This is a genomic window from Deferrisoma camini S3R1, from assembly GCF_000526155.1.
GTDB classification, from domain to species: Bacteria; Desulfobacterota; Deferrisomatia; order Deferrisomatales; family Deferrisomataceae; genus Deferrisoma; species Deferrisoma camini.
Map to the genome: position 1 here is coordinate 4,064,942 of NZ_JAFN01000001.1, position 111,833 is coordinate 4,176,774.

102 protein-coding genes, 6 tRNA genes and 2 pseudogenes (2 of these 110 running past the window's edge) are annotated in these 111,833 nt (G+C 71.3%); 58 read left to right on the forward strand and 52 right to left on the reverse strand.

The features are described from left to right. From recB to DEFCA_RS0117955, 10 genes are all read left to right on the forward strand, one after another. On the forward strand, window positions 1–2,292 hold the 3' portion of the coding sequence (recB, locus tag DEFCA_RS0117905; protein ID WP_025324372.1) for an exodeoxyribonuclease V subunit beta. It extends 1,275 nt beyond the left edge of the window; only the last 2,292 of its 3,567 coding nucleotides appear in the window; its start codon lies off the left edge, out of view; the stop codon is at window positions 2,290–2,292. A 704-nt stretch (window positions 2,293–2,996) separates the two neighbouring features. Then, window positions 2,997–3,377 carry an ArsR/SmtB family transcription factor gene (locus DEFCA_RS0117910; RefSeq protein WP_281173797.1) on the forward strand — a complete coding sequence of 127 codons (381 nt, stop codon included), beginning with the start codon at window positions 2,997–2,999 and terminating at the stop codon, window positions 3,375–3,377. Between the two features lie 81 nt (window positions 3,378–3,458). Then, window positions 3,459–3,842 (forward strand): hypothetical protein, encoded by a 384-nt coding sequence (locus DEFCA_RS0117915; RefSeq protein WP_025324374.1) that lies wholly within the window; start codon window positions 3,459–3,461, stop codon window positions 3,840–3,842. Next, on the forward strand, window positions 3,839–4,996 hold the full coding sequence (locus DEFCA_RS0117920; RefSeq protein WP_025324375.1) for an ABC transporter permease: 1,158 nt from the start codon (window positions 3,839–3,841) through the stop codon (window positions 4,994–4,996). Before DEFCA_RS0117915 ends, DEFCA_RS0117920 begins: the two co-directional genes overlap by 4 nt. Next, window positions 4,989–5,663, forward strand: coding sequence for an ABC transporter ATP-binding protein (locus DEFCA_RS0117925; protein ID WP_025324376.1), 675 nt, complete (start codon window positions 4,989–4,991; stop codon window positions 5,661–5,663). Before DEFCA_RS0117920 ends, DEFCA_RS0117925 begins: the two co-directional genes overlap by 8 nt. A gap of 150 nt (window positions 5,664–5,813) precedes the next feature. After that, complete coding sequence (locus tag DEFCA_RS21100) at window positions 5,814–6,179, forward strand: ArsR/SmtB family transcription factor (RefSeq protein WP_025324377.1); 366 nt, start codon at window positions 5,814–5,816, stop codon at window positions 6,177–6,179. A 20-nt stretch (window positions 6,180–6,199) separates the two neighbouring features. Then, complete coding sequence (mduS, locus tag DEFCA_RS0117935) at window positions 6,200–7,207, forward strand: methyltransferase domain-containing selenoprotein MduS (protein WP_342672961.1); 1,008 nt, start codon at window positions 6,200–6,202, stop codon at window positions 7,205–7,207. A gap of 63 nt (window positions 7,208–7,270) precedes the next feature. After that, window positions 7,271–7,888 (forward strand): DJ-1/PfpI family protein, encoded by a 618-nt coding sequence (locus DEFCA_RS21105; protein WP_025324379.1) that lies wholly within the window; start codon window positions 7,271–7,273, stop codon window positions 7,886–7,888. Further along, the gene (locus DEFCA_RS0117950) at window positions 7,885–8,349 is read left to right on the forward strand and encodes a YeeE/YedE thiosulfate transporter family protein (protein ID WP_025324380.1); all 465 of its coding nucleotides are present in this window, start codon (window positions 7,885–7,887) and stop codon (window positions 8,347–8,349) included. Before DEFCA_RS21105 ends, DEFCA_RS0117950 begins: the two co-directional genes overlap by 4 nt. Further along, entirely contained in the window at window positions 8,346–8,777 is a 432-nt protein-coding gene (locus DEFCA_RS0117955) for a YeeE/YedE thiosulfate transporter family protein (protein WP_025324381.1), read from the forward strand. The genes DEFCA_RS0117950 and DEFCA_RS0117955 overlap by 4 nt, the downstream gene beginning before the upstream one ends. Window positions 8,778–8,797: 20 nt before the next feature. Here DEFCA_RS0117955 and DEFCA_RS0117960 read toward each other — a convergent pair whose 3' ends face one another. Further along, window positions 8,798–9,277, reverse strand: coding sequence for a sterol desaturase family protein (locus DEFCA_RS0117960; RefSeq protein WP_025324382.1), 480 nt, complete (start codon window positions 9,275–9,277; stop codon window positions 8,798–8,800). 89 nt (window positions 9,278–9,366) lie between these two features. Here DEFCA_RS0117960 and DEFCA_RS0117965 point away from each other — a divergent pair, with 89 nt between their 5' ends. The 3 genes from DEFCA_RS0117965 to DEFCA_RS0117975 are packed head-to-tail and all read left to right on the forward strand — an operon-like array spanning window position 9,367 to window position 10,687. After that, window positions 9,367–9,693 carry a GntR family transcriptional regulator gene (locus DEFCA_RS0117965; protein ID WP_025324383.1) on the forward strand — a complete coding sequence of 109 codons (327 nt, stop codon included), beginning with the start codon at window positions 9,367–9,369 and terminating at the stop codon, window positions 9,691–9,693. After that, window positions 9,690–10,388 carry an AzlC family ABC transporter permease gene (locus DEFCA_RS0117970; RefSeq protein ID WP_025324384.1) on the forward strand — a complete coding sequence of 233 codons (699 nt, stop codon included), beginning with the start codon at window positions 9,690–9,692 and terminating at the stop codon, window positions 10,386–10,388. Before DEFCA_RS0117965 ends, DEFCA_RS0117970 begins: the two co-directional genes overlap by 4 nt. Continuing rightward, a complete protein-coding gene (locus DEFCA_RS0117975; RefSeq protein ID WP_025324385.1) occupies window positions 10,385–10,687 on the forward strand; it encodes an AzlD family protein in 303 nt (100 codons plus the stop codon). Before DEFCA_RS0117970 ends, DEFCA_RS0117975 begins: the two co-directional genes overlap by 4 nt. A gap of 4 nt (window positions 10,688–10,691) precedes the next feature. Here DEFCA_RS0117975 and DEFCA_RS0117980 read toward each other — a convergent pair whose 3' ends face one another. The 6 genes and pseudogenes from DEFCA_RS0117980 to DEFCA_RS0118000 all read right to left on the reverse strand — a co-directional run bounded on the left by DEFCA_RS0117980 (window position 10,692) and on the right by DEFCA_RS0118000 (window position 15,883). Beyond that, entirely contained in the window at window positions 10,692–11,399 is a 708-nt protein-coding gene (locus tag DEFCA_RS0117980; RefSeq protein WP_025324386.1) for an ATP-binding cassette domain-containing protein, read from the reverse strand. 10 nt (window positions 11,400–11,409) lie between these two features. Further along, a pseudogene (locus tag DEFCA_RS24605) lies at window positions 11,410–11,973 on the reverse strand (ABC transporter ATP-binding protein); the annotation flags it as partial. A 405-nt stretch (window positions 11,974–12,378) separates the two neighbouring features. Next, window positions 12,379–12,609, reverse strand: a pseudogene (locus tag DEFCA_RS24610) (ATP-binding cassette domain-containing protein); the annotation flags it as partial. Between the two features lie 6 nt (window positions 12,610–12,615). Then, a complete protein-coding gene (locus DEFCA_RS0117990) occupies window positions 12,616–13,716 on the reverse strand; it encodes a branched-chain amino acid ABC transporter permease (RefSeq protein WP_029734346.1) in 1,101 nt (366 codons plus the stop codon). 10 nt (window positions 13,717–13,726) lie between these two features. Beyond that, window positions 13,727–14,614, reverse strand: coding sequence for an ABC transporter permease subunit (locus DEFCA_RS0117995; protein ID WP_025324389.1), 888 nt, complete (start codon window positions 14,612–14,614; stop codon window positions 13,727–13,729). Window positions 14,615–14,761: 147 nt separating this feature from the next. Next, window positions 14,762–15,883, reverse strand: a complete 1,122-nt coding sequence (locus tag DEFCA_RS0118000) for an ABC transporter substrate-binding protein (RefSeq protein ID WP_025324390.1) — start codon at window positions 15,881–15,883, stop codon at window positions 14,762–14,764. A 224-nt stretch (window positions 15,884–16,107) separates the two neighbouring features. Here DEFCA_RS0118000 and DEFCA_RS22650 point away from each other — a divergent pair, with 224 nt between their 5' ends. Further along, on the forward strand, window positions 16,108–17,613 hold the full coding sequence (locus tag DEFCA_RS22650) for a sigma-54-dependent Fis family transcriptional regulator (RefSeq protein WP_025324391.1): 1,506 nt from the start codon (window positions 16,108–16,110) through the stop codon (window positions 17,611–17,613). 8 nt (window positions 17,614–17,621) lie between these two features. After that, a complete protein-coding gene (gene tgt, locus DEFCA_RS22655) occupies window positions 17,622–18,758 on the forward strand; it encodes a tRNA guanosine(34) transglycosylase Tgt (protein WP_025324392.1) in 1,137 nt (378 codons plus the stop codon). A gap of 228 nt (window positions 18,759–18,986) precedes the next feature. Here the strand turns inward: tgt and DEFCA_RS0118015 are convergent, their stop codons facing one another. Beyond that, the gene (locus DEFCA_RS0118015; RefSeq protein WP_025324393.1) at window positions 18,987–20,162 is read right to left on the reverse strand and encodes a nickel-dependent lactate racemase family protein; all 1,176 of its coding nucleotides are present in this window, start codon (window positions 20,160–20,162) and stop codon (window positions 18,987–18,989) included. Between the two features lie 125 nt (window positions 20,163–20,287). Here DEFCA_RS0118015 and DEFCA_RS0118020 point away from each other — a divergent pair, with 125 nt between their 5' ends. From DEFCA_RS0118020 to gltA, 3 genes are all read left to right on the forward strand, one after another. Further along, window positions 20,288–22,378: a transglycosylase SLT domain-containing protein gene (locus DEFCA_RS0118020; protein WP_025324394.1), complete on the forward strand. Its 2,091-nt coding sequence runs from the start codon at window positions 20,288–20,290 to the stop codon at window positions 22,376–22,378. A gap of 386 nt (window positions 22,379–22,764) precedes the next feature. Then, entirely contained in the window at window positions 22,765–23,622 is an 858-nt protein-coding gene (locus DEFCA_RS0118025; protein WP_025324395.1) for a sulfide/dihydroorotate dehydrogenase-like FAD/NAD-binding protein, read from the forward strand. A 72-nt stretch (window positions 23,623–23,694) separates the two neighbouring features. After that, a complete protein-coding gene (gene gltA / locus DEFCA_RS0118030; protein WP_025324396.1) occupies window positions 23,695–25,098 on the forward strand; it encodes an NADPH-dependent glutamate synthase in 1,404 nt (467 codons plus the stop codon). Window positions 25,099–25,192: 94 nt separating this feature from the next. Here gltA and pcnB read toward each other — a convergent pair whose 3' ends face one another. The 21 genes from pcnB to DEFCA_RS0118135 form a co-directional block, all read right to left on the reverse strand. Continuing rightward, window positions 25,193–26,488: a polynucleotide adenylyltransferase PcnB gene (gene pcnB, locus DEFCA_RS0118035; RefSeq protein ID WP_035802960.1), complete on the reverse strand. Its 1,296-nt coding sequence runs from the start codon at window positions 26,486–26,488 to the stop codon at window positions 25,193–25,195. Window positions 26,489–26,859: 371 nt separating this feature from the next. Continuing rightward, a complete protein-coding gene (locus tag DEFCA_RS0118040) occupies window positions 26,860–29,382 on the reverse strand; it encodes a Lon protease family protein (protein ID WP_025324398.1) in 2,523 nt (840 codons plus the stop codon). After that, the gene (locus DEFCA_RS0118045) at window positions 29,379–29,789 is read right to left on the reverse strand and encodes an Hsp20/alpha crystallin family protein (RefSeq protein ID WP_025324399.1); all 411 of its coding nucleotides are present in this window, start codon (window positions 29,787–29,789) and stop codon (window positions 29,379–29,381) included. The genes DEFCA_RS0118040 and DEFCA_RS0118045 overlap by 4 nt, the downstream gene beginning before the upstream one ends. Before the next feature lie 153 nt (window positions 29,790–29,942). After that, window positions 29,943–31,208: a TRAP transporter large permease gene (locus DEFCA_RS0118050; RefSeq protein WP_025324400.1), complete on the reverse strand. Its 1,266-nt coding sequence runs from the start codon at window positions 31,206–31,208 to the stop codon at window positions 29,943–29,945. Window positions 31,209–31,210: 2 nt separating this feature from the next. Then, window positions 31,211–31,699, reverse strand: coding sequence for a TRAP transporter small permease (locus DEFCA_RS23820; protein WP_025324401.1), 489 nt, complete (start codon window positions 31,697–31,699; stop codon window positions 31,211–31,213). Window positions 31,700–31,730: 31 nt separating this feature from the next. After that, window positions 31,731–32,702 carry a TRAP transporter substrate-binding protein gene (locus DEFCA_RS0118060; RefSeq protein ID WP_025324402.1) on the reverse strand — a complete coding sequence of 324 codons (972 nt, stop codon included), beginning with the start codon at window positions 32,700–32,702 and terminating at the stop codon, window positions 31,731–31,733. Between the two features lie 65 nt (window positions 32,703–32,767). Then, entirely contained in the window at window positions 32,768–34,093 is a 1,326-nt protein-coding gene (locus tag DEFCA_RS22515) for a protoglobin domain-containing protein (protein WP_025324403.1), read from the reverse strand. Then, entirely contained in the window at window positions 34,090–35,298 is a 1,209-nt protein-coding gene (locus DEFCA_RS0118070; protein WP_025324404.1) for a cytochrome c biogenesis protein ResB, read from the reverse strand. The genes DEFCA_RS22515 and DEFCA_RS0118070 overlap by 4 nt, the downstream gene beginning before the upstream one ends. Window positions 35,299–35,346: 48 nt before the next feature. Then, a complete protein-coding gene (locus DEFCA_RS0118075) occupies window positions 35,347–35,727 on the reverse strand; it encodes a response regulator (RefSeq protein WP_025324405.1) in 381 nt (126 codons plus the stop codon). A 497-nt stretch (window positions 35,728–36,224) separates the two neighbouring features. Continuing rightward, on the reverse strand, window positions 36,225–37,709 hold the full coding sequence (locus tag DEFCA_RS19890; protein WP_025324406.1) for an ATP-binding protein: 1,485 nt from the start codon (window positions 37,707–37,709) through the stop codon (window positions 36,225–36,227). Window positions 37,710–37,929: 220 nt separating this feature from the next. Beyond that, entirely contained in the window at window positions 37,930–39,552 is a 1,623-nt protein-coding gene (groL, locus tag DEFCA_RS0118085; protein ID WP_025324407.1) for a chaperonin GroEL, read from the reverse strand. 44 nt (window positions 39,553–39,596) lie between these two features. Next, window positions 39,597–39,887, reverse strand: a complete 291-nt coding sequence (groES, locus tag DEFCA_RS0118090) for a co-chaperone GroES (protein ID WP_025324408.1) — start codon at window positions 39,885–39,887, stop codon at window positions 39,597–39,599. A 203-nt stretch (window positions 39,888–40,090) separates the two neighbouring features. Further along, window positions 40,091–40,167: transfer RNA gene (locus DEFCA_RS0118095), tRNA-Asp, on the reverse strand. 27 nt (window positions 40,168–40,194) lie between these two features. Then, window positions 40,195–40,271: transfer RNA gene (locus tag DEFCA_RS0118100), tRNA-Val, on the reverse strand. A 13-nt stretch (window positions 40,272–40,284) separates the two neighbouring features. Beyond that, window positions 40,285–40,557 carry an HU family DNA-binding protein gene (locus DEFCA_RS0118105; RefSeq protein WP_025324409.1) on the reverse strand — a complete coding sequence of 91 codons (273 nt, stop codon included), beginning with the start codon at window positions 40,555–40,557 and terminating at the stop codon, window positions 40,285–40,287. A gap of 82 nt (window positions 40,558–40,639) precedes the next feature. Then, window positions 40,640–43,099, reverse strand: coding sequence for an endopeptidase La (gene lon, locus DEFCA_RS0118110; RefSeq protein WP_084319446.1), 2,460 nt, complete (start codon window positions 43,097–43,099; stop codon window positions 40,640–40,642). 15 nt (window positions 43,100–43,114) lie between these two features. Continuing rightward, on the reverse strand, window positions 43,115–44,374 hold the full coding sequence (gene clpX, locus DEFCA_RS0118115; RefSeq protein ID WP_025324411.1) for an ATP-dependent Clp protease ATP-binding subunit ClpX: 1,260 nt from the start codon (window positions 44,372–44,374) through the stop codon (window positions 43,115–43,117). Between the two features lie 33 nt (window positions 44,375–44,407). Beyond that, window positions 44,408–45,001, reverse strand: coding sequence for an ATP-dependent Clp endopeptidase proteolytic subunit ClpP (gene clpP / locus DEFCA_RS0118120; RefSeq protein WP_025324412.1), 594 nt, complete (start codon window positions 44,999–45,001; stop codon window positions 44,408–44,410). Then, entirely contained in the window at window positions 44,994–46,316 is a 1,323-nt protein-coding gene (gene tig, locus DEFCA_RS0118125) for a trigger factor (RefSeq protein WP_025324413.1), read from the reverse strand. The genes clpP and tig overlap by 8 nt, the downstream gene beginning before the upstream one ends. Window positions 46,317–46,427: 111 nt before the next feature. Next, window positions 46,428–46,511: transfer RNA gene (locus tag DEFCA_RS0118130), tRNA-Leu, on the reverse strand. A 168-nt stretch (window positions 46,512–46,679) separates the two neighbouring features. Beyond that, window positions 46,680–46,755, reverse strand: a tRNA-Lys gene (locus DEFCA_RS0118135). A gap of 209 nt (window positions 46,756–46,964) precedes the next feature. Between DEFCA_RS0118135 and DEFCA_RS21115 the strand changes: the two genes are divergently transcribed. Next, window positions 46,965–47,348, forward strand: coding sequence for a PilZ domain-containing protein (locus tag DEFCA_RS21115; RefSeq protein WP_025324414.1), 384 nt, complete (start codon window positions 46,965–46,967; stop codon window positions 47,346–47,348). Between the two features lie 5 nt (window positions 47,349–47,353). Further along, entirely contained in the window at window positions 47,354–48,538 is a 1,185-nt protein-coding gene (locus tag DEFCA_RS24470) for an SIS domain-containing protein (protein WP_025324415.1), read from the forward strand. Between the two features lie 284 nt (window positions 48,539–48,822). Here the strand turns inward: DEFCA_RS24470 and DEFCA_RS0118150 are convergent, their stop codons facing one another. Further along, complete coding sequence (locus tag DEFCA_RS0118150; RefSeq protein ID WP_025324416.1) at window positions 48,823–50,511, reverse strand: acyl-CoA dehydrogenase family protein; 1,689 nt, start codon at window positions 50,509–50,511, stop codon at window positions 48,823–48,825. 190 nt (window positions 50,512–50,701) lie between these two features. After that, window positions 50,702–50,799: transfer RNA gene (locus tag DEFCA_RS0118155), tRNA-Sec, on the reverse strand. Window positions 50,800–50,865: 66 nt separating this feature from the next. Between DEFCA_RS0118155 and DEFCA_RS24475 the strand changes: the two genes are divergently transcribed. The 3 genes from DEFCA_RS24475 to DEFCA_RS21125 all read left to right on the forward strand — a co-directional run bounded on the left by DEFCA_RS24475 (window position 50,866) and on the right by DEFCA_RS21125 (window position 53,033). Next, window positions 50,866–51,498 carry a methyltransferase family protein gene (locus DEFCA_RS24475; protein WP_025324417.1) on the forward strand — a complete coding sequence of 211 codons (633 nt, stop codon included), beginning with the start codon at window positions 50,866–50,868 and terminating at the stop codon, window positions 51,496–51,498. Further along, window positions 51,495–52,349 carry a DMT family transporter gene (locus DEFCA_RS0118165; RefSeq protein ID WP_025324418.1) on the forward strand — a complete coding sequence of 285 codons (855 nt, stop codon included), beginning with the start codon at window positions 51,495–51,497 and terminating at the stop codon, window positions 52,347–52,349. Before DEFCA_RS24475 ends, DEFCA_RS0118165 begins: the two co-directional genes overlap by 4 nt. Before the next feature lie 120 nt (window positions 52,350–52,469). Then, complete coding sequence (locus DEFCA_RS21125; RefSeq protein WP_025324419.1) at window positions 52,470–53,033, forward strand: GNAT family N-acetyltransferase; 564 nt, start codon at window positions 52,470–52,472, stop codon at window positions 53,031–53,033. A gap of 711 nt (window positions 53,034–53,744) precedes the next feature. Here the strand turns inward: DEFCA_RS21125 and DEFCA_RS0118180 are convergent. The 3 genes from DEFCA_RS0118180 to DEFCA_RS21130 all read right to left on the reverse strand — a co-directional run bounded on the left by DEFCA_RS0118180 (window position 53,745) and on the right by DEFCA_RS21130 (window position 54,902). Then, a complete protein-coding gene (locus tag DEFCA_RS0118180) occupies window positions 53,745–54,164 on the reverse strand; it encodes a secondary thiamine-phosphate synthase enzyme YjbQ (RefSeq protein WP_025324421.1) in 420 nt (139 codons plus the stop codon). Window positions 54,165–54,231: 67 nt separating this feature from the next. Further along, on the reverse strand, window positions 54,232–54,642 hold the full coding sequence (locus DEFCA_RS0118185; protein WP_025324422.1) for a putative toxin-antitoxin system toxin component, PIN family: 411 nt from the start codon (window positions 54,640–54,642) through the stop codon (window positions 54,232–54,234). Then, window positions 54,639–54,902: an AbrB/MazE/SpoVT family DNA-binding domain-containing protein gene (locus DEFCA_RS21130; RefSeq protein WP_051463292.1), complete on the reverse strand. Its 264-nt coding sequence runs from the start codon at window positions 54,900–54,902 to the stop codon at window positions 54,639–54,641. The genes DEFCA_RS0118185 and DEFCA_RS21130 overlap by 4 nt, the downstream gene beginning before the upstream one ends. 181 nt (window positions 54,903–55,083) lie before the next feature. On the opposite strand from DEFCA_RS21130, the gene DEFCA_RS0118195 reads away from it, so the two are divergent. Next, on the forward strand, window positions 55,084–55,929 hold the full coding sequence (locus DEFCA_RS0118195) for an SDH family Clp fold serine proteinase (protein WP_025324424.1): 846 nt from the start codon (window positions 55,084–55,086) through the stop codon (window positions 55,927–55,929). A gap of 243 nt (window positions 55,930–56,172) precedes the next feature. Here the strand turns inward: DEFCA_RS0118195 and hrpB are convergent, their stop codons facing one another. Further along, entirely contained in the window at window positions 56,173–58,797 is a 2,625-nt protein-coding gene (hrpB, locus tag DEFCA_RS0118200; RefSeq protein ID WP_051463293.1) for an ATP-dependent helicase HrpB, read from the reverse strand. Here hrpB and DEFCA_RS0118205 point away from each other — a divergent pair. Further along, entirely contained in the window at window positions 58,796–60,079 is a 1,284-nt protein-coding gene (locus DEFCA_RS0118205; protein WP_025324426.1) for a nickel-dependent lactate racemase family protein, read from the forward strand. The genes hrpB and DEFCA_RS0118205 overlap by 2 nt on opposite strands. Before the next feature lie 15 nt (window positions 60,080–60,094). Here the strand turns inward: DEFCA_RS0118205 and DEFCA_RS0118210 are convergent, their stop codons facing one another. After that, window positions 60,095–61,801 (reverse strand): hypothetical protein, encoded by a 1,707-nt coding sequence (locus DEFCA_RS0118210; RefSeq protein WP_025324427.1) that lies wholly within the window; start codon window positions 61,799–61,801, stop codon window positions 60,095–60,097. A 342-nt stretch (window positions 61,802–62,143) separates the two neighbouring features. Between DEFCA_RS0118210 and DEFCA_RS0118215 the strand changes: the two genes are divergently transcribed. Beyond that, entirely contained in the window at window positions 62,144–62,440 is a 297-nt protein-coding gene (locus tag DEFCA_RS0118215; protein WP_025324428.1) for a hypothetical protein, read from the forward strand. 54 nt (window positions 62,441–62,494) lie between these two features. On the opposite strand, the gene DEFCA_RS0118220 is transcribed toward DEFCA_RS0118215, so the two are convergent. Beyond that, window positions 62,495–62,568, reverse strand: a tRNA-Cys gene (locus tag DEFCA_RS0118220). Window positions 62,569–62,647: 79 nt separating this feature from the next. Between DEFCA_RS0118220 and DEFCA_RS0118225 the strand changes: the two genes are divergently transcribed. From DEFCA_RS0118225 to DEFCA_RS0118265, 9 genes are all read left to right on the forward strand, one after another. Continuing rightward, on the forward strand, window positions 62,648–63,265 hold the full coding sequence (locus tag DEFCA_RS0118225; RefSeq protein ID WP_025324429.1) for a 4Fe-4S single cluster domain-containing protein: 618 nt from the start codon (window positions 62,648–62,650) through the stop codon (window positions 63,263–63,265). Window positions 63,266–63,534: 269 nt separating this feature from the next. Next, entirely contained in the window at window positions 63,535–64,812 is a 1,278-nt protein-coding gene (locus DEFCA_RS0118230) for an ABC transporter substrate-binding protein (RefSeq protein ID WP_025324430.1), read from the forward strand. A 64-nt stretch (window positions 64,813–64,876) separates the two neighbouring features. Continuing rightward, window positions 64,877–65,743 (forward strand): branched-chain amino acid ABC transporter permease, encoded by an 867-nt coding sequence (locus DEFCA_RS0118235; RefSeq protein ID WP_025324431.1) that lies wholly within the window; start codon window positions 64,877–64,879, stop codon window positions 65,741–65,743. Then, complete coding sequence (locus DEFCA_RS0118240; RefSeq protein WP_025324432.1) at window positions 65,740–66,759, forward strand: branched-chain amino acid ABC transporter permease; 1,020 nt, start codon at window positions 65,740–65,742, stop codon at window positions 66,757–66,759. The genes DEFCA_RS0118235 and DEFCA_RS0118240 overlap by 4 nt, the downstream gene beginning before the upstream one ends. Further along, a complete protein-coding gene (locus DEFCA_RS0118245) occupies window positions 66,756–67,532 on the forward strand; it encodes an ABC transporter ATP-binding protein (RefSeq protein ID WP_025324433.1) in 777 nt (258 codons plus the stop codon). Before DEFCA_RS0118240 ends, DEFCA_RS0118245 begins: the two co-directional genes overlap by 4 nt. Next, the gene (locus DEFCA_RS0118250; protein ID WP_025324434.1) at window positions 67,526–68,278 is read left to right on the forward strand and encodes an ABC transporter ATP-binding protein; all 753 of its coding nucleotides are present in this window, start codon (window positions 67,526–67,528) and stop codon (window positions 68,276–68,278) included. Before DEFCA_RS0118245 ends, DEFCA_RS0118250 begins: the two co-directional genes overlap by 7 nt. Window positions 68,279–68,315: 37 nt before the next feature. Continuing rightward, window positions 68,316–70,001 (forward strand): class I adenylate-forming enzyme family protein, encoded by a 1,686-nt coding sequence (locus DEFCA_RS0118255; protein WP_025324435.1) that lies wholly within the window; start codon window positions 68,316–68,318, stop codon window positions 69,999–70,001. Window positions 70,002–70,121: 120 nt separating this feature from the next. Next, the gene (locus DEFCA_RS0118260) at window positions 70,122–71,912 is read left to right on the forward strand and encodes a PAS domain-containing sensor histidine kinase (protein ID WP_169709640.1); all 1,791 of its coding nucleotides are present in this window, start codon (window positions 70,122–70,124) and stop codon (window positions 71,910–71,912) included. Then, a complete protein-coding gene (locus DEFCA_RS0118265; protein ID WP_025324437.1) occupies window positions 71,909–73,267 on the forward strand; it encodes a sigma-54-dependent transcriptional regulator in 1,359 nt (452 codons plus the stop codon). The genes DEFCA_RS0118260 and DEFCA_RS0118265 overlap by 4 nt, the downstream gene beginning before the upstream one ends. Before the next feature lie 191 nt (window positions 73,268–73,458). Here DEFCA_RS0118265 and DEFCA_RS22520 read toward each other — a convergent pair whose 3' ends face one another. The 6 genes from DEFCA_RS22520 to cobU all read right to left on the reverse strand — a co-directional run bounded on the left by DEFCA_RS22520 (window position 73,459) and on the right by cobU (window position 78,312). Beyond that, window positions 73,459–73,683, reverse strand: coding sequence for a hypothetical protein (locus DEFCA_RS22520; RefSeq protein WP_169709641.1), 225 nt, complete (start codon window positions 73,681–73,683; stop codon window positions 73,459–73,461). A 181-nt stretch (window positions 73,684–73,864) separates the two neighbouring features. Further along, entirely contained in the window at window positions 73,865–75,052 is a 1,188-nt protein-coding gene (locus tag DEFCA_RS0118275; protein ID WP_025324439.1) for an ATP-binding protein, read from the reverse strand. Window positions 75,053–75,359: 307 nt separating this feature from the next. Then, complete coding sequence (locus tag DEFCA_RS0118280; RefSeq protein ID WP_029734358.1) at window positions 75,360–75,974, reverse strand: histidine phosphatase family protein; 615 nt, start codon at window positions 75,972–75,974, stop codon at window positions 75,360–75,362. Beyond that, the gene (gene cobS, locus DEFCA_RS0118285; protein ID WP_025324441.1) at window positions 75,961–76,704 is read right to left on the reverse strand and encodes an adenosylcobinamide-GDP ribazoletransferase; all 744 of its coding nucleotides are present in this window, start codon (window positions 76,702–76,704) and stop codon (window positions 75,961–75,963) included. The genes DEFCA_RS0118280 and cobS overlap by 14 nt, the downstream gene beginning before the upstream one ends. Continuing rightward, the gene (gene cobT, locus DEFCA_RS0118290; protein ID WP_025324442.1) at window positions 76,701–77,771 is read right to left on the reverse strand and encodes a nicotinate-nucleotide--dimethylbenzimidazole phosphoribosyltransferase; all 1,071 of its coding nucleotides are present in this window, start codon (window positions 77,769–77,771) and stop codon (window positions 76,701–76,703) included. The genes cobS and cobT overlap by 4 nt, the downstream gene beginning before the upstream one ends. A 22-nt stretch (window positions 77,772–77,793) precedes the next feature. Beyond that, entirely contained in the window at window positions 77,794–78,312 is a 519-nt protein-coding gene (gene cobU, locus DEFCA_RS0118295) for a bifunctional adenosylcobinamide kinase/adenosylcobinamide-phosphate guanylyltransferase (protein WP_025324443.1), read from the reverse strand. Between the two features lie 252 nt (window positions 78,313–78,564). Here cobU and DEFCA_RS0118300 point away from each other — a divergent pair, with 252 nt between their 5' ends. From DEFCA_RS0118300 to DEFCA_RS0118355, 12 genes are read left to right on the forward strand one after another with little or no spacing between them, the layout of a single operon-like run. Then, entirely contained in the window at window positions 78,565–79,839 is a 1,275-nt protein-coding gene (locus DEFCA_RS0118300) for a bifunctional folylpolyglutamate synthase/dihydrofolate synthase (RefSeq protein ID WP_025324444.1), read from the forward strand. After that, window positions 79,827–81,833 (forward strand): LPS-assembly protein LptD, encoded by a 2,007-nt coding sequence (locus tag DEFCA_RS0118305; protein WP_025324445.1) that lies wholly within the window; start codon window positions 79,827–79,829, stop codon window positions 81,831–81,833. Before DEFCA_RS0118300 ends, DEFCA_RS0118305 begins: the two co-directional genes overlap by 13 nt. Beyond that, window positions 81,830–83,395: an N-acetylmuramoyl-L-alanine amidase gene (locus tag DEFCA_RS19910; protein ID WP_025324446.1), complete on the forward strand. Its 1,566-nt coding sequence runs from the start codon at window positions 81,830–81,832 to the stop codon at window positions 83,393–83,395. Before DEFCA_RS0118305 ends, DEFCA_RS19910 begins: the two co-directional genes overlap by 4 nt. Continuing rightward, complete coding sequence (gene glnD, locus DEFCA_RS0118315; protein ID WP_025324447.1) at window positions 83,392–86,010, forward strand: [protein-PII] uridylyltransferase; 2,619 nt, start codon at window positions 83,392–83,394, stop codon at window positions 86,008–86,010. The genes DEFCA_RS19910 and glnD overlap by 4 nt, the downstream gene beginning before the upstream one ends. Beyond that, window positions 86,007–86,906 carry a M23 family metallopeptidase gene (locus tag DEFCA_RS0118320; protein ID WP_025324448.1) on the forward strand — a complete coding sequence of 300 codons (900 nt, stop codon included), beginning with the start codon at window positions 86,007–86,009 and terminating at the stop codon, window positions 86,904–86,906. Before glnD ends, DEFCA_RS0118320 begins: the two co-directional genes overlap by 4 nt. Before the next feature lie 21 nt (window positions 86,907–86,927). After that, entirely contained in the window at window positions 86,928–87,179 is a 252-nt protein-coding gene (locus DEFCA_RS0118325; protein ID WP_025324449.1) for an exodeoxyribonuclease VII small subunit, read from the forward strand. 51 nt (window positions 87,180–87,230) lie between these two features. Further along, complete coding sequence (locus DEFCA_RS0118330) at window positions 87,231–88,121, forward strand: polyprenyl synthetase family protein (protein ID WP_025324450.1); 891 nt, start codon at window positions 87,231–87,233, stop codon at window positions 88,119–88,121. A gap of 17 nt (window positions 88,122–88,138) precedes the next feature. After that, window positions 88,139–90,031, forward strand: coding sequence for a 1-deoxy-D-xylulose-5-phosphate synthase (dxs, locus tag DEFCA_RS0118335; protein ID WP_025324451.1), 1,893 nt, complete (start codon window positions 88,139–88,141; stop codon window positions 90,029–90,031). Beyond that, on the forward strand, window positions 90,028–90,789 hold the full coding sequence (locus tag DEFCA_RS0118340; RefSeq protein ID WP_025324452.1) for a TlyA family RNA methyltransferase: 762 nt from the start codon (window positions 90,028–90,030) through the stop codon (window positions 90,787–90,789). The genes dxs and DEFCA_RS0118340 overlap by 4 nt, the downstream gene beginning before the upstream one ends. Window positions 90,790–90,793: 4 nt before the next feature. After that, window positions 90,794–91,789: a GTP-binding protein gene (locus DEFCA_RS21825; protein WP_025324453.1), complete on the forward strand. Its 996-nt coding sequence runs from the start codon at window positions 90,794–90,796 to the stop codon at window positions 91,787–91,789. A gap of 3 nt (window positions 91,790–91,792) precedes the next feature. Further along, a complete protein-coding gene (locus DEFCA_RS21135) occupies window positions 91,793–92,563 on the forward strand; it encodes an SAM-dependent methyltransferase (protein WP_025324454.1) in 771 nt (256 codons plus the stop codon). Between the two features lie 46 nt (window positions 92,564–92,609). Then, the gene (locus DEFCA_RS0118355; protein WP_025324455.1) at window positions 92,610–93,575 is read left to right on the forward strand and encodes a peptidase U32 family protein; all 966 of its coding nucleotides are present in this window, start codon (window positions 92,610–92,612) and stop codon (window positions 93,573–93,575) included. A 9-nt stretch (window positions 93,576–93,584) separates the two neighbouring features. Here the strand turns inward: DEFCA_RS0118355 and DEFCA_RS0118360 are convergent, their stop codons facing one another. The 4 genes from DEFCA_RS0118360 to DEFCA_RS0118375 all read right to left on the reverse strand — a co-directional run bounded on the left by DEFCA_RS0118360 (window position 93,585) and on the right by DEFCA_RS0118375 (window position 96,419). Next, a complete protein-coding gene (locus DEFCA_RS0118360) occupies window positions 93,585–94,538 on the reverse strand; it encodes an endonuclease/exonuclease/phosphatase family protein (protein WP_025324456.1) in 954 nt (317 codons plus the stop codon). An 11-nt stretch (window positions 94,539–94,549) separates the two neighbouring features. Further along, entirely contained in the window at window positions 94,550–95,086 is a 537-nt protein-coding gene (locus tag DEFCA_RS21140; RefSeq protein ID WP_025324457.1) for a TlpA family protein disulfide reductase, read from the reverse strand. Window positions 95,087–95,222: 136 nt separating this feature from the next. After that, window positions 95,223–96,008 carry a sulfite exporter TauE/SafE family protein gene (locus DEFCA_RS0118370; protein WP_025324458.1) on the reverse strand — a complete coding sequence of 262 codons (786 nt, stop codon included), beginning with the start codon at window positions 96,006–96,008 and terminating at the stop codon, window positions 95,223–95,225. A 21-nt stretch (window positions 96,009–96,029) separates the two neighbouring features. Then, a complete protein-coding gene (locus DEFCA_RS0118375) occupies window positions 96,030–96,419 on the reverse strand; it encodes a secondary thiamine-phosphate synthase enzyme YjbQ (RefSeq protein WP_025324459.1) in 390 nt (129 codons plus the stop codon). A gap of 189 nt (window positions 96,420–96,608) precedes the next feature. On the opposite strand from DEFCA_RS0118375, the gene DEFCA_RS0118380 reads away from it, so the two are divergent. The 3 genes from DEFCA_RS0118380 (at window position 96,609) to ndk (ending at window position 99,281) form a co-directional block, all read left to right on the forward strand. Beyond that, on the forward strand, window positions 96,609–97,271 hold the full coding sequence (locus tag DEFCA_RS0118380) for a metallophosphoesterase family protein (RefSeq protein WP_025324460.1): 663 nt from the start codon (window positions 96,609–96,611) through the stop codon (window positions 97,269–97,271). A 174-nt stretch (window positions 97,272–97,445) separates the two neighbouring features. Then, window positions 97,446–98,735 (forward strand): phosphopyruvate hydratase, encoded by a 1,290-nt coding sequence (gene eno / locus DEFCA_RS0118385; RefSeq protein ID WP_025324461.1) that lies wholly within the window; start codon window positions 97,446–97,448, stop codon window positions 98,733–98,735. Window positions 98,736–98,867: 132 nt separating this feature from the next. Beyond that, window positions 98,868–99,281, forward strand: a complete 414-nt coding sequence (ndk, locus tag DEFCA_RS0118390; protein ID WP_025324462.1) for a nucleoside-diphosphate kinase — start codon at window positions 98,868–98,870, stop codon at window positions 99,279–99,281. 33 nt (window positions 99,282–99,314) lie between these two features. On the opposite strand, the gene DEFCA_RS0118395 is transcribed toward ndk, so the two are convergent. After that, on the reverse strand, window positions 99,315–100,037 hold the full coding sequence (locus DEFCA_RS0118395) for a hypothetical protein (RefSeq protein WP_025324463.1): 723 nt from the start codon (window positions 100,035–100,037) through the stop codon (window positions 99,315–99,317). 42 nt (window positions 100,038–100,079) lie between these two features. On the opposite strand from DEFCA_RS0118395, the gene DEFCA_RS0118400 reads away from it, so the two are divergent. From DEFCA_RS0118400 to DEFCA_RS0118430, 7 genes are all read left to right on the forward strand, one after another. After that, window positions 100,080–101,312: a M24 family metallopeptidase gene (locus tag DEFCA_RS0118400; protein ID WP_084319471.1), complete on the forward strand. Its 1,233-nt coding sequence runs from the start codon at window positions 100,080–100,082 to the stop codon at window positions 101,310–101,312. A gap of 16 nt (window positions 101,313–101,328) precedes the next feature. Next, complete coding sequence (gene rsmD / locus DEFCA_RS0118405) at window positions 101,329–101,901, forward strand: 16S rRNA (guanine(966)-N(2))-methyltransferase RsmD (protein WP_025324465.1); 573 nt, start codon at window positions 101,329–101,331, stop codon at window positions 101,899–101,901. Further along, the gene (locus tag DEFCA_RS24480) at window positions 101,898–103,301 is read left to right on the forward strand and encodes an RsmB/NOP family class I SAM-dependent RNA methyltransferase (protein WP_025324466.1); all 1,404 of its coding nucleotides are present in this window, start codon (window positions 101,898–101,900) and stop codon (window positions 103,299–103,301) included. The genes rsmD and DEFCA_RS24480 overlap by 4 nt, the downstream gene beginning before the upstream one ends. Window positions 103,302–103,402: 101 nt before the next feature. Then, window positions 103,403–104,236: an HAD-IIB family hydrolase gene (locus DEFCA_RS0118415; RefSeq protein WP_025324467.1), complete on the forward strand. Its 834-nt coding sequence runs from the start codon at window positions 103,403–103,405 to the stop codon at window positions 104,234–104,236. Beyond that, entirely contained in the window at window positions 104,233–104,853 is a 621-nt protein-coding gene (locus DEFCA_RS0118420) for a GerMN domain-containing protein (RefSeq protein ID WP_169709642.1), read from the forward strand. Before DEFCA_RS0118415 ends, DEFCA_RS0118420 begins: the two co-directional genes overlap by 4 nt. Before the next feature lie 399 nt (window positions 104,854–105,252). Next, the gene (gene fusA / locus DEFCA_RS0118425; protein ID WP_029734371.1) at window positions 105,253–107,268 is read left to right on the forward strand and encodes an elongation factor G; all 2,016 of its coding nucleotides are present in this window, start codon (window positions 105,253–105,255) and stop codon (window positions 107,266–107,268) included. Next, on the forward strand, window positions 107,265–107,963 hold the full coding sequence (locus DEFCA_RS0118430) for a pseudouridine synthase (protein WP_029734372.1): 699 nt from the start codon (window positions 107,265–107,267) through the stop codon (window positions 107,961–107,963). Before fusA ends, DEFCA_RS0118430 begins: the two co-directional genes overlap by 4 nt. 255 nt (window positions 107,964–108,218) lie before the next feature. Here the strand turns inward: DEFCA_RS0118430 and DEFCA_RS0118440 are convergent, their stop codons facing one another. The 4 genes from DEFCA_RS0118440 to DEFCA_RS0118455 all read right to left on the reverse strand — a co-directional run bounded on the left by DEFCA_RS0118440 (window position 108,219) and on the right by DEFCA_RS0118455 (window position 110,226). Further along, window positions 108,219–108,689: a protein-export chaperone SecB gene (locus DEFCA_RS0118440; RefSeq protein WP_025324470.1), complete on the reverse strand. Its 471-nt coding sequence runs from the start codon at window positions 108,687–108,689 to the stop codon at window positions 108,219–108,221. Beyond that, window positions 108,664–109,089, reverse strand: a complete 426-nt coding sequence (locus tag DEFCA_RS0118445) for a helix-turn-helix domain-containing protein (protein WP_025324471.1) — start codon at window positions 109,087–109,089, stop codon at window positions 108,664–108,666. Before DEFCA_RS0118445 ends, DEFCA_RS0118440 begins: the two co-directional genes overlap by 26 nt. Next, complete coding sequence (locus DEFCA_RS21145; protein WP_025324472.1) at window positions 109,086–109,496, reverse strand: type II toxin-antitoxin system RelE/ParE family toxin; 411 nt, start codon at window positions 109,494–109,496, stop codon at window positions 109,086–109,088. The genes DEFCA_RS0118445 and DEFCA_RS21145 overlap by 4 nt, the downstream gene beginning before the upstream one ends. A gap of 301 nt (window positions 109,497–109,797) precedes the next feature. Then, window positions 109,798–110,226 carry a hypothetical protein gene (locus DEFCA_RS0118455; protein ID WP_169709643.1) on the reverse strand — a complete coding sequence of 143 codons (429 nt, stop codon included), beginning with the start codon at window positions 110,224–110,226 and terminating at the stop codon, window positions 109,798–109,800. Window positions 110,227–110,976: 750 nt separating this feature from the next. On the opposite strand from DEFCA_RS0118455, the gene DEFCA_RS0118460 reads away from it, so the two are divergent. Next, window positions 110,977–111,833 carry the 5' portion of a tyrosine-type recombinase/integrase gene (locus DEFCA_RS0118460; RefSeq protein ID WP_025324474.1) on the forward strand. The gene runs 319 nt beyond the window's last position, so only the first 857 of its 1,176 coding nucleotides appear in the window; its start codon is at window positions 110,977–110,979; the stop codon falls past the right edge of the window.

Consider the following 111,833-nt stretch of genomic DNA (forward strand, 5'->3'; position numbering starts at 1 on the left):
CGGGAGGCGGAGAACGTCCACACCCTGCCCTACAACTGGCGATCCGAGCCGGACCTGGTGCGCGCCGTGGGCCGGGTGTTCGGGGTGGACCGGCCCTTCGTGCTCCCGGACATCGGGTTCCCGGCGGTGGAGCCGTCCCCCAGCGAGAAGGACCGGCTCCTCGTGGACGGGTGGGCCGAGCCGCCGCTGCGGGTGTGGTTCGTCCGCCGGGAGGGCCGCAGCGGCCGGGGCGGCCAGATCAACAAGGGGTGGGCCGAGGAACACCTGCCCCGGGCCGTGGCCGCCGAGGTGGCCCGGCTGCTGCGGCTGGGCGCGGCTGGCCGGGCCACGATCGGGGGCCGGCCCCTCGGCGCCGGCGACCTGGCGGTGCTGGTGCGCACCAATGCCCAGGCCGAGCGGGTCCAGGAGGCTCTCCGCCGGATCGGCGTGCCCGGCGTCCTCTACACCGCCAAGGGGCTGTTCGAGACCCGGGAGGCCCGGGAGGCCCTGACCGTGGTATCGGCCTTGGCCGAGCCCGGGAACGAGGGGCTCGTTCGGGCCGCCCTGGCCCTGGACTGGTTCGGGTTCGACGCGGCAGGGCTCCACGCGGTCCTGGAGGACCCGGCGGCCTGGACCGGCTGGCTCGAGCGGTTCCGGGAATGGCACGGAACCTGGCGGGACCAGGGCTTCCTGTCCGCCTACCGCGACCTTCTGAGCCGGACCCGGGTGCGGGAGCACCTCCTGCGCTTTGCGGACGGCGAGCGCCGGGTCGCCAACGTGGTCCACCTGGGGGAGGTCCTGGACGCGGCGGCCCGGGCCGGCCGGTCGGGGCCGGCGGGCCTCGTGCGGTGGCTCGAGGCCCGGGTGGCCGGCCGAAGCGAGGGGGACGAGGCGTACGAGCTCCGGCTCGAGAGCGACGAGCGGGCCGTGAGGATCCTCACCGTCCACCGGTCGAAAGGGCTCGAGTTCCCGGTGGTGCTCGTGCCGTTCGCCCCCCTGCCCGGGAGGGATCCCGCCGGCAAGGCGGCCGCCGACGGGCTCGCCTACCATGCGGACGACGGGACCATGGTGCTCACCTTCGACCCCGACGAGATCGCGGCCCACCAGGCTCGGGCCCGGGCCGAAGGGCTGTCCGAGGACCTCCGGCTCTTCTACGTGGCCCTGACCCGGGCCCGGAACCGGTGCGTCTTCACCTGGGGCGGGTTCCGGGACGCCGGCCGAAGCCCGCCGGGGTACCTGTTCCTGGGCCCGGTCCAAGGCGGCGATCCGGCGGGAACCCTTGTGGCCCTGGGGAAGAGCGCCGAGGACCGGGAGCTGCGGGCCGCCCTGAGCCGCATCGAGGGGCCCGGCGTCGAGGTGGCGGAGCCGTCCTTCGAGGACCCCGGCCGGCTCGAGCCGACCGAGGCGGAGCCCGAGGCCCTTCAGGCCCGCACCTTCCGGGGACGCATGCGCACCGACTGGCGGGTCACCAGCTTCACCGCCCTCGCCGCAGGGGTCGACGCCGAAGGCGCCGACCACGACCTGGGGGAGCCGGCCGAGGAGCCCGAGGGGCCGGCCGACGAGTTCCTGGGGTTCCCCCGGGGCGCCCGCACGGGGCTGTGCCTCCACGAGATCCTGGAGTGGTGGGACGAGGCCGGCACGACCCCCTCCGAGCGCCGGGCCTTCGCGGCCCGGGTGCTCCGGGCCCACGGCTTCGGCCCGGAATGGGCGCCGACCGTGGCCCGGGTGCTCGAGCGGGTGGCCGCCTGGGACATCGACGGGGTGGTCCTGGGTGAGGTGCCGCGCCGGGCGCGGCTCCACGAGGTGGAGTTCACCTTCCCCCTCCGGGCCGGCCGACCGACCGCCCTGACGGCCCGGGAGTTGGCCGCCGCCCTCGAGGCCCCCGAGCTGGCCGGACGGATGGGCCCGGCGTTGGGCACGGCCTTGGGCCGCTTGTCGTTCTCGCCGGTCCGGGGATACCTAAGGGGGGTCATGGACCTGGTGGTCCGGGTGGGGGACCGGTACCACCTGGTGGACTGGAAGACCAACTACCTGGGGCCCCGGCCCGAGGACTACGGCCCCGAGGCGCTGGCCGCGGCCATGGCCCGGGACCTCTACGTGCTCCAGTACCACCTCTACGCCGTGGCCCTGCACCTGCACCTGCGGGCCCGTCTCCCGGCCTACGACTTCGACCGCCACTTCGGCGGCGTCCACTACGTGTTCCTCCGGGGCCTCGACCCCTCCCGCCCCGGCCAGGGCGTGTTCACCGACCGCCCGTCCCGGGAACGCCTGGAACGCCTGATGAACTGCCTGGGGCCGAACGAAGGGAGGTAGCCGCGCGGGGAAGTCACTCCAACCCAGCCGAAAATTGCCCGAGCGGCCGTAGCGCGCCCACGGTAGTGGCGCCTGCGGCAGTTTTGCGTGCAGTCAACGACGTGGGGACGGCCGAGTAGGCGGAGGGACGAGGACGATAGCCGAGTAACCGAGCGGCGTCCCATCCTTCCGGGCTCAGGATCGAACGCCCCGGGGCCCCATTCCTCCGGGACTCATTCCAAGTTGCCATCCATCGCATACGGATCCGGGGCGGGGCAAGGGCCCTGCCTCCGGCCGGGCGCGAAGCCAGGCATTGAGATTCGCCGCGCAGGCACGGGGTGGGGGAGCTGGCTTCATGGCAACCCGTTGGAATCCGAACCCTTTCGCAGTCCAGACGCCGGAGGCACTGCGCGGCGAGCCAAGGGGCCGCGCCCGGCTCTCCGACAGGCCCCTCGCCCCTCCGGGCAGGGGGCCAATAGATTTGAATGCAACTTGGTATTACGGGGCGGCAAGGATTTCTCCGGGCTCCTGGAGGCCATCCTCCGAGATCTGCCCAAAGCGTCTGCCCCCGGATAGAGCACCGGCTGGGTCTCGCGCCTACGGCGGGATCCCAGGGCCCCTCAGGCCCGAACACCACCTCTGCTAGTTCCCCAATCTCTCCGGATGGAGAATTGACATGATCCACAATTACACTGTATAGTGTTTCGGTGTAGAAAGGAGACACCATGTCCCGCCCCGGCTCCGACCTGTTTCCCATGCTCGACCCCTGCACGGCCAAGACTCCGGTGGAGGAGCGCCCGCTGCTCGACCCCGGGGAGGCCCGACAGGTGGCGACGATGTTCAAGATTCTGGCCAACGACACCCGGGTCCGGCTGCTCCACGCCCTGGTGCGCACCCCCGGGCTGTGCGTGGGGGAACTCGCCGACGATCTCGGCATGAAGCCCCAGGCCGTGTCGAACCAGCTCCAGCGGCTCGCGGACCGGGGAATCGTGGAGCCCGAGCGCCGGGGCACCCAGGTGTGCTACCGCATCGTGGACCCGTGCGTGGTCCAGCTCCTGTCGTACGGGCTGTGCCTGGCCGAGGACGCCGAGGCCCGCCGGGGCTGATGGGGGCCCACAGCCAGCCGCACCCAGCGCGGCCCTGCCGGCGGCGCCGGCGGGACGCCAACCCATCCGGAGGGTTTCACCATGCACCACCGAATCCGTCTCTCTTTTTTCGCCCTTGGACTCGCCTTCCTCGCCGGCTCCGCGTTCGCCGGGTTCGGGTTCCCGTCCGCAAAGGGACTCGACGTGTTCGACGTGCTCGCGGACCCGTTCGCGTACCAGGGCGTGATCACCGTGCGGGGCGGGGTCATGGCGGCCGATGTCGGCAAAGGCCGGTTCGAGCTCGTGGACTACCGGGAGTACCGGGGCTGCCGCAGCGTGAGCTGCGCGCCCAAGTGGCTCACGGTGCTCTACGACGGGGAGCTCCCCAAGAAGCGGGACGTGGTCGAGGTGGAGGGCGTCATCGAGAAGAATGCGGCCGGCGCCGGGGGGTTCGTGCTCCGGGCCCGGGAGGTCCGGGTCAAATGAGCTACTGGAAGCTCGTGTGGAAGAACCTGACCCGCCGCAGGAGCCGGTTTGTCTTCACCCTGTCGGCGATCGCCGTGGGGATCGCGTCGGTGGTGACCCTGCTGTCCCTGGGCACCGGTCTGGAGGCGGAGATCCGGAAGCAGGCCGACGTGCTCGGCGCCAACCTGGTGGTCACGCCCCGGGGCTGGTGCGCGTACGAGCAGATCTCGGTGCTCACCGGCGAGTCCCTGCCCGAGGCGATCCCCAACGACACCGTACAGGCGATCGAGCGGATCGGTGGGCTCGAAGCGGTGCCGTACCTCACCCAGCGGGCGGTCCTCCACAACCAGCCGGTCCCCCTGGTGGGGATCCTGCCGGAGCGGATGCGGGCGTTCAAGAACTGGCGCGTGGCCCGGGGAGACTACCGGCTCGACGGCTCCCACGTGGTGGTGGGCTCGGGGATCTCGGACAAGTTTCGACTGGCGGTCGGGGACACGGTGCGGATCCGGGGCCAGGAGTTCGCCGTGAGCGGGATCCTGGAGCCGGTGGGCAACCGGGACGACCTGGCCGTGTACATGGACCTCGCCGTGGCCCAGAGGCTCTACGGCGCCGGGGACAAGGTGTCGTTCGTGGCGGTCAGGGTGGACGACATCGGCCGCACCGACGACTACATCGCCGCGATCCAGTCCGCGGCCGACGTGGACGTGGTGTCGGACAAGCAGCTCCTGCGCTCGGTGCTGGCCATCGTTGGCAGCGTGGGCAACGCCCTCCAGCTGATCGCAGCCGTGGCCGTGCTCGCCGCGTGCTTCGGCATCACCAACACCATGATGACCGCGATCTACGAGCGCAGGCGGGAGATCGGCATCCTCGGCGCCCTGGGCGCCGGGAGGGGCACGGTGTTCTCGGTGTTCGTGGGCGAGTCGGCCGTGTACGGGCTCCTGGGAGGGATCGTGGGCGTGGTGGTGGGGTTCGCGTTCTCGTACTTCGCGGCGCCCTACATCGGCCAGAACGAGTTCACCGCGTTCGTCGGAAGCGAGCAGAGCGTGAGCGTGTTCGACCTGGGCATCACCATCCAGGCCCTGGTGTTCGCGGTGCTGGTCGCGTCTTTGTCAGGCGTGTACCCCGCCCTGCGGGCCGCCCGCCTGAGCCCCGTGGAGGCGATCCGCTATGAGTGATCCCATCCTTCGCGCAGAGGGTCTCACCAAGGTCTACGACGGCGGCTACCGGACGGTGGCCCTGGAGGACGTCACCCTGGAGATCCCCCGGGGCAGCCTCACCTGCATCATGGGCCCCTCCGGCCACGGCAAGAGCACGCTGCTGCACCTGCTGGGGGGGCTCGACCGTCCCACCAGCGGAAGGGTGTACCTGGACGGAGAGGACCTCACCGCGGCGTCTCCAAGGCGCCTGGCCGGGATCCGAAGCCGCCGCCTGGGGTTCGTGTTCCAGTTCTTCAACCTGCTGCCGATGCTCACGGCCCTGGAGAACGTACAGACCGCCATGCTCCTGGCCGGCGTTCCCCGCCGGGAGCAGGAGGCCCGGGCCCGGGAGCTCCTTCGCCTGGTGGGGCTCGAGGACAAGCTCCACGCCAAGCCGAACCAGCTCTCGGGCGGCCAGCGCCAGCGGGTGGCCATCGCCCGGGCCCTGGCCAACGACCCGGACCTGCTGCTCATGGACGAGCCCACCGGCAACCTGGACAGCCGGTCCGAGGAGGAGCTGCTGGAGCAGGTCCGGGCCGTGCACGCCCGGGGCAAGACCGTGGTCATCGTCACCCACTCCGACACCGTGGCCGCCCTGGCCGAGCGGATCGTCACCATCCGGGACGGCCGGGTGGTGACGGGGTGAGGCGGGTTCTCGGCGGTCTCCGGTTCTTCGACCGCTGACCGGAGACTGACGACCGAAGTTGCCGGGCCGTTTGACAGGTGTCTTGGGTGCAGGGCAGTATGCAAATATTCGAATATGATGCTAGATGCACACGGCAGGGAGAGAACCGAGATGAAAGACCTGGACATCCGGGAAAAGGCCGACCTGCTGCGGCTCCTGGGCCACCCCACCCGGCTCCTGATCCTGGAGGAGCTCGCCCGGGGCGTGAAGTGCGTGACCGACATCCGGGACCTTCTGGACATCCCCCAGCCCAACGTGTCCCAGCACCTGGCCGTGCTGCGCCAGGCCCGCCTGGTGGACTTCTACGAGGACGGCCAGCTCCGGTGCTACTACCTGCTGCGGCCGGCCCTGGTGGCCGCGCTCTTGGAGTTCCTGGGGGGCGAGTACCCGGTGGTCAAGCGCGACCGGGAGGACGTGCGCCGCGAAGGCCGGCTGCGGGAGCAAGAGCGGGGCGTGGCCCCGGCGTGCGAGGGGTGAAGAGGCACGAGGATTCTGCCATGGAGAAACGTCCGTCCAAGGACCAGCGGCGCCACTGGACCGAGGTGTACGCCCGGACGCCGGCGTTCTTCGGCGAGGAGCCGAGCGAGTTCGCCCGTATGGCGCTGGAGCAGTTCCGGGCCGAGGGCGCCGGCACGGTGCTGGAGCTGGGGTTCGGCCAGGGCCGCGACACCCTGTTCTTCGCGGAAAACGGCCTGCGGGTCGCGGCCCTGGACTACTCGGAGCAGGCCGTGCGGGAGGTGGAGGCGGCGGCCCGGGCCCGGGGGCTCGCGGACCGGGTCGAGGCGGGGGTCCACGACGTGCGGGACCCCCTGCCGTTCGGGGAGGGCGCGTTCGACGCGTGCTACGCCCACATGCTCCTGTGCATGGAACTCACCGAGACCCAGATCGCGTTCGTGCTGGCCGAGCTCCACCGGGTGGTCAAGCCCGGCGGGCTCGTGCTGTACACGGTGCGCAGCGACCACGACAAGCACTTTCGGGCCGGCACCCACCTGGGCGAGGACCTCTACGAGGTGGGCGGATTCGTGGTGCACTTCTTCACCGAGGAGAAGGTCCGCCGCCTCGCCCGGGGGTACGAGGTGCTGGACGTGGGCCGCATGCAGGAAGGCAGCCTGCCCCGGGACCTGTACGTGGTGACCCTTCGAAGGCGTCCGGGACCGATGCCGGACCGGGTGGAGGAGACGAACATGGAGAACCCGATGACGCGGTTCGAGGCGTTCTTCGAGACCGCGAAGTCCAACCCGGCGCTGGAGCCCAAGACCCGGGGGCTCCTGTTCCTGGCCGCGTCGCTCGCGGCCGGCTGCGAACTCTGAACCGACTGGAGCCTCGCGGTCGCGAGGGAGAGCGGAGCCACCGACGAAGAGCTGGAAGCCGCCACCGCCATCGCCATGAGCGTGACGGCCCACCAGACCCGCCTGCTGTTCGACAAGATGAAAGGCCGGCATCCCCAGGCCCCGGCGGCCGGGGAAGGAGAGGCCGCCGGTTGCCACGAGCCGGGGGCCACGTGAGGCCGCTGAGCGGTGCTTCGGCGAAGCACGCAAACGAGCCCTCGCGCTGACGGATCGGCAACGATGCCCGGACGGACGCAAAAGGCACTCCTGTTCCTTGCCCGGGGGTTCGAAGACCTGGAGGCCGCCGCCGTGACCGCGGTCTGCGGCTGGACCGGGTACCGGGAGCATCTTCCTTCGATCCACCTCACAACCACGGGCCTGCATGCCGAGGTGCAAGGCCGCTTCGGCACCCGGGTCCGGCCCCACCGGCACCTCGGAGACGTGGACCCGGACGAATACGCCGCCCTGGCCGTGCCCGGGGGCTTTTTCAGCCATGGGTTCGATGAGGCGTTCGATCCCCGCTTGTACCGGGTCGCCCAGGCGATCCACGCGCGGGGGGGCATGATCGCCACCTGGTGCGTCGGGGTTCTGCCCATCGCCGAGGCGGGCTTGCTGCGGGGCGGGCGGGCCACCACCTACCGGTTCAGCCGCCATCACGACAACCCGGGACGCCTGCGGGCCCTGGGGTGCGAACCGGTTCCCGCCCCGCTCGTGGTCTGGAACCGGATCGCTTCGTGCGCCGGTCCCGCCCAGTCCCTCGAGGTGGCCTTCCTCTTGCTGGAATTCCTGGTCGGAGAGGCCGGGGCCGCAGAGGTGCGTCGGTATCTCGCCGGAACCGATAGAGAGGGCATGGGATGACGACGACCACCTGGAAACGGGCCGTGGCCGTGGGCGCGGCCGTCGGGATCCTGAACCTCGGGCACTACGCGCTCACCGCGAAGGTCCCCGGTCTCGAGCTGCCGTTCGGCATCTTCCCCGGCGGGTTCCCGGTGGCGGCGGTGTCCGCGGCCGCCGGAAGGCTGACCCCCCAACTGAAGGTGATGCTGGTGTTCGGGCTGGGGGTGGTGATCGGCGCCGCCGCGAGCGCGTATCGAACGGGCGGATTCGTCTGGCAGGGCCGGGTGCCGGTGAGGGAGCTGCTCCAGGGGCTGGCCGGCGGGACGGTCATGGCCGTGGGGGTGTGGATGGCCCAGGGGTGTCTCAACAAGCACGGCCTCAGCGGGGCCCCGGGGCTCATGCTGAGCAGCTGGGTCACGATGGCCGGCATCGCCGCCACGGCGTGGCTCCTGGCCCGACCCGGCCGGCGGGGTGCCCGATGATCCTGGCGGCGGTGTTCGTGGTGGGCCTGGCCCTGGGCGTGCTCGTGCAGCGCTCCAGGTTCTGCGTGTTTGGGGCGATGACCGACTGGTTCGGGCAGGGCCGGCCCGAGCGGGCCCTCATGGTGCTCGCGGCGGTGGCCGTGTTCGGGCTGGTGAACCTCGTGGGCTACCGCCACGGGGCCGAGTACCCGGGGGCCTTGTTTCTCGTCGGCGGTGCCGTGCAGGCCGTGGGCTACGCTCTCGGCCGGGGCTGTCCCCTCACCCTGCTCGTACGGCTCGGGGAGGGGAGCCGGTTCCACCTGGCGGTGTTCGCGGGATTCCTGGTGGGCGTGGGGCTGTACACGGGGCTGCTCGCCCGCCCCGTGGAAGCCCTGTTGGGCCCTCTCACGTGGACCGGCGCCCAGACGCTCGGGGCGTTGTTGCACTGAGTGACAACGCCGATCGCCCCTCACCGCACCGGGCGGGTGAACGGGAGCGCCAGGAGGGGGACGAGTCGCAGGCGGGCCGGGTCGCGGTAGGCGCCCATGCCGATCCGGATGCGGGCCTGGTCCACGTCGGTCCGCAGCGTTCCCAGGATCCGGTCCCACAGGGAGAAGATCGTGCCGTAGTTGGTGTTGCGCTCCCGGATGACCACCGAGTGGTGGACGCGGTGCATGGACGGCGGCACGAACAGGAGCCACCACGCCCGCTCGAAAGCGGCCGGCACCCGTACCGAGCTGTGCTGGAGCTGGGCCGAGGCCACCAGCAGGGTCTCGAACACCAGCAGCTCCACGAACCGCACCCCCAGGAGGTACACGAGCCCCAGCTTGATCCCGGCCGAGATCGCAATCTCCCCCGGGTGGAACCGGGTGGCCGTGGGCACGTCCATGTCGATGTCGGAGTGGTGCACCCGGTGGAACCGCCACAGGAGTCTGCTTCTCGTTCCCACGAAGATCGGATACGGGTCACTGTGCCCCGCGGGAAAGCCGATGACCGTGCCTGTTCCCTGCGGCGTGGGGTGGGGTAAGATTCGCACCCATGCCCACCATCGAATTTGAACCCATCGGTTCCGGCCCGTTGTACGAACGCCTGGCCAGACGTCTGGCCGGCTTGGTGGATCGCGGAACATTCCGCACCGGGGAACGGTTGCCGTCGATCCGGGGGCCGGCCCGGGATCTGCGGGTGGGGGTGAACACGGTGCGCGAGGCTTACGCCCTGCTGGAGGACCGGGGGATCGTGGAGGCGAGGCCGCCGTCCGGTTTCTACGTGCGCCCCCGGCTCCCCGACCTTCTGGCGGACTCCGGGATCTCAGAGGGAAGCCTGCGGCCCCGGCCCGTGAACGTCCGGGAGGCGATGGGCCGATGAGCGCACTCGGGTGGCGGATGGGGTTCCGGGCCAACCTTCCGGTGGCCGCGAGCGTAGCGGCCTACGGGAGCGTGCTCGGCGTGCTGGCGGCCCAGAAGGGCCTCGGCTGGGCCGACGTGCTCCTCATGGACCTGATGGTGTTCGCGGGCTCGTCCCAGTTCGTCATGGTGGACATGTGGACCTCGCCCCTGCCCACCGCGGCCATGGCCGCGGCCGTGGGCGTGATCAACGCCCGGTACGTCCTGATCACAGCCACCCTCCGGCCCCTGTTCGAGGGGCGGCGCATCCTCGAGAAGCTCTTCTTCGTGCACTTCGTGGCCGACGAGAACTGGGCCGTGACCATGGCCGCACGGCGCCAGGGCGGGGCCGACCTGGGGCACCTGTGGGGCGGGGGGGTGTGTCTGCTGGGGGCGTGGTGCCTGGGCACGGTGGCCGGGGTGGGGTTCGGCGCGGCCGTGCCCGACCCCGAGGCCTGGGGGCTGGACTTCGCGTTCACCGCCGTGTTCACCGCGCTGGCGGTGAGTCTGTGGCGGGGTTCCCGGCGCGACGGCTTGCCCTGGCTGGCGGCCGTGGCCGCGGCCTGCCTGGGCGAGCGGCTTTTGCCGGGAACCTGGTACGTGCTCGCGGGCGGGTTGGCCGGTGCCGTGACCGCGGCCTGTCTGCCCGACGAGGGGGAAGGGGGGCGGCGAGGATGATCGGCCGGGCCACGCTGGGGACGATCGCGGCGGCCGCCGCCGTGACCTACGCCCTGCGGGCCGGGGGGCTGCTGCTCGCGGGTCGGCTGCCCCGGGGGGGACCGGTGCGCCGGGCCATGGAGGCCCTTCCCGGCGCGATCCTCGTCTCCCTGGTGGCCCCCTCTGCCCTGAAGAGCGGCCCGGCAGGTTTGGCGGCCGTGGCGCTCACGGCCTGGCTCACCCTGCGTACCCGAAACGTGTTCGTCGCGATGGCGGCCGGCATGGCCGTGGTGGTCGTGGCCCGGCGCTTCGGCGGGTGAGGCCTCACCCCTCGCCCAGGTAGGCCTCGCGCACCTTGGGGTTCTCGAGCAGGGCGCGGGCCTCGTCCTGGAGCACGATGCGCCCGGTCTCCAGCACCCAGCCGTAGTGGGCCAGCTGGAGGGCGGCGTTGGCGTTTTGCTCCACCAGGAGGACGGTGATCTTCTCCTTGGCGATCTCGGCGATGATCTCGAAGATCGTCTCCACCACCAGGGGGGCCAGCCCCAGGCTCGGCTCGTCGAGCAGCAGCAGCTTGGGCCGGCTCATGAGCGCCCGGCCGATGGCGAGCATCTGCTGCTCGCCGCCCGACAGGGTGCCCCCGTCCTGGTTCAGCCGCTCGGCCAGCCGCGGAAAGTAGCCGAGCACCCGGTCCAGGTCCTGCTGGATGCCGTCCTTGTCCTTGCGGATGTACGCGCCCAGCATCAGGTTCTCGCGCACGGTGAGCCGGGGGAAGATCCTGCGGCCCTCGGGCACCTGGCAGATGCCCATGCGCACGATCTCGTCGGGCGCGGTGCGCTGGATCGGCTGGCCCAGGAACTCGATGGTGCCCTCCTTGCACCGCTCGAGCCCCGAGATGGTCATCAGGGTGGTGGACTTGCCGGCGCCGTTCGCGCCGATGAGACACCCGATCTGCCCTTCCTGGAGCTCGAACGAGACCCCCTTGAGGGCGTGGATGTTGCCGTAGTAGGTGTGGACGTTCTCGAGCTTCAGCATGGGCTGACCGTCAGGCATGGGCAGCGGCCTCCCGTCCCAGGTAGGCTTCGATCACCTTGGGGTTCGTGCGGATCTCGGCCGGGGTGCCCTCGGCGATCTTGACGCCGTGGTCGAGCACCACGATCCGGTCGCAGATGCGCATGATCACCTTCATGTCGTGTTCGATCACCAGGATCGCGATGCCCTGCTTGCGGATCCGGTCGATCAGGTGCACCAGGCTCGCGGTCTCCTGGGGGTTCATGCCGGCTGCGGGCTCGTCGAGCAGCAGCAGCTTGGGCTCGCTGGCCAGGGCCCGGGCGATCTCGAGCCGGCGCTGGTCGCCGTAGGGCAGGTTCCGGGCCAGGGCCGGCGCCCGGTGCTCCAGGCCGACGAACCGGAGGGCCTCCATGGCCCGGCGGGTGATCTCGGCCTCTTCCTCCCGGAACGCCCGGGTGCGCAGGGCCGCGCCCACGAACCCCACCTTGGACCGGCCGTGGAGCCCGATCTTCACGTTGTCGAGCACCGAGAGGTTGCCGAACAGCCGGATGTTCTGGAACGTGCGGGCCATGCCGAGCACGTTCACCGTGTCGGGCCGCATGAACAGGCCGAACACGGCCCGCACCTTGGGCCGCAGCAGGGTCACGATGACCCACGGCGCGTAGACCAGATACACCACGGACGCCGCCGCGAGCACCGCCTTGAGCGGCATGAACTGCAGGGCCTCGGGCACCGGGAAGAAGCGCAGGTCGGCGTACTGCCCGAGCCGGGTGAGCCACCACACCCCGGTCACGAAGTCGATGCCCGCGAACAGGAACGTGAGGCCCCGGGTCCATTCCACCCCGGTGCGCAGCCGCCGGGCCGTGTAGGCCCGGAGCAGCCCCAACCCGAACACGGCCAGGAAGGTCTCCACCTGGAAGAACACGTGGGGCAGCACGGCCGCGGCGAACACGGGGATCCACAGGAGCGACAGCAGAAGGGTGATCGAGCTGGCCAGCTCCACCTGGCGCCGGGCCGAGTCCTCCACCGGGGGCACGATGTCGGTGCCCCGGAACAGGATGGTGCCCCGGGTGGGGCGGGTCACGCCCGTGAGGCAGTTGAACAGGGTGGTCTTGCCGGCGCCGTTGGGGCCGATCAGACCCACGATCTCGCCCTCAGCCACCGAGATGTCCACGTCCGAGACGGCCGTGAGGCCCCCGAACACCTTTGTGACGCCTTTGCCTTCGAGAATCATGGCGCGCTACCCCAGGGGTTCCTTTTCGTGGTCGGTTCGGGCCTCGTAGAAGCTCTCGTCCTCGTCGTCCCGTTCCCGCTCGGAGCCCGGGTGCATCTCGCCCCGCACCCGCACCGCCGGGAACAGCCCCTCGGGTCGGAACCGCATCATGAGGACGAGGATGAGGCCGAAGATGAGGTACCGGGCGTTGACCAGGTCGGGGCTGATCCAGGTGAACCCGGCGCTGCCGGCCCAGTCCACGAAGGCGCCCAGCCCCACCCGCAGGATCTCGGTCATGGGGATCATGACCAGGGCCCCCAGCATCACGCCCACCACCGAGCCCATGCCGCCCAGCACCACCAGGCACAGCACCAGGATCGACTCCCAGAACTTGAACATGTCGGGGTGGATGAACCGAAACCACCGGGCGTAGAACGACCCGGCCAGGGCCCCGATCGAGGCGCTCACGGCAAAGGCCAGGATCTTGTACCGGATGATGTTGATGCCGCAGGCCTCGGCCGCGATCTCGTCCTCGCGGATGGCGAACCAGGCCCGGCCCAGGCGGGAGCTCTCCACCCGGCGCACCAGGATCACCACGAACACCAGGATGGCGAACATCAGGTAGAAGAACTCCCACTCCTTGCTCAGCACGTGCCCGAAGATCGAGGGTGCGGCGATGCCGGGGATGCCCATGGGGCCCCGGGTGAGCCACAGCTCGTTGCGGATCACCAGGCCCACCAGCTCGGCGAACCCGAAGGTGACGATGGCGAAGTAGTCGCCGGTCAGGCGCAGGGTGGGCGCGCCCAGCAGGATGCCCCACAGGGCGCCGTTCATGGCGGCCAGGGGCAGGATGACCCAGTAGGACAGGCCGTAGTGGATGGTCAGGAGGCCGGCGGTGTAGGCGCCGATGCCGTAGAACCCCACGTACCCCAGGTCGAGGAGCCCCGTGAACCCGGGCACGATGTTCAGCCCCAGGGCCAGGGCCATGTACACCATGGTCAGGGTGGCCACCCGGGTCACGTATCCCGAGGCCTCGCCCAGGGGCAGCCAGGGCAGGATCAGGGCGATGGCGGCCACCGCGCCCACGGCGGCCCGGGGATGCTCCTCCAGGAACTCTCGGATGCCCATGGCGCCCTCCTCACACCTTCTGGATCATGGCCTTGCCGAGAAGGCCGGAGGGCTTGAACACGATCACCAGGATCATCACGGCGTAGGCGATGCCGTCCCGGTACTGGGACGACAGGTAGCCCGCCCCGAACACCTCGGCCACCCCCAGCACCACCCCGCCCAGCATGGCCCCGGGCACCGACCCGATGCCGCCGAGCACGGCCGCGGCAAAGGCCTTGATGCCCGCGATGTACCCCATGGTGGGCCAGATGGCGTTGTAGAACACCCCCACCAGGATCCCGGCCACCGCCCCCAGGGACGAGCCCAGGGCGAAGGTGAACGAGATGACCCGGTTCACGTTGATGCCCATCAGCGCCGCCGCCCGCTTGTCCTGGGCGATGGCCCGCATGGCCGCGCCCACCTTGGTGCGGTGGATGATCGTGTGCAGGGCGAACATGAGCAGCAGGGTGGTGGCCAGGATGAACACCTGGAGCCAGGTCACCTGCACGTCCCCGATCCGCACCGCCACGTCCGAGAAGAACGGCGGCAGGGCCTCCAGGGGGTAGCTCTTGATCTGGGCGCCCCATTTGATCAGGGCCACGTTCTGGAAAAAGATGCTCATGCCGATGGCCGTGATCAGGGCGGCCAAGCGCGGGGCATTGCGCAGGGGCCGGTAGGCCACGATGTCGAGCAGGATGCCGATCACCGCGCAGGTGGCCACGGCCACCAGCGCGGCCACGAAGAACGGCACCTTGTACACCGTGATCAGGTGAAAGGTGATGAACGCCCCGAACATGTAGATCTCGCCGTGGGCGAAGTTGATCAGCTCGATCACGCCGTAGACCATGGTGTAGCCCACGGCGATCAGGGCGTACACGCCGCCCACGGTCAGCCCGTTGACGAGCTGCTGGAGAAACAGCGACGACATGTCGAACAGATTTTGCAGGTCCAACGCCGGATCCTCCTCGCCTGACCGGCTCTCTCGTGGGGAAACCACCGGGCCCAAACGCGGGAACAGGTAGGCTCCCCGCCTACCTGTTCCCGGTTCCGGCCCGCTACGTTAGGGCTACTGGAGCTGCTTCTTGGCGCTGACCCACTTGCCGCCCCGGATCTCCTTGATGAAGGCGGCCTTGAGGCAGTCACCGTTCTCGTCGAAGTAGGTGGCGCCCGTCACCCCCTTGTAGGCCTTGTCGGGGGAGTTCAGGCTGGCCAGGTAGTCCCGCACCTTCTGCCGGTCCAGCCCCACCTTGGCGATGGCCTCGGCGGCCAGGCCCACGGCGTCGTAGGTGTTGGCGGCGAACCAGTTGGGCTCCACCCCGTACTTGGCCTTGTAGGCCTTGATGAAGCCCTGGGCCTCGGGCCCGGCCGCGTCGGGCAGGAACGGGGTGGTCACGAACAGACCCTCGGCGTCCTTGTTCTTGAGCATCACGTCGTCGTCCAGGCCGTCGGCCCCGAAGAAGCCCACCTTCATGCCGAGCTTGGCGGCCTGGCTCACGATCAGGGTGCCCTGGGGCGCGTAGCCCGGGATGAAGATCGCGTCGGGTTTCATCATCTTGAACTTGGAGAGCTGGGGCGTGAAGTCGGTGGTGTCGGAGGTGTAGGCCTCCTCGCCCAGGATCCGCAGGCCCCGCTTCTTGGCCTCGGCCACGAAGGCGTTCTTCAGGCCGATGGAGTAGTCGTTGGTCTCGTAGAAGATGGCGATCTTCTTCCAGCCCAGGGCCTCGTCCACGTACCGGGCCAGGAAGGCGCCCTGGAAGTCGTCCTTGTACACGTTCCGGAAGTAGTAGGGGCTCGACTTACAGAGGTTGGGGTTGGTGGAGGCCGGGGAGATGGCCGGCAGCTTGGCGTCCTTGTAGATCGGAGCGGCCGCCAGGCTGGCCGAGGAGCACAGGTGCCCCACCACCACGACCACGTCCTTGTCGCCGGCCAGCTTGGTGGCCACGTTGGCCGCCTCTTTGGGGTCACACAGTTCGTCTTCCAGGAGGATCTCCACCTTCTTGCCGTTGATGCCGCCGGCCGCGTTGATCTCCTCGGCCTTCAGGAGGGCCCCGTTCTTCACCCCCTCGCCGAACGACGCCAGGGGGCCGGTGAAGGGCGACGCCACCGGGATCTTGATGGTGTCGCCGGCCCACGCGGCCGAGCCCACCAGGCAGACCAACGCCGCGGTCCAGATCAGGCTCTTCCTCATCGTCATCCTCCTTTTTTTGGCAGTGCCAAACAGGTCCGTTCCCCGCCCAACCTCGGGGTGCGCGCATCTTAGTGAAGGGACATGGGGGTGTCAAGAACCTAAAACGCAGTATGAAACCGCCGCGGTTGTTTTGGGCCGACCAAACCCGTTTTTTGACCCCGCCGAAGCGGCCCCGTATACTCGCCCACGGCACCAGATCCCCCCGTTCTCTCCGCCGGGACGCCGTGACCGACCTGCCCGAGACCCGATCCCAGCCCCGCACCGTCAAGGAACTCCGGGCCCTGTACCGGGTGAGCCAGGCCGTGGGCGCCTCGCTCAACCTGACCGAGGCCGTGGAGCCGGTGCTGCGGATCCTGGCCGAGGAACTGGGCATGCAGCGGGGCACCCTGGCCCTGGCCGAGCCGGACAGCGGCGAGCTGGTGATCGAGGTGGCCCACGGCCTGACCCCGGCGGAGATCCGGAGGGGCCGGTACCGGGTGGGCGAGGGGGTGATGGGCCGGGTGCTCGAGCGGGGCGAGCCCATGGTGATCCCCAGCATCGGCGCCGAACCCCTGTTCCTCGATCGCACCGGCGCCCGGGCGGGCCTCGACCGGTCCCGGGTCGCGTTCCTGTGCGTGCCCGTGAAGCTGGGGGGGGAGACCGTGGGGGTGCTGTCCGCGGACCGGCTCCCCGCGGCCGGGGACGAGCTCGAGGACGACCTGCGGGTGCTGGAGGTGGTGGCGGCGCTCCTGGCCCAGGCCGTGCGGGTCCAGCGGATGCTCCGGGTGGACCGCAGGGCCCTGGAGGAGGAGAACCGCCGGCTCCGGGAGGCGTTCCAGGAGCGCTACGGCCCGGGGGCATGGGTGGGGGAGAGCCCGGCCCGCCGGGCCGTGTGGGACCAGGTGCGGCTCGCCGCCCGGACCCGGGCCCCGGTCCTGATCACCGGCGAGGCGGGGACCGGCCGGGGGTTCGTGGCCCGGGCCATCCACGCGGCGTCGGCCGGAGAGCGCCCGTTCGTGGAGGTGGGCTGCGGCGGCCGGGACCCGACGGAGCTCGAAGCGGCCCTGTTCGGGCCCGGCGGCGCGGTGGAGCGGGCCCGGGGCGGCACGCTGTACCTGAAGGACGTGGAGCACCTTCCCCCGGACCTGCAGGGGGTGGCCCTGGCGGTGCTCAAGGCCGGCGGCCGGGCCGGCCCCCGGTTCGTGGCCTCGGCCGGGCCGGGACTGGCCGAGGCCGTGCGGCAGGGGCGGTTCCGGTCCGACCTGTACCGAAGATTGAGCGGGGTGCCGGTGCACGTGCCCTCCCTGGCCGAGGCCCGGGCCGACGTGGTGCCCCTGGCCCGGGTGTTCCTGGCCCGGGCGGCGGGCCCTGGGGCCCGGTTCCTCCCCGAGGCCGAGGCCGCCCTGCGGGAGCGGCCGTGGCCGGGCAACCTGGCCGAGCTGGAGGCGGCCGTGCGGGCCGCCGCGGCCCGGGCCGGGGGGGGCGACGTGGCCGCCGAGCACCTGCTTTCGCAGCCGGGCCGGGGGGAATCGCCGGTCACCCCCGAGGCCGTGATCGCCCGGTGGGTGGACGAACTGCTGGACCGGCCCCCACCGGGTGGGGTGTACCGGGCCTTGGTGGACCGGCTGGACCGGATCGCCGTGGCCCGGGCCCTGGAGCGGGCCGGGGGGGTGCGGATCCGGGCCGCGGAGCTGCTGGGCATCAACCGCAACACCCTCTACGCGAAGCTCGAGCGGATGACGAAACCGTGAGTTCACCGGTGACCTATCAGCTGATCCACCGGGACCGGGCCACCCGGGCCCGGGCCGGCGTGCTCCACACCCCCCACGGGTCGGTGGAGACCCCCGTGTTCATGCCGGTGGGCACCCAGGCGGCCGTGAAGACCGTGGACCCCGACCTGGTGGCCCGCACCGGGGCGCGGATCGTGCTGGCCAACACCTACCATCTGCTGCTCCAGCCGGGCCCGGCCGTGGTCCGGCGGTGCGGCGGGCTCCACGGCTTCATGGGGTGGTCCGGCCCGATCCTCACCGACTCGGGGGGGTTCCAGGTGTTCAGCCTGCCGGGCCGGGTGATCGAGGAGGAGGGGGTTCGGTTCCCCCTGGAGAAGGGCGGCGGCAAGACCCTCGTCCTCACCCCCGAGGACTCGATCCGGACCCAGAACGACCTGGGTGCCGACATCATCATGGCGTTCGACGAGTGCATCCCGTTCCCGGCCGAGCACGGCTACGCTGCCGCGTCGGTGGAGCGCACCCTGCGGTGGGCCGAGCGGTGCCTCGAGGCCCACGGCCGCCCGGGGGACCAGGCCCTGTTCGGCATCGTGCAGGGGTCGGTGTACCCGGATCTGCGGGAGCGGTGCGCCCGGGCCCTGGTGGCGATGGACTTCCCGGGTTACGCCGTGGGCGGGGTGAGCGTGGGCGAGGGCCACGAGCTGATGAAGCGGGCCGTGGAGATGTCGGAGCCGTTCCTGCCCGAGGGCAAGCCCCGGTACCTGATGGGGGTGGGCAAGCCCGAGGACGTGCTGGAGGCGGTGGAGCGGGGCATGGACATGTTCGACTGCATCATCCCGGCCAAGTTCGGCCGGGGCGGCACCCTGTTCACCTGGACCGGGAAGATGCGCATCCGCCGGCCCCAGTACCGCAAGGACCGCTACCCGGTGGACACCTCGTGCGGGTGCCCCACCTGCCGCCGGTTCTCCCGGGCTTACCTCCACCACCTGTTCGAGGTGGACGAGCCCCTGGGCAAGGCCCTGGCCACGGTGCACAACCTGTCGTTCTACACCGAGCTGATGGCCCGGGCCCGGCGGGCGATCCTGGAGGACCGGTTCCGCGCCTTCAAGGACGAGTTCTACGCCGGGTACTTCGACCGGAGACGCCGGCCCGGCGACGGAGGGGCGTGACCGGGCCGGCACTCACCCCCTGCGGATCTGTGGAAAAGTGGGGGAAAGTTGCGGCATGAAGCCGGTTTTTTCGCCGCCGCTGCGGCCGGCGGGGATGGTCGCAACTGTAACATGTGGAAATTGTTGGTGAAACGATATTTCTCTCGTGGTCGCACAAAAAAAGTGCAGTTTGGGCTCCGGGGCGACAGGACGCGGGTCCTCCGGTTCCTCCACAGGCTGTTCCACAGGTTATCCACAGATTCTGTGGACACCTGGGGGGAGGTCCCGGGCGAGGACCGGGCTCACCCAAAACCGATCGAGGTGGGCGGTGTCGCGGATGCGCACGGCCCGCACCTCGCCCGGCTCCACGGCCAGGGAGTCGAGGGCCGCCTCCACGGCTCGATCCTCGTTCTCGGCCACGTAGGGCAGGCGGGCGGCCTCCAGAAACCCCGTGGCCCGGCAGTTGGCGTAGGTGGCCGGCCAGTCCACGTGCTCGGCCAGGCGGCGGGTGACCACGTCGGCATACCCCACCCCGTTGGCGTTGCCGGCCGAGGCCGGGGTGAGCTCCAGGGCCACGATCCGGCGGATCCGGGGGGTGGCCCCGCACCCCGGGAACCGGCGCTCCATGCCGATGACGTGCAGATCCATGCCGGTGCCGGACACGTCCTTGCCGATGCGCTCCACCACCAGCAGGTCGAGCTCGTCCCAGGGAAGCCGGGGGGCGAGGCGGCGGGAGAGCTCCAGGAGCTCGTGCTCCTCCCGAGGCCAGGATCCGGGTTCCAGGACCCGCAGCTCCGCCACCCCGCCCCGGCCGTTGGGGACCAGGGCCACGCCGAACGGTACCCGGCCCGACTCCAGCCAGAACCGAAGCACCGCGGGCAGGGCCTGGGCCGGCCCGTACCGGTGGACCGCGCGGGCGCTGCGGGCCTTGCCGAGCCCCACCGCGAGGAGCTTGGTGGGGCCGCTCTCCAGGACCCCCCGGAACGCGGTGTGGGGCTTGACCCGGTGCAGGGGCACCACGGCCCGGGCCTCGGCCGCGACCCGGTCGCACCACACCGGCAGGCCGGGGGCGGCCTCGCCCAGGCACACCACCTCCGGCCGGGACACCACCGGGGCCCCCACCGCCTCGGGGGTGATGCCCATTCCCGCCAGGGTCCGGGCCTGCCCCTCGGCCGTGGCGCCGCCGTGGGTGCCCATGGCCGGCACCACGACCGGGTCGGCCCCTGCCTCGCGCAGGTGGGCCACCAGCTCGGCCACGAGATCGGGCAGACCGGGGATGTGGCGGCTCCCCACCGGCACGGCCACCGGCCCCCGGGGGGGCGGCGGGGCCTGGGCCAGGGCGCGGCGCAGGGCCTCAGCCGGATCGGCCAGCCGGGGGGAGGGAATCTCCTGTTCCACCGGGATCCACGGGATCGGCCCCTGCATCACCTCCTCCGGTCTGCGACATCGTGATGAAAACAACTCCCTTGCCCAGTGCCTGCGCGGCGAATCTCGACGCCCGGCCGGAGGCGGGGCCCTTGCCCCGCCCTTCGGGGAATCGAGCCGGCCTCGTGGCCGGTGCGACGACCCGTTCCCCAACGGTTCGGGCCTCCTGGGCCGCGGCCCTGCGAAAGGGCCCGGTGGCCGTTGCGGTCATTCTATCGCTCTTTCTTCCCGGTGTCGTTCGGGCCGGGCTCTGGGACCGGGTGCCCACGGCCACCCCGGCCGAGGCCCGGTTCCGGGAGGCCCGGGCCCTCGAGGCCAGCGACCCGGCCGAGGCGATCGCGATCTACCGGGACCTGCTGGCCTGGGGATTCGAGCCGGCCGACGCGGTGCACGCGGCGTTGGGGCGGCTGCTGGCGCCCGAGGAGGCCGCGGCCCACTGGGAGGCGGTGGCCCGGGCCGACCCGGAGAGCCCCTACCTGCCCGAGGCCCTGGAGTTCCTGGCCCGGGCCGCGTTGGCAGGGGGACGACTGGGCGAGGCCGCCGGGCTGTTCGGGCGCCTGGCCCGGGTCGCCCCGGCCGAGGACTGGAAGGTGCGGGCCCTGGCGGGGCGGCTCGAGGCGCTCGTGGCCGCGGGGGAGGAGCGGGAGGCCCTGGGCCAGGCCGAGGTCCTGTGGGTGGAGTACGCCCACCGGCCCGAGGCCCGGGCAGCGGAGGAGGTGCTCGCCCGGGCGGGCGGGGGGGACCCGTTCCGGCCGGTGTCCGGGGAGCGGATCTTCCAGCGGGGCAGGGTGCTGCTGGACCGGGGCCGCCGGGAGGAGGCGGTGCGCACCCTGCGCGAGCTGCGGCGCCGGCTGATCCCCGGCAGCCGGATCACGCCCCGGGTGGATCTGGCACTTGGCAAGGCCCTGTACTTCCTGCGGCGCTACGAGGAGGCTCTGGCTCCCCTGGCCCGGGCGGCCCGCTCGCCCGAGGTGGGGGAGAAGGCCCGGTTTTACCGGGCCCGGTGCCTGTTCGGTCTGGACCGGGGGGACGAGGGGGCCCGGGATCTCGTGGCCCTGGCCCGGGAGCGGCCCCGGAGCCCCCGGGCCCCCCTGTACCTGTACCAAGCGTACCGGGTGTTCGAGGGCCGCCGGATGTGGGCAGAGGCCGGCCGGGCCCGGCGCCGGCTGCTGGCCGCGTACCCCGGAAGCCGTGAGGCCCGGGACACCCGGTTCAACCTGGGATGGGAGGCGCTTCGCCGGGGCCGGTACGCCGAAGCGGCCGAGGCGTTTCGCCGCTCGGCCCGGGGGGCCCGGCCGGGGTGGGAACGGGCCCGGGGCCTGTACTGGGAGGCCCGGGCTCGGGCCCTGGGGGGCGACCGGGAGGGGGCCCTCCGGGTGCTGGACACCCTGGTCGCCGAGCATCCCCTGGGGTACTACGCGCTCCTGGCCCGGCGGTGGCGGGAGGGCGGGGGCCCCGGCACCCTGGACCTGCCCGACCCCCGGGTTCCCGGGCCGGTGGAGGTGGCGTTCTGGCCCCCGTCGGCCGAGGACCTGGTCCGGTCCGGCCGGGTGGGGGCCTACCTGCGGCTGGGCTTGGGGGAGGCGGCCCGGCGGCTGCTGAGTTCGGGCAAGGGCGGGGCCAGGATCCGGTACTGGGCCGGGGACTATGCCGGGGCGCTTCGAGCCGCTGGCCGGTCGTGGACCGACTGGCCGGCCGCCCCCCCGGAGCCCCTGTCGTCCGAGGGTCTGGCCTTTCCGGTGGCGTTCCCGGACGAGACCGCCCGGGCGGCCGGCGAGGCCGGGATCCACCCCCACCTGCTCCTGGCCCTGGCGCACACCGAGAGCCACTTCGACCCCCGGGCCTACTCGCCCTGGGAGGCCCGGGGCCTGACGCAGTTCATCCCGGCCACGGCCCGGGCCGTGGCCCGCCGCTTGGGCCGGGAGGGGTTCGAGCCCGAGGACCTGTTCGACCCGGGGGTGGCCCTGCGGTTCGGCGCACGCCACCTGCGGGACCTGCTGGACCGGTTCGACGGCGATCTGGTGGCGGCCGTGGCCGCCTACAACGCCGGCGCGGCCCCCGTGGCCCGGTGGAGGGAGCGCCAGGCCGGGGAGCCCCTGGACGCGTTCGTGGAGTCGATCCCGTACCGGGAGACCCGGCGGTACGTGAAGAAGGTGCTGACCGCCCTGGACGCCTACGACCGTATCGACCCGGAACGGGCGCTTCTGGGGCGGTGAGGCGGCCAAGCCGCTGGTGTCCATGCTGTGCATCCCCGAGGCGGTGGGGCTGGGGGCCCCTCCTTCGCTGAACGGCCTCGCAGGGGCCGCCTCGGCGCGGTCCGCTGCGGCGCGTGAGAGCACGCGCCGCGGCCGCTCCCCTGGCGCCGGGCGGCCCTGGCTGCTCGGCCGTCGCGCTTCGTCGGAGCCCCCAGCCCCACCGCCGCAATCGATATGCTTTCTTGCGGACTAGGCGGCTGGGCGGCGAGGCGAGGCCCGCCGAACGGCCAGCCTGTCGTCTGCCGCCTGATCCGGGTTGACACCGGTGCGGCCCTCCTCTATATGTGCGCGCGGGAACTTTCTCAAACCCTGACTGGCCGGGTTTCGTTTCGGCGGGAGGAAAAGGCTTGTTTACCATCGTGGAAAAGCAAACCCTGGCGCCGACGGTCCACCGGATGGTGATCCGGGCCCCGGAGATCGCCCGGAAGCACCGGGCCGGCAACTTCGTGATCCTGCGGATCCACGAGAAGGGGGAGCGGATCCCCCTGACCGTGGCCGACAAGGACCCCGAGGCGGGCACGATCACTTTGGTGTTTCAGGCCGTCGGCAAGACGACCAGCGAGCTGGCCACCCTGGAGGCGGGCGATGCGCTGCTGGACCTGGCCGGCCCCCTGGGCAAGCCCACCCACATCGAGAGGTTCGACGGGGTCACGGTGTGCGTGGGCGGCGGCATCGGCGTGGCACCGGTGCACCCCATCGCCTGCGCCCTGAAGGAGGCCGGCAACCGGGTGATCTCGATCATCGGCGCCCGCACCAAGGAGCTCCTCATCATGGAGGAGGAGATGCGGCGGGCCAGCGACGAGCTCTTCGTGGCCACCGACGACGGGTCCTACGGGCACCACGGGTTCGTGACCGACGTGCTCAAGGACGTGATCGAACGGGAGGGCAAGGAGAACGTGGCCCTGGCCGTGGCCATCGGCCCGGTGCCCATGATGCGGGCCTGCTGCAAGGTCACCGAGCCCTACGGGGTGCACACCGTGGTGAGCCTGAACCCGATCATGGTGGACGCCACCGGCATGTGCGGGGCGTGCCGGGTGACCGTGGGCGGCCAGACCAAGTTCGCCTGCGTGGACGGCCCGGAGTTCGACGGTCACCAGGTGGACTTCGACGAGCTGTCCAAGCGGCTGAGGGCATACGTGGAGGACGAGCGCCGGGCCATGCAGATCTGGTCCGAGCAGCGGGCCGGCCACCGGTGCCACGGCTGAACCCGTCGACCGGCTCCCCACCCGTCTGAGATCACGGCGGCCCGGCGCCGCCCGAACGGAGGGTTTTTGACCATGGCGAAAAAACAACGTCCCCCCCGGACCCCGATGCCGGAGCAGGATCCCAAGGTCCGGGCCCGGAACTTCGACGAGGTCCCCCTGGGTTACACCCCCGAGATGGCGCAGCGCGAGGCCTCTCGGTGCCTCAAGTGCAAGAAGCCCGCGTGCCGCAAAGGGTGCCCGGTGGAGGTGTTCATCCCGGACTTCATCGCGGAGATCGAGGCCGGCAACTTCCAGCGGGCCGTGGACATCCTGAAAAAGAAGAACAGCCTGCCCGCGGTGTGCGGCCGGGTGTGCCCCCAGGAGAACCAGTGCGAGGCCTACTGCATCGTGGGCAAGAAGAGCGAACCGGTGGCCATCGGCCGCCTGGAGCGGTTCGCGGCCGACTGGGAGCGGGCCCAGGGCGACGTGAAGATCCCGGAGATCCCGCCCAAGACCGGCAAGAGGGTGGCGGTGGTGGGCTCGGGGCCGGCCGGGCTGACCGTGGCCGGGGACCTGGTGCTCAAGGGCCACGACGTGACCGTGTTCGAGGCCCTGCACAAGCCCGGCGGGGTGCTGGTGTACGGCATCCCCGAGTTCCGTCTGCCCAAAGCCATCGTCCAGGCCGAGGTGGACTACCTGAAGAAGCTGGGCGTGAAGGTCGTCACGAACTTCGTCGTGGGCAAGATGCGCACGGTGGAGGAGCTGATCCAGGAGGACGGGTTCGACGCGGTGTTTGTGGGCGCGGGCGCGGGCCTGCCCAAGTTCATGGGCATCCCGGGTGAGAACCTGAACGGGGTGTACTCGGCCAACGAGTACCTCACCCGGTCGAACCTGATGAAGGCCTATCGGTTTCCCGAGTACGACACCCCCATCGTGCGGGCCAAGCGGGTGGCGATCCTGGGGGGCGGGAACGTGGCCATGGACGCGGCCCGCACCGCCCTGCGGCTCGGTGCCGAGCGGTCGATCATCGTGTACCGCCGCGGCCGCGACGAGATGCCCGCCCGGGCCGAGGAGATCCACCACGCCGAGGAGGAGGGGGTGGAGTTCCAGCTCCTCACGAACCCCGTGCGGGTGATCGGGGACGACAACGGATGGGTTCGGGCCCTGGAGTGCATCCGCATGGAGCTGGGCGAGCCCGACGAGTCGGGCCGGCGCCGGCCCGTGCCGGTGGAGGGCTCGGAGTTCGAGCTGGACGTGGATGCCGTGGTGGTGGCCATCGGAAACGCGCCGAACCCCCTGATCCCGTCCACCACCCCGGCCATCCAGACCTCCCGGTGGGGCACGATCCAGGCCGACGAGGCCACCGGCGCCACCACCATGGTCGGGGTGTACGCCGGCGGCGACGTGGTCACCGGCGCGGCCACCGTGATCCTGGCCATGGGGGCGGGCCGCAAGGCCGCCGACGCGATCCACGACTACCTGACAAAGGGCGGGTAGGGGGTGCCACCGGGCCGACGAGGAACAACGGGCCGCCCGCGGAACGCGGGCGGCCCGTTTGCGCGACGGGCGCCGAAGGCAGGCACGCGAAACGTCACCCCTCGGCGGTCCCGGTCCCTTCCCCCTGGGGCTTTCGGCGCCGGCGGCGGCGTTTTCGCTTCTTGCCCGAGCCGGCCGGCCGGTTCAGGTTCTCCAGGTACCTCTCCCAGTACCCCACCACCTCGTCCAGGTCCCCTGCGATCTCTGCCCAGGCGTTGAACCACTCCCAGGCCTCGGCGAACTCGGGCTTGCGCACGAACCGGCCCTTGGTGCGGTACGCCCTGCCCCGGGCGATGCGGTAGAGCGACAGCAGCAGCTCCCGGGCCTCGTGCCGGATGAACGACGACACATGGTAGCGCCGGCCCAGGGCCTCCACCGGCTGCCCGATGGCCTGCTGGGCCTCCTCCAGGTTCACCCCCGGCCGCAGGGGGTACCGGGCCGCCACGGTGGGCAGCGCCAGGGCGGCCAGGGTGCGCGACTCGGCCACGGGCCGCCCCTCCCGGGCCTGGGCGTCGAGCCGCTCCAGCAACGGGAACACCCCCTCCACCTCCTCCACCTCGGGCAGCAGGGCCTCGAACAGCCCCAGCCGGTGGGCCTGGGCCAGCACCTCGGCCAGGATGCCCCGCTGGGCCAGCTGCCGGAGCTCCTCCCGGAGCCGGGCCGGCGACGCCTCGGCGATGCGGGGGGCGTTTCGACGGATGCCGGCCTCGGTCTCGGGCTCGATCCGGAACCCGAGCCGCACCCCGAACTCCACGGCCCGGAGCATGCGCACCGGATCCTCGGCGAACCGCTCGTCCGGGTCGCCGATGATCCGGATCAGGCCCCGGCGCAGGTCCTCCAGGCCGCCCACGTGGTCGATCACGGTGAAGTCGGCCAGGTTGTAGAACAGGGCGTTCACGGTGAAGTCCCGGCGCCAGGCGTCCTCCTCCGGCGTGCCGAACACGTTGCCGGTGAGGTCCAGGTCCTCCGGGGGGATCTCGCCGGCCTCGGGCTCCTCGTCCCAGGTGGCGCGGCCCCGGAAGGTGCTCACCTCGATGATCTTCTCGGGCTGGCCCTTGCGGCGGAAGTAGACGTGCACGATCCGGAACCGCCGGCCGATCAGCCGGCAGTTGCGGAACAGCCTCCGGATCTCGCTGGGGCGGGCGTTGGTGCCCACGTCGAAGTCCTTGGGCTCCCGACCCAGCATGAGATCGCGCACCGCCCCGCCCACCAGGTAGGCCAGGTATCCCTCCCGGCGCAGACGGCGCAGGATCCACAGCGCGTCGGGGTCGATGAGCTTCCGGCTGACCGGGTGCTCCGAGCGGGGCAGCACCACGGGGTGAGAGGATTGGGGTTCGACTGCGTCTTCCATGTAACTCCGGTCGTTGGTCGTCAGTCGTTGGTCGAAAGTTCGCCTCGACATCTACGTCGAGGGGCAAGGGGCCTGGTGGAGCGCCGGGCGTGGCCGCATCAGGGGCCAGAGTTCAGAAGGCAGTAGACAGGAGAACTGCAGGAGCGATTCCTCCTGTCTTCTGTCCGCCGACTCCTGATTCCTGAAATGCAGGCCCCATGCCCCCCAAGGCTTTGGCGATGACCTAGGAGCCTAGCTGACCAGCCGCCCAGCGGACCGAAGGCCCCAAAGAGGCCTCCGAGCGAACGTGCAGGCGTCATCTTATCACACGGCGGCCCGGCGCTGCTGGGGCGAAATCGGCGCTGCCGGGGCGGCGAGCCGCGGGCCGAGGGTCATCGATCGGTGCCGTTCCCTTCGGGCTCGGGCGGCCTGGGGGGCGGTTCCGGACCGGCCCCTCCCGGTTCGTCGTCCTCCCCCCCCGGGCCGGTCTCCTTTTCCTCCTGCTTGGCCCCCTTGGCCTGGTTCCGGTCCCGCAGGCGCCGGTCGAGCTCCTCCAGGGCCTGGTCCACAATGCCGTTGACCGTTCCGGGCTCCCCGGGCTCGCCGGCCCGCAGGCCGGTCAGGATCTCCATGCCCTGGTCCACGGTGCGCACCGGGTAGATGTGGAACCGGCCCTCGGCCACGGCCCGGACCACCTCGGGGTCCAGCACCAGGTGGCGCACGTTCGCCTCGGGGATCAGCACCCCCTGCCGGCCGGTCAGGCCCACGGCCTTGCACACCCGGTAGAACCCCTCGATCTTCTCGTTCACCCCGCCGATCGCCTGGATCTCGCCGTTCTGGTTGACCGATCCGGTCACGGCGAGGTCCTGGCGCAGGGGCAGGTCCCCGATCCTCGACAGCAGGGCGTACAGCTCGGTGGACGAGGCGCTGTCGCCGTCGATGCCCGAGTACGACTGCTCGAACGCGAGCGAGGCCGAGAACGACAGGGGCCGGTTCCGGCCGAACCGGTTGCGCAGGTACCCGGCCAGGATGAGCACCCCCTTGTCGTGGGTGGACCCCGAGAGCCGGGCCTCGCGCTCGATGTTGACGATGCCCGCCGTGCCCATGCCCAGGCTCGCCGTGACGCGGGAGGGCCGGCCGAAGGCGTAGTCGCCGATGGCCAGCACGGCCAGGCCGTTGACCTGGCCGACCTTCTTGCCGTCCACGTCCACCAGCAGCGTGCCCTCGGCGATGAGCTGGCGGATGCGCTCCTCCACCCGGTTGCCCCGGAAAATCCGGTCCTCCAGGGCCTGGCGCACGTGGTCGGCCCCCACCCGGTCGGCCCCGGCCTCCAGGGCGAAGAACCCGGCCTCCCGTACCAGATCGTCCACGTCCTCGAGCACAGCCGAGATCTTCTCCTTGTGCTCGGCCCTCCGGGCGCCGAACCACACCACCTGGGCCACTCCGCCCCGGTCGAACGGAGGCAGACCCTCCACCCGGCAGATGTGGGCGATCCGCTGGGCGTAGGCCACCACGCCTTCGCCGTTGCGGTCGGTGTCGGGGCCGAAGTCGGCCACCACCTTGAAGCACTCGCTGAATTCGGGGTCCCAGTACGAAAGGATGTGGAACAGCAGCCGGCTGCCGTACACCACGATGCGGGTGTCCACCGGCACGGGTTCGGGCGTGAGCCCTGCCACGCTCAGGAAGTTCAGGGGCTGGTAGCTCTCGATCTCCACGAGCCCGCTGCGCAGGACCCGCTTGAGGTTCTTCCAGACGAACGGCTCGGTGATCGCGTCCTCCAGGTTGAACACCAGGTAGCCCCCCGAGGCCTGGAGGATCTTTCCGGCCTTGATGCGCGTGAAGTTGGTCACGAGCTTGCCGGTCTCGTCCACCACCTTCTCCACGGCGCCGAACAGGTTTCGGTAGGTGGGGCTCTCCTCGGTGAGCACCGGCGCCGACTCCCGGCCCTCGTTGTCCACCACCACGTTCACCCGGTACTCCAGGAACCGGTCGGCCTGCATGGCCTGCAGGAACGGCAGGGGGAACGGGAGCTGGGGCTTCTCCTCCTGCTGCCGGAACTTCTCCAGGTGCTCGAGGGTGTGGTCCCGCACCGCTCGGAGGTACTCGGCCACCCGGGGGTTGGCGTAGCGGGCCCGGATGGCCTCGATCAGGGGATCCACGATCCGGGCCGCATACACCTTCACGATCTCCTGAACCTCCCGACCCAGGGCGTCCATCAGCTCCTTCTGGCGCTTGAACAGGTCCCGGGCCTCCCGGCCCAGGGCCTCCTGGGCCTCCCGGATCCGGGCCTTCTCCTCCTCGGGCAGGGCCTCGTACTGGGAGGGATCCTCGATCGGCTTGCCGTCGATCAGGGGGATGAACAGCAGTTGGCCCTGGGGCGTGGGCTGCACGACCAGCCCCTTCTCCCGGGCCGATGCCTCGAACCGTTCCCGCAGCTCCCGGATCTGGGCGTCGTACTTCTTGGACAGGGCCTCCTTTTCCTGCTCGAAGGTCTCGGTCTGGAACGCCTCGGGGATCTTCCGACGCAGCGTCTCCACCAGGTCTTCCATGTTCCGGGCGAGGCGCCGGCCCTCCCCGGGCTCGAGCCGGAGGGCCAGGGGACGGTCCGGATCCCGGAAGTTGTACACGTACACCCAGTCCGGGGGCGGGGGCAGGGGGGGGAGGCACTCGCGCACCAGGTCCCGGAGCTGGGCCTCCTTGCGGTTGCCCGTGAGGCCCAGCACGAACACGTTGTACCCCGGCGCGCGCATGCGCACGCCCAGCCGGATGGACCGCAGCGCCCGCTCCTGGCCCAGGGGGCTCCGCCGGGGCTCCACATCCTCGGTGGTCTCGAACGGGAACTCCTCGGGCCGGATCACCGGGCCGAGCTGTTCCGGGCCGAGCTCCCTGGGCTTCCGGGCCCGCCTGCGCTTCATCGGGCCACCTCGATCCGGCCGCGTTTGCGGATCTCCACCACCAGCACCCCGTCCCGCAGCCGGGCCTGGACCGTGCCGGGATCCGCGTCCGCCGGCAGGCGAAACGTCCGGCGAAAGGATCCGGAGGGCCGCTCGGCCAGGTGCCGCACCGCGCCGGAGCCCGGCTCCCCCAGGGCCCGGGTGCCCTCGATGCGCAGGGTGCCGGCCTCTGCCGTGATGTCCAGGTCGCCGACCCGCACCCCGGGAAGGTCCACCTCGATCCGGTACCGGTCCGTCTCCTCGGTCACGTCCACCGGCGGGATCCATGCCGGGCCGGAGGGGCGGCCCCCCCAGGCGGTGTGGACCAGGGTGTCGAACAGTCGGTCGATCTCATGACGGCACGAGATCCAGAACAGCTCTCGGCTCATCGGACACCTCCTGCCCGCATTATAAGCCGGCGGCAAAACAGGTGTGTTTCCTCTGAGGGCGGGGCAAGGGACCTGCCTCCGGCCGGGCGCAAGTGCTCCAAGTCTCTAGTTTCTAGTCTCTAGTCTCTAGTTTCTGGTCTCCAGTCTCGCCGGTCAGCGGCCCAGCCAGGTGGTCAACGGCGGCCAGAAGCTCACCAGCAGGAGGTCCGCCAGGAGCACGAGCAGGAACGGCATCACGGCCCGGCTGATCGCGGCCACCCGCTCGTTGGCCAGGGTGCAGCTCACGATCAGGCAGATGCCCAGCGGCGGGGTGAGCATGCCGATCGCCAGGTTCATCACCACGATCACCCCGAGCTGGGTGAGGTCCACCCCGAGCTTGGGGGCCAGGGGGACGATCACCGGCACGAGCAGGATCAGGCTGGCGGTGGTCTCCACGAAGGTGCCGGCCACGAGGAGCACGGCGTTCACCAGGAGCATCAGCACCACCGGATCGTCGGTGAGCCGGAGCAGGGCCGTGCTCAGCCGGGCCGGGATGTCCTCGATGGCCAGGAGCCACGAGAACGCGCTCGCCGCCGAGATGATGAACAGGATCACGGCGGCCGTGATGGAACCCCGCACCAGGATGGCCGGCACGTCGGCCCACCGGAGTTCCCGGTACACGAACCGGCCCACCACCAGGGCGTACCCCACGGCCACGGCCGCGGATTCGGTGGCCGTGAACACGCCGCCCAGGATGCCCCCCAGGATCACCACCGGCGCGCCCAGGGCCCAGAGGGCGTCCCGGAAGCTGTGCCAGACCCGGCCCAGGGAGAAGGCCTGGCTCGAGCCGTATCCCCGGCGGCGGGAGACCAGGGCCGACACCGCGATCAGGCTCACCCCCATGAGCACCCCCGGCAGGATGCCGCCGGCGAACAGCCGGCCGATGCTCGCCCCGGTGAGGAACCCGAAGATGATCATGGGGATCGAGGGCGGGATCACCACCCCGATGCTCCCGCCCGCCGCCTGCACCGCGCCGGAGAAGGCCGGGGCGTAGCCCCGCGAGATCATCGCCGGCACCAGGATGCCCCCCACGGCCGCGGTGTCGGCCGCGGCCGAGCCGGAGATACCGGCGAAGAACATGGCCGACGCCACGGCCACGGCCGCCAGACCCCCGGGGAGCCACCCCACCAGGGAGTCGGCGAACGCCACGATCCGGCGCGAGATCCCCCCGGTCTCCATGAGCCCCCCGGCGTACAGGAACAGGGGCACGGCCATGAGCGGAAACGAGTCCACCCCCCCGTACATCCGCTGCACGGCCGTGATCAGGGGGAAGTCGCCCTGGTAGGCGAAGGCCGCCACCGAGGCGAGCCCGATGGCCACCGCGATGGGCACATCCAGCAGGAACAGGCCGGCCAGCAGGCCCAGCAGCACCCCCGACACGCTCACCGGGTCCGCTCCGCTCCGGTCACGGCCGCGGCCAGGTCGGCCAGGGCGTGCAGCGCCAGCGCCGCGCCCCCCAGGGGAACCACGGCCGCGGGAACGCTGCGGCTCAGCCCTGTGGCGCTCATCACCCCCCTGCGGGCGAACCAGGTGAACTCGGCGCCGTACACCGCCAGGAACACCCCGAACCCGATGCCGCAGGCGCACCCGAAGGCCCGCACCCATCGCCGGGCCCCGGCCGGGAGCCGGGCCACCGCCACGTCGATGCCGATGTGGGCGCCCCGGGCCCAGGCGGCCGACGCCCCGAGGAAGGTCAGGGCGATCAGGATCATGCGGCCGACCTCCTCGCTCCAGAAGATCGAGTGGTTCAGTCCGTACCGGGCCACCACCTGGGCCAGGGTGAGGGCGGACATGGCCAGGGCCAGCAGGCACAGAACGGCCTCCACGGCCCGGTTCAGGGCCGTGGAGGCCTGCAGGAGCCGCCGTGTCATCCGCTGATCTCTCCCCGGTTCTGGGGGACGACTACCGGGTGGCGGCCAGGAACTTCTCGAGGAGCTCGGCCGTGCCGGGCCGGCGGAACATGTCCAGGTCCTTGAGGCCGGTCACCTTGGCCCGGAACGAGTCCAGGTCGGGGTGCTCGTCCACCACCATGCCGGCCTTCTTCAGCTTGGCCAGGAAATCGGCCTCGTTCGACCGGTTCCAGTTGCGTTCGTACCGGGCCGCCTCCCGGGCCGCCTCGGTCAGGAGGTCCTGGGTGGCCTTGGGCAGGCCGTTGAACCAGCCCAGGTTGGCCACGACCGCGTGGGCCGAGTACACGTGGCCGGTGAGGGAGAGATACTTCTGGACCTCGTAGAGCTTGTAGGTCCAGGCCACCCACAGGGGGTTCTCCTGGCCGTCGATCGTGCCCTGCTCGAGCTCGGTGTAGATGGGCCAGGCCATGGGCGTGGGGTTGGCCCCCAGGGCCCGCCACAGCTCCTTGTGCAGGGTGCTCTCCATCACGCGGATCTTGAGCCCCTTGACGTCGTCCACCGTGTGCACCGGCCGAACCCGGTTCGTCAGGTGCCGGAAGCCGTTCTCGGTGAACGCCAGACCCTTGAACCCGGCCGGCTCCATGCGCTTCAGGATCTCGGCGCCCAGCGGGCCGTCGAGCACCCGGTCCACCTGCTCGTAGTTCTTGAACAGGAACGGGAACGCCACCACGTCCACCTCGGGCACGAACGCGTCGATCGGCCCCAGGGTGATGATGCCCATCTGCACGCTGCCCATCTGGATCTGCTGGAGGATCTCCGTCTCCGAGCCCAGGGAGGCGCTGTGGTAGATCTTCACGGTCACGTCCCCGCCCGAGCGGGCCTCCACGACCTCCTTGAGCTTCTCGGCGGCCACGTTCTGGGCCGAGCCGGGCTTGGTCACCACCCCCAGCTTGATCTTCACCCCGGCGGTCGCCGGAGGGGCGAGGACGAGGGCCGTGAGCAGGGCCAGCAGAGCCTTTCGCATGGGGAGCCTCCTTGTGTGTTGGGGACGTAGCGGATCAAAGGGACCGAAGAAACAGCGAATAGACACTAATCCCGAGGGTTGGGGAAGTCAACGCGGGAGGAGGCGGTCGCCCGGGCCAGCTCCAGGGCGAACACCGAGCCGTCCGGGCCGGTCTCGGCGAGCTCCAGGGTTCCGCCCATGCGCTCCACCGCCCGACGGGCCAGGGGAAGGCCCATGCCCAGGCCCGTCACCTCGCGGGTGTCGCCCGAGTCCACCTGGTGGAACGGCTCGAAGATCCGCTGCCGGTGCTCCTCGGGCACGCCGGGGCCGGTGTCCCACACCTCGAACCGCACCCGGTCGCCGTGGCCCCGGACCCGCAGCCCCACCCGGCCCTCCCGGGTGAACTTGACCGCGTTCTCCACCAGGTGCCCCAGGGCCAGCCGCAGCCCCTCGGGCTCCCCCTGCACGGGCGGGATCGGCCGGTCCAGGTCGGCCTCGAACCCCAGGCCCTTTCCCGCGGCCAGGTCCTCCCCGCTCCGGATCACCTCGGCCACCACCGGTTCGGGATCGAACGCCTCCGGCGCCCCCAGGGCCACGGCCGCCAGCTTGGCCGCGTCGAGCATCTGGTCGATCATCTCCACCAGCCGCTCCCCGTGGCTTCGGATGCGGGCCAGGGTCCGGCGCTGCTCGGGGGTGACCGGTCCGTCGATCCCGTCGCTCAGGAGGTCGGCGAACCCCAGGATCGCGTTCAGGGGGGTGCGCAGCTCGTGGCTGACCTGGGCCAGGAACGCCTCCTTGACCCGGGCCGCCTCCTGGGCCCGGCCGAACGCCTCGGTCAGGGCGCGGTTCTGGGCCTCGAGCCGTTCGGCGAGGGCCTGGAGCCGCTCGTTGGCCTGCACCAGGGCCTGGTTGCGGGTGTGGAAGTAGGCGTCCAGGGCCAGCTGGAGGTCCAGGAACACCACCTTCTCCAGGGCCTCGATCCACCGCACCGCCTCGCTTCCCGAGATCCCCTCGGCCCTCAGCACCTCGGCCACCAGTTGCAGGAACTTCCGGTACGCGCCGGTGTACCAGGGGGGCTCGAGCCCCACCCGCTCGTGCACGAACCCGATCCGGAGGCGCTCGTGGAAGTACCGCCGGTCGTAGGGTCCGGCGAGCAGGGTGCGGAAGTACCGGGTCTGCACGGTCCGCAGGTGCTCGCGCACCCCCGACCGGGCCATCAGCTCCCGCGTCTCGGGTCGCTTCAGGAGGAACCGATGCCACCGGTCCACCAGGTGCTCGAGCCGCGGCTCGAGCACCTGGGCCAGCTCTGTCAGGGCCTTCCGGTCCGCGGCCGACAGCTCCAGGAACCCCAGCCGGGACCGGCGGGCCCCGGCATCGAGACCCAGCGTCGCGGTCCAGTCCCGGCGGGTCACGACGCGGCCCTTTCCCGGGGGGGCGGGGGCGGGAGCAGCAGGGCTCGGAGCGCCTGCCTGCCGCCGGTGGCGCCGGCCAGCACCACCCCCCGTTCCTCGCGGACCCACGCCCCTCCGCCGAGGGCCAGCAGCCCCAACCCCAACACGAAGCAGGCCGATCCGGTCCACACCAGGGGCTGGCCCGGGTCCCGGGTGATCTGGAACCCCACCCAGCCGAAGCCGTAGGGGTCGGTTCCCCAGGCGGTGAGGTAGACGCGCACGCCGGCGTGGACCAGGGGCTCGTTCACCGCGATCACGGCCTGCCGCACGGTCTCGCCGCCGGGGCCCAGCACCCGGACCCGGGCCTCGACCCTCCGGAGCTGGGGATCCCGGAACCCCAGGGGGGTGAGGGAGACGGGGCCGTCGTCCCGGTTCTCCCGGGAGAACGGGCCCAGCGTTCCCCGGGGGCTCTCGACCCAGAAGGTCAGGTTCCCGGTCTCGGGGTCGAACCGCCCGATCCGCACGGTGAGGTCGATGCCCGGCACCTGGACCCGGCCGCCCTCGCGGGTCACCACCTCCCGGGTCGGCCCGTTCCGGGGACCCAGGCGGACCTTCAGGGCGATGGGGTAGTACTGCTGCCGGAACCCGTCCACCCTCAGGCGAAACGGCAGGGCCCGCTCCTTCTCCAGACGCCAGTCGAACGCCGTGCGCGTCTCGTCGCCCACGTACACGGTCTGGGTGGCCACGAACCCCGCCAGGCTCCCCAGCAGGGCTCCGCCGAAGATCACCGGGAGCGACAGATGGGTCAGGGGGAACCCAAGGAAGGCCCACGGCCGCCGGGACGCCCGCAAGGGGGATGCGGAGCGGATCCGAAACCCCGCGGCCCGGAGCCGGTCCGCCATCCCGGGATCCGGGGGGCCGTCCACCCGGATGCGGGCCGTGCCGCGCCCCCGGAACGCCCTCCACCCCTCGACGGATCGGCCCAGGGCGCAGGTCAGGAGGTTCAGGGTGAGCAGGACGAGGAGGCCCCGGTAGAGGGGGGAAGCGAAGAACCGCGGGAACCCCAGGGCCACGAGCCAGGGCCCGGCTCGGGGAAACCGCTGGAGGAACGCGGCCCGGTCGAGGTTCTGGGGAAGGACGGTGGCGAGCGCGGCGGCCAGGGCCAGCACCAGCAGCAGACCCACGCACAGGCGCACCGAACCCAGGCGACGCAGCAGCCGATTCATCGGACCCTCGCGGAAAGGGCCGATGCTAGGGACGGCTCGGCGGTCGTGTCAAGCCCGTGCGGCCGTGGCCAGGGCCTGGTGGACGGCGTCGAGGAGCTCCCGCCGGCTGAACGGTTTCTTCAGGGTGACCACCCCGCGGAACGTGCGGGCCGTGGACAGGAAGTTGAGCTTTCCGGTGCGGCCCCCGCCCGAGGTGGCCACGATGGGCAGCCGGGGAGCTCGCTCCCGCAGGTCCTTGATGAGCACGAGCCCCCCCTTGTTGGGCATGAGGATGTCGGTGAACACCAGGTCCGGCTTCCACCGCTCCCACACCCCCATGGCCTGATCCCCGTCCGCGGCCACCTCGACCTCGTGCCCCGCCTGCTCGAGCATCTGGCGCACCACGTCGCGCACGTGCTCCTCGTCTTCCACCACCAGGATCTTGGCCATGGACTTCCCTCCTTCGTGATCGAAAGCTCCGGTAGGCCGCGAGGGCGGCCCGTTTGCGAAAAAGGAACCTGCATCGACCCCCGCGCAGTCTCGGCGGTGGGGCATGGGGTCCGCTTCCGGCCGCGCGCGAAGCCGGGCATGAGATTCGCCGCGCGGCGAGCTAAGGAGCCGCACGCGGCTCTCCACCAGACCCCATGCTCTCCGAAGCGCTGGCGGCGGCTCGAGAGCCGCCTGGCTGCCTAGCCGCCTAGCGGGCCGAAGGCCCGAAGTTACTTGGAAGCGGACCGAAGCCAGCGAAATGCCGCGCCTTGTGCCAAAAGCAACGGGGTTGGGTCACCATCTGTCCACCGGCCTCTGTCTTCTGACCTCTGATCCCCAGACCCCATGCCCCGGGCTGTGATGCTGTGACGCGCAGCCCCACCTAAAGTGCCGGGAGATAAGAGAGGTCTTTGGCCTCCCAGCGTTCCAGCCTTCCAGCCTCCCAGCAGGCCGAAGGCCTAGGGTAGTGGTTCCGCCGGGAGGAACGCCTCGAACAGACTACCCCGGCCTGGTTCGCTTTCAACCCGCAGCGCTCCTCCCGCCGCCCGCACCACGCCGTAGACCACCGAAAGCCCGAGCCCCGTGCCCTCGCCCACGGGCCGGGTCGTGAAGAACGGCTCGAAAATGCGATCCAGGATGCCGGGGGGCATGCCGCATCCCGTGTCGGACACGGCCAGGCGGTGATACCGGCCGGGGGCCAGGTCGGGGGGCAGCCCCGGGTCCCCTTCGGGAAACTCCCGGGTGGTCACCTCGATCTCCACCCGGCCGCCCCGGGGCCCCAGGGCCTTCACCGCGTTGGTGGCCAGGTTCAGCACCATCTGCTGGGCCTGGGCCGGGTCGAGGGAAACCGGACACGGCCGGTCCGGGACCCGCAGGCTGACCTCCACCGCCGATGGGGTGGTCGCCCGAAGCAGGTCCGCGGCCATCTCCGCCTCGGTGCGCAGGTCGGCCCGCTCGACACCGGCGGGGTCCGACCGGGAGAACTGAAGGATCTGGGCCACCAGACCCCGGGCTCGCTCCCCGGCCTGCTGGATCCGCTCGAGGTGCCTGCGGCCGGGGCCGTCCGGGGGGACCACGGACTCCAGGAGCTCCGCGCTGCCCAGGATGCCCATCAGCAGGTTGTTGAAGTCGTGGGCGATCCCCCCGGCCAGGGTGCCTAGGGCCCGGAGGCGGTCGGTGCGGGCGCGCTCCCGTTCCCATTCCACCTCCCGGGTCACGTCCCGGAAGATGCACACCCCGTGGAGGAAGGTGCCGTCCTCGGCCCGCACGTTCGTGGCGGCCGCGTCGAGGATCACCTCCCGGCCGTCCGGCCGCCGTTTCGTCACCCGTCCCCGCCACCGACCGGTCTCGGCCAGCTGGCGGTGGGCCGCCTCCAGGTCGAACTCGGGATCGGCGGTCTCCAACACCGTGCCGAGCCGTCGGCCCCGGGCCTGTTCCACGGGCACGCCGGTGATCGCCTCGTAGGCGGGGTTGGCCGAGAGGATCCGGCCGCGGCCGTCGGCGATCACGATGGCGTCGGAGGCATGGGCCACGGCCAGGGCCATGCGCTCCCGCTCGGCCTCGGCCTCCCGCCGGGCGGTGATGTCGCGGATGATGGCCACCTTGTACCGCCGGCCGTCCCGTTGGATGGGGGTGTTGACCACGTGGTACCAGCGGCCGTCGTCCGGGCTCTGCACCTCCCAGGTGTGGGAGCGGTTCTGGCCGATGACGATGTCGTTCACGCACCAGGGGCACGGCTCGTCCAGGTCGTGGAGGACCCGGTGGCAGCGTTCCCCGGTGGCGTCCCGTCCCGTCCGGCGGATCAAGGCCGGGTTCATGTAGACCACGGTGAGGTCTTCGGAGCAGACGTAGACGAGGTCCTCGGTGGCCTCCACCACGGCTTGGGCCCAGTGGGAAGCGGGCTCGGTCCCGGCGGGGGAGGGATGGGTTGGGGGCTGGGCCATGCAGAGGGGCCTCCGAAAGCGGATCGGGGGGCACCGGCGGGGCGGCGATGGGCGCCGTCCTGGGGACACCCGGTTTGTTTCATCGGCCGAGGGTTTGTTCCGCTTGAGCCGATGCTCAAGAAGTTTTTGCTCTAGATGTAAGAATATTATAAGAGGCGCAAAAAAGAAAAGGCCTGTGGGCGCTCCGCCCACAGGCCTTTCTCGGATTCAAGGGCAGGACTTAGAACTCGTCCATGCCGGCACCCGGAGCCGCCGGGGCCTTCTCTTCCTTGGGCAGCTCGGCCACCATCGCCTCGGTGGTGAGCAGCAGGCCCGCCACGCTCGCGGCGTTCTGCAGGGCGGTGCGGGTCACCTTGGTCGGGTCGATGATCCCGGCCTCGAGCATGTCCACGTACTCTTCCTTGTAGGCGTCGAAGCCCTCGGCCATCTTGCGGCCCTTCACCTCGTTCACCACCACCGAGGGCTCCAGGCCGGCGTTGGCCACGATCTGCCGCAGCGGCTCCTCCAGGGCCCGCTTCACGATGTTCACGCCCACCAGCTGGGAGTCGGCCAGCTTCAGGTCGTCCAGGGCGTCGATGCACCGCACCAGGGCCACGCCGCCGCCGGGCACGATGCCCTCCTCCACGGCCGCCCGGGTGGCGTGCAGGGCGTCCTCGACCCGGGCCTTCTTCTCCTTCATCTCGGCCTCGGTCGCGGCGCCCACGTTGATCACGGCCACGCCGCCCACCAGCTTGGCCAGCCGCTCCTGGAGTTTCTCGCGGTCGTAGTCGGAGGTGGTCTCCTCGATCTGGGCCCGGATCTGCTTCACCCGGTCCTGGATCGCCTCGGCGCTGCCCGCGCCGTCGATGATGGTGGTGGTGTCCTTGTCGATCCGCACGGTTTTGGCCCGGCCCAGGTCGGTGAGCTGGGCGTTCTCGAGCTTCAGGCCCACCTCCTCGCTGATCACCTGGCCGCCGGTCAGGATGGCGATATCCTGGAGCATGGCCTTGCGGCGGTCACCGAACCCGGGGGCCTTCACGGCGGCGCACTGCAGGGTGCCCCGCAGCTTGTTCACCACCAGGGTGGCGAGGGCCTCGCCCTCCACGTCCTCGGCGATCACCACGAACGGCTTGCCCGTGTTGGCGATCTTCTCGAGGATGGGCAGGAGGGTCTTCATCGAGCTGATCTTGCCGTCGTGGATCAGCACGTAGGCGTCCTTGAGCTCCGCCTCCATGCGGTCGGCGTTGGTCACGAAGTAGGGGCTGATGTACCCACGGTCGAACTGCATGCCCTCGACCACGTCCAGGGTGGTCTCCATGCTCTTGGCCTCTTCGACCGTGATCACGCCCTCCTTGCCCACCTTGTCCATGGCCTCGGCGATGATCTCGCCGATGGTGGCGTCGTTGTTGGCCGAGATCGTGCCGACCTGGGCGATCTCCTTGCGGTCCTTCACCGGCTTGGAGATCCCCTGGAGCTTCTCGACGCACTTCTCCACCGCCGCGTCGATGCCCCGCTTGATGTCCATGGGGTCGTGACCCGCGGCCACCAGCCGGGAGCCCTCGCGGAAGATGGCCTGGGCCAGCACCGTGGCCGTGGTGGTGCCGTCACCGGCCACGTCCGAGGTCTTGGAGGCCACCTCCTTGACCATCTGGGCGCCCATGTTCTGGAACTTGTCCTTGAGCTCGATCTCCTTGGCCACCGTGACGCCGTCCTTGGTCACGGTGGGGCTGCCCCAGCTCTTCTCGATGATCACGTTGCGGCCCTTGGGGCCGAGGGTGGCCTTCACGGCGTTGGCCAGGGTGTCCACACCCTTGAGGATCGCGGCGCGCGCATCCTGGGCGTATTTGATCTCCTTCGCTGCCATGGTCGGTTCCTCCTTCTACGGGAAAATGGGGACGGCGCTCTCGGTTAGCCCTCGATCACCGCCATGATGTCGTCTTCGCGCATGATGAGCAGTTCCTCGCCCTCCACCTTGATCTCGGTGCCGGCGTACTTGGAGAACAGCACCTTGTCGCCGGGCTTCACGTCGAGGGCCTGCAGCTTGCCCTCGTCGTTCTTCTTGCCCGGGCCCACGGCGATGATCTCGCCCCGCTGGGGCTTCTCCTTGGCCGTGTCGGGGATGATGATCCCACCGGCGGTCTTCTCCTCCTCCTCGAGGCGCTTCACGATCACGCGGTCCTGCAGGGGTCGAAGTTTCATCGGCTTCCTCCTTCGCGCTGGTATGGGTGTTGCGGACCGTTCGAAGTAGCACTCGACGCTGGTGAGTGCTAACGGGCGCGAAAGATAACCAGGCCGTGTGCGGGCGTCAAGGGGGGACGGGCAAAAAAAGTGGGGGAGCGGCGACGCCGTCGAAGAGGCAAGAAAGAAAAAGGGCCACCCGGTGGGTGGCCCTTCTCGAAAACTGGCGGGAGCGACGAGACTCGAACTCGCGACCTCCGGCGTGACAGGCCGGCGTTCTAACCAACTGAACTACGCCCCCGCAATCGGGTGAATGCGGTTTGTGCTCTGGTAGGCGGAACAGGAGTCGAACCTGCGACCTCCGGCTTGTAAGGCCGGCGCTCTCACCAACTGAGCTATCCGCCTGGGAACTGCGACGTCAGGCGACCTTGTCCTTGAGCGCCTTGCCCGCCTTGAACTTGGGGGTCTTCCCGCCGGCGATCTGGATGGTCTCGCCCGTGCGGGGGTTGCGGCCGGTGCGGGCCTTGCGCTCGGACACGCTGAACGTCCCGAAACCCACCAGGGTCACCTTGTCACCCTGCTTCAACGCATCGGTGACCGTGGCCGTGAACGCGTCGAGGAACCTCTTTGCCGCCGCCTTCGACGTGTTGGCCTTCTCCGCCATGGCTTCGATCAGTTCCGCCTTGGTCACGGCCTTCCTCCTTGTTGGTGGGTCCAGGAACAGGCGCGCGTTATATCAGGGCGCCGGTTGGGGTGTCAAGGGGAAAATGGCTCTATTGCAGGGCTCGCGGGCCTTCGTCGTCCAGCCGGGGGGCCGGCTCGGGCGGCAGGCCCAGGATCTCCTCCACGGTGCGCACCCGCGGCCCGGGCCCGGACAGGATCGCCTCGGGGTCGCCGGTCTCCAGGGCCTTCTCGAGCACCTGGTCCATGTGCTCCACGTACACCAGGTCGAGGTCGGCGAGCACGTTGCGGGGCAGGTCCAGGTCGGCGACGTCCTTTTCGTTCTCCTGGGGTAGAAGGACCGTGGTCAGGCGGCCCCGGTGGGCGGCCAGGAGCTTCTCCTTGATACCGCCCACGGGCAGCACCTTCCCTCGCAGGGTGATCTCGCCGGTCATGGCCACGTCGCGGCGCACCGGGATCCCGGTGAGGGCCGAGGTCAGCGCCGTGGCCATGGTGATGCCGGCTGAGGGGCCGTCCTTGGGGATGGCCCCCTCGGGCACGTGGATGTGGATGTCGAGCTTCTGGTAGAAGTCCCGCTCCACCCCCAGCCGCATGGCCCGGCTGCGCACGTAGGTCACGGCCGCCCGGGCCGACTCCATCATCACGTCCCCGAGCTTGCCGGTGATCGTGAGGTTCCCCTTGCCCGGCAGGAGGGCCACCTCGATCCCGAGCAGTTCGCCGCCGGTCTCGGTCCACGCCAGCCCGGTGGCGTAGCCCACCTCGCTCTCCTCCTCCTTGACCCCGTACTTGTACTTGGGCGCGCCCAGGTACTTGTGGACCACCGAGGGGGTGATGCGGTGGGTTTTGGCCTTGTCCCGGCCCTCGGTCACCACGGCCTTGGCCACCCGGCGGCAGACCTTGGCGATCATGCGCTCCAGGTTGCGCACCCCGGCCTCCCGGGTGTAGCGCCGGATGATCTCCAGGAGCGCGGCGTCGGTGAACCGGATGCGCTCGGGGGTCAGGCCGTTGGCCTCGATCTGCTTGGGCACCAGGTGACGCTTGGCGATCTCGAGCTTCTCGAGCTCGGTGTACCCCGCGATCCGGATCACCTCCATCCGGTCGCGCAGGGGCTCGGGAATGTTGGGCAGGTAGTTGGCCGTGGTGATGAACAGCACCCGGCTCAGGTCGTAGTCCAGGTCCAGGTAGTGGTCGTTGAAGGTGTCGTTCTGCTCCGGGTCGAGCACCTCCAGCAGGGCCGAGGCCGGGTCCCCGCGGAAGTCCATGCTCATCTTGTCCACCTCGTCGAGCAGGAACACCGGGTTGGAGCTGCCGGCCTTGCGCAGGCTCTGGAGGATCTTGCCCGGCATGGAGCCGATGTAGGTGCGCCGGTGGCCCCGGATCTGGGCCTCGTCGCGCACCCCGCCCAGGCTCAGGCGCACGAACCTCCGGCCCACGGCCCGGGCGATGGACCGGGCCAGGCTGGTCTTGCCCACCCCCGGCGGGCCCACGAAGCACAGGATGGGGGACTTGGTGGTGCCCACCAGCTTGAGCACGGCCAGGTACTCGAGGATGCGCTCCTTGACCTCCTTGAGCCCGTAGTGATCCTCGTCGAGGATCTTCTGGGCCTCGGGGATCTCCACCTTGTCCTGGGTCAGCTCGTTCCAGGGCAGCTCCAGGATCCAGTCGATGTAGGTGCGCACCACCGTGGCCTCGGCCGAGAGCGGCGACATCATCCGGAGCCGCTGGAGCTCCTTGCGCGCCTTCTCCTTGGCCTCGTCGGGCATGTCCTTTTCGTCGATCTTCTTGGCCAGCTCCCGGAGCTCGGCCTGGGCGTCCTCGCCCTCGCCCAGCTCCTTCTGAATGGCCTTCATCTGCTCGTTGAGGTAGTACTCCTTCTGGGTCCGCTCCATCTGCTTCTTGACCCGGCGCTTGATGCGCTGCTCGAGCTCCAGCACCTCGGTCTCGGCGCGCATCAGCTCGTAGAGGCGCTCGAGTCTGCGGATCGGGTCGGCGGTCTCCAGGAGCTCCTGCTTGTCGGCGGTCTTGAGCGACAGGTGGGAGGCGATCGTGTCCGCCAGCCGGCCGGGCTCCTCGATGGTCTCGGCCGAGCCCACCAGCTCGGACGGGAGCTTGCGGTTGAGCTTCACGTACTCCGCAAACCCCTCCACCACGGTGCGCATGATGGCCCGGGCCTCGGTGGACTCCTGGTCCGGCTCGGGCAGCTCCTCCACCTGGGTCAGGAAGTACCGGTCGGTGGACAGGAAGGCGCGGATCCGGGCCCGCCGCTTGCCCTCGACCAGCACCTTCACGGTGCCGTCCGGGAGCTTCAGGAGCTGGATGATGGCCCCGATCGTGCCCACCTCGTGGATGTCGGAGGGCTCCGGGTCGTTGATCTTGGCCTCTTTCTGGGCGGCCAGCAGGATGTCCCGGTCCCCGGCCATGGCCTCCTCCAGGGCCGCGATGGACTTGTCGCGGCCCACGAACAGGGGGATGACCATGTGGGGGAACACCACCACGTCCCGCAGGGGGATCAGGGGCAGGGCCCGATCCCGGGCAAACCAGCGTTGCATCATGGGAGTCGTTTGTCCTCAGGCCGTGCCCACCCGGCCGGCCTCGCTTTCCTCGAAGCAGAAGATGGGGCGTTCCTTGCGGGTGATCACGTCCTCGTTGACGATCACCTCGCGCACGTTCTTGAGGCTGGGCACCTCGTACATCACGTCGAGCATGACCGACTCGAGGATCGCCCGCAGCCCCCGAGCCCCGGTGTTGCGGCGCATGGCCTCGGCCGAGATGGCCCGCAGGGCCCCGTCGGTGAACTGCAGCTCCACGCCCTCCATCTGGAGGAGCTTCTGATACTGCTTGACCAGGGCGTTCTTCGGCTCGGTCAGGATCCGAACCAGGGCCTCCTCGTCCAGTTCGTGCAGGGCCGCGTGGATCGGGATGCGGCCCACGAACTCGGGGATCAGCCCGAACTTGACGAGGTCCTGGGGCTCCACCAGGTCGAGCATGCCGGCTTTGCGCTTCTCGGCCCGGGAGGTCACCTGGGCCCCGAACCCGATCGACTTCTTGCCGATGCGCTGCTCGACGATGTCCTCCAGGCCCACGAACGCGCCGCCGCAGATGAACAGGATGTTCTTGGTGTCGACCTTGATGTAGTCCTGCTGGGGATGCTTGCGGCCGCCCTTGGGGGGCACGCTCGCCACGGTGCCCTCCAGGATCTTCAGCAGGGCCTGCTGCACCCCCTCACCGCTCACGTCGCGGGTGATGCTGGGACCCTCGGACTTCTTGGCCACCTTGTCGATCTCGTCGATGTAGACGATGCCCTTGGAGGCCTTGTCCACGTCGTAGTCGGCGTTCTGCAGCAGGTTCAGGATGATGTTCTCCACGTCCTCGCCCACGTACCCGGCCTCGGTCAGGCTGGTGGCGTCGGCCATGGCGAACGGCACCTGGAGCATTCGGGCCAGGCTCTGGGCCAGCAGGGTCTTGCCGCACCCGGTGGGGCCCATGAGCAGGATGTTGGACTTCTCCAGCTCCACGTCGTCCCGGCTGCGCACGGGGGAGTGGATGCGCTTGTAGTGGTTGTACACCGCCACCGAAAGGATCTTCTTGGCCTTTTCCTGTCCGATCACGTACTCGTCGAGGAAGGCCTTGATATCGGCCGGGGACGGCAGCTCCTCGCCCAGGCCCTCCGGCGTCGCGGACTCCTCCGCGATGATGTCGTTGCACAGGGTGATGCACTCGTCGCAGATGTAGGCCGACGGGCCCGCGATGAGCTTGCGGACCTCGTCCTGGCCCTTGCCGCAGAACGAGCAGTACAGCCCCCCGCCTTTGCCTTTCCTGGGGTTCACGTTTAGCCCTCTCCCGGGCGACCGGATCGCCCTCTATGTGTCGGGTCGTCGTTCGATGACCTTGTCGATGATACCATACTCAAGGGCCTGCCTGCCGTCCATGAAGAAGTCCCGCTCGGTGTCCCGGGCCACGGTCTCCACGTCCTTGCCCGTGTGATGGGACAGGATCCGGTTGAGCTCCTCCCGGAGCCGCAGGATCTCCCGGGCGTGGATGTCGATGTCGGTGGCCTGGCCTTGGAACCCTCCCATGGGCTGGTGGATCATGATCCGCGAGTGGGGCAGGGCCCAGCGCTTGCCCTTGGCCCCGGCGGCCAGGAGCAGCGCCCCCATGCTGGCCGCCTGGCCCAGGCACAGGGTGCACACGTCGGGTCGAACGTACTGCATGGTGTCGTAGATGGCAAGGCCGGCCGTCACCAGCCCGCCGGGGCTGTTGATGTACAGGAAGATATCGGCCTTGGGGTCCTCGGACTCCAGGAACAACAGCTGGGCGATCACCAGGTTGGCCACGGCGTCGTCCACGGGCGAGCCCAGGAACACGATCCGGTCCTTGAGCAGCCGGGAGTAGATGTCGTAGGCGCGCTCGCCCCGGCCGGTGCGTTCCACCACGAACGGAATCAGGTTACTCATCGGCCGTCTCCCCTCGCTCGATCTCCTCGGGGTCCACCTCTTCCACGGTGCACCCCTCCACGACCTTCTCGATGACGCGTTGCTCCAGCAGGTAGTTGCGCAGGCCGTCGATCCGGCCCTCCTGCTCGAAGAAGCTCTTCACCAGCGACACCGGCCGGCCGTCGGCCTCGGCGATCTCGCGGATGCGGTTGTCCACGTCCTCGTCTGTGATCTCGATGCCCTCGGCCCGTGCGATGGCCCCGAGCAGGTAAGCCCACCGCACGGTGCGCTCCGCGGCCGCCCGCTGGGAGTCCCGGAGCTGGGCCTCGTCGATCCCGATCTGGGCGAGGTCGAGGCCCCGCATGGCCAGGTCCTCCTTCATCCGGGCCAGGGTGTACTCGAGCTGGGACTGGACCTGGCTGGGGGGCACCTCGAAGGGGTTGGCCTCGAGGAGGGCGTCGATCAGCCGATCCCGGAACCGGCCCTCGGCCGCCCGCTCCTTCTCCTTGCGGATCTCGTCGCGGATGCGGTCGCGCAGCTCCTCCAGGCCCTCCACCTCGGCCACGTCCTTGGCGAACTCGTCGTCCAGCTCGGGCAGCACCCGCACCTTGACCTCCTTCACCGTGACCCGGAAGCTGGCCGTCTTTCCGGCCAGGGCCTCGTTGGAGTGGTCCTCGGGGAAGGTGATCTCCACGGTGCGTTCCTCGCTGGCCTTGGCGCCCTTGAGCTGCTCCTCGAATCCGTCCACCAGCACCCCGGCGCCGAGGATCACCGACCGGTCCTCGGCGCTGCCGCCCTCGAACGGCTCGCCGTCCACGGTGCCCTCGAAGTCCATGACCACCATGTCGCCGTCCGTGGCCTCGTGCCCCTCGGGCGCCGGCTCGTAGGTGGCCCGGCGCCGGCGAAGCTGCTCCAGCTGGGCGTCCACCTCGGCCTCGTCCACCTCGACCCTCTCCTTCTTCAGGGTGAGGCCGGCGTACGTGCGGGCCTCCACCTCGGGCCGTACCTCGACCACGGCGGTGTAGGCGAGGGCGCCCTCCTCGGGCATGGACTGGATCTGGATGTCGGCGTCCGAGACCGGAACGATCTGCTCCTTGACGAGGGTCTCCCGGTAGGTGTCCTCGATCAGGCGGCCGATCACGTCGGCCCGTACCCGCTCACCGTAGTGGCGCCGGATCAGGGAGAGCGGGGCCTTGCCCTTGCGGAAGCCGGGCAGGGTCACGGAGCGGCGGACGTCCCGGAGGGCAGCCTCCTCCTCTCGGGCCACCTCGTCGGCCGGGATCTCCACCGAAAGACGCTTCTTCACGGGGCTGATGGACTCGACCTGTGTCTTCATGGGCTGATCTCCTTCAGGGGCGCGCAGACACCCGGCCGTCCCCGGGGTCGCCCGGCGTGCCGGTGAACGACGAGACACAAGGGGGGAGGCGCGGGATCCGGAGGAACGAAATGGTGCGAGAGGGGGGACTCGAACCCCCACGGGCTAGCCGCTGGATCCTAAATCCAGTGCGTCTACCAGTTCCGCCACTCTCGCCTGGATTCGGTCTGGTCTTCCCGTGCGGGGGATGGGGTCGATGCACCGCTGGCCGCAATACCGAAGTCGTGCCCACGGCCCGCGGATCCAAATCGTGGGGCAACTGAGAACGGGGTGGGCATGGTAAACGGCGCCGCCCCACCGGGGCGGCGCCCGTCGCCTGCGAAGTGGTGAGCCGTCAGGGACTCGAACCCCGAACCCGCTGATTAAGAGTCAGCTGCTCTACCAGTTGAGCTAACGGCCCACGACTGTGGAAGCGCGAACGGTACCGAACCCCCCACGGGTTTGTCAAGGCCCCTTTCGCCAGGAAATTTCCGTCCCCGGTTCGGCAGGCCCGCGGCCCCGGCTCCGGAAGATTGCCACGGCCCCGGGGTCGACGTAAAGTGCGTTCGGCGTGGGGCCGATCAGAAACCGGTTCGGCCGCGTTTTTTTCAGGTGTCGAGGAGGTGCGCAATGCAGAAACGGCGTCGGACCCGGGTGAGCACCGGCAAGGAGGCCACGGTGGAGTGGGCCGGGGGCCGGCTGCAGGGGGGGCTGCGGGACGTGAGCCTCAAGGGCGCCTACGTTTGGGCCCTGGGGGAGGCCCGGCCGGCCGAGGGGGAGGAGGGCACGGTTCGGATCCATCTGGATCCGCACAACCCCGCCCTGGACCTCGAGATCCGGTGCCGGGCCGTGCGGGTGGAGGGCGACGGCGTGGCCCTGGACTTCCTGGAGGTGCCTGCCGAGGTGTTCCCCCACCTGTTGCGGCTCGTGCAGTACAACGCACCCGACCCCGACGGCATCGAGGAGGAGATCCTGGCGCCCGCGTTCCGTCGGGAAGATCCCGGCGGGGAGTGAGGGGGGTGCCCGCCGGGTTCCCGCCGGCCGACGCCATGGGGGTGGAGCTGGCCGAGCAGCCCGGGGTCTGGCGTGCGCTGCTGGGCCGGTTCGCCGAGGCCCGGGCGGCGGTGGGGGTCGCCCTGGGGGGGCGGCCGGTCGAGCGGGTGGTGGTGGCCGGGTGCGGCGACTGCCATGCGGCGGCCGAGTGGGCCGAGTGGCTGTGGGAGCCCAGTCTACGGGTGCGGGGGCTCTCGGCCATGGAGCTCAGCCGGGCCAGGCTGCACCTGCTCGGGCCCGGCACCCTGCTCGTGGCGTTGAGCGTGTCGGGAAAGACCCCAAGGGTCCTCGAGGCCGTGGCCTGCGCCCGGGCCGGTGGAGCCCGGGTGCTCGGTCTGACCGACCACCCCGCCTCCCCCCTGGCCCGGGAGGCCGACGCCGTGTTCTGCCTGGGGGCCTCCCCCCCGGAGGCGCTGGACCGCACGGACTACAAGAACCCCCGGGCCGCCGTGTACTCCGGGTACCACCGACCGGTTCCCCAGACCAAGACCTTCGGGGCCATGCAGCTGGCCCTGGTCGCGGTGGGCCAGGCCCTGGGGGCCGGCGAAGGGGGAGAGGCGTGGGGGGAGCTCCCTGGGGTCGCGGGCCCTGCGGCCGAGGCCGCTGCCGCGGCAGGGGCGCGGGCGGCCGCGGCCGCCCGGCCGGGATGCCGGATCGCCGTGGCCGGCACCGGACCGGGCCTGCCCGCCGCCCGGTTCGCCGCCTACAAGTTCCTGGAGCTCGTGGTGCCCGCCGGCCACGGGGAGATCGAGGAGTTCTGCCACACCTGGTACCTCACCACCGAGCCCGGCGACCTGGTCCTGTTCCTGGTCCACGACGAGGCCACGTATGAGCGCGTGGCCGAGATCGTGCCGGTGGTGGAAGGGGAGATCGGGGCGGTGGTGCAGGCCCTGTGCACCTGGGCCCCAGCCGGGGAGGCGCCGGGCTGGGCGGTGGGGCTCCCGGCCGTGGGGGGGCGGGTGGCGGGGATCCTGCTTCCGTTCGCCGCGGCCCACTGGGTGCGGGCCGTGGCCCGGGCCTGGGGCGTGAACACCGATCGCTTCCGGGCCGGCAAGGACGAGGAACGCTACGTGGCCGGGTCCACCCGGATGATCCGCCGGTCGAGGCTGCGCGTACCCGGCGGCGGGTTTCCCGGGCGCGACGACGCCTGAGGGCTTCCAGGTAACTTCCGCTAGGACGCTAGGAGGCTGGGACGCTGGAAGGCTTGAAAACCTCCCGGATTCCAACGCGTTTTAGGCAGTGCCACGCCACTTCGCCTCTTCTTCATGATCTCGGGGGGCTAGAGGCCTGGTGGAGCGCCCCCTCCCGACTCACGGGCCGAGGTTCCAAAGATTTTTCTAGTTTCTAGTCTCCAGTTTCTAGTCTCTGGACGGCCCCGCAGGGGCCTGAGGGGGCTTCCCAGCCTCCCAGCTTCCCAGCCTTCTAGCCTCCCAGCCTATACCACCTCCGCTCGCCGGTCGATCAGGGACCGGTCGCCCGAGCACACCGCGGCCGTGTCCATCTCCACCTGGGGCACGGCCTCGGCCACGAACCGCTCGGCCAGGGCCTCCCGGCCGGGGTCGGCCAGCAGGTCCCTCAGGAGCAGGTACCCTGTGAGCACCAGGGTCTCCGAGTGGCACAGCCGCCGGGCCATCAGGTCCTGGTAGTCGCCCTCCCTGCGCTCGGCCACGTAGGCCACGGCTCGGGCCAGATTCTCCCGGGCCCGGCCCAAGGCCTCGGCCAGGTCCCGGGCCCGGCCCTGGTACGGCAGGGCAGCCAGCCGGTCCACCAGGGGATCGAGCACCCGGTTCATCACCCCGCCCATGGCCGCCACGTACTGCAGCTGGGTGGTACCCTCGTAGATGTTCGTGACCCGGGCGTCCCGGCAGTGGCGCTCCACGTCGTAGTCCTTCATGTACCCGCTGCCGCCGTGGATCTGGAGGCTGTCGTAGGCCACCTCGTTGGCCACCTCGGTGGAGTAGGCCTTGGTGAGCGGCGTCAGCACCGAGGCGATGCGGTCCCACCGCTTCGCGCCGGCCAGGTCCCCCGAGCGCTCGCACCCGTCCCGTAGGTCCACGTACCGGGTGGTCTCGTACAGGAGCGCCCGGGCCCCGGCCAGCTTGACCCGGGAGCGCACCAGCATCTCGTACACGGCCGGGAACTCCTCGATGGCCCGGCCGAACTGCCGCCGGTTGGCCGCGTACTCCCGGGCCGATCGGTAGGCGGCCTCGGCGATGCCCACGGCCTGGGCGCTCACCCCCACCCGGGCCCCGTTCATGAGGGACATGACGTAGCGGGTGAGCCCCCGGCGGCGGGCCCCCACCAGCTCGGCCGGGGCGTCGTCGAACTCGATCTCGCAGGTGGGCGAGCCGTGGAGCCCCATCTTCTCCTCAATCCGGCGCACCCGCACCCGGGGCCCAGCCTCGCACACGAACATGGACAGGCCCCGGCCGTCCCGGGTGCCCTCCTCGGACCGGGCCAGCACCAGGATGATCCGGGCGCAGCCGTTGGTGATGAACTGCTTCGTGCCGTTCAGGCGCCACTGCCCGGTGGCCGGGTCCTGCCAGGCCCGGGTGCGCACGGCCTGCAGGTCGCTGCCGGCGTCGGGTTCGGTCAGGGCCATGGCCCCGTCCGCCTCGCCCGAGGCCAGGCGGGGCAGGTACCTCTCCCTTTGGTCGTCCGAGCCGAACCGAAGGATCGTCTCTCCGATCTCCTGCAGGCCCACCAGGTTGTGCAGGCTCGCGTCGGCCCGGGCCACCATCTCCATCATCAGCGAGTACACGGTGTTGGGGAAGTTCAACCCCCCGTACCGGCGGGGCAGGGTCACTCCCATGAGCCCGGCCTGCCGGAACTCCTCGAGGCTCTGGCGGGTGCCCTCGGCGTAGCACACCCGGCCGTCCTCGAACCGCACCCCCTCCCGATCCACCGAGCGGGCCCGGGGCGCGATCTTGCGCGCGCACAGCTCCCCCACCATGGCCAGCACCGCCTCGTAAAGGCCCACGGCCTCCTCGTAGCTCCCGGGGGCCTCCGGGAAACGGTCGCGCTGGGTGAAGCCGGCTTCCCGAAGCCTCACCGCCTCGGCCAGCTCGGTCTGGCCCAGGCGGAAGGAGAGCTCGGGGTTGTCGAGGAAGAAGTTCTCGGCCATGGGGAAACCCTCCGGGAGAGCGAAAACGCAGGGGGTGCTTGTAGCATCCGGCCCTGTGCGGGTCAAACGGCTGGGCCGGCTGCGGGGGCCCGCCCTCCTCCCGGGGACCGGACGAAACAGGGCCCGGTCCTCGCCAGACCGGGCCCTGGGAGCCGGGTTGCCCGCCCCGGGGCAACCGTGCGATGTTCGTTGGCGGAGGTGGATGGGAATCGAACCCACCGGCGACGCTGTTCACGCCGCCCACCGGATTTGAAGTCCGGGAGAGCCACCAGTGCCCTGGCCACCTCCGCGGCGCATTGTAGGGGTGCCGGGGGCTTCGGTCAACGCGCAAAGGGCATTAGGCGAGGCAACCGTGTGAAGGGGTTTGCGATTACGTTCCTGGCCGTGGCGGCCTACGGGGCGCTCCACTCCCTGCTGCTCACCGCTCCGGTGCGGCGGGCCGCCGCCGGGGTGCTGGGCGAGGCGGCGTACCGGGGCGTGTTCCGCCTGGCCTACAACGTTCTGGCGACGGCGCTTCTGATTGTGCTGCTCCGCGGCATCGCGGCGCTGCCCGACCGGGGGCTGGTTCGGATCGGGGGGATGGCCGCGGCCGGGCTGTGGTCGCTTCGCCTGGCCGGCCTGGCGGTGATCGCCGTGTGCGTGCGGCGGGTGGGGCTCGGTCGGTTCCTCGGCTGGGAGCACTTCCGCGCCTGGCGCCGGGGGGAGGCCGTGCCGGGGCCGGGCATGGAGGCTGGGGAGCTGGTGGTGGAGGGCCCCTACCGGTACGTGCGCCATCCCATGTACGCGGCCGGTGCGGTGGTGGTGTGGGCCCAGCCCGTGTGGACCTGGAACGGCCTTGCGTTCGCCCTGGCGGCCACGCTGTACCTGTGGCTGGGGTCGCTACACGAGGAGCGTCGGATGCTCGAGGCCTTCGGGAACGCCTACCGCCGTTACCGGCACCGCACCCCGGCGTTCGTCCCCCGGTTCTCCCGGAGCGGCGAGGGGTGACCTGGCTCCTTCTCTCCCTGGCCAGCGCCCTGTCCTGGTCGCTGGCCGACGTGTTCGCCAAGCAGGCCCTGCAGCGGGCCTCGGCGGTTCGGGTCGCCTGGGTACGCACGGCCTTTGCCCTGCCGGTGCTCGGAGCCGTGGCCCTGGCGACGGGGATCACTCGGCCCGTCCCCGCGTTCTGGCCCACGCTTGCGGCGGCGGTGCCCCTGGAGATCGCGGCCGCCCTCCTGTACCAGTGGGCCCTTCGGCTGTCGCCCCTCGGGCTCACCGCCCCGTATCTGGCCTTCACCCCCGCCTTCCTCGTGTTCACCGGTCGGTGGATCCTGGGCGAGGTGCCTGCGGCTCCGGCATACGGCGGCATCGCGCTGGTGTGCGCGGGCGGCTACCTGCTCCACCTGGAGCCGGGCATGGGGTGGCTCGACCCGGTTCGGGCCCTGGGCCGGGAGCGGGGCAGCGTGCTGATGCTGGCCGTGGCGGCCCTGTACAGCGTGACCGCAGCCCTGGGAAAGGTGGCGGTCCTGGCCTCGGACCCGGTGACCTTCGGGCTGGTGTACTACGGGATCCTCACCGCTTGCCTCACCCCCTGGGCCGTGCGGGGGGCGGGGCGTCCGGGGCGTTCGCGGCCCCTGACCCTGGGGCTGGTCGGGCTGTTCTCGGCGGCCATGATCCTGGCCCACTTCTCCGCCATCCGGCTGGCGCCGGCCAGCTACATGATCGCGGTCAAGCGCACGAGCGTGATCTGGTCCATCCTGCTGGGCGGGGTGGTGTTCTCCGAGCGGGGGTGGCGGCGACGGTTGCTCGGCGGGGCGGTCATGGTGGCGGGGGTGGGGCTGATCGCGGCGTCGTTTTGAGGGGCCGTTTGCCCGCTTGACTTTCCCCGGCCGTCTGGTACCCTGCGGCCCGGGTTTTGGGCCCGTCCGGCCCCATCCGGTCGGTCGTTTCGGTTCGGCGTTCCGTCGGGGAGGAAGGCAATGTTCAATTTCGCGGTGTTCCGGAAGTTCGTGACGCTCAACAACGGCCGGCGGGTGCTGCTGCGACCCCTCCTGGAGGAGGACCAGAAGCTCCTGTTCGACCTGTTCCACGAGGCCTCGGAGGAGGACACCCGGTTCCTCAAGGACGAGGTCAAGGAGCCCATCGTGGTGGAGCGGTGGATCGCCAACCTGAACTACGACCGGGTGATGCCCCTGGTGGCGTTCTGCGACGGTCGCATCGTGGGCGACTGCGCGGTGTACCTGGGCACGAAGAGCGCCCGGCACGTGGGGGAGATCCGGATCTTCCTGGCCCAGGACTTCCGGGGGGTGGGGCTGGGGAGCAAGATGATCCTGGAGATGTGCGACGTGTGCAAGAAGCGCGGCCTGTGGTTCCTGAGGGCCGAGGTGATCCTCGATCACGCCAAGGTGGTCAAGGCGTTCCGCCGGCTCGGGTTCGATCTGCGCTGCACCCTGGACGACTACTTCATGCGCAAGGACGGCGTGACCCACGATATCGCCCTGATGATCAAGCGCCTCAAGAAGCCCGAGGAGTACACGTTCTAAGCGCGTTGCCCCACGACGAGGAAACGGCCCTCCCGGATCACCGCAACGGGAGGGCCGTTGTCGTTCATCGACCCGGCGTGGAACTTCGGGCCTTCGGCCCGCCTGAAGGCTGGAAAGCTGGGAGGCTTGAAGACCTCCCGGGTTTCAGCATGCTCCGTAAACCGACACGCCTCTTCGCCTTCACCTCACGGTCCGAAGTCCCCGGTTTTTTCCAGTTTCCAGTCTCTAGTTTCGAGTCTCTAGACGGCCCCCCAGGGGCCTGAGGTAAACCCTTCCCCCCCAGCCGCGTCTACAGGGGCATGGAAGTCATTTTGACCCCCTTCTCGGAAAAGGAGAGGACGATGCGCAAGGGAATCGTAGCGTTGGCGATGGTGGCGTTGTTGGCCGGGTTCTCGGCGACGGCAGAGGCGCGGGGCGGCAGGGGCGGCCGGTTCGGGGGAGGAAGCCCGGCAGGTGCCGCCTTCGGGATGCAGGGCTCCGCGCGCGGCACGATGGGGGGCCAGCGCGGGGATATGACTCGCCAGCAAAAAAGGTTAAGGGACGGGAGCGGCAGGGCGGATCAGCAAAGGAGCCGGCTCCGGGTTCGGGATCCCTCCACCCACTCGACCGACTCGACCGAGATGGCCCCGACGCCGTGAGGGGGGGTAGGGTAAGGTAACGAAGGCGCCGGGACATGGGTCCCGGCGCCTTCGTCATGGCGGTGCATCCGCTTCACTCCCCGATGATCTTCACCAGCACCCGTTTGCGGCGGCGGCCGTCGAACTCCCCGTAGAAGATCTGCTCCCACGGCCCGAAGTCGAGCCTGCCGTCGGTCACGGCCACCACCACCTCCCGGCCCATCACCGTGCGCTTCAGGTGGGCGTCGCCGTTGTCCTCGCCCGTGCGGTTGTGCAGGTACCGGCTGAGGGGCTCGTGGGGCGCGAGCCCCTCGAGCCACCGCTCGAAGTCCTGGTGGAGCCCGGGCTCGTCGTCGTTGATGAACACCGAGGCCGTGATGTGCATGGCGTTCACCAGGCACAGCCCGTCCCGGATGCCGCTCTCCTCCAGGCAGGCCTCGACCTGGGGGGTGATGTTGAGGAACGCCCGGCGGGTGGGGGTCTGGAACCAGAGTTCCTTGCGGTAGCTTTTCACCTCGATTCTCCTTCGATCGCGTCTTTCCAGGGGACGGTGCGGCCGGGGAAGCTCTGCGCGCCCGAATCTACTCCGAGGCGCCGAGGCGGTCTATGAACGCCGCGGGTCGCAGCACTGTGATTCCCGGGATCCCGGTAACCGCCAGCAGGTGACGGTCGCCGCTCACGATGAATTCTGCGGTTCCCCCAAGGGCCGCCTCGATGAACTTGAGGTCGTGAGGGTCCGCGCAGACCCTGGGCTCGCCGCAGGCCGGTTCGACGAGGATTGTCTTGGAGGCCAGAAGGCGGAGAACCGGCTCCGGGTTGATCGAGGGGTATCGCGCGGCGATGCGCCGGAGAACCGCCTCGTACTCCGTCAGGATCTCCTCGGACACCGCGATCTCGATTCTCCCATCGCGCCACGCGTCGAGGATCGCCTGGGGCACGCCCCCGAAAAACACGGCCGAGACCACGACGTTTGTGTCGACGACGACCCTCATACCCCCCGCCGCACCTCGTCGACGATCGCCCGCGCAGCCTCCGGCGTCAGCCCGGCTTCCCGTGCCTGGCGCCGCGTCTCGGCGATGATCTCGTCGAACTCGTCGGGATCTGGCGGGGTGATCGTCTTGAGCACCACCGCATCCCCCTTCCCGACAACCACGAATTCCGTGCCGGGCCGGAGGCCCAGGGCCTTTCGGATGGCTTCTGGGATCACCACCTGCCCCTTCGAGGACAGCCGCGTCGTTGCCAAACGACTCATGGAATCCTCCTTGGAGGCGCGCGATGCACGCCTGGTTTGCTTACCAGTAAGAAAGCCTAGCCGCGCCCATGGGCCGGGTCAAGCGCCGCCCTGCCCCGGAGACTCCGACTTTGACGAACCCCGATACCGGGTCCATATTGGAGCCCCTCAAGACTCCCCCGGAACGGAAAGGAGCCCGCCCATGAGCCCGTTGGACCTGTTCTGGATCTTCTTCATGGCCTCGGCCCTCCAACCGCTCTTTCGCCAGCGCATGGTGGAAGCGGCCCGGAAGCGGCTGATCGCCCGGATCGAGAAGGAGCGGGGATCCCGAGTGATCCTGATGGTGCACCGCCAGGAGACCATGAGCGTGCTGGGGTTCCCGGTGTTCCGGTACATCGACATCCACGACTCGGAGGAGGTGATCCGGGCGATCCAGATGACCGACTCCGACGTGCCCATCGACATCGTGCTCCACACCCCGGGTGGGCTGGTGCTGGCCTCGTACCAGATCGCCCGGGCCATCGCCCGCCATCCGGCCAAGACCACGGTGTTCGTTCCCCACTACGCCATGAGCGGCGGAACCCTGATCGCCCTGGCGGCCGACGAGATCGTGATGGGCGAGCACGCCGTGCTGGGTCCGGTGGATCCCCAGCTCGGCCAGCAGCCGGCCGCGAGCATCCTGAAGGTGCTGGAGCAAAAGCCGGCCGAGAAGATCGACGACCAGACCCTGATCCTGGCCGACGTGGCCCAGAAGGCGATCCGGCAGGTGCGCGACAGCGTGCGGGGGCTCCTCGAGGGCAAGTACCCCCAGGACAAGGTGGACGAGCTGGCCGAGATCCTGTCCACCGGTACCTGGACCCACGACCACCCCATCACCTGCGACGAGGCCCGGGACCTGGGGCTGAACGTCACGACCGAGATGCCCAACCCCATCTACGAGCTCATGGGGCTTTTTCCCCAGCCGGTGCGGCGGGTGCCGTCGGTGGAGTACCTGCCGGTGCCCCGGCACCGCGAGGGCCGGAACGGCGGGGACAAGGCCCAGGGCTAGTGTTCCGTTTCGCAAAAACGTACGCGGATTGCGGCGGTTGGGCTGGGGGCTCCGACGAAGCGCGACGGCCGAGCAGCCGGGCCGCCCGGCGCCAGGGGAGCGGCCGCGGCGCGTGCCCTCACGCGCCGCAGCGGACCGCGCCGAGGCGGCCCCTGCGAGGCCGTTCAGCGAAGGAGGGGCCCCCAGCCCAACCCCTTGGGAAAAGAACGAAACGTCGGAAATGTGACGCTGGTCCGTGGGCCGTCAGCCGCGCCGGGCCCGGGGCTTCACGGTGCTCCGGGACGGCGCGGCCGTCCACGGGTCCTCGGGCCAGCGGTGCTTGGGGTAGCGGCCCCGCATCTCCTTCCGCACCTCTGGGTACACGTTTTCCCAGAAGCTCGCCAGGTCCCGGGTCACGTGCAGGGGGCGGCCGTGGGGGCCCAGGAGGTGCAGCACCACGGCCACGCGGCCCCCGGCCACCCTCGGCGCCTCGGCCCAGCCGAACACCTCCTGGATCTTCACCGGCAGGAAGGGATCGGCGCCGTCCGGGTACTCGACCCGGATCCGGCTGCCGCTGGGGACCTGGATCCGGTCGGGCGCGTCCCGGTCGAGCCGTTGCACGGCCTCCCACCCCAGAAACCCCCGAATGGCCGCGGCCCAGTCCGTGCGCCGGAGGTCCGCGAGCGACAGGGCCCCCCAGCCGGCCTGGCGGAGGAGCCGCTCCCAGTCCCCGGCGGCCCAGGCCGGAAACCCCGCCCCGGGCAGGGCCCGGGCCAGGAACCGGCACCGGGCCACCAGCCGGGCGGCCTCGCCGGACAGGCCCAGGAGCCGCTCCGGGTCCTCCCGCACCACCGGCACCAGGAGCTCCAGGGCCTCCGCCGGGTCCGGGGCCGCGGGCCTCTCCCGAAGCACCAGCCCCTGGTGGGCGGTGACCTCGGCCGCGACGACCCGCTGGGAGGCCGGATCGTACCGGGTCTCGGTGCGGGTCCGGGTCCCGGGGTGGTGCCGGAGCCAGGCCGGGTCCACCTCGCTCGCCCATCGGATCGTGGCTTCGGAGCGCTGCCCGCGGCCCCCGGCGTCGAGCCGAACGGCCACGACCCAGTCGGCCCGGCGCACCCCGCTGCGGGGGTCGAGCCGGGCGCCCCGACCCCCGGCCAGCACGAACCGCTCCGCCCCGGGCTTCCGCCGCCGGGCCACCCGGTCCGGGAACGCGGCCCACAGGGCCCGCAGCAGCCCGTCCGGTCCGTTCGGCTCCCCAGCGGGGCCGGGGTTGCCCACGAGGCGGCGGATCTGCCGGGCCGCGCGCCACACCGCCCGGCACGCCCCGGGCTCCAGGCCCAGGGCCCGGAGCCGTTCCGGCCGGAACCCGGCCCGGTGGGCCTCCTCCAGCAGCTCGATCCGCCACAGCACGTCCGAGGGGCCGGTGGGTGCCTCGTGCCCCCTGCCGAACGCCCGGCCGGCCGCCACCACGTCCCTCTCCTCCAGCAGGGCCGCGGCGAGGGCCCCCCGCCAGGGGCAGCCCTGCCGCGCCGCCTCCAGGGCCAGGGCGGCCAGCCGCGGCGGCAGGGGGAGCCTCCGGAGGGCCTCGCCCAGGGAGGTGATCCGGCCGTCGGATCCAACGGCTCCGAGCAGCCTCAACAGCTCCACCGCGGCCTCCAGCCGGGCGGGATCCGGGGCCTCGAACCACCCGAACGCGGCAGGGTCTGGTGCGCCCCACGCGAGCACCTCCAGCACGGCCCGGCCCAGGTCCTCCCGTCGGACCGCGGGCTGGGGCTCGGCCGGCCGGGCCCGGTCGTCGTGGCGGGTCCACAGCCGGAGAGCGAGCCCGGGGCCCAGGCGGCCGGCCCGGCCGGCCCGCTGGGCCGCGTTGGCCCGGCTCACCGGGACGGTCTCGAGCCGGTCGATCCCGGTCGCGGGGTCGTGGCGAAGCTCCCGGGCGCAGCCCGAGTCCACCACGGTACGCACCCCGGGCAGGGTCAGGCTGGTCTCGGCCACGTTGGTGGCCAGGATCACCCGGGGCCGGGCCGCCGGCGCCAGGGCCGCGTCCTGCCGCTCGGCCGGCAGGTCCCCGTGCAGGGGAACCAGGTCGGCCCCGGCGTCTGCGGCCCAGCCTTCCAGGGCCCAGGCGGTGCGCCGGATCTCGGCCGCCCCGGGCAGGAACGCGAGCACGTCGCCCCGGCCCTCCGGCCGGTGGGACCAGACCCGGCGGACCCCCCGGGCGACCCGCAGGGGGAGGGGATCCGGGTCGGGCCGGTCCAGGTACCGGATCTCCACCGGGTGCGGCCGGCCCGGCACCTCCAGGACCGGGGCGCCCAGGAACCGCGCCACGGGCCCGGGGTCCAGGGTGGCCGAGCACACCACCACCTTGAGGTCGGGCCGCAGGGCCTCTCGGACCTCCCGGAGGAACGCCAGGGCCAGGTCCGCCTCGAGGCTGCGCTCGTGGAACTCGTCGAGGACCACCGCGCCCACCCCGGCCAGCTCCGGGTCGGCCTGGAGCCGGGATACGAGCACCCCCTCGGTCACGTACCAGATCCGGGTGGCGGCCGTGCCGCACCGGTCGTGCCGCACCTGGTACCCCACCTCCCGCCCCAGCGCCCACCCGTTCTCCCGGGCCACCCACCGGGCCGCGGCCCGGGCGGCCACCCTCCGGGGCTCCAGCACCACGCAGGCCCCCCCGGCCAGCAGCCCCGCGGCCTCCAGGGCCGGCGGGATCCGGGTGGTCTTGCCCGAGCCCGGCGGAGCCTTCACCACGGCGGCGCCCCGCCGCGAGAGGGCCGCGCACAGCTCGGGCAGGTGGGGGTCGATGGGCAGGGCGATTTTGCCCGGAGCCGGCGCTGGAGTACCCTGGTGCGCGTTCACGTTCCTGTGATCCCGTGGGAGGTGGAGCATGAAGGTCGTCCTAAAGTACGGCACCCAAGGGCTTCCGGTCGAGATCGAGCCCACGCCCGGGTTCCAGGGCGTGATCACCCCTTCCGAGCCCGGCCCGCTGGCCGACCCGGCCGGGGCCGTGGCCCGGAGCCTCGCCCGGCCGATCCGCAGCCGGCCCCTGGCCGAGATCGCCCGCGGTCGGGGCAGCGCCTGCGTGGTGATCAGCGACATCACCCGGCCGGTGCCCAACCCGGTGCTCCTGGGGCCGATCCTGCGCACCCTGGAGGAGGCCGGGGTGCCCCGGGAGCGGACCCTGATCCTGGTGGCCACGGGCATGCACCGGCCCAGCACCCCGGAGGAGCGGGAGCGGCTGGTGGGCCGGGAGGTCCTGGACCGCTACCGGGTTGTGGACCACCGCAGCCGGGCGGCCGAGGACCTGGTGGAGGTGGGGCGGCTCGACGGCGACGTGCCGGTGTGGATCAACCGCCACTACGTGGAGGCCGAGTGCAAGGTGCTCACCGGGTTCATCGAGCCCCACATGTGGGCCGGGTACTCGGGGGGCCGCAAGTCCCTGCTTCCCGGGATCTCGGGCCTGGAGACGCTCCAGCACATGCACGGGCCGGAGATGGTGGCCCATCCGGGCACGGTGTACGGCAAACTCGACGGCAACCCGTTCCACGAGGCCGGCCTTCGGGTGCTCGGGATGGTGGGGGCCGACTTCGTCGTGAACGTGACCCTCGACACGTCCAAGCGGGTCACGGGGGTGTTCTCGGGCGATCCCGTCGAGGCCCACCGGGAGGGATGCTCGTTCCTCGCCCGCCACTGCGTGCGCGAGGTGGACGGGCCGCTCGATTTCATCGTCACCACGAACGCCGGGGCCCCGCTCGACTGCAACCTGTACCAGACCGTGAAGGGGATGACCGGCGCGGCCCCGGTGGTCAAGCCCGGGGGCGACATCCTCATCGCCAGCCGGTGCCCCGAGGGGGCCGGCAGCGCCGAGTACCGGAGGATCCTGGAGATGGTGGACACCCCCCGCGCGTTCCTGGACCGGCTGATGAGGAGGGAGTTCTTCGTGCCCGACCAGTGGTGCGCCCAGGAGACCTACCAGGTGGTGGTGGAGCGCAACGTGTGGATCCACACCGAGGGGCTCGCGCCCGAGGAGCTCGAGCGGTTCCACCTGCGGCCCGTGGCCGACGTGGCCCAGGGGATCCGGGATCTGCTGGCCCGCCACGGCCCCCACGCCCGCTGGGCCGTGGTCCCGGACGGGCCCATGGTGATCCTGCGGCTGGCCGGGAACCGCTGAGGCCGGATAGCGCGGTCAGCCGCCCCCTGTGATCCGCTTCCGGCCGCGGGCCCGGGCCGCGCCGCGGCCCCGGCGGGCCTTGGCGGCGAGCCCGGTCTCCAGGGCCAGGATCTCCCGGAACGGGTGCTGGAGCTGGCGGGTCTGGATGGTGACCACGGTGTCGGTGATGGTGCCGTACCGGGTGGGGTCGCCGCTGGAGGCCACGTGGTGGGAGATCACGTCTTGGAGCTCGGTCTCGGTGCCGAGCCGGATGTGGGCCTCGTCCATGGCCACCATGTCGGCAATGGCGGGCTTGGCCCGGTGCTGGATGAAGTGCTGGGCCCCCAGGGTGGCCGCGCGCAGGGCGTGGCCGCCGTCCCAGCCCAGGGCGGTGAGCCCGATGAACACGCCGGTGAACACGTCGCCCGCCCCCAGGGTGGAGACCAGGTTGGTCACGTAGTCGTCGCCGCACACGATCCGCCGGTCCGCGAACCGGATCTCGATGCCCTCGGGCAGCTCGGCCTTGCGCCAGAACCGCACGGCCCGCTCCCGGGGCAGCCGCTCGGTGTACCGGGCCCCCTGGCTCCCCCCGGTGACCACCACCTTGCCCCCTTCGTAGCTCTCCTCGAACCGGCCCCGGTTCATCCGGTGGGCGATGTGGCTCGCGGTGGCGTCGATCCCCTTCTTGTGGACCAGGTTGTCCACCTCCGCCAGCTCCTCGCGGTTCAGCACCAGGTACTGCACGAACGGCAGCACCGCCGAGTACAGGAAGTCCTTGCGGTACTCGTAGAACCGCTCCTTGTCGGCGGCGTAGAACTTGTCTTCGATCATCCGGTCCACGCACCGCAGCCAGGTGAGGGTGGGGCACAGGTAGGTCCTCACTCCGCTGGCGAACGCGGTCTGGAGCAGCCGGGCCACCAGCCGGACCTCCTCCGGGTTGGTCATGGAGTTGATCACCAGGTGGGTCTCCACGAACGCCGGATCCCGCCGCAGCCGGTACTCGATGTCGAAGTAGGTCTGGTTCAGCCGCTCCCGCGGGATCACCTCCTCGTTGCTCCGGGCGGTGAGGATGATGCGGTCCCGCGCCGCGCCGTCGTCCTCGACCAGGGTGAGCACGTACGAGATCCGGGGCAGCAGCCCGTCCACGTGGAGCTCCTCGGGGGTGCCCGTGGACACGCCCATGCGCTCGTACAGGTCCCGCACCATGGGGTAGCGCGGGTCGTTGGTGTCGAAGAAGAACCGGTGCTCCAGGGCGATGCCCCGGGTCTGGTCCGCGAGCTCCGGGGAGCCGTACAGTGCGTGGAGCTCCTCGAGGATGTTCTTGTTGTTGCCCCCCAGGTGGACCGGCACGGACTCGGGGACCCGCACCACGGCCAGGTCGTCGGCCGACCGGATCCGGTCGGGAAACGCGGCCTTCAGCTCTTCGAGCACGGTGTCGGGGTCTGCGCACAGGGTGTGCTCGAACTGCTGGGCGTGCTTGCCGCCGAACTCTAGGCTGAAGAAGGGCTTCCCGTGGACGTCCTGGAGCGGACGGTTCGCCAGGGGGTTCAGCCACAGCGGCCGTTCGTCGTGGTCGGCCCGGAACTCGAACACGGTGCCGGCCGGAAGCAGGATGCGGGGCCCCACCATCACCGCCCGCCCCTCGGTGGCCCGAACCACCTCGGCCAGGTCCACCCGGAGCATGTAGTCGAACACGGGGATGCCGCCGAGGAGGATGAAACGTTTGCTGGGCTTTTTGGACATGGCGGTTCCTTTCGGGGCTGAGGGGCGGGGTCCACGCGCTCCCGCGCCACCGTGGACCGTAGACCGACGACCGAAGTCACCGTGATAGGGTACCCGGGCGGGCAGGAGAGGAAAAGCCCCCGGGAATTGACCGGCCGGAGGGCGCGGGATAGAGTGAAGAGGCCCGGCTCCCGGTGAGTGCGAGCCGGTGAAGGGTACTTCAATGACTTCGGTCTACGGTCGTCGGTCTTCGGTCTGGGGCCTTCGGCCCGCGTGAGGGCTGGGAGGCTAGTCTCTAGTTTCTAGTTTCTAGTCTCTAGCCCGCAGGGGCCTGACGAGGCTTCCCACCAACGAGAGGAAGGCATGGAACCGCGGGACGAGACCCCCAACGGGTTTCTACGGTTTTTCGGGTTGGAGACCGGCGAGAAGGCCCGGGAGACGCTCCTGTGGGCGCTTCCCTACCTCGCCCTGATGGCCGCCGCCTTGGTCGGGATGTCGCTCCTGGTCCAGTGGCTCTGGCCGGTGGCCGGGTGGGTCCACGCGGTGGCGATCGGGCTGGCCCTGATATACCTGTTCGCGTTCCTCGCCCGCATGCGCCAGATGGCGGCCGAGGTCCGGGCCGGGGACGGGGGGCAGGAGGGGGACGAGGCTCCGGAGTGAGCCCCGGAACGAAAAAAACGGCCGGGCCCGCGGGCCCGGCCGTCTGCTCTGAGCTGGAGGCGCCACCCGGATTCGAACCGGGGATGGAGGTTTTGCAGACCTCTGCCTTACCACTTGGCGATGGCGCCCTGCGAAGGATCGTAAAGGTACCCATGCCCGCGGGCGGTTGTCAACCCTCACGGCCCTGCGGGTCCACGGAGCGCCCCCATGCGCCTGCGCCTCGCCCACCTCGCCGTCACCCGCCACGTGAACGGGCCCGGTGACCGCCTGACCCTGTGGGTGCAGGGGTGCGGCCGGGGGTGCCCGGGCTGCTTCAACCCGGAGCTCCAGGGCCCGGCCGGCGGTCGGCTCCTCGCCCCGGCGGCCATGGCGGACCGGGCCGTGGACCTGCTGCCCTGGGACGGGGTGACCCTGTCGGGGGGGGAGCCGTTCGATCAGGCCGGGGCGCTGGTCGCGTTCCTCGACCGGTTGCGCGCCGCGGTGCCCCACCGGTTCGACGTGGTGGCGTTCACCGGTTACCTGAGCGAGGAGCTCGAAGCCGGGCCCGAGGACCGGAAGGCCCTGCTGGCCTGGGTGGACCTGCTCGTGGACGGCCCGTTCCGGGGCGACCTGCCCCCCCGCCCCCCCCTGCGGGGCTCGGCCAACCAGCGCCTGCTGGCCCTGACCCCCCGGGGAGAGGAGCTGCTGGCCCTCGCCCGGCGTTTGCCCGCGGACGTGCTGGTGAGCCTGGGGCCCTCCGGCGAGGTCGTGGTGAGCGGGTTCCCTCCGCCGGACCTCCTCGACTCCCTCCGCCGTCGCCTCGGACGGCCAGCCTCCGCGGAGTGACTTCGGTCGTTGGTCGCCGGTCGTCGGTCTGGGGCCTTTGGCCTGCGCGCGGCCCCCTTCCCCCGAGTAAACTTTCTTTACATTCCGCCGCCGTGCTTTACAGTGGATCGGTGCGCGGTTCTCGTGAAAATCAAACGAGGTCTTGTGGGGTGGTAGAGGGCGGGCGGGTTTCCCGCCTTTCTTGGTTTTCCGAAGAGCCGGGCACGGTTCGTGCAGAAGGACACGCGTCACCCAGGCCGCGCCGCGGTCGCGCGGGAAAGGAGGAGAGCATGCGAGGCAAACGGTGGATCGGAAAAGCGTTGAGAATGGCGGGGGTGCTGGCGGCGGCGGGAGCCCTTGCCGCCCCGGCGTGGGCGGCCAAGCCGATCAAGCTGGGGGCGCCCCTGTCCACGGCGTACCTGTACGGGTGGGATGCGGAGCGGGGCATCCGGCTGGCCGTCGAGGAGATCAACGCGGCCGGCGGGGTCAAGGTGGGCGGCGAGATGCGGCCGTTCGAGGTGGAGGTGATCGACACCCGCGACCTGGAGCCCGGCGTTCCGGTGGACGACGCGATCAAGGCGGTGGAGAAGCTCATCCTCCAGCACAAGGTGGACTTCCTGGTGGGCGGGCCGGTGCGCTCCGAGGCCGCCCTGGCGGTCCTGGACCTGCTGAGCCGCTACAAAAAGGTGTCCATCGTGTCCACGGGCGTGCTGTCGCCCGCCTACCACAAGACGATCGCCAAGAACTACGACAAGTACAAGTACGCCTTCCGGATCTCGAACGAGATCGTGAACATCATCGTCAACGAGATCATGGCGGTGTTCAAGAAGCTGCGCAGCGACTTCGGTCTCGAGCGGGTCTACATCATGGTCCAGGACGTGGCCCACGCGCGCAAGTCCGGCGAGGTGGTGGAGAAGTTCCTGAAGAAGGCCGGGTTCACGGTGCTGGGCCACGACGTGTACCCCACCGGCAACACCGATTTCGCCCCCGGCCTCCTGAAGGCCCGCAAGGGCGAGGCCCAGATCCTGTTCATCTTCATGGACATGCCCGAGACCGCGATTCTACTCAAGCAGTGGAAGAACTTCCGGATGAAGAGCGTGCCGTTCGGGTTCATGTCCGCGGCCGAGCAGCCGGGGTTCTGGAAGGCCTCGAACGGCAACTGCGAGTACACCATCGTGGACGTGATCAACGGCGGGAACGCCCCGGCCGAGATCACGCCGTGGACCATGAAGTTCGTCAACGCCTACAAGAAGCGCTGGGGCCTGGAGCCCGAGGGGTACGGCACCAGCTCCAGCTACATGGCCGTGTACGCCCTGAAGGACGCCATCGAGCGGGCCGGCACGCTCGATCCGGACGCCGTGGTCAACGCCCTGGAGACCATCGACCTGATGGGCGTGTACGGGCGGATCCGGTTCGACCCCAAGAGCCACCAGGTCATCCCGTCCACCGACCCCAACAAGGGAGCCATCTCGGCGTTCTTCCAGTGGCAGGACGGCAAGCGGGTGGTGTTCTGGCCCGAGGCCGGGGCCATGGGCACGCTCAAGCTGCCCCCCTGGATGAAGGAATAGGGGCGCAGGGGGTGGGGCCCCCGCCCCGCCCCCTGCCGCTCGGCGACGCTCCGAAGGGAACGCCATGGACATCGTGATCTACGGGTTCATCCAGAGTGTGGCGCTGCTGCTCATGGCCTTCGGGTTCAGCCTGGTGTACGGCGTGAGCCGGCTGCCCAACTTCGCCCACGGCGCCCTGTACGTGCTGACCGGGTTCGTGGCCTGGGCGTTCGTGAACCGGGCCGGGTGGCCCTACCCCCTGGCCGTGGTCGGCGCCTTGGCCGTGGCCGGGCTGGCCGGGCTGCTGCTCTACCAGTTCGTGCTCAAGCGGATCCGGGGCATGGAGATGTCGGAGGTGATCGCCTCGTACGCCATCGGGCTGGCCATCCTCGAGGGGCTGCGGTGGTGGGGGTTCCGGGGCGGCACCCACGCCCTGCCCACCGTGTCGGACGGGGTGGTGTTCCTGTTCGACGTGCCCGTGGACCACCAGCGGATCCTGGTGGTCGGCGTGGGGGCGGCGCTGCTGGTGGGGATCTGGGCCTACACCCGGTTCTCCAAGGCGGGCCTGGCCCTGCGGGCCATCGCCCAGGACGAGCGGGCGGCCATGATGCTGGGCATCGACTCCGACCGCACCGGCATGCTGGCCGTGGCCCTGGGGTCGGCCCTGGCCGGCCTGGCCGCGGTGGTGATCTTCCCCCTCGGGAGCATCGTGATCGAAGAGGGGTACAAGGTGCTGATCTACGCCCTGGCGGTGTGCGTGGTGGGGGGGCTGGGCAGCTGGGTCGGCACGGTGCTGGCCTCGTTCCTGCTGGGGTTCGCCCAGTACGTGACCGTGGCCTACGGAAAGCCCCACTACCAGATGGTGGTGATGCTGCTGGCCATCGTGGTGACCCTGGTGGTCCGGCCGTCGGGGCTGTTCGGCCGGCAGAAGTCCTTGGAGGAGCGGGTGTGAACGCGCAACCCCAGCGAAGGAAGGAACGGATCGACCGGGGCATCAAGGCCCGGGCCGAGACCATCTACGCCCTGAGCTCCCTGGAGGAGCTGGCCTACCTGCTGGGCCCGAGGCTCCTGTTCATCGTGGGCTTCCTGGCCCTGCCCCTGATTCTGGCGCCGTGGCCCTACTGGCACCGGGTGGCCCTGTCGGTGTGCGTGCTGGGCCTGGTGTCGGTGTCGTTCGACTTCCTGGCAAACCAGGTGGGCCTGGTCTCCCTGGGCGGGGCGTTCTTCTTCGGGGTGGGCGGGTACACGGCGGCCCTGCTGAACACGGCCTGGGGGCTGCCGCCGGTGCTCGCGATCGGGCTGGCCACCGTGGTGGGCGCCGGCATCTGCGCCGTGCTGATCTCGCCGTGCCTGCCCCTGCGGGGCATCTACTTCGCCATCGTGACCCTGATGTACCCCCTACTGATGACCCGCATCATCGAGGCGGCCGACATCCTGGGCGGCACCGAGGGGTTCCGGGGCATCGCCGGGTTCTCGTCGGTGTGGACCGAGGCCTACGGGCTGATCCTGGGGCTCCTGGTGGGGGTGTTCGGCCTGCGGCGGTACCTGGCCGAGGACGCCGGCCTGGTGATCCGGGCCGTCAAGGAGAACGACCAGTCGGTGCGAGCCTCGGGCATCAGCGTGGCCGGCGTGCGGTTCAAGGCCCTGTACCTGGCCGGGCTGCTCGGCTGCTTCGCCGGCGCCTACTACGTGCACATGTATCGGAGCGTGGGGATCTCGGCGTTCGCCCTGGATCTGTCGATCCTGCCGATCGCGGCCACCGTGATCGGGGGGGGCGGCACCCTGGTGGGGCCGGTGATTGGAAGCCTGATCCTGGTGCCCCTGTCCGAGGTGCTCCGGGACTTCGGGTCGCTGCGGATCGTGGTGTACTCGCTGGTGCTGGCCGGGTTCGTGGTGTTCCGCAGCGAGGGGATCCTGGTGTTCGCCGCGCGCAAGTACCAGCAGTTCGAGAGGTGGGTCGAGGTATGAGCGGAACCGGTCCGATCCTGGAGCTGCGCAACGTGTCCATGCACTTCGGCGGTATCCGGGCGGTGGAGAACGTGAGCTTTCGGGTGGAGCCCGGAGAGGTGGTGGGCATCATCGGCCCCAACGGGTCGGGCAAGACCACCCTGATCAACTGCATCACCGGGTTCCTGAAACCCACCCGGGGCAAGGTGCTGTTCCACGGCCGCGACATCACAGGCATGCCGGCCCACAAGGTGGCCCAGCTCGGCATCACCCGCACGTTCCAGATCATGCGGCCGTACCACTCCCTGCCGGCCTACAAGAACCTGGTGGTGCCTCTGTGCTCGCCCCGGGCCCGCCGCACCGGCGGGTGGCGGGGCGGGGGCCGGCACGGCGACCGCGACACCGTGGCCCTCGACATCCTGGAGGAGCTGGGGTTCGAGCGGGACTCCCGGGTGCCCTTTCAGGCGGCCGGCACCCTGCCCACCGGGTACCTGAAGCGCCTGGAGCTGGGCCGGTGCCTGGCCCTGAGCCCCGAGGTGCTGATCTGCGACGAGGTGTTCTCGGGCCTGTCGGCCAGCGAGATCGCGAGCCTGGTGCCCCTGATCCGCAAGATCAACGAGCAGGGGCTCACGATCCTGATGATCGAGCACCGGCTGCGCGAGCTGTTCCAGGTGGCCCGGAGGGTGGTGGCCCTGTCGTACGGCGAGAAGATCACCGAAGGCCCGCCCGAGGAGGTGACGGCCCACCCCAAGGTGCGCGAGGCCTACCTGGGGTCGGAGGAAGAGGGATGCTAGAGGTCCGGGAACTGCTGGTGTTCTACGAGAACATGCTGGCCCTCAACAACCTCACCCTCCGGTGCGCCCAGGGCCAGGTGGTGGGCGTGTTCGGGGCGAACAGCGCCGGCAAGTCCACCCTGATGTACGCCGTGAGCGGCATCCTCTTGGACATCGCCTACAAAGAGAAGGTGCGCGGGGGCGAGCGGATCACCCAGTTCGGCGAGATCCTCTACGAGGGCGAGCCGGTGGGGCACCTCAAGGCGTTCCAGCGGGCCCGGCGGGGCCTGGTGCTGTGCCCGGAGCGGCGCCGGCTGTTCCCCGAGTGCACCGTGATCGAGAACCTGAAGATCGGGGGGTACCTGGCCACCCGGGCCCAGGTGAAGGAGACCCTGGAGTTCGTGCTGGAGCTGTTCCCCCGGCTCCAGGATCTGCGGCGGCGCCAGGCCGGGTTCCTGAGCGGGGGCGAGCAGCAGATGGTGGCGATCGGCCGGGCGCTCATGGCCCAGCCCAGGCTGCTGCTCCTGGACGAGCCCCTCCTGGGGCTCGCGCCCTCCATCCAGCACGACGTGATGCAGGCGGTGCCCAAGATCCGGTCGGAGCGGGGGGTCACGGTGGTCGTGGCCGAGCAGTACGCACGGCCGGTGCTGCCGTACGTGGACTACGCCTACATCGTGGAGAACGGCTCCACCGTGCTCGAGGGCACCCGGCAGGAGCTGCTGGACAACCCCGACGTGCGCGCCGCCTACCTCGGGGGCATGGGGTAATGTGGCCGAAGGCCCCCAGACCGTGGACCGTGGACCGATGAACGACGAACGCCTGTACACGCTGGAAGGTCTCAGGATTCCCGAGGAGGGGGGCGGGGAGTACACGTACACCCGGTTCTTCCGGATGGCCGAGCGCTACCTGGGCCGGACGGCCCTGGTGTACCTGGGCACCCGGTACACCTACCGGTGGCTGCGCGAGGCCGTGGAGCGGTTCGCCACGGCCCTGGCCCGGCTGGGGGTGGGGCCCCAGGACCGGGTCATGCTGTACCTGGCCAACTGCCCCCAGTGGGTGGTGGCCAACTTCGCGGTCCAGCGGATCGGGGCCGTGGTGGTGCCGGTGTCGCCCATCTACACGGCCCACGAGCTCCAGTACCTGGTGGAGGACGCCGGGGTGGAGACCGTGATCTGCCAGGACACGAACTTCGGTTACGTGCAGGAGGTGCTCGAGCGCACGGGGCTCCAGCGGATCGTGGTGACCAACCTGACCGAGCTGCTCCCCCGGTGGAAGACCGCGGTGGGCCACCTGCTCGACCGCATCCCCCGGGGCCGGGTGGCCTGGGGCGAGGCCGTGCACCGGTTCGGGGAGCTGCTGCGCCGCACGCCCCCCTCGCCGCCCGAGGTGGAGGTGGACCCCTGGCGGGACCTGGCCTACATCATGTACACGGGCGGCACCACCGGGTTCCCCAAGGGCGTGCCGGGCAACCACGCCACCGAGGTGGGCTACATCCGCGACGTGATGGAGGAGGTGCTGGCCCCGGGCATCGAGCAGGGCACGGACCGCATCATCATGGTCAACCCCCTGTACCACATCATGGCCAAGGGGTTCCTGATCGCCACCACCTTGAACTACGGCAACACCGCGGTGCTCATGCCCGTGCCCCACGTGGACGCCGTGCTGCGGGAGATCGAGCGGCACCGGGTGCGGTGGTTCCTGGGGGTGCCGGCCCTGTACCGCATGATCCTGGAGCACGACCGGGTGGACCAGTACCGGCTCGACTCGCTGCGCTACTGCTTCTGCGGGGGTGACGTGCTGCCCCGCGAGGTGTTCAACCGGTGGCGCGAGCGCACCGGCGTGGCCATCCGGCAGGTCTACGGCGCCACCGAGGTGGGCCACGTGGCCTACGGGCGGCTCGACGAGGAGCCCGAGCCCGACGTGATCGGCCGGCCCCTGCGCTCCTACCGGTGCCGGGTGGTGGACCCCGAGACCCTGGAGCCGGTGCCCCGGGGCGAGGTAGGGGAACTCCTGGTGACCTCGGACTTCACGATCAAGAGCTACTGGAACAAGCCGGTGGAGACCGAGAAGGCCTATGTGGAGCTGGACGGCGAGATCTTCTACCGTATGGGCGACTTCGTGAGCGAGTCGGAGCACGGGCACCTGCGGTTCATGGAGCGCACGGCCGACGTGATCAAGTACAAGGGGTACCGGGTGAGCGCCTCCGAGGTGGAGGCCGTGCTCCAGGACCACCCCACGGTGGTGGGGGCCTGCGTGGTGGGGGTGGAGGACCCCAAGGTGGGCGAGCGGATCAAGGCCATCGTGGTCCTGAAGCACGACGCCAAGGGGGTGGCCGGCACCGAGCTGCGCAAGTGGTGCAAGGAGCGGCTCGCGCCCTACAAGGTGCCCCACTACATCGAGTTCCGCGACATGCTGCCCAAGAGCAAGGTGGGCAAGCTCCTGCGGCGCGAGGTGCGCGAGGAGGAGCGGCGCAAGGCCCAGGGGGCGTAGGGGTGGGCCTTCGGCCCGCTGCGCGGCTGGGCAGCTAGGCGGCTGGGCAGTTGGGCGGATAGCTGCGGGCCATTCCGGAACGCCACACCAATTTCTGATCCGAGAGGGTTCTTGATCTCCATGAAACGTTGGGGGGTGGCACTGGCATCGGTTCTTCTGGCGGCCGCCTTGCTCGTCTGGGTCACCCGCACCGCGGACCGGATCCGGGACGAGGCCCTGGAGCGGTTCTTCGAGCAGTACAACCACCAGCAGCTCCTCCTGGCCCGGCAGGCCGGCCGGACCATCGAGGGCATCTTCGCCACCTTCCGCCGCAACCTCTCTCTCGTGGCCAGCCTGTTCGAGCAGGGGCAGGTCACGGCGGACGAGGCCCGCCGGTTCTCCAACAGCCTGCGCCGGATCTACGAGACCCTCTCGGACCTCCCCATCATCGACCTGGTGGTGTTCGACCGCGAGGGCACGGTGGTGGCCATCGTACCCGAGGACGCCTACACCCTGGGCCGCAACTACTCGTGGCGGGGCTACTTCCGCTGGGCCCGGGACCGGGGCCGGCCCGGGCAGGTGTACGTGACCCCCTTCATGACCATGAAGGGCGGCCAGCACCGGGGCGACAAGGCCCTGATCGTGGCCGAGGGCATCTACGGCCCCGGGGGGGAGTTCAAGGGCGTGGTGACCTTCACCGTGAACTTCGACCGGCTGGCCCAGGACCACATCCTGTCGGTGCGGATCGGCAAGGAGGGGTACGCCTGGCTGGTGGACGCGGACGAGCGCAGCGTGCTCGTGGACCCGGCCGGCAAGATCGGGGGCCAGAGCTTCGAGCAGGCGTTCCACGACCGGTGGCCGGTGCTGTATCGCCTGCTGGACCGGGCGGCCCGGGAGCGCCGGCCGGGGGTGGGGTGGTACGAGTTCGAGGACCCCTCCGACCCGGAGAAGACCGTGCGCAAGCTGGTGGGGTACACTCCGGTGCGGGTCCAGCAGCGGGTATGGATCCTGGGGGTGTGCACCCCGGTGCGCGAGGTCGAGGCCGTGATGGGCACCTTCCTGAAGGAGCAGGGCCGGTTCACGGCGGCCGCCATCGGCGCGATCCTCCTGGGAAGCCTGGTGGTGGCCTCGGCCCTGACCGCGTGGAACCGGGCCCTGAGCCGGCGGGTCGAGGCCCGCACCCGCGACCTGAACCGGGCCCGCAGCGAGCTGGAGGCCGCGTTCGACGAGATCGTGGCGGCCAAGCGCATGGCGGCCGCGGGCAACCTGGCCCTGGGCGTGGTCCACGAGATCCGAAACCCCCTGTCCTCGATCCGGATGAACATCCAGATGCTCCGGGAGACCGTGCGCCCCGACGGCGACGCCGAGGAGAACTTCGCGATCATCGAGGAGGAGATCCAGCGCCTGAACGGGCTGCTCCAGGGGATCCTCTCGTTCGCCCGGCCCCAGCACCCCACCGTGGTGCCGGTGGACCTGGGCGGCGTGGTGCGGGGGGTGACCGCCCTGTGCGAGGAGCGGCTCCGCCACGCCGGCATCGACGTGGCCGTGGTCGTGGACGACGGCATGCCGCCCGTGCCGTGCGACCCGGACCAGGTGCGGCAGGTGGTGCTCAACCTGGTGCTGAACGCCACCGAGGCCATGGAGCCGGCCGGGCCGGTGCGGCGGCTCCGGATCGAGGTGGGGCGGGACGGTCCCTGGGCCGTGGTGCGGGTGGCCGACACCGGGCCGGGCATCCCGCCCGAGGTGCTCGAGAACCTGTTCGACCCGTTCGTCACCACCAAGGCGGGCGGCGGCGGGCTGGGCCTGGCCGTGAGCCAGCGGATCGTGCTGCGCCACGGCGGCCGGATCCAGGCGGAGAACGGCCCGAACGGCGGGGCCGTGCTCACCGTGTACCTGCCGGTGGACGGCCCGCCCGCAGGGGAGGAGGCATGAAGACGATCCTCGTGGTCGACGACGACCGCTCGATCCGACGGAGCCTGCTGCTGCACCTGAAGCGCCGGGGGTTCCGGGTGGTCACGGCCGAGACCGCCCGGGAGGGGCTCGAGCACCTGGGCCCCGACGGGCCGGACCTGGTGCTCCTGGACCTGCGGCTTCCTGGCGAGGACGGGTTCTGGTTTCTGGATCAGGTCCGGGACGTGCGGCCCGACACCCCGGTGGTCGTCATCACCGCCTACGACGACATGTCCACCGCGGTGGAGGCCATGCGCCGGGGGGCCTTCGACCACCTGGGCAAGCCCCTGGACCTGGTGCACCTCGACACCGTGATCCGCCGGGCCCTGGACCTGGCCGCCCTGTCCCGCCGGGGCTACGCCTTTGCCGACGCGCCCCCGCCGGTGTACGACCCCCACACCATCGTGGGCCGCAGCCGGGCGATGAAGGAGGTGTACAAGGCCATCGGCGCCGTGGCCGACTCGCCGGCCACCGTGCTGATCCAGGGGGAGAGCGGCACCGGCAAGGAGGTGGTGGCCCGGGCCATCCACTACAACGGCCGGTTCCGCAACGGCCCGTTCGTGGCCGTGTCGTGCTCGGCCCTGGCCCCCACCCTGCTGGAGAGCGAGCTGTTCGGCCACGAGCGCGGCGCGTTCACCGGCGCGGTCCAGGCCAAGCCCGGCAAGTTCGAGCTGGCCGAGGGCGGCACCCTGTTCCTCGACGAGATCTCCGAGGTGCCCCTGGACGTGCAGGTGAAGCTGCTGCGGTTCCTCCAGGAGCGGGAGTTCGAGCGGGTGGGCGGGGTCGAGACCCGCAAGGCCCGGGTGCGGGTGGTGGCGGCCACCAACCGGGACCTGGCCGAGCTGGTGGCCCGGGGGGAGTTCCGCCACGACCTGTACTACCGGCTCCGGGTCGTGACCCTGGAGCTGCCGCCCCTGCGGGAGCGGCCCGAGGACATCCCGCTGCTGGTCTCGTTCTTCCTCGAAAAGATCCGCCACGAGCTCGGCCGCAGCGTGGAGGTGGTGCCCGAGGAGGCGATGGAGATGCTTCGGGCCCACTCCTGGCCCGGCAACGTGCGCGAGCTCGAGAACGCCCTGCGCCGGGCGGCCGTGCTCTCGCCCGGCCGGGTGCTGCTGCCCGAGACCCTGCGGCTGGAGGACGGGGGCCGGCGGGAGCGGCTGCCCCTGTACGTGCGCCCCCTCCGGGAGGTGGAGCGCGAGCACATCGAGAACGTGCTCGCCTACGCCGGCTACGAGAAGAAGCGCGCGGCCGAGATCCTGGGCATCTCCCGCCCCACCCTCGACAAGAAGATCCGCGACTACGGCATCGACCTCCCTACCCGCGGCCCCGGCCGGTGAGGGCCCTTCCTTTGATCCTTGAATGTTTCCTGACCTGAAAACTGTTCGGAAACAATTCTTTTCGGAATAAAAATACCCAGATACGGAAAATGATTTCCCAGGTGGATAGGGATAACGCTGCTGCCCAGAGGTGGATAGGGGCACGCTGCTGTCCAGTAGCGAATCGGAGCGACGTGTGCGAGGAGGTGGGCTCAGGCGAGCCCCCACAACCGAGCGAAAGCAGCAGGGGTAAGCAGGCGGGCAAAGGCCGGCGGGCGTTCCAAGAGTTCTCCATCTCCGGCCACCAGCACGGTACCCGGCTCGACGGCCAGCAGATCCCAGAGATGTTGGTCGCCCGGGTCGGGCGGAGGCTTCGGAGCGGGAGCGGGGGTGCGCAGGCCGCCGTTGGCCGCGATGTCGAGCAGGACGGTGTCCACCTCGTCTCCGGAAAGGCCGTGGAGGCCCTGGATCCGCGGCCGCAGGAGCACCCGGCGGCCCTGGGAAATCAGCGCGCGGCGGCACCCTGGGTGGAGAGGGGGGCGGCCGGTACATCCTCCCGAAGGGGCGGCCGCCTGTTTGCGGTTCCGGGCGCGAGGGCCGGTGGTGCCGCGGCGTTTTTCACCCGGGGCGCGGGGGCGCCGTGAGGGTCTGCCACAGGTGCTCCACGTGCAGCGGGTTGCGCACGCGCGTCCCGCCCACCTCGAACGTCCGGTCTCCGTTGTAGAGGACGAATCCCGGGGAGGTGGGTCCGGCCCCGAGGCCCCGGAACCGCTCGATCCCCTTGAGGAACGCCGGCGAAAACGTCTCCGAGGACTTGATCTCAACCGGGATCAATGTGCCCTCGTGCCGCACCACCAGGTCCACCTCGTTTCCGTGGGAGTCCCGAAAGAAGTACACCTCGGGCCGCACGCCCCGGTTCAGCGCCCCCTTGATCACCTCGGTCACCACGAGGTTTTCGTACAGGTTCCCGCGCAGCGGGTCGCGGAACGCCTGCTGCTCGGAGTGGATCCCCAGCAGGAACGCGCACAGCCCCACGTCGGTGAAATAGAGCTTGGGCGATTTGACCACGCGCTTTCGGATGTTCTGGAAGTAGGGCGGCACCTCGAACACCGCGTAGGAGGCTTGGAGGACGTTCAGCCAGTTGCGGATCGTGGTGGCTGACACGCCGACGTCGTTGGCCAGGGAGGAGTGGTTGACCACCTGGCCCACCCTTCCGGCGAGGAGCACCAGAAACCGCTGGAACAGCGACAGATCCCGAAGGCGCACGAGCGCCCGGACGTCTCGCTCCACATAGGTCTGGAGGTAGCCGTTGAAAAAGCGCCGGGGGGAGAGGTTTTCCTGGTGGAGCCGGGGGAAGCACCCCTTCACGATCAGCTCGAAGGCGTCCCAGGTGGGCTTGTAGTGGCGAAGCTCGCCGACCGAGAAGGGCCACAAGGTGAGCACGGCCGTGCGGCCTGCGAGGGTTTGCGCCACGGCCCGATGAAGCTCGGGTTGGTGGCTTCCGGTGAGGACGAACCGGCCGGGCGTCGGAAGCTCGTCCACCATTCCCTGGAGGTACGAGAGCAGGGCGGGCAGGCGCTGAACCTCGTCGAGGATCGCCCCTTCCCCGACCGAACGCAGAAACCCCCGGGGATCCGCCCCGGCGGCCAGGTGGACGTCCGGGTCCTCCAACGACACATAGGGTTTGTCGGGGAACGCCATGCGCACGAGGGTGGTCTTGCCGGCTTGGCGCGGGCCCAGCACGGTGACCACCGGGTACTCGGCAGCGCTTTCGAGGAGCTCTTCGCAGATCTCGCGGCGGACCATGCGCACAGGGTACCGGCTGCTTGTGCAAACTGCAAGTTAAAGTTTGGATTTGCACGAAAGATAGGCAAGCCTCCTCCCGCGTAGGGGTATCCGTTTCTCCGCAGGAGCGGCCTCCAGGGGGAGGGGAGGGGGCACTCTATATGCTGGACTTTAGAGGCACGGCGGCCGTGATCTCCGCAAGGGAGAGCCGAAACGACCGCGTGCCGACAGTGAAAGTGGGCGTCGTTTACGCTGCTTTTTGTAGATTGGAGTGGATAAGGGGGCGCTCCTCCCGGCCCGCGTGCTGGGCAGGGGGGAGCAGCCCCTTTCAAGGCCGGGCGTTCACCGCCTCCACCACGGCGTTGCCGTCGGGGTAGATGGCGATCCGGTTCAGGCAGGCGGGGTCCTGGGCCAGGACGTGGAACCGGGACAGGGGGATCCCCAGGTACCGGAACAGGATGACCCGGTTCGTGCCGCCGTGGGCCACCACGGCCACGGTCTCGCCGGGGTGGCGGGCCACGATGCGGTCGAACGCGGGCACGGCCCGGGCGGAGAGATCCGAGAGGCTCTCACCCCCGGGGATCCGGAACGTCTCCAGGTCGGCCCACCACTTGCGGAGCCGTTCGCCGTCCTCGACCAGGAGCTCCCGCACCGGCCGGCCGTCCCAGCGCCCCATGTGGAGCTCCCGCAGGGCCGGATCGGCGGTCACGGACAGCCCGTCGTGCCTCCGCGCCAGGATCTCGGCGGTCTCCCGGGCCCGGCACAGGTCCGAACAGTACACGGCGGCCAGGGGCTCGCCGGCCAGGCCCCGGGCCAGGGCCTCGGCCTCGGCCCGGCCCTGGGCCGTCAGCGGCACGTCCACGTGGCCGTGGAGCACGCCGTCGCCCCCCACCGAGCCGTGACGGATCAGGAGGATCCGGGTGGGCACGTCACGCGAAGGCATGGAGGAACACCAGGAACACGACCTCGGAGGTCTCCACGCAGAACCCGAGCACGTCGCCGGTGACGCCGCCCAGGCGGCGGCGGAAGTACCGGCGGAGCACCTCGGACCACGCCCAGACGGCGGCCAGGGCCGCCGCACCGGGCCACCCCAGGAACACCACGGCCGCGCCCGCGGCCCACAGGGTGGCTTGGACCACCTCGTTGCCGGAGAGGTGGGCGCTGTAGGGCGCGCCCAGGCCGCCCTCGGGCCGGGCGTAGGGGCTTCGGTGGGCCAGCCACACGGCCGCGGCCCGGCCCGCGGCCGGCGTGACCAGCAGCCCGGCCACGCGCGCCCCTTCGGGCAGGAGGCCGTAGCCTGCCGCCTTGGCCCCGATCACGAGGGTCAGGGCGGCGGCTCCCACCGCGCCGGTGCGGCTGTCCTTCATGATCCGCAGGGCCCGTTCCGGGGTCCACCCCCCGGCCAGCCCGTCGGCGGTGTCGGCCAGGCCGTCCAGGTGGAAGCAGCCGGTGGCCCCGGCCAGCAGGGCCACCGCGAGGGCCCCCTCCAGCAGGCCCGGCAGGGCCCGGCCCAGCACGGCGTGGAACCCCACGAGCCCCGCGCCCAGGGCGAGCCCCACCAGGGGGAACGCGGCCATTGCCCGGCCCAGCTCCCGGTCCTCGAACCGTTCGGCCGGGAACAGGGGGATCACGGTGAGGAACTGCCAGGCCACGGCGAACCGGCTCCTGGTCACGGCGAGTCCTCACGGTTCGACACCCCGGCCTCGCTGAACGTGGCCATCTCCGACAGGATCCGGGCCGCGGCCTCGATCACCGGCATGGCCAGGGCCGCGCCGGTACCCTCGCCCAACCGCAGCTCCAGCACCAGGAGGGGCTCCTGCCCCAGGTGCTCCACCATGCGGATGTGGGCCCGCTCCTGGCTGAGGTGCGAGAGGAACAGGTACTCGGCGGCCCGGGGCGCGAGGCGGCAGGCCACCAGGGCCGCGGCCGTGGAGATGAACCCGTCCACCACCACGGGCAGGCCCAGGGCCGCGGCGCCCAGGCACACGCCGGCCATGCCCGCGATCTCGAACCCGCCGACCTTGTGCAGCACGTCCAGGGGGTCGGACGGATCGGGCCGGTTCACCTCCAGCGCCCGGCCCACCACCTCGGCCTTGCGGCGCAGCCCCTCGTCGTCCACGCCGGTGCCCCGGCCCACCACCTCGGCCGGGGGCAGGCCCGTGAACGCGGCCAGGATGGCCGAGGCTGGGGTGGTGTTGCCGATGCCCATCTCGCCGATCCCCACCAGGTCCACCCGGTCCCGGGCGGCCTGCCGGGCCAGATCCACCCCGACGCCCAGGGCCTGGAGGGCCTGGGCCCGGGTCATGGCCGGACCCCGGGCCAGGTTTCGGGTGCCCCGGGCCACCTTGGCGTGCACCAGCCCCTGCACCCCGTGGAAGTCGTGGTCCACCCCCACGTCCACCACCACGATCTCCGCGCCCGCGTGCCGGGCCAGCACGTTGATGGCGGCCCCGCCCCGCAGGAAGTTGAGCACCATCTGGGCGGTGACCTCCCGGGGATAGGCGCTCACCCCCTCCTCGGTCACCCCGTGGTCGGCCGCCAGGGTGTAGACCCGCTTCCTCCCGATGCGCGGACGGGTGGTGCGCTGGATGGCGGCCAGCCGCTTGGCCACCTCCTCCAGCCGGCCCAGGCTTCCGGGGGGCTTGGTGAGGTCGTCGAGCCGGGCCTGGGCGGCCTCCAGATCGGTCGGAGCAAGGGGCCGGATGCCGGCCGCGAGGTTGTGGAGCTCCCGTTCGGTCATGTCTGCGCCTGCTCCCTGTTGCCTACTTCAGCCGCACCGGCAGGCCCGAGACGACCAGGTAAGCCTCGTGGGCCCGGGCGGCGCAGTCCTGGTTGATGCGGCCGGCCAGGTCCCGGAACCGGCGGGCCAGGGGGTTGGCCGGCACGATGCCGGCCCCCACCTCGTTGGTGACCAGGCACACCCGGCCGGAGAACCCGTCCAGGGCCCGGTAGAACGACTCCCGGGCCCGGCGCAGGCCCCCCTCGTCGTCGCCGTGGAGGCCGAGCAGGTTCGAGGTCCACAGGGTCAGGCAGTCCACCAGGGCTCCCCCGTAGGCCTCGGCCTCGGCCAGGGCCCGGGCGAGGTCCAGGGGCTCCTCCAGGGTGGTCCACCGGGGGCCCCGGTCCTCGCGGTGGCGCCGCACCCGATCCGCCATCTCGTCGTCCAGCACCTCGGCCGTGGCGACGTAGAGGAGCGGCCCCTCCCAGGCCTCCACCAGGCGTTGGGCGAACCGGCTCTTGCCGCTGCGGGCCCCTCCGGTCACGAACACGATGCGGGCCATGGCACTCCTGGGGCGGGTGGGCGAGATCTGCTCTCCAGCAGGCCGAAGGCCCCTGACCGACGACCGTGGACCGACGACCGCAGACCGAAGTTCCTGGGACGCGCATTGTGGGCGGAACGGCGAGGGTGCGTCAACGTGCGCCGCGGAAGCGGCCGTTGCGACGGGCCGGCCGGGTGCGATACCGTCTCAGGTCGGCCCGGCCCGAGGGGCCCGGGCGAGAACCGCCACGCCAGTGCCTCCACGGAGCCCCCCATGCCCAGTTCGCTCTCCCCGGACGAAGCCCTCGCCCGGATCGACGGCCTGGAGAGGTTCGGCATCGACCTCGGCCTCGACCGCATCTCCGAGTGCCTGGCCCGCCTGGGCCATCCCCAGAAGCGGTTCCCTTCGGTCCACATCGCGGGCACCAACGGCAAGGGGTCCACGGCCGCGTTCGCCGAGTCGGTGCTGCGCCGGGCGGGGTACCGGGTGGGGCTGTACACCTCGCCGCCGCTGGAACGGTTCGGGGAGCGGATTCGGGTCGACGGCCGGGATCTGGCTGCCGGGGCCGTGCCGGACCTGCTGGCCCGGGTGGAGGCCACCGGGGTCGCTCTCACCCAGTTCGAGGTGATCACGGCCATGGCCCTGCTGCACTTTGCCGACCGGGAAGTGGACGTGGCCGTGGTGGAGGTGGGGCTGGGGGGGCGGCTGGACGCCACGAACACGGTGGAGCCGGCCGTGAGCGCCGTGACCAACGTGGGGCTGGAGCACGCGGAGCACCTGGGGCCCACCGTGGCTCAGATCGCCCGGGAGAAGGCGGCCATCGCCCGGCCCGGGGTCCCCCTGGTCACCGCGGCCGAGGGCGAGGCACTCCGGGCGGTGGAGGCCGAGGCCCGGGCCCGGGGAGCCCCGGTGGTGGTCGTGGGCCGGGACGTGGCGGTGCGGCCCGGTCCGGACGGATACCGGTACGAGGGACGGGTCTGGTGCCTGGACGACCTGCGTCCCTCCCTGAAGGGCCCCCACCAGGCCCGGAACCTGGCCGTGGCCCTGGCGGCCGTGGAGAGCCTGGCCGAGCGGGGGTGGCGGATTCCGGCCGCGGCCGTGGGGGAAGGCGTGGCCGCGGCCCGGTGGCCGGGCCGGTTCGAGGTGTTGGGGACCGGCCCCCGGGTGGTGCTGGACGGCGCCCACAACCCCCATGCCAGCCGTTGCCTGGCCGAGGCCCTGGCGGCCGAGGCCAAGGATCGGCTGCTCCTCGTCCTGGGCATCCTGGGCGACAAGGACGCCCAGCGGATCGCCGGTGACCTGGTGCCCCTGGCCGACGCGGTGTGGGTGACCCGCTCGGCCTCCTCCCGCGCCGTGCCCCCGGAGCGGCTCCTGGCGGCGGCCCAGGAGGCCGCCGGGGTGCGGGCCGAGGCCGCCCCCACGGTGGCCGAGGCCCTGGACCGGGCGCTGGCCCAGGCCGGCCCGGGGGACCTGGTGTGCGTGACCGGGTCCCTGACCGTGGTGGGCGAGGCCCGCCGCCGCCTGAGGGAGCTGGGGTGGGTGCCCTGAGACGGGCCGCCTGGGTTCTCGCGCTCGTCCTGGTGGCCGCGGGGGTGGCCCGGGCCCAGAGCCTCCGGATGATTCGCGGGCAGGGGGACGAGCCGGTGGAGATCCGGGCCGACCGGATCGAGGCCCGGCTGGACGAGGCCCGGCGGGAGGTGGTGGCCGTGGGCCGGGTCCTGGTGACCTGGGGGGGATACCGGCTCCAGGCCCGGCGGGTCCGGTACTTGCCGGCGGAGGACCGGGCCGAGGCCGAGGGCGGGGTGGTGTTCACCGACCCGGACGGCAACCGGCTGGAGTGCGAGGGGCTCGAGATCCACCTCGACACCCAGAAGGGGGTGGTGCGCTCGGGCCGGCTGTGGATCGCCCGCGAGGGGTACCTGGTGTGGGGCAAGCGGTTCGAGCGCCTGGGCGAGCGCTCGTACCGGGTGGAGGACGGTGGGTTCACGGCCTGCGACGGCACCTGGCCCAGCTGGAGGGTGGAGGCCGACCGGGTGGAGGTGGAGCTCGAGGGGTTCGTGCGGGCCCGCGGGGCCTCGTTCTGGATGGAGGGGGTGCCGCTGGCCTACAGCCCGGTGCTGGTGTTCCCGGTGGTCCGGGAGCGGCGCTCCGGGTTCCTGCTGCCCCGGGTGGGCTGGACCGACACCCAGGGCCTCCGCTGGCTCCAGCGCTACTACTGGGCCCCCTCCGACTCCTGGGACCTCACGCCGCGGGCGGAGTACCGCAGCCGCCGGGGTTGGACCGAGGGGATCGAGTTCCGGTACGCTCCGGCCGAGGGCCACCGGGGACGGGTCGATCTGGAGCACCTGTACGACCGGCAGGATCGGGGTCACCGTTACGCCGTGGAGCTGGATCACGAGAGCCGGTTCCCGGGCCGCAACCGTCTCCGGCTCCAGGGGGCGTACCAGGGCGACACCCGGTACCAGGAGGAGTTGGCCGACACCCTGGACGACCGGGAGGCCCGGCGCCTGCGGTCGTTCGGGCTGTGGTCCTGGGACGGCGCGGCCGGCACGGCCTACGGGCTGGCCGAGTTCTTCCAAGCCCTCGACACCTCCCAGGCTGCGGTGCTCCAGACCCTGCCCCGGCTGGGGTTCCTGGGGCGCGAGGTGCGGATCGCGGGGCCGTTGGTGGGCGCCCTGTCGGCCGAGGCGACGCGGTTCTGGCGGGCCCGGGGGCCGCGGGGGGAGCGGGTGTCCCTGGAGCCGGCCGTGGGGCTCGAGGGCCGGGTCGGCGGGGTGGGAACCTTTGCCCGGGCCGGGGTCCGGGAGAACCTCTACCGCCTCGACGGCCGCACCCGAGGCCGCGGCGCGCCCCGGGCCGGGGTGGGCGCGAACGCGTTCCTGTGGCGGCGGTACGGCACGTGGCTCCACACCCTGGAGCCGTTCGCGGGCCTGGAGGCCGAGGGCCGGGGCCACGGCGAGGTGCCGGCCGCGTTCGATGGGACCGACCGGTTCGACCCGGGGCTCCGGGCCGTGGGCGGTGTCTCCACCCGCTGGATCCCGGGCGGCACGGCCGACGAGGTGCTGGGCGCGGACCTGAGGGTGACCCGGGACCTGACCGACGGCCGGTGGGGCGTCGGCTGGGTCGAGGCGTTCTGGGCCCCGGCGGTCGGCCGCCGGCTCTGGGCCGAGGGGGAGTACGAGCCCGAGACCGGGAGCTGGGCCTCCTGGGCCGTCGGAGGGCGGTGGGCAAGGGGGTCCCGCACCCGCCTGGCCGCCGAGGTCCGGCACCGACGGGACGAGACCACGTATCTCGACGCCGGCCTCTCCGTGGCCTTGGGCCGGTACGGCCGGATCGGGTATCGCAGCCGGGCCGACCTGGACGCGGGCCGCTTGCTGGAGGACGCCTACTCCGTGGGCGTGGCCCACCCCTGCTGGGAGCTCGACCTCACCTACAGCCGGACCTGGATCCCCGACGAAGGGCGGCTCGACCGGAAGGTGTTCGTCATGGTGAACCTCAAGGGGCTCGGAACCCTGGGAACCTGGAAGGGGATCCTGCCGTGAGGGCGGTGGTCGGGGCCGCGTGGTGTCTGATTCTGGTCGCGGTGTGCGCGGCCGCGGCCGGCCCGGACCCGGGGACGGCCCTGTACGAGGCCGCCCGGGCCCGGTACCGGCAGCTCGAAGCGGACGGCGCCCCCGCTCGGGAGGTGAGCGCCTGGCGGGAGGTGGCCGACCGGTTCCTTCGGGTGGCGGACGAGGCGCCTCGGTCGGCCAAGGCGGACGACGCCCTGTACATGGTGGGCATCTGCCGGGAGCGGGCCGCGGCCCTGTCGTCCGGGGTGGGGGACCGGCGCGCCGCGGTGGACGCCTACGACCGGCTGGCCCGGTCGTACCCGGGGTCGCGTCTGGCCGACGACGCCCTGTTCCGGGCCGGTCGGATCCGCGAGGGCGCGGGGGACCTGGAAGCGGCAAGGGCCTTCTATCAAAGGGTGCTGCGGGAGATCCCACGGGGGGACATGGCGCCGGTGGCCAGGGCCCGGCTCCGGGATCTGGGCCGGCCCAGCCGGGTGAAGGGGGTGCGGCGGTGGTCCGGGCCCCGGTACACCCGGGTGGTGGTGGACCTGGGCCGCACCGTGGCCTACCAGGTGGGGGCCCTGCCCCCGGCGCCGGAGGCGGGCCGGCCGGCCCGGGTGTACGTGGACCTGCGGCCCGCCCGCCTGGGGGCCGGGTGCGCCACGAGCACCGCCGTGGCCGACGGCCTGGTGCGCCGGGTTCGGGTGGCCCAGCACGACCGGGACACGGTCCGGGTGGTCCTGGACCTGGAGGAGGAGGCCGACCACCGGGTGTTTCCCCTGGAAGGGCCGGCCCGGCTGGTGATCGACGTGTTCGGGGGGCGCGGCCCCGGCGAAGACGTGGTCACCCGGATCCTCCGCGGACAGGAGGGAGGGGCGCGGCCGATCCGGGTGGTCATCGACCCCGGCCACGGCGGCCGCGACCCGGGAGCGCTGGGGCCGGGCGGCCTGCGGGAGAAGGACGTCACCCTGGCCATCGCCCGGGAGCTGGCGCGGCTGCTGGGCGAGAGGCCGGGCTGGGAGGTGCGGCTCACCCGGGACCGGGACGAGTACCTCTCGCTGGAGGAGCGCACCGCCCGGGCCAACGCCTTCGGCGCGGACCTGTTCGTGTCGATCCACGCCAACGCCAGCCGGTCCCGCCGGGCCCGGGGGATCGAGACCTACTACCTGAGCCCGGCCTCGGACCGGTCGGCCCGGCGGTTGGCCGCGCTGGAGAACCAGGGGAGGGAGGAGGACCTGGCCGAGATGGAGCACATCCTGGCCGACGTGGTGCTCTCGGCAAAGGTGGAGGACTCCCGCCGGCTGGCCGAGGCGGTACAGCAGGCCCTGGTGGACGAGCTGGCGCGCCGCGGAGGCCCGGTGCGGGACCTGGGGGTCAAGCAGGGGCCGTTCTACGTGCTGACCGGGGCGGTGATGCCGGCCGTGCTCGTGGAGACCTCGTTCATCACCCACCCCGAGGAGGCCCGGCGGCTGGCCGACCCGGGGTTCCGGCGCCAGGTGGCCGAGGCCCTGGCCCGGGGGGTGGAGCGGTTCGCCAAGGGGCGGGGGGGATGAACGCGCCCCGGCTGTCGCCCGAGGACCTGGCGCACCCCGACCGGCGGGGACCCGCCGTGGCGGAGTGGGCCGCCCGGGCCCGCGAGGCGTTCCGGCGGGCCCACGCCGCCGGCATCGGCGGTCGGGAGGGCGTGGCCCTGTGGACGGGGTGGATCGACCACCTGGTGGGGGCCCTGTTCGAGGCCGTCCGGGGAGACCGCGCCGGCCTGTGCCTGGTGGCCCTGGGGGGCTACGGCCGGGCCGAGCTGTCCCCCGGGTCGGACCTGGACCTCCTTCTCCTGCACCGGGGTGACCCGGGTCTGGCCGAGGTGGCCGAGGCCCTGTGCTACCCCCTGTGGGATGCGGGGTTCGACGTGCAGGCGGTGACCCGGACCCTGGACGAGAACCTGCGGGCGGCCCGGGCGGACCTCAGGAGCCGCACGAGCCTGCTCGAGGCCCGCCGGCTCAACGGTTGCCCCGGGCTCTGGGCCGAGTTCGAGGAGCGGGTGATCGCCGGTGAGATCCTGGGGCACGACCGGGACTGGTTCGTGGAGGCCAAGGTCCGGGAGATGGAGGCCCGCCACGGCCGATACGGCGACACCGTGTACCTGCTGGAGCCCCAGGTCAAGGAGGGGCCGGGCGGCCTGCGGGACATCCACACAGCCCTGTGGGTGCTCAAGGTGGCCGCCGGCACCCGGGACCCGGGGGAGGCCTGCCGCCGCACGGGGGTCCCCTCGGCCGAGCGCGAGGGGCTGGAGGACTGCCTGGACTTCCTCCTGCGGGTCCGCAACCAGCTCCACCTGGCGAGCGGCCGGCGGGACGACCGGCTCAGCTTCGAGCAGCAGGACGAGGCCGCGGCCGCCCTGGGGTTTGGGGACGAGGGCGGCATCTCCGGCGTGGAGCGGTTCCTCCAGGCCTACCACGCCACGGCCAACCGGGTGAGCCACCTGGCCCGCACGGTGATCCGCCGGGTCCGGGTCCGGGCCGAGGCCGGCGCCCGGGAGCCGTGGAAGGAGCCCGGGGTCTGGCTCCAGGACGGCGAGGTGTGGCTCGACCGGGAGGAGGCCCGGCGCCGGCCCCTGGCCCTGCTGGCCGCGTTCGAGGCCGCCCAGGAGACCGATCGGGAGCTGTCGCCCACGGCCCTGGAGGTGGTGCGGGAGAACCTGGACCGGGTGGACGACCGGTTCCGCCGGGACCCGGGCGCGGTGGAGCGGTTCCTGCGGATCCTGCGGTTCCCCAGGCGGGTGGCCACCACCCTGATGGCCATGCACGAGGTGGGGTTCCTGGACCGGTTCATCCCCGAGTTCGCCCGGATCCACGGCCGGGCCCAGCGGGACCTGTACCACGTGTACCCCGTGGACGTGCACAGCCTGTTCGCGGTGCGGGAGTTGCGCCGGCTGGCCCGGGGCGAATACGCTACGGAGTTCCCCCTGCTCACCGAGCTGGTGTCCGGGGTGCGGCATCCGGAGGTGCTGTACCTGGCCGCCCTGCTCCACGACGTGGGTAAGGGCGGGGGCGGGGGGCACGCCGCCCGGGGGGCCGAGGCCGCGGTGGCGGTGGCCGACCGGATGGGGTTCGACCCGGAGCAGCGGGAGTACCTGGTGTTCCTGGTGCGCGAGCACCTGGCCATGGCCCGAACGGCCCAGAGCCGGGACCTGGACGACCCGGACGTGGTGGCCGAGTTCTGCCGGCGGGTGGGGGACCAGGAGTCCCTGGACCTGCTCTACCTGCTCACCGTGGCCGACATCCGGGCCGTGGGTCCCGGCGCCTGGACCCCCTGGAAGGGGTTTCTACTCCAGACCCTGTACCAGCGGGCCCGGGAGGTCCTGGCCAGGGGGGGCGACGCCGGGCCTCGGCGGGACGACCCCCGCCGGGCCGAGGCCGTGGCCGACCGGGTTCGGGCCGAGGCGGCCGGCCGGGTTCCCCCGGGCGAGGTGGAGGCGTTCCTGGCCGGCGTGGAGACCGTGCGCTACCTCCTGGCCAACCCCGTGGAGGCCCTGCTGCGGCACCTGGAGGCGTTCGCCGCCCGGGGGCCGCGGCCGGTGGTGCGGTTCCGCGAGGTGCCCGACGAGGGGTTCGCCGAGGTGCTCCTGGTCACCCGGGACCGGCCCGGCCTGTTCGCCCAGGTGGCCGGGGTCCTGGCCTCCCAGCGGTTCAATATCCTCTCGGCCGTGCTGAATAGCCGCACCGACGGATGGATCCTGGACGTGTTCCACCTGACCCCGGCGCGGCCGGAGCCGGGCCGGTGGGAGGCGTGCCGGCGGGCGCTCGAGGCCGTGCTCGAGGGCACCCAGAACTTCGCCCCGGTGGCCGAGCGCCTGCACCGCCGCAGCGGCCTGCGCCGGCCCCTGCCCACGGTGCCCCCGGAGGTGGCCGTGGAGAACGGGGCGTCCCGGCGGTACACCGTGGTGGAGATCCGGGCGGCCGACCGCCTGGGGCTCCTGTACGACGTGGCCCGAACCCTGGCCGAGGAGGGATGCACCATCCGCATCGCCAAGATCACCACCAGCCTGAACCGGGCGGTGGACGCTTTCTACGTGGAGGACGCGGAGGCCGGGGGCAAGATCACGGAGCCCGAGCGGGTGGAGAGGCTGCGCCGGGCCCTCGTGCGGGCGGCCCAGGGGGATCCGGCATGACCCGTCGGTGGATCGGCGCCCTCCTGGCAGCGGCCCTGGTGCTGGCCGGCACGACGTGGGCCGGGGTGCGGGTGGATCCGTCGCGGCCCCGGCCGGGGGACCTGTTTCGGATCTTCTGGCGGCCCGACGCGGCCGGGGGGCCGTGGCGGGTCCGGTTCGACGGTCGGGAGTTCCCCCTGTGGCCCGGCCCCGACGGGGGGTGGGAGGGGCTGGCCGCGGTGGATGCGACGGCCGAGCCGGGCCCCCGAAGCCTGGAGATCGTGGGCCGCACCGGCCCGGCGGCCCGGCAGCGGATCGAGGTGGCTCCCCGGTCGTTCGGGGAACAGCGGCTTCGGGTGGACCCCCGCCTCGTGAACCCCAATCCCGAGGACGCGGCGCGCGCGGCCCGGGAGGCCAAGCGCATCCGGGAGGTGCTGGCCCGGATCAGCCGGCCCCGGCTGTGGAACCCGCCGTTCTTCCTGCCGGCCCGGGGACCGGTGTCGAGCCCGTTCGGGGTGCGGCGTGTGTACAACGGCGAGCCCCGAGGGTACCATTCCGGCCTCGACATCGCCGCGCCCCGGGGCACCCCGGTGCGGGCCGCCGCGGCAGGGGTGGTGGCCCTGGCCGACGAGCTGTTCTACACCGGCCGGACCGTGTTCCTGGACCACGGCCTGGGGCTGTTCACGGCCTACTTCCACATGGACGAGATCCGGGTGCGGCCGGGGCAGCCCGTGGAGGCCGGAGACGTGCTCGGCGTGGTGGGGTCCACGGGCCGGTCCACCGGACCCCACCTCCATTGGGGCGCGTACCTCGAGGGGATCAAGGCCGACCCCTTGACGCTTCCCGGTCTGGCCGCCCGGCCCGGAAGGCGTGCCGGCGCCGGCGTCGCCCGGGGGGCGGGAGCCAAGGAACCCTGACGACCTTTCCGGAGTTTTTCCGTGGGCGAGACGAACGAGCGGTTCGAAGATCTGCTGAAACGCCTCGAGCAGAGGGTCGAGGCCCTGGAGTCGGGTGACCTGGATCTGGAGGCCGCCCTCGAGGCCTATGAGGAGGGGGTCAGGCTGGCCCGGGAGTGCCACCGGCGCTTGGACGAGGCCGAGCGCCGCATCGAGATCTTGCGGCGGGGCGAGGACGGGGAGCCGGTGCTGGAGCCCCTGGAGCCGGGTCGCCTGGAGACCGAAGAGGGCTGAGCCGGCAGGGCTGGGACCGCCGCCGCTGCAGAGCCGCCGAGGAGCGTGATCGTGGACGTGAAGGCGTACCTGGAGACCTGCCGGACCCGGGTGGACGGATGGCTCGACCGGTGGATGCCGCCGGTCGACCGGTTTCCCCAGCTCCTGTTCGAGGCCATGCGTTACAGCCTGTTCGCGGGGGGCAAGCGGATGCGGCCGGCCCTGACCCTGGCGGCCTGCGAGACTCTGGGCGGCGAGCCCGAGGCGGCCGTGCCGTTCGCGGCGGCGTTGGAGATGGTCCACACCTACAGCCTGATCCACGACGACCTGCCCGCCATGGACGATGACGACCTGCGGCGGGGCCGGCCCACCAACCACAAGGTGTTCGGTGAGGGCATGGCCGTGCTGGCCGGCGACGGGCTGCTCACCGACGCGTTCTCCGCCCTGACCGATCCGGAGGTGCTTCGGGTCCACCCGGCCGAACGGGTGGTGCGGGCCGTGGCCGAGCTGGCCCGGGCGGCCGGCACCGCGGGCATGGTGGGCGGTCAGGCCCTGGACCTGGTGAGCGAGGGCCGGGTCCCGGACCTGCCGACCCTGGAGTTTCTGCACACCCACAAGACCGGCGCCCTCATCCGGGCCGCCGTGGTGCTGGGGGCGTTGGCGGCCGGCGCGGGCGAGGAGGACCTGGGTCGGCTCGGCCGGTTCGCCGAGCGGGTGGGGCTGGCGTTTCAGATCGCCGACGACATCCTCGACGTGGAGGGCGACCCGGAGGCGCTGGGCAAGCCCGTGGGCAGCGACGAGGGCCGTGCCAAGGCCACCTACCCAGCGCTGCTGGGGCTTTCGGAGTCGCGGCGGCTGATGCAGGCGATCGTGGCCGAGGCCATGGACCTGCTGACCCCCTACGGCGGGCGGGCCGCGGCGCTCCGGGCCCTGGCCCGGTTCGTGGTGGAGCGCCGTCATTGAACGACCCGGGAGACCGAATGAGACCGCGAGAACCCGTTCTTCCCCGCATCCAGGGGCCGGCAGACCTGAAGAACCTCGACCGGGCCCAGCTCGAGCAGCTGGCGGGCGAGATCCGGGCGTTCATCCTGGAGAAGCTGTCCCCCGTGGGCGGCCACCTGGCATCCAGCCTGGGGGTGGTGGAGCTCACCGTGGCCCTGCACCGGGTGTTCGACTCGCCCGAGGACCGGATCATCTGGGACGTGGGCCATCAGTGCTACGCCCACAAGATTCTCACCGGCCGGCGCGATCGGTTCGGCACCATCCGCCAGGCGGGCGGGCTCTCGGGGTTCCCCAAGCGCAGCGAGAGCCCCCACGACGCGTTCGGCACCGGCCACTCGTCCACCTCGATCTCCGCGGCCCTGGGAATGGCCGTGGCCCGGGACCTGGCCGGCGAGGCCCGCAAGGTGGTGGCCGTGATCGGCGACGGCTCCATGACCGCGGGGCTGGCCTTCGAGGGGCTCAACCACGCCGGCCACCTGGACCGGGACCTGGTGGTGGTGCTCAACGACAACGAGATGAGCATCTCCCCCAACGTGGGGGCCCTGTCGTCGTACCTCTCGAGGATCCTCACCGGCGACCTGTACTCCCGGTTCCGCAAGGACGTGGAGGAGTTCCTGAAGGCCATCCCCAGCCTGGGCGGGGCCATGGCCCGGCTGGCCAAGCGGGTCGAGGAGCACGTAAAGGGGTTCTTCTCGCCGGGCATGCTGTTCGAGGAGCTGGGGTTCACCTACGTGGGGCCGATCGACGGCCACAACGTGGGCCACCTGGTCGCCGCGTTCGAGAACGTGAAGAAGTTTCGCAAGCCGGTGCTGGTGCACGTGGTGACCCAGAAGGGGAGGGGCTTTCCCCCGGCCGAGAAGGCCCCGACCCGGTTCCACGGGGTGGGCCCGTTCGACCCGTGCAACGGCCGGAGTCGGCCCGGCTCGGGGGCCGCCCCGAGCTACACCGCGGTGTTCCGCGACACCCTGATCGAGCTGGCCGAGAAGGACCCCCGGATCGTGGCCATCACGGCGGCCATGCCCGAGGGGACCGGGCTCGACGGGTTTCGGGAGCGGTTTCCCGACCGGTTCTTCGACGTGGGCATCGCCGAGCAGCACGCCGTGACCTTTGCCGCCGGTCTGGCGGCCGAGGGGTGGAAGCCGGTGGTGGCCGTCTACTCCACCTTCCTCCAGCGGGCCTACGACCAGATCGTGCACGACGTGGCGCTCCAGGGCCTGCCGGTGGTGTTCGCCCTGGACCGGGCCGGCCTGGTGGGGGCGGACGGACCCACCCACCACGGCGCGTTCGACCTCTCCTACCTGCGCCACGTGCCCGGCGTGGCCGTGCTGGCCCCGGCCGACGAGGACGAGCTGCGCCACGCCCTGGCCACGGCCCTGGCCCTGGGTCGGCCGGCCGCGGTGCGCTACCCCAGGGGGCCGGGTGCGGGCGCCAGCCTGGAGGGGCCTCCCCGGCCGTGGCCCGCGGCCGAGGGCCGGCTGGTGCTGGGCGACCCGGCTGATCCAGGGGTGGCGGTGGTGTCGGCGGGCACCGTGGCGAAGGCCGTGCGGCAGGCCGTGGAACGGGCCCGGGCCGAGGGGGTTCAAGCGTCGTGGTTCGACGCCCGATACGTAAAGCCACTGGATCGTGAGGGAATCGTGGGCCTGGCCTCCCGGGCCCGGGGCCTGGTGACCGTGGAGGAGAACGCCCTGGCCGGCGGGTTCGGCTCGGCCGTGCTGGAGTGCCTGGTGGACGAGGGGGTGGCCCTGCCCCGGGTGCGGCGCCTGGGCCTGCCGGACCGGTTCGTGGAGCACGGCACCCAGGAGGAGCTCCGGCGGTCGGTGGGGCTCGACGCCGACGCCGTGTATGCGGCCATCCGGGATCTGGCGGGGTGAGCCGGGGCGTCCGGATCGACGAGCTGCTGGTGGAGCGGGGGCTCGCCCCCACGCGCCAGAAGGCCCGGGCCCTGGTGCTGGCCGGCCTGGTGGTGGCGGGGGACCGGCGGGTGGACAAGCCGGGCCAGCGGGTGGACCCGGCCTCCGAGGTCCGGCTGAAGGGGGAGCACTGCCCCTATGTGAGCCGGGGCGGGCTCAAGCTGGAGGCCGGGCTCCGGGCGTTCGGCCTGCGGCCCGAGGGTCGGGTCTGCGCCGACGTGGGTGCGAGCACCGGGGGGTTCACGGACTGCCTGCTCCAGCATGGGGCCCGGCGGGTGTACGCCATCGACGTGGGCTACGGCCAACTGGCCTGGAAGCTGCGCCAGGACCCCCGGGTGGTGAGCCTGGAAAGGCAAAACATCCGCACCCTGCCGGCCGACGCCGTGCCCGAGCCCGTGGACCTGGCCGTGGTGGACACCTCGTTCATCTCCCTGGCCCTGGTGCTCCCCCGGGTCTGGGGTCTGCTCCGGCCCGGCGGGGAGGTGGTGGCCCTGGTGAAGCCCCAGTTCGAGGTGGGCCGGGAGCACGTGGGCAAGGGCGGGGTGGTTCGCGATCCCGAGCTGCGGCGGCAGGCCCTCGAGCGGGTCCTGGACACGGCCCGCCGGATCGGGTACGAGGTGTTGGGCACGGTGGAGAGCCCCGTGCCCGGGGCAAAGAAGGGCAACGTGGAGTTCCTGGCCCACCTGCTGAGGCCGGGAACGCGGGGGGAGACGAGGTAGGCCGATGGCGATCTTCAACTACGCAGCCCGGGAACTCACCGCCAAGATCGTGTACTACGGGCCGGGCCTGTCGGGAAAGACCACGAGCATCCAGTACATCCACTCCCGGATCAGCCCCAAGAACCGGGGGAAGCTGGTGAGCCTGGCCACCGAGACGGACCGGACCCTGTTCTTCGACTTCTTCCCGGTGGACTTCGGCCGGGTGGGGGGGTTCCGGGTGAAGTTCAACTTCTACACCGTACCCGGCCAGGTGTTCTACAACACCACCCGCAAGCTGGTGCTCAAGGGCGCGGACGGTGTGGTGTTCGTTGCCGACTCCCAGCCCGGCATGATGGAGCAGAACCTGGAGAGCCTGGAGAACCTGAAGGAGAACCTGAAGGCACACGGCATCGACTGGGAGACCGTGCCGTTCGTCATCCAGTACAACAAGCGCGACCTGCCGGGGGCTCTGCCCGTGGAGGAGATGCGCCGCCACCTGAACCCCCGGGGGGTGCCGGACTTCGCCACCACCGCCACCACGGGCGAGGGCGTGATGGAGGCGATGAAGACCATCTGCAAGATGGTCCTGGAGGACATCCAGCGCAAGCAGCGCCGGGGCGCCGGCCGCCAGGCCGCGGCCAAACCCGCGCCGACCAAGCCGGCGCCGGCCGAGCGGGCCGAGGCGCCGCCCGAGCCGGCGGCCGGGGGCAAGGTGCAGGACATCCGGGAGGTGCAGGCCCGGGCGGCCCGCAGGGCGGCCGAGGCCGAACCCCCCCGGGTGGAGCGGACCCTGGTTGTGCCCGTGCAGGGCGCCGGCCCCACGAACGTGCAGGTGGCCATCCCGTTGGAGCTGGAGATCCAGGAGGGGGTGGAGGCGGTCCAGCTCCAGGTGCACATCCGGGTGGAGTACCTGACCGGCGGGGCCGGGGAGGTCCGCTTGCGGGAGGCGACCGCCCAGGAGGCCCGACCGGCCCCTCCGAAGAAGAGGGGGTTCCTCGCCCGTCTGTTCGGCCGCGGGTAGCCGATGGAGCCCCCGGTCTACTTCATCGGGGCGGGGCCCGGCGCGCCGGACTACCTGACCCTGGAGGGGCTGCGCGCCCTCGAGCGGTGCGTCGCGGTCCTGGCCCCGGCCTCGTTCCAGCGCAGCTTCTCGGACCTGCTGGCCGGCAAGGACCTGGAGAGCCCCTTCGCCCTGCCCCATGCCGGGGTGGTGGGCTGGATCGAGGAGCGGCTGGCCCGGGGGCCGGTGGGGGTGCTGATCCCAGGGGACTTCAGCGTGTTCTGCCCCTTCCAGTCGTTCGTGGCCGCCTTCGGTCCCCGGGCCCGGGTGATCCCCGGGGTGGGGGCCCATGCGGCGGCCGCGGCCCTGCTCCGGAAGACCTTCGACCTGCCCGAGGTGGCCCATGCCACCGTGATCACCAGCCCCCGGGCGTTCGGCCGGGCCGGCTCGTCCATCACCCTGCGGGACTTCGCCAAGCCCGGTCACACCCTGGTGCTCTACATGAACGACCGCCCGCTGACCGAGCTGGCGGCCGAGTTGCGGGCCGGGTACGGCGCGGACGTGCCGATCGCCATCGTGGAGAACATCGGCTGCCCGGACGAGCGGGTGACCGTGGCCACCCTCGATACGATCGCCGATCGGCTCGGCGACCGGGACCCGTTCGGCCTGGGCTCGTCCGATCCGGAGCCCGCCCTGGCCCTGGTGGTGGTGGGCGAGGTCCTGGCCCGGGACGAGGACCCGTCGTGGTGGGACCGCCGGTACGAGAGCGTGTGGAAGCCGAGGAAGATGAGGTAGGGTCGGTCGTCGGTCCACGGTCCGTGGGGTGAAGGAGGAGCGTCGCGTGGTTGAGCCGGCTTCGAGCCCGACCCCTGCGGGGCCGGGCATCCTGGCCCCGGTGGACGGTCCCCACGAGGTGGAGCCCCTGGCCGCGGCCGGGGCCACCGACCTGTACGGCGGGGTGTGGGCGCCCGCCGGCGAACCGGGCCTGTCGGTCACCCAACGGACCTTTGCCTCGGCCCACTTCGCGGACGAGGCCGCCCTGCGGGCCGCGATCCGGACGGCCCGGTCCCTGGGCCTCGGGTTCCACCTCACCCTGAACGCCCCCCTCTACGTCCCCCAACGCCTGGAAAGCCTGCTGGCCCTGGCCGGCCGGGCCGCCGAGTGGGGGGCCACCGGCGTGATCGCGGCCGACCCGGGGCTTCTGGCCGCCCTGGCGGATCGGGATCTCGGGCTGGTCCTCACCCTGTCCACCCTGGCCGGGGCGCTCCACGCCGAAGCGTTCCGGTTCTTCCAACGGTACGGGATCTCCCGGGCGGTGCTGCCGCGACACCTGACCCTGGAGGAGGTGGGCGCGGTCTGCCGCGGCGTGCCCGGGGTGGAGTTCGAGGCGTTCGTGCTGGTGGGGGCCTGCCCCAACGAGGAGTCCCTGTGCACCTTCCAGCACGTGAGCCCCTCGAAGCGGTGGCCGTGCGAGATCCCCTATCGCCTCACGGACGGAGGCGGCGCGCCCCTGGCGGCCGACCACCCCCTGGAGCGGTGGCATCGGGCCTGGGGCCGGGCCGACCGAAGGCTGGGGTGCGGGCTGTGCGCCGTGCCCCGGTGGGTGGAGGCCGGAGTGCGGCACCTCAAGATCGTGGGCCGCGGTGGGCCCACGGCCCAGAAGGCGGCCAACGTGGCGCTCGTGGCCGCCGTGACCCGGGGCGAGGTGGCCGACGTGCCCCGCGCCTACCGCCAGCGGTTCGGCCGGCCGTGCCACCGGCTCGTGTGCTACGCCCGGGAGCTGTGGCCGGGCCGGCCGGCGTCCTGAACGCCCAACTCAACGTCCGGGCACCCGGAACCGGGCCAGGAGGGGGGCGTGGTCCGAGCCCGCGTCGAAGGGGTCGAACCCCGGTCCCTCCAGGGCGGGCCGGAGCCGCTCGTTGTGAACCTCGGCCCCGGCAAAATGGGGCAGGAGGGCCTGGGAGATCAGGATGTGGTCGAGCATCTCCTTGCGGCCCCGGTACATCTGGGTGAACCGCCGGTCGGCCGGGATCGCCTCCTCGCAGGCCACCAGCTCCAACGGGGCCAGGGATGGGCTGTCGCAGGCCCGAGCATCGCCGGCCACGATGCGCAACCCCTCGGAGTCGAGGCCGTCGTTGAAGTCCCCCAGCACCACCACCCGGGCCTCGGGGTCCCGCCGCAGCAGGTGGTCCACCGCCCGGCGGATCTGCACGGCCTGGGCCAGGCGCTTGGCCTCGGTCACGAGCCGCCCCTCCCCGGCGTCCCCCAGGCTCTGCCACCGGTCGGCCTGGCCCTGACCCTGGAGCTCGCGGGTGTAGGACGGGATCTTGGACTTCCAGTGGACCACGATCAGCGTGATCGGGAACCCGGGCACGTCCCAGGTCACCTGTAGGGCCGGCCGGCTGAACGCACCCCGGATCGCCACCTCCAGCCCGGCCCGGCGGTCCACCACCTCCAGGTCGATGCCAGCGGCCACGCTGCGGCCGTCGGAAAGGGGGAACCGGGAGAACACGCCGCACCGCAGCGGGCTCGGGCCCCGCTCGGCCAAGGCCACGTGGGGGTAGCCCAGGCCGTCCAGGAGGGGATCGAGAAGCTCCGGGTCCACCAGCTCCTGGAACGCCACCGCATCCGCGTCCAGGCGCCGGATGGCCCGGCGCAAGGCCTCGAGGTGCTTGGGGGTCCGGGCCCGCGTCTGGGGGGTGTCCTCGTCGGGCCGCACGCCCAGGTTCTCCAGGTTGTAGGTGGCCAGCCGCAGCTCCCGATGTGGCACGACGTCCCCCTTCAGTCGTCCCCCGAGGCCCTCCCGACCGGGGCCACGGAGAGGCGGGCCAGGGTGTCTTCGAGCTGGTCCGCCGTCAGGAACCGGGTGTCGCTCCGGGCCCGTCCCTGGGGGTCCACCAGCACCAGTCGGGGGATCACCCGGACCTTATAGGCCGGGATGGCCTCGCCCTCGGGGTCCAGCAGGATCCGGTGGGGGTACGTGCGGGGTTTCGCCCGGACCTTGGGGGCCACCACGTCCGCCCCCTCCCGGAGGAACACCTCCACCACCAGCACCCCCCGTCTCTCCAGCTCCGGCGTCAAGCGGTTGAGCTCCTCCACCTGGAGCTCGCACTGGGGGCACCAGGTGGTGCCGAACTTCAAAAGGGTCCAGCCCCGGATCGTTCCGGAGATCGTCGCGGGCCGGCCGTCCAGGTCCTGGAGCGTAAGGTCCGGCACGGGGGTGTCGACCCCGCCGTAGGTGTCGGCCGCAGGGGCCCGAAACCCACACAGGAAGAGGGCCGCGACCACCACGGCGGCCACGGGGAAGGAAAGGCGCACGGAAACCTCCTTCGAGCGTGCGTGGGAAGGGAACGTCCGGCTCGGCCCGGGAAGGCTCCGCCCCCCAGCCGGTCCGCCGACGTCGTCGAGGGAACCATTCTGTCTCAAGCCATGGGGAAACGCAAAGAAACGGCCGTCACCGGGCCCACAGGACCCTGGCGCCGGTTACGAGCAACGCGAGGCCCAACCCCCTTCGAAGGGTCACGGGCCGGGCCCCCTGGGAGCAGCGGGCTCCCCACCGGGCGGCGGTGAGGGCGGCCCCTCCGGCCAGGATCCACGCGGGCAGGTGCACGAACCCCAGGGTGGCCGGGACGGGGTTCGCGGCTTGGATGCCCAGCGCCACGTACACGGCCGTGGCCGGGGCCGCCGAGAACAGCATGAGCCCCGCGGCCGTGCCCACTGCCTGGTGGGCCGGTTGCCGCCCCGGCCCCGTGAGCAGCGGCACGAAGAGCACCCCGCCGCCGATCCCGAACACCGAGGCCACGGCGGCGGTCAGCCCCGCGGCCGCGGCGAGGAGCGACGGGGCAAGGCTTCGGCGCCACGACCCGGGGCGGGGGAGCCATTGGCCGAGGCCCAGGAGGACCAGGAAGCCGCCGAACGCCCCCTGGAGGGCTGCTGGATGAGCCTTCGCTGCGAGGGCCCCTCCCAGAACGGCGCCGGTCACCACGGCCGGGGCCAGGCGCCGTACCAGGGCCCGGTCCACCCGGCCGGCCCGGGCCTGGACCCGCAGCGCGGCCGCGGCCGCCAAGAGCACCACGGCCTTGGACGTGCCGATGGCCGTGGCCACCCGGGCGGGGGGATAGCCCAACAACCGGAACAGCTCCATGAACCCGGGCACCAGGAACACGCCGCCCCCGATCCCCAGGAACCCGGCGGCCCACCCCGCGCCCAGACCCAGGGCCGGGAACCACAGCCAGGTCACGGCCGGCGCCCGGAGCCCGGCTCACCCACGGTGGACCATCACGTGGACCTTTCGGGTGCGCGGGCCGTCGAACTCGGCCAGGTAGATCCCCTGCCAGGTTCCGAGGACCAGCCGGCCCCCGGCCACCGGCACCTGGACCGAGGACCCCACCAGGGTGGCCTTGACGTGGGCGTCGGAGTTGCCCTCGGCGTGCCGGTACGGCCCGTTGCGGGGCACGAGCTCGGCCAGGTGGGCCAGGAGGTCGGCGGCCACGTCCGGGTCGGCGTTCTCGTTGATGGTGACGCCGGCCGTGGTATGGGGCACGAACACCGTGCACAGCACCGCGTCCGTTCCCTCCACGGCCCGAGCCACCTCGCGGGTGATGTCCACGAAGCACTCCCGGCGTGGCGTCTTCACGGAAAGCGTATGCATGGTAACCTCGGTCGTTGGTCGTTGGTCGTTGGTCGTTGGTCGAAAAGGGCACGCAGCTGGCAACGCTTTCGTTGGGATCCGTAACGGTACCACAGGCGGGGCCCGCCGGCCCAACGGCCGTGCGATTCCGCGGGGTTCCTTGACTTGCCCTGGGGGGTCGGGTAAGAAGGGCGGCCGTTGGAGGGACCCATGGCGGTCTGGGCCATCGGAGACGTACACGGGTGCCGGGAGCTCCTCGAAGGGCTGTGGGAGGAGATCTCCCCGGGCCCGGGGGACACGGTGGTGCTCCTGGGAGACCTGATCGACCGGGGCCCGGACCCGGCCGGGGTGCTGTGGTTCGTGCGGGAGCGGGCCCGCACGGGCCGGGTCGTGGCCCTTCGAGGCAACCACGAGGACCTGTGCCTGCGCTGGCACCGTGCCCGGTCCGAGGCGGACCGGGGCCTCTGGATGGCCAACGCCGGGTACACCACCCTGGAGAGCTACGGGTTCGCCCCCGGGGACCCGGCCGCCGAGCTGCCCGCCGAGGACCTGGCGTTCCTCCAGGCCATGCCCCTGTGGCACCGGGAGGAGGGGGTGGTGTTCGTGCACGCCGGGCTCCGGCCCGGGGTCCCCCTCGAGGAGCAGGACCCCGAGGACCTGCTGTGGATCCGCGACGAGTTCTACCGGCATCCCGAGGCGTTTCGGGAGCGGATCGTGTTCGGCCACACCCCGTTTCGGCGGGTGCTGCGCAACGGCCCCCTGGTGGGCATCGACACCGGAGCCGTGTACGGCGGCTGCCTCACGGCGTATGAGCCGTTCGAGGAACGGGTGGTCCAGGTGGGGGCCGAGGACGGAGGCCGGTTCGCTTGGTAGCCTCCCAGGCCCCTGGGGAGCCGGGCGACGAGGGAAGGTAGCTGGTTTGGGCCGGGGCGGGCTAGAAACTAGAAACCAGAGACTAGAGACTAGAGACTAGAGAAATCTTGGGGACCTCGGTCCGTTGGGGGGCGGGGGGCGACCACGGGTTTCACCACCAAAGGAGGAGAACCGATGTACACCATCACCGACATCGTGGCTCGGGAGATCCTGGATTCCCGCGGGAATCCCACCGTGGAAGTGGATGTCCATCTCTCTTCCGGCGTGGTGGGCCGTGCGGCCGTGCCCTCGGGCGCGTCCACCGGCGAGCACGAGGCCGTGGAGCTCCGGGACGGGGACGAGGCCCGGTACGGGGGCAAGGGGGTGCTGCGGGCCGTGGAGAACGTGAACTCGTCGATCGCACCCGAGCTGATCGGTTTCGACGTGCGCGACCAGGTGTCGATCGACGCCCGCCTGGTGGAGCTGGACGGCACCCCCAACAAGGAGAAGCTGGGGGCCAACGCGATCCTGGGCGTGAGCCTCGCCTGCGCCAAGGCAGCGGCCGAGGCCTCGGAGCTGCCGCTGTACCGGTACGTGGGGGGCACGGGGGCGTCCCTGCTGCCGGTGCCGTTGATGAACATCCTCAACGGCGGCGCCCACGCGGACAACAACGTGGACATCCAGGAGTTCATGATCGCGCCGGTGGGGGCTCCGTCGTTCCGGGAGGCCCTGCGCATGGGCGCCGAGGTGTACCACAGCCTCAAGAAGATCCTGAAGGAGAAGGGCCACCGCACCTCCGTCGGGGACGAGGGCGGGTTCGCGCCCGACCTGGGGAGCAACGAGGAGGCCCTGGAGGTGATCCTGGCCGCCATCGATCGGGCGGGCTACACCCCGGGCCAGGACGTGCTGATCGCGCTGGACGCGGCCGCCAGCTCGTTCTACCGGGGCGATCACTACTACCTGGAGGCCGAGGCCGAGCCGAAGAAGTCCGCGGACGACCTGATCGCGTACTGGGAGCGGCTGGTCGCCAAGTACCCGATCTTCTCCGTGGAGGACGGCCTCGACGAGAACGACTGGGACGGGTGGAAGGGCATGACCGACCGGCTGGGCGGCCGGGTCCAGATCGTGGGGGACGACCTGTTCGTGACCAACACCGAGCGGCTGCGCTCGGGCATCGCCATGGGCGTGGCCAACTCGATCCTGATCAAGGTGAACCAGATCGGGACCCTGACCGAGACCCTGCAGGCCATCGAGATGGCCCACAAGGCCGGGTACACCACCGTGATCTCCCACCGGTCGGGGGAGACCGAGGACACCACGATCGCGGACCTGGCGGTGGCGGCCAACGCCGGCCAGATCAAGACCGGCGCCCCCTGCCGCACCGAGCGGGTGGCCAAGTACAATCAGCTCATCCGGATCGAGGAGAACCTGGGCGCGGCCGCCCGATACGCGGGCCCGGCCGTGGCGGCCCGTCGGGAGGGGTAGGGCCGCGTTCCCGGGGAGGGGGCAAGGTCCGCCGCTCGGCGGAGGGGAAAAACGAGACGGCGCCCCGGCCTCGGCCGGGGCGCAGGTGTGAACCGGAACCGACATCGAAACGAGGAGGAGTTGCCGATGGCTGTGGAACGTACCCTTGCGATCATCAAGCCCGACGCCACCGCCCGGGGCATCGCGGGCAAGATCCTCGCCCGCATCGAGGAGGAGGGCTTCACGGTGCGGGCCATGAAGATGGTGCGGCTCACCAAGAAGCAGGCCGAGGGCTTCTACGCGGTGCACCGGGAGCGGCCGTTCTTCGGGAGCCTGACCGACTTCATGTCCAGCGGGCCGGTGGTGGTGATGTGCCTGGAGCGCGAAGGTGCCATCGCCAAGTGGCGCGAGGTGATGGGCGCCACCAACCCGGCCGAGGCGGCCGAGGGCACCATCCGCAAGCTTTACGGGGTGGACGTGGAGAAGAACTCGGTGCACGGCTCTGACGCCCCCGAGACCGCGGCCACCGAGATCGCGTTCTTCTTCACCGGCTTGGAGCTGGTGTAGGGCCGGTTCGCCCCTCCGGGGGTGCGGGCCGGGTCACTCCCCCGGCCCCATCCCCGGCGGCAGGCCCCGGGGCAGGTCGGCCGGCATGCCCGGAGGGGCCTGCATCGGCACCGGGGTCTCCCGGATGGCGGACCTGGCGTCGGTGCCGTGGGCCAGGAGCTCCATGGTGGTGGTGGCCGTGTCCGAGGTGACCACACCGAAGGGCTTCACCTCGGGCACGAAGTCGTAGGTGGCCCGGACCCTGCCCCCGGCGTCCACGATCCGGTGGACCTCGGCCTCGAACGTGCCGGCCGGCACGGTCACGGTTCGCCGGCCGGAACGTTCGACCCGCCATCCCTGGGTCTCGGCGGCCGACACCCCGCTTCGGCGCTCGAACATGTGCACGGCCATGCGGCGGCCCATGGCCACGAAGTCCTTGGGCATCTCCGTGGCCGGCCGATCGCCGCTCTTCAAGATGAGCCGCTCGATGTTGTCGGGCCGGTCGGGGTCGCCCCGCACCAGCATCTTCACGATGTTCCGGCTCTGGCCGTCGTCCTGGACCACCTCGTACCACCAGCCCCCGTCCTCGCGGCCCACGATGGCCATGCGCATGCGGGTGGCGCGGCCGGTGGCCTTCTCCTTCACGAGGTACTCGGACCACACCCCCACTTCGGGCTGAAACGTGCCGAACAGCCGGGGCACCTGGGGCGGCCCGGCCAGGGCGGGGCCGGCCGCGATCACGGCGGCGAGGACGAGGAATCGAACCGGGCGAGCCATCGGACACCTCCTGCGAGCCAACGGGCGAAAGACGGACCCTCCATGACGCGCGTTCCCAATCCCCCAACCTATCATCCGGGCCCGGCCGCGCAACCCGTGCCGGCCGAGGAGATCCGCGGCCGGATCGAGCGGTTCCGACGGGCCCTCCGGGACCGCGGCGTGGCGGGCGCGCTCCTGACCCACCGGCCGGACCGGTTCTACCTGGCGGGAACCACCCAGGAGGGGTTCCTGTGGATCCCGTCGGCCGGGGAGCCGGAGTTGTGGATCCTGCGGGACCCCACGCGGGCCGCCCGGGAGAGCCCCGTGCGGGTGGTGCCGGTGGGGTCGGGTCGGGATCTGTGGCAGCGGACCGCCCGCGCGGTCGGAGAGGGCGCGGTGGGGATCGCGGCCGACGTGATGCCCGCGGCCTGGCTGGGACGGCTCGGATCCGACCGTTGGGAGGACGTGGCCCCGGACCTGCTCGGCCTGCGGCGCCGCAAGACGCCGTGGGAGCGGGAGCGGATGGCCGGGGTGGGCCGGACCGTGGCCCGGGTGTACGAGTACGGGGCCGCCCGCCTGCGGCCGGGGGTCACCGAGGCCGTGTTCGCGGCGGAGCTGTTTGCCGAGGCGGTCCGATGGGGCCACGAGGGCCGGTTGTGGTCCCGGGGGACCTTCGAGGCCTACCCTTGGCACGTGGTGGCCGGCCCGAACACCTTGGCCGCCGGCGCGGTGGACACCCCCATGCCGGGGGTGGGCCGGTCCCCGGCGTTTCCGGTGGGCGCGAGCGACCGGCCGATCCACGAGGCCGAGCCGGTGGTGGTGGACTTCGGGATCAGTGTGGGCGGATACCAGACCGATCAGACCCGGACCTTCTGCCTGGGCCCGGCGCCGGCGTGGCTCGCGGACCTCCACCGGGCGCTGCTGGACGTGCACCGCACCGCTGCGGCCCTCCTCCGGCCCGGGGTGCAGGCCGGAGAGGTGTTCGAGGCGGCCCTCCGCCGGGCCGAGGCCCTGGGGATCGAGGGGTATCTGGGGCCGCCGGAGCGCCGGTGCCGGTTCGTGGGGCACGGGGTGGGCATCGAGACCGTGGAGCCCCCGCTGATCGCCGAGGGGTCCCGAGAGGTGCTGGCCGAGGGCGACACCATCGCGCTCGAGCCCAAGGCCGTGGTGCCCGGCCTGGGGGGCGCGGGCGTGGAGGACACGTTTCTGGTCACGGCCGACGGTCCCGTGCGGCTCACCCCCATGCCCCAGGAGCTGTGGGGGGTGGAGCGTGGACCGACGACCGGCGACCCTTGACCGACGACCGATCCCCATGGGCAACGTACGCATCACCTCCGGAACCCTGCGCGGCCGGCGGGTGGCCACGCCGGCCGGCCAGGGCACCCGGCCGCTCCTGACCCGGCTCCGGAAGAGCCTGGCCGACCTGCTGCGGCCCCGGCTCCCCGGGGCGCGGGTGCTCGACCTGTTCGGCGGGTCGGGCGCGGTGGCCCTGGAGCTCCTCTCGAACGGGGCCCGGGAGGCCGTGGTGGTGGAGCGGGACCGGACCGTGGCCGAGCTGGTGGGCCGCAACGCCCGGGACCTGGGCATGGAGGGGCGGCTCCGGGTGGTGGCCGACGACGCCCTGCGGGCCTGCCGGTCCCTGGGCCGGGCCGGCGAGCGGTTCCAGGTGGTGCTGGTGATGCCCCCCTACCACCGCGGGCTCCAGCAGGCGGCCCTCGAGGCCGTGGTGGAGTCCGGGGTGGCCGATCCGGACGGGGTGGTGGTGGTCCAGCGCCACCGTCGGGAGGCCCAGGCCGAGCACCCCGGGGCGCGGCTCGTGCGCACCCGCACCTACGGAAACACCGCCTTCGACTTCTACGAGATCGGCGGGGGAGACCCTTCATGAGCGAGAAGATCGCCGGCGTGGCCCGCCGGCCCCGGTGGGCGTGGTGGGGCGGAAAGGTCTCCGACGTGAACCCCCGTCACGCCGTGCGGATCCTCCGAGCGGCGGCCGGGTTCGAGGAGCTGATCTGGTCGGGGGGGCCGCCCCTGGACCGCGCCCTCCAGGCCCACACCCGGGCCCGCCGAAACATGGGTCGCAACGACCGGGCCGTGCTGGCCGAGGCCGTGTACCACCTGGCCCGGAACCGCGAGGCGATTCGAAGGGCCTTGCCGGACGCGGTGCCTGGCGACGGCGACCTGCTGCTTCTGGCGTTCCTGGACCGGATGGGCCTTGCGGATCCAGGGAAGGTGCCCCACCTCCCCGGCGGGGTCGCCCCGTGGCTCCAGGCCCTGGGGCGGCTGGAGCGGCTGCGGGCGGCGTGGGTGGAGCGGATCGGGGCCCGCCAGAAGGAGCCGATCCCCCGGTCCGGTCCGGTGCGAGAGGCCCTGGAGGCGCTGTTCTCGGTGCCCGGCTGGTGGTTCGACCTGGGCCCGTGGGACCGGGTGGGGGAGGCCGTGCGGGAGCTCGCGCGGCTGCGGCGGCCCCAGGAGCTGACCCTTCGCGCCCAGGCCCACCGGACCGACCGCGGCCGGGTGCTCCGGGAGCTTAGGGAGGCCGGGGTGCCGGCCCGGCCCACCGACCGGAGCCCCTGGGGCGTGCGGGTGGCCGGCCGGCACAACGTGCTCCGGCTCCCCCTGATCCGGGAGGGTCGGGCCGAGGTGCAGGACGAGGGCAGCCAGCTGGTGGCCTGCCTGTGTGACCCCAAGCCCAGGGAGAAGGTGCTCGACTTCTGCGCGGGAGGCGGGGGCAAGGCCTTGGCCCTGGCTGCGGCCATGGGGGGGCGGGGCCGGGTGGTGGCCCACGACGCGGACCCGGCCCGGCTGCGCGACACCCGCCGCCGGGCCCGGCGGGGGGGGCTGGGCAACATCCGGGTCGAGCCGTCGGCCGAGCAGGTGGGGCGCGAGGCACCCTACGACCTGATCCTGGTGGACGTGCCGTGTTCGTCGTCGGGAACCCTTCGCCGCAACCCCGACGCGGCCTGGCGCTGGACCCGGGAGGACCTGGCCCGGCTCACCCGCATCCAGGCCGAGATCCTCGACCGGGTGGCCCCCTGGGTGCGGCCGGGCGGGTTCCTGGTGTACGTGACCTGCAGCCTGCTCGAGCCCGAGAACCGGCGGCAGATCGAGTCGTTCCTCGCCCGCCACCCCGGGTTCGAGCCGGCCCCCCTCGGGGACCGCACCGGCCACGCCCCCCTGCTCGATGTGCCCGGCGCCGACCGCGGCGTCCTGCGGCTGCCCGCCGTGCTGCCCCGCTACGGCGGCGACGCCTTCTTCCTGGCCCGGCTGAGGAAGGGTGGGACGTAGGGACGTTAGGACGTTGGAACGTTGGGAGGGAGAGGGGTTCGGTTGCTCCGCATCCGGGGCGTTGCTATAAGAAGGCGCCGTTTCGTGCGCCGGAGGACCCCGTGGCCCCAGCCCCGCTCCTTGTGTTCACCGATCTCGACGGAACCCTGCTCGACCACCACACCTACCGGTGGGACGCGGCCGGGCCGGCCCTGGAGGCCCTCGACCGGGTCGGGGCCCTCGTGGTCCTGTGCTCCTCCAAGACCCGAGCCGAGATGGAGGCCGTGCAGGCGGACCTGGGCCTGTCGGGCCCCCTGATCGTGGAGAACGGGGGGGCGGTGGTGTCCACGGGGGCGGGGGTGCTGGAGTCCGGGCTCCCGGACCGGGTCGGGGGCCGGCCGGCCAAGGTGTTCGGCACCGCATACGCGGAGCTGCGCCGGGCCCTGGAGGCGCTCCGCGAGGAGCTGGGGGCCGACCTCCGGGGGTTCGGGGACCTGTCCCCGGCCGAGGTGGCCCGGGTCACCGGCCTGCCGGAGGACCGGGCCCGGCTCGCCAAGGCCCGGGAGTTCGACGAGCCGTTCTTTTGGGAGCCCGCGCCGTCGCCCGCGGAGGTGGCCCGGGCCCGGGAGATCCTGGCGGGCCGGGGGCTTCGGCTCACCCGGGGGGGAAGGTTCTGGCATCTCACGGGCCCGAACGACAAGGGTCGGGCCGTGGCGTGGCTGATCGAGCAGGTGTCCCGGCTGGGGGGCCGGCCCCGCACCCTGGCCTTGGGCGACGGGGAGAACGATCTGCCCATGCTGTGCGCGGTGGACGAGGGCGTGGTGGTGGAGAGGGGAGACGGCGGGCACCTGGCCCCCCTGCCCCCTGGCCTGCGGAAGGTGCCGGGCCGGGGGCCGGTGGGTTGGAACCGGGCCGTGCTGGATTGGCTGGCCCGGCACGCGGGGGGGGAGCCGTGAGCCGTCCGGCTAGGAGGACGGCCCGGGGCCGGGCCCGCCGCCGGACCCGGAGTTCACCCCTGGGTTGGGTGGGGTGGGTGGTCCTGCTCCTGCTGCTCGGCTCGGCCGCCGGAACCGGTTGGCTGTGGTGGACCGGTCGGCTGGTGCCGCCCCAGGACCTGGCCCGCCTGACCGCGGTGGGCCGGGCGCGGCACCGGGTCACCCTGTACTTCGCCGACCCCCGCTGGACCCGGCTGGTGGCCGAGGAGCGGGAGGTGCCGGCCGGCCTGGGAACCACCGAGCTGATGGGGCGCCTCGTGGAGGAGCTGTCCCGGGGCCCGGGGGAGGACGGTGCGGCCCCGGTGCTGCCCGAAGGGGTCCGGGTTCGGGGAGCCTACCAGGGCTCGGAGGGGTTGGCGATCCTCGATCTCGACGGATCCACGCTTCAGGGGTTCTCGGCCGGGGGGGCCTCGGGGGAGCTCCTCACGGTGTTCGCGCTGGTGAACACCCTGGTCGAGAACGTGCCCGGGGTGCGGGAGGTCCAGATCCTGGTGGACGGCCAGGAGCGCGAGACCTTGGGGGGGCACGTGAAGATCTCAGACCCCCTGTCGCCGGATCCCGACCTGACCGGCCGGTGACACCGGGTTGCGTTCAAACCAAGAGTCCCCGTAGGGCGGGGCATGGGGCCTGCTTCCGGCCGCGCGCGAAGCCGAGCATGAGATTCGCCGCGCAGGCACGGGGCATCAGCGGTGACTTCATGACAGACCGGCCGGCACGAACGATTCCACGGTGCGAACGTTGGAGGCGCTGCGCGGCGAGCCAAGGAGCCGCACGCGGCTCTCCAGCAGACCCCATGCCCCCCGGACCGTGGGGTGAAGGCAAAGAGGCATAGTGATTCCTGGAACGCTTGGGAATCCGTTGGGTTTTCAAATCTCATAGCATCCCAGCCTCCCAGCGGGCCGAAGGCCTAGACCGAAGACCGTCGACCGACGACCGTAGACCGATTGCGGCCGGGTCGGTTGTGTGGAGCCGGGAAGATGAAAGACATCCGAAACTTTGGAATCTTCGCCCACATCGACGCCGGAAAGACCACCCTTTCCGAGCGGATCCTCTACTACACGGGCCGCACCCACAAGATCGGCGAGGTCCACGACGGCCAGGCCGTCATGGACTGGATGCGCCAAGAGCAGGAGCGGGGCATCACCATCACCGCGGCCACTACCCGGGTGGAGTGGAAGGGGCACCGCCTGAACCTGATCGACACCCCCGGCCACGTGGATTTCACGGTGGAGGTGGAGCGGTCGCTGCGGGTGCTCGACGGCGCCGTGATCGTGCTCGAGGCGGTCTCGGGCGTCCAACCCCAGACCGAGACGATCTGGCGCCAGGCCGACCGGTACCGCGTTCCGCGGATCGTGTTCGTGAACAAGATGGACCGGGTCGGGGCCGACTTCGGCCGCAGCGTGGACAGCGTGCGCGAGAGGTTGGGCGCCGTGCCCGTGCCGGTGGTGACCCCCCTGGGCGCCGAGGCGCGGTTTCGCGCCTGCCTCGACCTGCTTCGGGGCGAGGTGCTGGAGTGGGACGATGCGGACCGGGGCGCCACCATGACCCGCCGGGCCCCCGAGGGGGACGAGGTCGCCGAGCTGGAGACCCGGCGCGAGGCCCTGCTGGAGGCCCTGGCCGACTTCGACGACGCCGTGGCCGAGGCGTTCCTCGAGGGAACCTGGCCCGATCCGAATGAGCTCCGCAAGGTGCTCCGGCGCGAGACCCTGGCGGGCCGGATCGTGCCGGTGCTGGCGGGGTCGGCGCTGCGGAACAAGGGGGTGCAGCCGGTGCTGGACGCCGTGGTGGACTACCTGCCGAGCCCCCTGGACGTGCCCCCCATCCACGGGGTCCATCCGGACACCGGGGCCGAGGAGGTGCGCCGGGCCTCCGAGAAGGAGCCGTTCGCGGCCCTGGCGTTCAAGATCCAGCAGGACGTGGGCCGCAAGCTCACCTACGTGCGGGTGTACTCCGGCGTGTTCCGCGGGGGACGGCTGTACAACGCCACCCGGCGCAAGGTGGAGAAGCCGGCCGCGGTCCTGCGGCTCCACGCCGACAAGAAGGAGCGGGAGGTGGAGGCCCGGGCCGGCGACATCATCGCCCTGACCGGGCTCAAGTGGACGGTCACCGGCGACACCCTGTGCGACCAGGACCACCCCCTGCTCCTCGAGACCATCGCGTTCGCCCCGCCGGTGATCAGCGTGGCCGTGGAGCCGGAGCGCAGCCAGGACGAGGCCAAGCTCCTGGAGGTGCTGGAGCGCCTGGAGGAGGAGGACCCCACCTTCCACCACGAGGTGAACGAGGAGACCGGCCAGACCCTCATCTCGGGCATGGGCGAGCTCCACCTGGAGGTGCTGGTGCGCCGGATGAAGGACGACTACAACCTGCCGGTGCAGGTGGGTCGGCCCCAGGTGGTGTACAAGGAGACCGTGGAGGGCGGGGCCGAGGCCGAGGCCACCTTCGACCGCACCCTGGGCGACAAGCGCCACTGGGCCACGGTGCGGGTGCGGGTGGCCGCGGCCGACCGGGGCGTCGGAAACCGCGTCACCCTGGCCCCGGCCGGGGAGCTGCCCGAGGCGGTGGCCCAGGCCGTGGAGCAGGGGATACGGGAGGCCTGGCTCAGCGGCGAGCTCGGCGGCTACCCCGTGGAGGACGTGGACGTCGAGGTGCTCTCCGTGGGGTTCGACCCAGAGAACCCCAGCGAGATGGCGTGCAAGGTGGCCGCGAACCAGGCGTTCCGCGAGGCGTGCCGGAGCGCCGGCCCGGTGCAGCTCGAGCCGATCATGCGGGTCCAGATCCAGGTGCCCGACGAGAACGTGGGTGACGTGATCGGCGACATCAACGCCCGCCGGGGCGAGGTGCGGGGCATGAGCACCGGGGCCGGCATCACCGAGGTGGAGGCCCTGGTGCCCCTGCGGCGGATGTTCGGCTACTCCACCGACCTCCGGTCCAAGACCCAGGGCCGGGGCACCTTCCAGATGCTGTTCGAGCGGTACGACCGGGTGACGGGGTGACCCCGACCCCGCCGCTTCCCATCCTCTATCAGGACGATGCCTGCGTGGCGGTGGCCAAGCCCGCAGGGCTCCTGGTCCACCCCGTGCCCAAGATCCGGGAGAAGGACTCGGTCCTCCGGCGGTTGAGGGACCACCTGGGCCGATGGGTCTACCCCGTGCACCGGCTCGACCGGGCCACTTCGGGGGCCCTGGTGATGGCCCTGAGCCCCGAGGCGGCGCAGGTTCTCGCAGGGGCGTTCCGGGAGGGTCGGGTGGAGAAGGTCTACCACGCGGTGGTCCGGGGATGGACCGACCCGGAGGGGGAGATCGACCGGCCCCTCAAGGACAAGGAGACCGGGGCGGTGCGGCCGGCCCGCACCCGGTACCGCCGCCTGGCCACGGCCGAGCTCCCGATCCCGGTGGGGCCGTTCCCCACGGCCCGGTACAGCCTGCTGGAGGTCCGGCCGCTCACCGGCCGCACCCACCAGATCCGCCGGCACCTCTCGGGCATCGCCCACCCCGTCGTGGGCGACACGGTCCACGGCGACGGTCGCCACAACCGCATGTTCCGCGAGCGTCTCGGCGTGCCGGGCCTGTTGCTCCACGCCCGGGTCCTGGTCTTTCCCTCCCCGGCCACGGGCGAGCCGGTCCGGGTCACCGCTCCCTTCGACGAACGCTGGCGCAGGGCCCTGGATGCGTTGGGATGGACGGGCTAGTTCGAAGGATATTACCGCGGCTCGTAGTCCCCAGGTCCCCCCTTCAACCTCCCGATCCCGCCGTGACGATCGTCCACGACCGGCACAGCTACGACCAGGAGAAACGCGAGGCACTCCTGGCGTGGGAGAGGAGGGTGCGGGAGATCGCGGGGGCCAGATAGACCAAAGGCTCTCTCCGGGGAGGGAGTCTTGCCAGGGCTCCGGGCGGCTTGTCATCGCCGTGTGCCCGAGGCCCGCTGCCCGCAGGCAGTCTCGCTAGCCCGATTGATCGGGGATACTTTCTTCTTCCGCTAAGCCTTCTTTGGGGGGCTCTTCCATGTGGACTCCGGGGTGAAAGCTCCACGCCGGAAGCATCACGTTACCCCAGGGGCCCCGCCCCGTTACACCCAAAAGGAACTCCCGCGCTGCGGCGAACAGGATAGTACTGCCGTTAACGTGCACCAGCGTGGTGCGCTGATCTTCCGGCACGGTCTCATCCACGCGGAAGAAGCCCACAGCGTCCAACTCGATGCCGTACGGGCTCGGGTGATCTTCGTCGTAGGCGACCCGGATCTTTAGGATCAGGCGGAAGCGCAAGGGGTCTTTGGTGTTGACGCTGACCTGAGGCTGCGCGCTGAGCTTGATGGGCACCTCTTGATTGGTGTCGGTGTTGGCGAAGTTCGGGTTCGCCTCGACGAGTACCCTGGGGAAGAAGTAGTTCTCAAGCCGCAAGGGGGGCGCTTTCATCGCACTCCTCCTTTGCAGCCGGTATCTCGGTTTCACGATACGTGTCCGCCCACCCTTCCGCCGCTTGAGTCCACTGGCCTGGTCTCCCTGGCCATGGAAGTTTCTCCCAGACCGTCGCCCGGCTCTCTTCGCACGGCCCGGGATCCAGGTGGATATGCACTCTCTCCCCGAACGCCGCGGCGATCTTTGTCATGGTCTTGATGGTGAAGTTGGCGTTGCCCGAGAGCATCTTGGTGACGTACGCCTGGCTAGTGCCGAGGCGTCGGGCCAACTCCGCCTTGTTGATGCCGTGCTTCTCCATCAGTCGGTGGATCTCCAGGGTGAAATCGTGAACGGCGTGAACGGCCAGAAACTCGGGGTCTTGGTCGAGGCCGTCGAAGTACTTCTGAAATACGCTCATGGCGTCTCCTCCCAGTCGCGGGCGAGGGTCCCGCCTTTCTTGGCCTCCAGGTAGCGCTTACGCCGGGTCTTCGCGCGGTCGATCTCCGGCCTGGGGGTCTTCTGCGACTGCTTCACAAACCCGTGTGAGCAGAGGATGAGGCTTCCGGCCTCATCGTCGTAGAACCACAGAATCCGTGCACGTCCGTGGCGGAACTCCCAGATGCCGCCCCCAAGATGCTTGCAGTACTGCGTCTCGCTGGGGCGACCTCCCACGCTGACGCGCTCGATCAGGTCGAGAAGCCCGTTGAGGTCTGCCGATCTACCCTTCTCGAGTTCGGCAAAGAAGTCCTCAAGGTCACAGCGCCCCGTGTCGGCCGCGATGGCGCAGACCCGGTGTCTTCCTTTTCGGACGGTGATGAGGCGCATATTAACTTATCGGTTAAGGGATGCAAACGCTAAAATTGCCAGCCCAAGATAATGTGTGTCTGTGCCCGCCGACCTCAAGATATGCCGCCCACCCATGCCCTTTGTCCACGGGGGTCACCTCGCGCATGTCTTCCCCTTTTCTTCAGATCATCGCCCGGGTGCCCGCCTGAACCGCCAGGGGGGCGTTGGATCAGACAGTGACCAGACGCCCCGCTTCGCGGCCCGGGCCTCGAGGGCGACGAGCGTCACAGCAGCTTGACCAGGGCGGCGGCAACGACGGCGGCTTGGGTGCCCGTCTCCTCTATTTTGCCCCTACAGTGGCAACCCCGTGGGTCACATCGTGGAAGGCCAGGAGGCATGAGAGGTCGGCGGGGTCCAGTCGCGCGCGCTGGGTCAGGACCTCCCCCTTGATCTCGATCAGCACGCGCCGTGCGGAGACGATGCGATCAAGGTCCTCCGGGCTCACTTCGCAGAAGGTGGTCTCGAACGCTTCGCCGGTGTCCGTGATGTTGCGCCTGCCGTCGCTTCCCGTGCACGTCAGGACGATCTTGTCCCCGTCGGCGATGAACGTCATGGCTTTGCCCGGCGAGAGAAACGCCCAAGTCGGGCCCACCCACTGGGCGAAGAATCCCAGCTTGAAGCCTCTTCTGTCGCTTGTTGCCGATGCGCCGAGATACCAGATGCCGTTCTGAACGGTGCCCCCGCTCAGGATCAGGGAGTCGAGGACCACGCATTGGGCGTCTTGCAACGGGTCCTTCCACTTTCGGATCGGGCAGAGAGGCCCGCCTGCGAACGCCCCGGAACTGACCAGACATAGAACCGCCCCCAGAAAAACGCCCCTCCGTACCCCCTTCACGTGAACGCCCCCTTGATAGGTGAAAGGTTGCCCCCGCTTTCTCGCCAGTTACACCGTCTGCCCGATCATCCGGAATCCGGGCGCCCCTCTGTGATCCCCTCATGCGTCGCCTTTTCCCCGCACGAGCACGGGCTGCCGAGCCTGGTCTGAACCACCCGGTCGGAAATGCAACCATGTTTCCGTGCCCTCGTCCATCAGGATCAGGACCAAACCGCGGGTGTCTGGGCAAGAGCGGTTCCGTTGGCTGCTGGTCGGAGGCGCATGGGGAGGAACGCTCGGTTGAACGGCCGCGTTTGAGTGTGAAGAAGCGCTCATGGGCGCACGCCTGTCGGGGCGGGAAAACCACCGGATCAAGGAACCAAACGAAGAATCGTTGGTGCCCGGGGCGGGATTCGAACCCGCACGGCCTTGCGGCCTAGGGATTTTAAGTGACCGAATCCGGCGATTCGCCGGGTTCCGGTAGCTTTTGGCTGGGTTTCTGTTTTTCCTTGCGTTACATGGGGTTATGTGTGTATTCTCGGTGCGTCGGCGTCCGCCGGGGTGCGGTGGTACCCGGAGCGAAGCGGACACTTTTCGGACACTTTTTGACGGTGTCCGACGGACACGTCGCCACCGAGGGACCCTATGCCAGCCCGCTTGTTCACGTCCGCGTACCTGCGGAGTCTCCGGCCGAAAGATAGACGTTACGAGGTCAGGGAGCCCGGTGGCCTCGGGCTCTGGGTGTACCCATCGGGCCGGAAAACCTGGATGTACACGTACACGGTGGGTGGGCGGAAGTTCCGGCTCAAGATCGGGGAGTACCCCCGGGTGGGGCTGGCCGAGGCGCGCAAGCTCGTGGTGGCCGCGAAGGCGGACATTGCGCAGGGGATCAACCCCCAGCTCGCCACGCGCAGGAAGCGCCAAGAGATGAAGCGCCAAGGTCTTACTGTGCGCGACCTCGTGCGGGCCTATATCGAGCGCTGGGCGAAGCCACGAAAGCGCTCCTGGGCCGAGGACCAGCGCCGGCTCAAAGCGGACGTGGTGCGGGCGTGGGGCCACCGGCCGGCGTCGGAGATCACACGGGCAGACGTTCGCGAGCTTCTGGACGAGGTGCTTGAGCGGGGGCCCTACGCGGCGAACCGGCTGTTTGCGACGATGCGCCGGATGTTCAACTGGGCGGTGGAGGTGGACCTCCTGCCGGCGTCGCCCTGTTGGCAGGTGCGGATGCCGGCCCAGGAGCAGCCCCGGGAACGGGTGCTGACGCCGGCGGAGATTCGGGCGTTCTGGTGGGGGCTGGAAGGGTTCTCCCATGTGCGAGGGGATGCGTTTCTCCCCCGGGACTCAGTGCGCCGGGCGCTGCGCGTGCTGCTCCTGACGGCCCAGCGGCCCGGGGAGGTGTCGGCGCTTCCGTGGGCCGAGGTCGAGGGGGAGTGGTGGACGATCCCGGGGGAGCGCACCAAGAACCGCAAGACTCATCGTGTGCCTCTGACGCCCCTGGTGCT

What these genes read in the sequence shown, in the direction of transcription:
- DEFCA_RS0118045 (WP_025324399.1), bottom strand. Translation starts at nt 29,789, where the DNA reads ATGAGCCGAGAGCTGTTCTGGATCTCGTGCCGTCATGAGATCGACCGA.
- fusA (WP_029734371.1), top strand. Translation starts at nt 105,253, where the DNA reads ATGAAAGACATCCGAAACTTTGGAATCTTCGCCCACATCGACGCCGGA.
- groL (WP_025324407.1), bottom strand. Translation starts at nt 39,552, where the DNA reads ATGGCAGCGAAGGAGATCAAATACGCCCAGGATGCGCGCGCCGCGATC.
- dxs (WP_025324451.1), top strand. Translation starts at nt 88,139, where the DNA reads ATGAGACCGCGAGAACCCGTTCTTCCCCGCATCCAGGGGCCGGCAGAC.
- DEFCA_RS0118300 (WP_025324444.1), top strand. Translation starts at nt 78,565, where the DNA reads ATGCCCAGTTCGCTCTCCCCGGACGAAGCCCTCGCCCGGATCGACGGC.
- DEFCA_RS0118070 (WP_025324404.1), bottom strand. Translation starts at nt 35,298, where the DNA reads ATGAATCGGCTGCTGCGTCGCCTGGGTTCGGTGCGCCTGTGCGTGGGT.
- DEFCA_RS0117980 (WP_025324386.1), bottom strand. Translation starts at nt 11,399, where the DNA reads ATGCTGAAGCTCGAGAACGTCCACACCTACTACGGCAACATCCACGCC.
- DEFCA_RS21100 (WP_025324377.1), top strand. Translation starts at nt 5,814, where the DNA reads ATGAAAGACCTGGACATCCGGGAAAAGGCCGACCTGCTGCGGCTCCTG.
- DEFCA_RS0118230 (WP_025324430.1), top strand. Translation starts at nt 63,535, where the DNA reads ATGCGAGGCAAACGGTGGATCGGAAAAGCGTTGAGAATGGCGGGGGTG.
- DEFCA_RS0118245 (WP_025324433.1), top strand. Translation starts at nt 66,756, where the DNA reads ATGAGCGGAACCGGTCCGATCCTGGAGCTGCGCAACGTGTCCATGCAC.
- lon (WP_084319446.1), bottom strand. Translation starts at nt 43,099, where the DNA reads ATGATGCAACGCTGGTTTGCCCGGGATCGGGCCCTGCCCCTGATCCCC.
- DEFCA_RS0118265 (WP_025324437.1), top strand. Translation starts at nt 71,909, where the DNA reads ATGAAGACGATCCTCGTGGTCGACGACGACCGCTCGATCCGACGGAGC.
- DEFCA_RS0117950 (WP_025324380.1), top strand. Translation starts at nt 7,885, where the DNA reads ATGACGACGACCACCTGGAAACGGGCCGTGGCCGTGGGCGCGGCCGTC.
- groES (WP_025324408.1), bottom strand. Translation starts at nt 39,887, where the DNA reads ATGAAACTTCGACCCCTGCAGGACCGCGTGATCGTGAAGCGCCTCGAG.
- DEFCA_RS0118380 (WP_025324460.1), top strand. Translation starts at nt 96,609, where the DNA reads ATGGCGGTCTGGGCCATCGGAGACGTACACGGGTGCCGGGAGCTCCTC.
- DEFCA_RS21825 (WP_025324453.1), top strand. Translation starts at nt 90,794, where the DNA reads ATGGCGATCTTCAACTACGCAGCCCGGGAACTCACCGCCAAGATCGTG.
- DEFCA_RS0118215 (WP_025324428.1), top strand. Translation starts at nt 62,144, where the DNA reads ATGGAACCGCGGGACGAGACCCCCAACGGGTTTCTACGGTTTTTCGGG.
- DEFCA_RS0118075 (WP_025324405.1), bottom strand. Translation starts at nt 35,727, where the DNA reads ATGGCCAAGATCCTGGTGGTGGAAGACGAGGAGCACGTGCGCGACGTG.
- clpP (WP_025324412.1), bottom strand. Translation starts at nt 45,001, where the DNA reads ATGAGTAACCTGATTCCGTTCGTGGTGGAACGCACCGGCCGGGGCGAG.
- DEFCA_RS0117925 (WP_025324376.1), top strand. Translation starts at nt 4,989, where the DNA reads ATGAGTGATCCCATCCTTCGCGCAGAGGGTCTCACCAAGGTCTACGAC.
- DEFCA_RS0118205 (WP_025324426.1), top strand. Translation starts at nt 58,796, where the DNA reads ATGAAGGTCGTCCTAAAGTACGGCACCCAAGGGCTTCCGGTCGAGATC.
- DEFCA_RS21135 (WP_025324454.1), top strand. Translation starts at nt 91,793, where the DNA reads ATGGAGCCCCCGGTCTACTTCATCGGGGCGGGGCCCGGCGCGCCGGAC.
- DEFCA_RS0118185 (WP_025324422.1), bottom strand. Translation starts at nt 54,642, where the DNA reads ATGAGGGTCGTCGTCGACACAAACGTCGTGGTCTCGGCCGTGTTTTTC.
- DEFCA_RS0118015 (WP_025324393.1), bottom strand. Translation starts at nt 20,162, where the DNA reads ATGCAGGGGCCGATCCCGTGGATCCCGGTGGAACAGGAGATTCCCTCC.
- DEFCA_RS0118445 (WP_025324471.1), bottom strand. Translation starts at nt 109,089, where the DNA reads ATGAGCGTATTTCAGAAGTACTTCGACGGCCTCGACCAAGACCCCGAG.
- DEFCA_RS0118040 (WP_025324398.1), bottom strand. Translation starts at nt 29,382, where the DNA reads ATGAAGCGCAGGCGGGCCCGGAAGCCCAGGGAGCTCGGCCCGGAACAG.
- DEFCA_RS21125 (WP_025324419.1), top strand. Translation starts at nt 52,470, where the DNA reads ATGTTCAATTTCGCGGTGTTCCGGAAGTTCGTGACGCTCAACAACGGC.
- DEFCA_RS0118320 (WP_025324448.1), top strand. Translation starts at nt 86,007, where the DNA reads ATGACCCGTCGGTGGATCGGCGCCCTCCTGGCAGCGGCCCTGGTGCTG.
- DEFCA_RS0117915 (WP_025324374.1), top strand. Translation starts at nt 3,459, where the DNA reads ATGCACCACCGAATCCGTCTCTCTTTTTTCGCCCTTGGACTCGCCTTC.
- DEFCA_RS0118400 (WP_084319471.1), top strand. Translation starts at nt 100,080, where the DNA reads ATGACGCGCGTTCCCAATCCCCCAACCTATCATCCGGGCCCGGCCGCG.
- DEFCA_RS0118060 (WP_025324402.1), bottom strand. Translation starts at nt 32,702, where the DNA reads ATGCGAAAGGCTCTGCTGGCCCTGCTCACGGCCCTCGTCCTCGCCCCT.
- DEFCA_RS0117920 (WP_025324375.1), top strand. Translation starts at nt 3,839, where the DNA reads ATGAGCTACTGGAAGCTCGTGTGGAAGAACCTGACCCGCCGCAGGAGC.
- DEFCA_RS0118375 (WP_025324459.1), bottom strand. Translation starts at nt 96,419, where the DNA reads ATGCATACGCTTTCCGTGAAGACGCCACGCCGGGAGTGCTTCGTGGAC.
- DEFCA_RS23820 (WP_025324401.1), bottom strand. Translation starts at nt 31,699, where the DNA reads ATGACACGGCGGCTCCTGCAGGCCTCCACGGCCCTGAACCGGGCCGTG.
- DEFCA_RS0118260 (WP_169709640.1), top strand. Translation starts at nt 70,122, where the DNA reads ATGAAACGTTGGGGGGTGGCACTGGCATCGGTTCTTCTGGCGGCCGCC.
- DEFCA_RS0117970 (WP_025324384.1), top strand. Translation starts at nt 9,690, where the DNA reads ATGAGCGCACTCGGGTGGCGGATGGGGTTCCGGGCCAACCTTCCGGTG.
- DEFCA_RS24480 (WP_025324466.1), top strand. Translation starts at nt 101,898, where the DNA reads ATGAGCGAGAAGATCGCCGGCGTGGCCCGCCGGCCCCGGTGGGCGTGG.
- DEFCA_RS21105 (WP_025324379.1), top strand. Translation starts at nt 7,271, where the DNA reads ATGCCCGGACGGACGCAAAAGGCACTCCTGTTCCTTGCCCGGGGGTTC.
- DEFCA_RS0118275 (WP_025324439.1), bottom strand. Translation starts at nt 75,052, where the DNA reads ATGGTCCGCCGCGAGATCTGCGAAGAGCTCCTCGAAAGCGCTGCCGAG.
- pcnB (WP_035802960.1), bottom strand. Translation starts at nt 26,488, where the DNA reads ATGGAAGACGCAGTCGAACCCCAATCCTCTCACCCCGTGGTGCTGCCC.
- DEFCA_RS0118150 (WP_025324416.1), bottom strand. Translation starts at nt 50,511, where the DNA reads ATGGCCGAGAACTTCTTCCTCGACAACCCCGAGCTCTCCTTCCGCCTG.
- DEFCA_RS0117975 (WP_025324385.1), top strand. Translation starts at nt 10,385, where the DNA reads ATGATCGGCCGGGCCACGCTGGGGACGATCGCGGCGGCCGCCGCCGTG.
- rsmD (WP_025324465.1), top strand. Translation starts at nt 101,329, where the DNA reads ATGGGCAACGTACGCATCACCTCCGGAACCCTGCGCGGCCGGCGGGTG.
- eno (WP_025324461.1), top strand. Translation starts at nt 97,446, where the DNA reads ATGTACACCATCACCGACATCGTGGCTCGGGAGATCCTGGATTCCCGC.
- DEFCA_RS0117965 (WP_025324383.1), top strand. Translation starts at nt 9,367, where the DNA reads ATGCCCACCATCGAATTTGAACCCATCGGTTCCGGCCCGTTGTACGAA.
- DEFCA_RS0118210 (WP_025324427.1), bottom strand. Translation starts at nt 61,801, where the DNA reads ATGTCCAAAAAGCCCAGCAAACGTTTCATCCTCCTCGGCGGCATCCCC.
- glnD (WP_025324447.1), top strand. Translation starts at nt 83,392, where the DNA reads ATGAACGCGCCCCGGCTGTCGCCCGAGGACCTGGCGCACCCCGACCGG.
- DEFCA_RS0118395 (WP_025324463.1), bottom strand. Translation starts at nt 100,037, where the DNA reads ATGGCTCGCCCGGTTCGATTCCTCGTCCTCGCCGCCGTGATCGCGGCC.
- DEFCA_RS0118225 (WP_025324429.1), top strand. Translation starts at nt 62,648, where the DNA reads ATGCGCCTGCGCCTCGCCCACCTCGCCGTCACCCGCCACGTGAACGGG.
- hrpB (WP_051463293.1), bottom strand. Translation starts at nt 58,797, where the DNA reads ATGCTCCACCTCCCACGGGATCACAGGAACGTGAACGCGCACCAGGGT.
- DEFCA_RS21145 (WP_025324472.1), bottom strand. Translation starts at nt 109,496, where the DNA reads ATGCGCCTCATCACCGTCCGAAAAGGAAGACACCGGGTCTGCGCCATC.
- DEFCA_RS21115 (WP_025324414.1), top strand. Translation starts at nt 46,965, where the DNA reads ATGCAGAAACGGCGTCGGACCCGGGTGAGCACCGGCAAGGAGGCCACG.
- DEFCA_RS0117990 (WP_029734346.1), bottom strand. Translation starts at nt 13,716, where the DNA reads ATGGGCATCCGAGAGTTCCTGGAGGAGCATCCCCGGGCCGCCGTGGGC.
- DEFCA_RS0118195 (WP_025324424.1), top strand. Translation starts at nt 55,084, where the DNA reads ATGAGCCCGTTGGACCTGTTCTGGATCTTCTTCATGGCCTCGGCCCTC.
- tig (WP_025324413.1), bottom strand. Translation starts at nt 46,316, where the DNA reads ATGAAGACACAGGTCGAGTCCATCAGCCCCGTGAAGAAGCGTCTTTCG.
- DEFCA_RS0118440 (WP_025324470.1), bottom strand. Translation starts at nt 108,689, where the DNA reads ATGAAAGCGCCCCCCTTGCGGCTTGAGAACTACTTCTTCCCCAGGGTA.
- DEFCA_RS0118235 (WP_025324431.1), top strand. Translation starts at nt 64,877, where the DNA reads ATGGACATCGTGATCTACGGGTTCATCCAGAGTGTGGCGCTGCTGCTC.
- DEFCA_RS0118000 (WP_025324390.1), bottom strand. Translation starts at nt 15,883, where the DNA reads ATGAGGAAGAGCCTGATCTGGACCGCGGCGTTGGTCTGCCTGGTGGGC.
- DEFCA_RS0118280 (WP_029734358.1), bottom strand. Translation starts at nt 75,974, where the DNA reads ATGCCTTCGCGTGACGTGCCCACCCGGATCCTCCTGATCCGTCACGGC.
- cobT (WP_025324442.1), bottom strand. Translation starts at nt 77,771, where the DNA reads ATGACCGAACGGGAGCTCCACAACCTCGCGGCCGGCATCCGGCCCCTT.
- DEFCA_RS19890 (WP_025324406.1), bottom strand. Translation starts at nt 37,709, where the DNA reads ATGGCCCAGCCCCCAACCCATCCCTCCCCCGCCGGGACCGAGCCCGCT.
- DEFCA_RS0118250 (WP_025324434.1), top strand. Translation starts at nt 67,526, where the DNA reads ATGCTAGAGGTCCGGGAACTGCTGGTGTTCTACGAGAACATGCTGGCC.
- DEFCA_RS21130 (WP_051463292.1), bottom strand. Translation starts at nt 54,902, where the DNA reads ATGAGTCGTTTGGCAACGACGCGGCTGTCCTCGAAGGGGCAGGTGGTG.
- DEFCA_RS0117910 (WP_281173797.1), top strand. Translation starts at nt 2,997, where the DNA reads ATGTCCCGCCCCGGCTCCGACCTGTTTCCCATGCTCGACCCCTGCACG.
- DEFCA_RS0118255 (WP_025324435.1), top strand. Translation starts at nt 68,316, where the DNA reads ATGAACGACGAACGCCTGTACACGCTGGAAGGTCTCAGGATTCCCGAG.
- DEFCA_RS0117955 (WP_025324381.1), top strand. Translation starts at nt 8,346, where the DNA reads ATGATCCTGGCGGCGGTGTTCGTGGTGGGCCTGGCCCTGGGCGTGCTC.
- gltA (WP_025324396.1), top strand. Translation starts at nt 23,695, where the DNA reads ATGGCGAAAAAACAACGTCCCCCCCGGACCCCGATGCCGGAGCAGGAT.
- cobU (WP_025324443.1), bottom strand. Translation starts at nt 78,312, where the DNA reads ATGGCCCGCATCGTGTTCGTGACCGGAGGGGCCCGCAGCGGCAAGAGC.